This is a genomic window from Hymenobacter frigidus (genome assembly GCF_014640435.1).
In the GTDB taxonomy this organism is placed as follows: Bacteria; Bacteroidota; Bacteroidia; order Cytophagales; family Hymenobacteraceae; genus Hymenobacter; species Hymenobacter frigidus.
The window spans coordinates 34,735-116,832 of record NZ_BMGY01000010.1 but is presented as its reverse complement, the minus strand read 5'-3'; the positions used below and the strand labels follow the sequence as shown (position 1 = coordinate 116,832).

Annotated in this window: 72 protein-coding genes and 1 tRNA gene; 32 read left to right on the top strand and 41 right to left on the bottom strand. The window is 61.7% G+C overall.

From position 1 onward, the window contains the following. Nucleotides 1–40 precede the first annotated feature (40 nt). A complete protein-coding gene (locus IEW17_RS07680) occupies nt 41–952 on the bottom strand; it encodes a DUF5694 domain-containing protein (protein WP_229748870.1) in 912 nt (303 codons plus the stop codon). Nucleotides 953–1,350: 398 nt separating this feature from the next. Between IEW17_RS07680 and IEW17_RS07675 the strand changes: the two genes are divergently transcribed. Continuing rightward, nucleotides 1,351–1,653, top strand: coding sequence for a hypothetical protein (locus tag IEW17_RS07675; RefSeq protein WP_188561452.1), 303 nt, complete (start codon nt 1,351–1,353; stop codon nt 1,651–1,653). Between the two features lie 57 nt (nt 1,654–1,710). Next, a complete protein-coding gene (locus IEW17_RS07670; protein ID WP_188561451.1) occupies nt 1,711–1,974 on the top strand; it encodes a hypothetical protein in 264 nt (87 codons plus the stop codon). Between the two features lie 98 nt (nt 1,975–2,072). On the opposite strand, the gene IEW17_RS07665 is transcribed toward IEW17_RS07670, so the two are convergent. The 4 genes from IEW17_RS07665 to rluF form a co-directional block, all read right to left on the bottom strand. Continuing rightward, entirely contained in the window at nt 2,073–2,576 is a 504-nt protein-coding gene (locus IEW17_RS07665; protein ID WP_188561450.1) for a cold-shock protein, read from the bottom strand. 103 nt (nt 2,577–2,679) lie between these two features. Beyond that, complete coding sequence (gene rlmF / locus IEW17_RS07660) at nt 2,680–3,681, bottom strand: 23S rRNA (adenine(1618)-N(6))-methyltransferase RlmF (RefSeq protein WP_188561449.1); 1,002 nt, start codon at nt 3,679–3,681, stop codon at nt 2,680–2,682. 8 nt (nt 3,682–3,689) lie between these two features. Beyond that, nucleotides 3,690–4,535: a hypothetical protein gene (locus IEW17_RS07655; protein WP_188561448.1), complete on the bottom strand. Its 846-nt coding sequence runs from the start codon at nt 4,533–4,535 to the stop codon at nt 3,690–3,692. A 43-nt stretch (nt 4,536–4,578) separates the two neighbouring features. Beyond that, nucleotides 4,579–5,613, bottom strand: coding sequence for a 23S rRNA pseudouridine(2604) synthase RluF (rluF, locus tag IEW17_RS07650; protein ID WP_188561447.1), 1,035 nt, complete (start codon nt 5,611–5,613; stop codon nt 4,579–4,581). Nucleotides 5,614–5,940: 327 nt separating this feature from the next. Here rluF and IEW17_RS07645 point away from each other — a divergent pair, with 327 nt between their 5' ends. Beyond that, the gene (locus IEW17_RS07645) at nt 5,941–6,603 is read left to right on the top strand and encodes a hypothetical protein (protein ID WP_188561446.1); all 663 of its coding nucleotides are present in this window, start codon (nt 5,941–5,943) and stop codon (nt 6,601–6,603) included. A gap of 84 nt (nt 6,604–6,687) precedes the next feature. Here IEW17_RS07645 and IEW17_RS07640 read toward each other — a convergent pair whose 3' ends face one another. Next, on the bottom strand, nt 6,688–7,863 hold the full coding sequence (locus IEW17_RS07640) for a phosphatase PAP2 family protein (RefSeq protein ID WP_188561445.1): 1,176 nt from the start codon (nt 7,861–7,863) through the stop codon (nt 6,688–6,690). A 283-nt stretch (nt 7,864–8,146) separates the two neighbouring features. Between IEW17_RS07640 and IEW17_RS07635 the strand changes: the two genes are divergently transcribed. Continuing rightward, nucleotides 8,147–9,613: an aldehyde dehydrogenase family protein gene (locus tag IEW17_RS07635; RefSeq protein ID WP_188561444.1), complete on the top strand. Its 1,467-nt coding sequence runs from the start codon at nt 8,147–8,149 to the stop codon at nt 9,611–9,613. Nucleotides 9,614–9,701: 88 nt separating this feature from the next. Beyond that, complete coding sequence (locus tag IEW17_RS07630; protein ID WP_188561443.1) at nt 9,702–10,304, top strand: Uma2 family endonuclease; 603 nt, start codon at nt 9,702–9,704, stop codon at nt 10,302–10,304. A 4-nt stretch (nt 10,305–10,308) separates the two neighbouring features. Here the strand turns inward: IEW17_RS07630 and IEW17_RS07625 are convergent, their stop codons facing one another. From IEW17_RS07625 to IEW17_RS07615, 3 genes are read right to left on the bottom strand one after another with little or no spacing between them, the layout of a single operon-like run. Continuing rightward, nucleotides 10,309–10,734, bottom strand: coding sequence for a hypothetical protein (locus tag IEW17_RS07625; protein ID WP_188561442.1), 426 nt, complete (start codon nt 10,732–10,734; stop codon nt 10,309–10,311). Between the two features lie 27 nt (nt 10,735–10,761). Beyond that, nucleotides 10,762–12,396 (bottom strand): hypothetical protein, encoded by a 1,635-nt coding sequence (locus IEW17_RS07620; protein WP_188561441.1) that lies wholly within the window; start codon nt 12,394–12,396, stop codon nt 10,762–10,764. After that, a complete protein-coding gene (locus IEW17_RS07615) occupies nt 12,380–14,416 on the bottom strand; it encodes an FAD-dependent oxidoreductase (protein ID WP_188561440.1) in 2,037 nt (678 codons plus the stop codon). Before IEW17_RS07615 ends, IEW17_RS07620 begins: the two co-directional genes overlap by 17 nt. Nucleotides 14,417–14,714: 298 nt before the next feature. Here IEW17_RS07615 and IEW17_RS07610 point away from each other — a divergent pair, with 298 nt between their 5' ends. After that, on the top strand, nt 14,715–15,239 hold the full coding sequence (locus tag IEW17_RS07610; protein ID WP_188561439.1) for an acyl-CoA thioesterase: 525 nt from the start codon (nt 14,715–14,717) through the stop codon (nt 15,237–15,239). Between the two features lie 40 nt (nt 15,240–15,279). Here the strand turns inward: IEW17_RS07610 and IEW17_RS07605 are convergent, their stop codons facing one another. Continuing rightward, nucleotides 15,280–18,435 carry a TonB-dependent receptor gene (locus IEW17_RS07605; protein WP_188561438.1) on the bottom strand — a complete coding sequence of 1,052 codons (3,156 nt, stop codon included), beginning with the start codon at nt 18,433–18,435 and terminating at the stop codon, nt 15,280–15,282. A gap of 152 nt (nt 18,436–18,587) precedes the next feature. Further along, nucleotides 18,588–20,456, bottom strand: a complete 1,869-nt coding sequence (locus IEW17_RS07600) for a M1 family metallopeptidase (RefSeq protein ID WP_188561437.1) — start codon at nt 20,454–20,456, stop codon at nt 18,588–18,590. A 320-nt stretch (nt 20,457–20,776) separates the two neighbouring features. Here IEW17_RS07600 and IEW17_RS07595 point away from each other — a divergent pair, with 320 nt between their 5' ends. Further along, complete coding sequence (locus tag IEW17_RS07595) at nt 20,777–21,355, top strand: type 1 glutamine amidotransferase domain-containing protein (RefSeq protein WP_188561436.1); 579 nt, start codon at nt 20,777–20,779, stop codon at nt 21,353–21,355. Between the two features lie 112 nt (nt 21,356–21,467). Here IEW17_RS07595 and IEW17_RS07590 read toward each other — a convergent pair whose 3' ends face one another. Together IEW17_RS07590 and IEW17_RS07585 are read right to left on the bottom strand one after the other, a co-directional pair. Next, nucleotides 21,468–21,974 carry a DUF6992 family protein gene (locus IEW17_RS07590; RefSeq protein ID WP_188561435.1) on the bottom strand — a complete coding sequence of 169 codons (507 nt, stop codon included), beginning with the start codon at nt 21,972–21,974 and terminating at the stop codon, nt 21,468–21,470. A gap of 83 nt (nt 21,975–22,057) precedes the next feature. Then, on the bottom strand, nt 22,058–22,756 hold the full coding sequence (locus IEW17_RS07585) for a porin family protein (RefSeq protein WP_229748869.1): 699 nt from the start codon (nt 22,754–22,756) through the stop codon (nt 22,058–22,060). A gap of 191 nt (nt 22,757–22,947) precedes the next feature. On the opposite strand from IEW17_RS07585, the gene IEW17_RS07580 reads away from it, so the two are divergent. Then, nucleotides 22,948–23,022: transfer RNA gene (locus IEW17_RS07580), tRNA-Val, on the top strand. A 443-nt stretch (nt 23,023–23,465) separates the two neighbouring features. Here the strand turns inward: IEW17_RS07580 and IEW17_RS21450 are convergent. Then, nucleotides 23,466–23,813 carry a DUF3606 domain-containing protein gene (locus IEW17_RS21450; protein ID WP_373286159.1) on the bottom strand — a complete coding sequence of 116 codons (348 nt, stop codon included), beginning with the start codon at nt 23,811–23,813 and terminating at the stop codon, nt 23,466–23,468. Nucleotides 23,814–24,146: 333 nt separating this feature from the next. On the opposite strand from IEW17_RS21450, the gene IEW17_RS07570 reads away from it, so the two are divergent. After that, nucleotides 24,147–24,971 carry a universal stress protein gene (locus IEW17_RS07570; RefSeq protein ID WP_188561432.1) on the top strand — a complete coding sequence of 275 codons (825 nt, stop codon included), beginning with the start codon at nt 24,147–24,149 and terminating at the stop codon, nt 24,969–24,971. Nucleotides 24,972–25,032: 61 nt separating this feature from the next. Further along, on the top strand, nt 25,033–27,666 hold the full coding sequence (locus tag IEW17_RS07565) for a cation-translocating P-type ATPase (RefSeq protein ID WP_188561431.1): 2,634 nt from the start codon (nt 25,033–25,035) through the stop codon (nt 27,664–27,666). A gap of 27 nt (nt 27,667–27,693) precedes the next feature. Here IEW17_RS07565 and IEW17_RS07560 read toward each other — a convergent pair whose 3' ends face one another. Beyond that, nucleotides 27,694–28,140, bottom strand: a complete 447-nt coding sequence (locus IEW17_RS07560; RefSeq protein ID WP_188561430.1) for a hypothetical protein — start codon at nt 28,138–28,140, stop codon at nt 27,694–27,696. 231 nt (nt 28,141–28,371) lie between these two features. Next, nucleotides 28,372–29,448 carry a bestrophin family protein gene (locus IEW17_RS07555; RefSeq protein WP_229748868.1) on the bottom strand — a complete coding sequence of 359 codons (1,077 nt, stop codon included), beginning with the start codon at nt 29,446–29,448 and terminating at the stop codon, nt 28,372–28,374. A gap of 400 nt (nt 29,449–29,848) precedes the next feature. Between IEW17_RS07555 and hemA the strand changes: the two genes are divergently transcribed. Then, nucleotides 29,849–31,129, top strand: a complete 1,281-nt coding sequence (hemA, locus tag IEW17_RS07550; protein WP_188561429.1) for a glutamyl-tRNA reductase — start codon at nt 29,849–29,851, stop codon at nt 31,127–31,129. A gap of 38 nt (nt 31,130–31,167) precedes the next feature. On the opposite strand, the gene IEW17_RS07545 is transcribed toward hemA, so the two are convergent. Together IEW17_RS07545 and IEW17_RS07540 are read right to left on the bottom strand one after the other, a co-directional pair. Continuing rightward, nucleotides 31,168–32,217 carry a response regulator gene (locus IEW17_RS07545; protein WP_188561428.1) on the bottom strand — a complete coding sequence of 350 codons (1,050 nt, stop codon included), beginning with the start codon at nt 32,215–32,217 and terminating at the stop codon, nt 31,168–31,170. Further along, the gene (locus IEW17_RS07540) at nt 32,195–33,805 is read right to left on the bottom strand and encodes a sensor histidine kinase (protein WP_188561427.1); all 1,611 of its coding nucleotides are present in this window, start codon (nt 33,803–33,805) and stop codon (nt 32,195–32,197) included. The genes IEW17_RS07545 and IEW17_RS07540 overlap by 23 nt, the downstream gene beginning before the upstream one ends. A 174-nt stretch (nt 33,806–33,979) precedes the next feature. On the opposite strand from IEW17_RS07540, the gene IEW17_RS07535 reads away from it, so the two are divergent. Beyond that, a complete protein-coding gene (locus IEW17_RS07535; protein WP_188561426.1) occupies nt 33,980–34,321 on the top strand; it encodes a thioredoxin in 342 nt (113 codons plus the stop codon). Between the two features lie 255 nt (nt 34,322–34,576). Beyond that, nucleotides 34,577–35,011: a BLUF domain-containing protein gene (locus IEW17_RS07530; protein WP_188561425.1), complete on the top strand. Its 435-nt coding sequence runs from the start codon at nt 34,577–34,579 to the stop codon at nt 35,009–35,011. A gap of 131 nt (nt 35,012–35,142) precedes the next feature. On the opposite strand, the gene IEW17_RS07525 is transcribed toward IEW17_RS07530, so the two are convergent. Both IEW17_RS07525 and ppsA read right to left on the bottom strand, forming a co-directional pair. Continuing rightward, nucleotides 35,143–35,442, bottom strand: a complete 300-nt coding sequence (locus tag IEW17_RS07525) for a phosphoribosylpyrophosphate synthetase (protein WP_229748867.1) — start codon at nt 35,440–35,442, stop codon at nt 35,143–35,145. A gap of 207 nt (nt 35,443–35,649) precedes the next feature. Continuing rightward, nucleotides 35,650–38,091 carry a phosphoenolpyruvate synthase gene (gene ppsA, locus IEW17_RS07520; RefSeq protein WP_188561423.1) on the bottom strand — a complete coding sequence of 814 codons (2,442 nt, stop codon included), beginning with the start codon at nt 38,089–38,091 and terminating at the stop codon, nt 35,650–35,652. A 236-nt stretch (nt 38,092–38,327) separates the two neighbouring features. Between ppsA and IEW17_RS07515 the strand changes: the two genes are divergently transcribed. Continuing rightward, a complete protein-coding gene (locus tag IEW17_RS07515) occupies nt 38,328–39,728 on the top strand; it encodes an MBL fold metallo-hydrolase RNA specificity domain-containing protein (RefSeq protein WP_188561422.1) in 1,401 nt (466 codons plus the stop codon). A 238-nt stretch (nt 39,729–39,966) separates the two neighbouring features. On the opposite strand, the gene IEW17_RS07510 is transcribed toward IEW17_RS07515, so the two are convergent. The 6 genes from IEW17_RS07510 to IEW17_RS07490 form a co-directional block, all read right to left on the bottom strand. Next, nucleotides 39,967–40,932, bottom strand: a complete 966-nt coding sequence (locus IEW17_RS07510; protein ID WP_188561421.1) for a sodium-dependent bicarbonate transport family permease — start codon at nt 40,930–40,932, stop codon at nt 39,967–39,969. Between the two features lie 586 nt (nt 40,933–41,518). Next, nucleotides 41,519–42,406, bottom strand: coding sequence for an NmrA family NAD(P)-binding protein (locus IEW17_RS07505; RefSeq protein ID WP_188561420.1), 888 nt, complete (start codon nt 42,404–42,406; stop codon nt 41,519–41,521). A 247-nt stretch (nt 42,407–42,653) separates the two neighbouring features. Next, nucleotides 42,654–42,812, bottom strand: a complete 159-nt coding sequence (locus IEW17_RS20865) for a hypothetical protein (protein ID WP_229748866.1) — start codon at nt 42,810–42,812, stop codon at nt 42,654–42,656. A 254-nt stretch (nt 42,813–43,066) separates the two neighbouring features. Beyond that, nucleotides 43,067–43,945 (bottom strand): universal stress protein, encoded by an 879-nt coding sequence (locus IEW17_RS07500; protein ID WP_188561419.1) that lies wholly within the window; start codon nt 43,943–43,945, stop codon nt 43,067–43,069. Nucleotides 43,946–44,108: 163 nt separating this feature from the next. After that, on the bottom strand, nt 44,109–44,936 hold the full coding sequence (locus IEW17_RS07495; protein WP_188561418.1) for a universal stress protein: 828 nt from the start codon (nt 44,934–44,936) through the stop codon (nt 44,109–44,111). Nucleotides 44,937–44,988: 52 nt separating this feature from the next. Next, complete coding sequence (locus IEW17_RS07490; RefSeq protein WP_188561417.1) at nt 44,989–45,219, bottom strand: hypothetical protein; 231 nt, start codon at nt 45,217–45,219, stop codon at nt 44,989–44,991. Between the two features lie 529 nt (nt 45,220–45,748). On the opposite strand from IEW17_RS07490, the gene IEW17_RS07485 reads away from it, so the two are divergent. Next, a complete protein-coding gene (locus IEW17_RS07485) occupies nt 45,749–46,651 on the top strand; it encodes a histone deacetylase family protein (protein WP_188561416.1) in 903 nt (300 codons plus the stop codon). Between the two features lie 46 nt (nt 46,652–46,697). On the opposite strand, the gene IEW17_RS07480 is transcribed toward IEW17_RS07485, so the two are convergent. The 3 genes from IEW17_RS07480 to IEW17_RS07470 all read right to left on the bottom strand — a co-directional run bounded on the left by IEW17_RS07480 (nt 46,698) and on the right by IEW17_RS07470 (nt 49,911). Then, nucleotides 46,698–47,393, bottom strand: a complete 696-nt coding sequence (locus tag IEW17_RS07480) for a methyltransferase domain-containing protein (RefSeq protein WP_188561415.1) — start codon at nt 47,391–47,393, stop codon at nt 46,698–46,700. 10 nt (nt 47,394–47,403) lie between these two features. Further along, nucleotides 47,404–48,603 carry a type III polyketide synthase gene (locus tag IEW17_RS07475; protein ID WP_188561414.1) on the bottom strand — a complete coding sequence of 400 codons (1,200 nt, stop codon included), beginning with the start codon at nt 48,601–48,603 and terminating at the stop codon, nt 47,404–47,406. Nucleotides 48,604–48,792: 189 nt separating this feature from the next. After that, nucleotides 48,793–49,911, bottom strand: a complete 1,119-nt coding sequence (locus IEW17_RS07470; protein ID WP_308420604.1) for an NAD(P)/FAD-dependent oxidoreductase — start codon at nt 49,909–49,911, stop codon at nt 48,793–48,795. Nucleotides 49,912–50,086: 175 nt separating this feature from the next. Between IEW17_RS07470 and IEW17_RS07465 the strand changes: the two genes are divergently transcribed. After that, nucleotides 50,087–50,476 carry a T9SS type A sorting domain-containing protein gene (locus IEW17_RS07465; protein ID WP_188561412.1) on the top strand — a complete coding sequence of 130 codons (390 nt, stop codon included), beginning with the start codon at nt 50,087–50,089 and terminating at the stop codon, nt 50,474–50,476. Between the two features lie 294 nt (nt 50,477–50,770). Here the strand turns inward: IEW17_RS07465 and IEW17_RS07460 are convergent, their stop codons facing one another. The 9 genes from IEW17_RS07460 to IEW17_RS07420 form a co-directional block, all read right to left on the bottom strand. Continuing rightward, the gene (locus IEW17_RS07460; protein ID WP_188561411.1) at nt 50,771–51,865 is read right to left on the bottom strand and encodes a flavin-containing monooxygenase; all 1,095 of its coding nucleotides are present in this window, start codon (nt 51,863–51,865) and stop codon (nt 50,771–50,773) included. Between the two features lie 9 nt (nt 51,866–51,874). Next, entirely contained in the window at nt 51,875–54,748 is a 2,874-nt protein-coding gene (locus IEW17_RS07455) for a PAS domain S-box protein (protein WP_188561410.1), read from the bottom strand. Between the two features lie 92 nt (nt 54,749–54,840). Beyond that, the gene (locus IEW17_RS07450) at nt 54,841–56,199 is read right to left on the bottom strand and encodes a sigma-54-dependent transcriptional regulator (RefSeq protein ID WP_188561409.1); all 1,359 of its coding nucleotides are present in this window, start codon (nt 56,197–56,199) and stop codon (nt 54,841–54,843) included. 722 nt (nt 56,200–56,921) lie between these two features. Beyond that, nucleotides 56,922–57,620, bottom strand: a complete 699-nt coding sequence (locus IEW17_RS07445; RefSeq protein WP_188561408.1) for an IS630 family transposase — start codon at nt 57,618–57,620, stop codon at nt 56,922–56,924. Nucleotides 57,621–57,625: 5 nt separating this feature from the next. After that, nucleotides 57,626–58,069, bottom strand: a complete 444-nt coding sequence (locus IEW17_RS07440) for a helix-turn-helix domain-containing protein (RefSeq protein WP_188561407.1) — start codon at nt 58,067–58,069, stop codon at nt 57,626–57,628. A 165-nt stretch (nt 58,070–58,234) separates the two neighbouring features. Beyond that, nucleotides 58,235–59,440 (bottom strand): sensor histidine kinase, encoded by a 1,206-nt coding sequence (locus IEW17_RS07435; protein ID WP_188561406.1) that lies wholly within the window; start codon nt 59,438–59,440, stop codon nt 58,235–58,237. Nucleotides 59,441–59,450: 10 nt separating this feature from the next. Continuing rightward, nucleotides 59,451–59,897, bottom strand: coding sequence for a response regulator (locus IEW17_RS07430; protein WP_188561405.1), 447 nt, complete (start codon nt 59,895–59,897; stop codon nt 59,451–59,453). Beyond that, nucleotides 59,898–62,216 (bottom strand): ATP-binding protein, encoded by a 2,319-nt coding sequence (locus IEW17_RS07425; RefSeq protein ID WP_188561404.1) that lies wholly within the window; start codon nt 62,214–62,216, stop codon nt 59,898–59,900. Then, on the bottom strand, nt 62,198–62,779 hold the full coding sequence (locus IEW17_RS07420; protein ID WP_188561403.1) for a biliverdin-producing heme oxygenase: 582 nt from the start codon (nt 62,777–62,779) through the stop codon (nt 62,198–62,200). The genes IEW17_RS07425 and IEW17_RS07420 overlap by 19 nt, the downstream gene beginning before the upstream one ends. A gap of 419 nt (nt 62,780–63,198) precedes the next feature. On the opposite strand from IEW17_RS07420, the gene IEW17_RS07415 reads away from it, so the two are divergent. Beyond that, complete coding sequence (locus IEW17_RS07415) at nt 63,199–64,089, top strand: DNA/RNA non-specific endonuclease (protein ID WP_188561402.1); 891 nt, start codon at nt 63,199–63,201, stop codon at nt 64,087–64,089. A gap of 321 nt (nt 64,090–64,410) precedes the next feature. On the opposite strand, the gene IEW17_RS07410 is transcribed toward IEW17_RS07415, so the two are convergent. After that, nucleotides 64,411–64,590 carry a hypothetical protein gene (locus IEW17_RS07410; protein ID WP_188561401.1) on the bottom strand — a complete coding sequence of 60 codons (180 nt, stop codon included), beginning with the start codon at nt 64,588–64,590 and terminating at the stop codon, nt 64,411–64,413. A gap of 41 nt (nt 64,591–64,631) precedes the next feature. On the opposite strand from IEW17_RS07410, the gene IEW17_RS21240 reads away from it, so the two are divergent. The 13 genes from IEW17_RS21240 (at nt 64,632) to IEW17_RS07350 (ending at nt 78,664) form a co-directional block, all read left to right on the top strand. Beyond that, nucleotides 64,632–64,766, top strand: a complete 135-nt coding sequence (locus tag IEW17_RS21240) for a hypothetical protein (RefSeq protein ID WP_262891824.1) — start codon at nt 64,632–64,634, stop codon at nt 64,764–64,766. A gap of 97 nt (nt 64,767–64,863) precedes the next feature. Continuing rightward, nucleotides 64,864–65,712, top strand: coding sequence for a dihydroorotate dehydrogenase (locus tag IEW17_RS07405; protein WP_188561400.1), 849 nt, complete (start codon nt 64,864–64,866; stop codon nt 65,710–65,712). Between the two features lie 119 nt (nt 65,713–65,831). After that, on the top strand, nt 65,832–66,611 hold the full coding sequence (gene pyrF, locus IEW17_RS07400) for an orotidine-5'-phosphate decarboxylase (protein ID WP_188561399.1): 780 nt from the start codon (nt 65,832–65,834) through the stop codon (nt 66,609–66,611). 52 nt (nt 66,612–66,663) lie between these two features. Then, nucleotides 66,664–67,290: an orotate phosphoribosyltransferase gene (gene pyrE, locus IEW17_RS07395; protein WP_188561398.1), complete on the top strand. Its 627-nt coding sequence runs from the start codon at nt 66,664–66,666 to the stop codon at nt 67,288–67,290. Between the two features lie 170 nt (nt 67,291–67,460). Continuing rightward, complete coding sequence (locus tag IEW17_RS07390; RefSeq protein ID WP_188561397.1) at nt 67,461–70,514, top strand: AIR synthase-related protein; 3,054 nt, start codon at nt 67,461–67,463, stop codon at nt 70,512–70,514. 41 nt (nt 70,515–70,555) lie between these two features. Next, nucleotides 70,556–71,488: a phosphoribosylformylglycinamidine synthase subunit PurQ gene (locus tag IEW17_RS07385; RefSeq protein WP_188561396.1), complete on the top strand. Its 933-nt coding sequence runs from the start codon at nt 70,556–70,558 to the stop codon at nt 71,486–71,488. A gap of 15 nt (nt 71,489–71,503) precedes the next feature. Continuing rightward, complete coding sequence (locus IEW17_RS07380; protein WP_229748865.1) at nt 71,504–72,922, top strand: phosphoribosylaminoimidazolesuccinocarboxamide synthase; 1,419 nt, start codon at nt 71,504–71,506, stop codon at nt 72,920–72,922. A gap of 15 nt (nt 72,923–72,937) precedes the next feature. Continuing rightward, nucleotides 72,938–73,339, top strand: a complete 402-nt coding sequence (locus tag IEW17_RS07375) for a nuclear transport factor 2 family protein (protein WP_188561394.1) — start codon at nt 72,938–72,940, stop codon at nt 73,337–73,339. Between the two features lie 12 nt (nt 73,340–73,351). Further along, nucleotides 73,352–74,641, top strand: a complete 1,290-nt coding sequence (purD, locus tag IEW17_RS07370) for a phosphoribosylamine--glycine ligase (RefSeq protein ID WP_188561393.1) — start codon at nt 73,352–73,354, stop codon at nt 74,639–74,641. 104 nt (nt 74,642–74,745) lie between these two features. Next, nucleotides 74,746–75,342 carry a phosphoribosylglycinamide formyltransferase gene (purN, locus tag IEW17_RS07365; protein WP_229748864.1) on the top strand — a complete coding sequence of 199 codons (597 nt, stop codon included), beginning with the start codon at nt 74,746–74,748 and terminating at the stop codon, nt 75,340–75,342. A 118-nt stretch (nt 75,343–75,460) separates the two neighbouring features. Continuing rightward, nucleotides 75,461–76,963 carry an amidophosphoribosyltransferase gene (gene purF / locus IEW17_RS07360; protein WP_188561391.1) on the top strand — a complete coding sequence of 501 codons (1,503 nt, stop codon included), beginning with the start codon at nt 75,461–75,463 and terminating at the stop codon, nt 76,961–76,963. Nucleotides 76,964–77,107: 144 nt separating this feature from the next. Further along, the gene (locus tag IEW17_RS07355) at nt 77,108–78,205 is read left to right on the top strand and encodes an AIR synthase-related protein (RefSeq protein WP_188561390.1); all 1,098 of its coding nucleotides are present in this window, start codon (nt 77,108–77,110) and stop codon (nt 78,203–78,205) included. Between the two features lie 48 nt (nt 78,206–78,253). Next, nucleotides 78,254–78,664, top strand: a complete 411-nt coding sequence (locus IEW17_RS07350) for a hypothetical protein (protein WP_188561389.1) — start codon at nt 78,254–78,256, stop codon at nt 78,662–78,664. Nucleotides 78,665–78,688: 24 nt separating this feature from the next. Here the strand turns inward: IEW17_RS07350 and IEW17_RS07345 are convergent, their stop codons facing one another. Next, nucleotides 78,689–80,179, bottom strand: coding sequence for a nicotinate phosphoribosyltransferase (locus IEW17_RS07345; RefSeq protein ID WP_188561388.1), 1,491 nt, complete (start codon nt 80,177–80,179; stop codon nt 78,689–78,691). Between the two features lie 224 nt (nt 80,180–80,403). Between IEW17_RS07345 and IEW17_RS07340 the strand changes: the two genes are divergently transcribed. Further along, a complete protein-coding gene (locus IEW17_RS07340) occupies nt 80,404–80,994 on the top strand; it encodes a DUF1345 domain-containing protein (protein ID WP_188561387.1) in 591 nt (196 codons plus the stop codon). Nucleotides 80,995–81,053: 59 nt separating this feature from the next. Here the strand turns inward: IEW17_RS07340 and IEW17_RS07335 are convergent, their stop codons facing one another. Continuing rightward, nucleotides 81,054–81,707 (bottom strand): response regulator, encoded by a 654-nt coding sequence (locus IEW17_RS07335; RefSeq protein WP_188561386.1) that lies wholly within the window; start codon nt 81,705–81,707, stop codon nt 81,054–81,056. 188 nt (nt 81,708–81,895) lie between these two features. Here IEW17_RS07335 and IEW17_RS07330 point away from each other — a divergent pair. Further along, nucleotides 81,896–82,098 (top strand): hypothetical protein (locus IEW17_RS07330; RefSeq protein WP_373286158.1); only part of this gene is annotated, 203 nt, incomplete at its 3' end.

Below are 82,098 nucleotides of genomic sequence, written 5' to 3'. Positions count from 1 at the left end.
CCTATCAAGCTGATTTTAGCTCAAAACTCACCCTCACCCCTTAATTTTTAACACAGTTCATGTAAAGTGCCTTTTCCAGGACCAATTTTTCTTTCGTATTGGCATCTAGTAAAAGCTGCGTGAGGGTATACGTTTCCAGCTTCTTGTTTTGGCTGGTTTCGTAGCGTTTGCTGGCTTCCTGCGCCTGCTGCATCAGCGCCACTTGCTTGGCTGTCTGCATGGCCTTCATCACGCTATCGAAGGGGAAGGAGGTTTTTTTGTAATCGATTGCGTGAATCCGGGTCAGCTTGGCTTTTTTGCCCGCCCGAAAGGCGAGTTGAATGATTTCACTTTTCAAGTAGAAATCACGTTTGCTGGGCTTCGGATAAGTCGCGTTGATGTACTGCTCATAGTTGCCGCCGAGGTAGGCTTCGTAGAGCACATCCAATTCCTGCTGCTCGTTCCAGGGCCACTCCACGAAGATTTTGTTGGGGTGAAAGACGCTGATTTTTTTGACGATGTTTTCCAATTCGGCTTGCACCTTGGGTGTCATCACATCGAAGGTTTTGGTCTTGGCAACGTCACCTCCCGGATTGTTAAAGTGGAACGTACCCAGCAGCAGAATGTCGCTTTGCAGGGGCTGGGCAAAGCCGGTAGTGGCCAAGGCAAAGCAGAGGAGAAAAAGGAAAAACTGTTTCATTGACAACAGGAAAGCTAAATGGTTGAGTGAAGCCGAGTGGTAAGTTGCCAAAGCTACTGGAATTCGCACAGCTGATTTAGCAATAAGCCCGTTGGCCCTTCCGTCATCCGGAAGCGGCCAATGCAAACGGAATAGCCACCCGCGTCTGCTTTTCATGCCGCGTCGAGTGGCGGCAGTGGCTGGCTGATAACCACGCCCGTAGCTTCGGCCTGTGGCTGATGTACGCCTGGCTGCGCTGAATAAGCGCACCAACTTCGATGGGGAATAGCTCAAGGCGCGCTAAGCGTCGGGAACCACGCTGGTAGTAGGAGTTGGAAGGAGTTTCCAATTGGAATCATTCTGGCTAACCAGTCCAGAAACGCGCTTAATGAACAGGGTATGCACTTGCCAATTTAGCTCATCATTAGCAGAATCGATACCGCAAGTAGACAAGCCATTCCGCAATAGCCTCGGATAGTCGCTTTTAGCTGTCGCTCGCTTTAGCCAAGTCTTGCTGCTGATAATCAGCGTACACCCACTGCCAATCTCCCAACAAAACGGCAACTTTTGAGGCCCGGCTTGCGAATACAGTAATTCGCCGGTCGAGCAAAAGCAGGTGGGGCGCTTGTTCGCTCAAACCCATGGGTTTCCCGTTGCAACTCCTGCTGAAAACCTTTTCACCCCGGATTCTTATGGCTAAAGACAAAAAGAAGGACTCGAAGAAAGAACAGGTAGCGGAAGACCTGCTGGACGTCGCGCGCACCTCGCTAAAGAAATTCCGAAAGGTGACCCGCGAAATCTCCAGGCTCAGCACCGGGCAAAAGCTGGTGGGCGGGCTGGCCCTCGCCGCAGCAGGTCTGGCCTACCTCGCCACCCTCGATTCCGACGCGACTCCGGCCCCGCCGGCCCCCGCCGCTACGCCGCCCTCCGACGCCGACCAGGCCATCGCTCCGGCAGTAGTATCGCGCCCCCGCCGCAAAGTCCCGAAAGCCTGACCCCGGTATCGCCGGACCAGCACCCCACGCATTGCCAATCCTCTAATCCTCTCTAAGATGAAAAAGACCAAAGTCAAAAAGAATAAAGCGGGCAAAAACACCCTGCTGAGCGGGGCTGCCAAGTCGCTTAAAAAGCTACGTACCGCCAAACTCAGCACCACCCAGAAGGTAGTAGGCGGGGCTGCCCTCGTAGCCCTGGGCCTGGGCTACCTCTCGAAGCGCCTGAACGGGGCCGACATTCCGGCTCCGGCAGATGCCACTACTACCGCCGACGCCCTGGCCGCCGAAGGCAGCCTCGCCGCTATGGACGGCAACGCCTAGCTGCTCCCCGCAGCATCTGTGTGCACGATACACGCAAAAGCGGCGGCTGCTCCCGGGAGCGGCCGCCGCTTTTGCGGTGTTGGGTGGGAAGTCGAAACTTATACGGCTGGGGTCGGAGCCGGAGCGGCTGCGGGGGGCGGAGTGGCGCTGGCCAGCTTCACGCGCACGGCATTGGGGCCTTTGGGGCCCATTTCTACCTCAAACGTCACTTTGTCATTCTCGCCGATGGTAGCCCCGGACAAGCCGTTGGCGTGCACGAAAATGCTTTCCTGCGTCTGCGAGTCGCGGATAAAGCCGTAGCCCTTCGACGTGTTGAAGAAAGTGACTGAGCCCGTGCGCAAGGTGTCTTCGGGCTCCCGGTCTTCCTGCTTGGCAATGCTGATGCGGATATCCTCGTCCTTGATGATACGCTTCTTGGTGGGGTCGGGCGGGGTGGCCGTAATGTTGCCGTTTTCGTCCACGTAGGCGAACATTTCTTCCAGCGGCTGGCCGGCCTTGGCGTTTGCCTGGCGCTCAACTTTGCGCTCTTCCTTTTCGGTTTTCTTCTTAGCGCGCTTTTTCTCGTTGTCTTTCTTACCAAATGTCTCTTGAGACCTACCCATAGTGCTGTGTTGCTAAATCAATTGTATCCGTGTGGCGTAATCAGGATAGATAAGCCGCCGGAGGAGTGAATTGTTACGAAGATACGCAATATAAGAAGGGCAATCAATGTCCGGCCTCGGGGACGCTGTTCCAGCGGGTGCGCCGCCAGATTTCCTGTTGCCTGGGCGAGAGAAAAGTCCAGGCCACGAGCCGGCTTTTTTTCTGACCCTGGGCCATGTCGATGGTCCGCACCTCGGTGGCACCAGCCGTCTTTAGGGCCCGGTACACGCCGGGCAGGGTGTCTTTTTTCGACACCAGCGTGGTGAACCAGTAGCACGAGCCGGGCCGCCGGCCGCTTTCCTGCACCATGCGGCGAATAAAGGCCGCCTCGCCGCCTTCGCACCACAGTTCGTTGTTTTGGCCGCCAAAATTCAGGACTGGCCGGGGGCCACGGCCGGTAGTGCCCGGGCCGGTGCCCAGACCAGTACTCTTGCGCTGAGCGCCGGCTGCTGCCTCGGCCGCCGAGGCATGAAACGGGGGGTTGCACATGGTGAGGTCGAACCCCTCGCCGGCCTGAATAAGGCCGTCGAAGATGCGGGTGCGGGCGGGCTGCAACCGGCACTCAATGGCACCGGCCAGGGATGGGTTGGCCGCCTCAATCTGCTGGGCGGCACGCACCGCTACGCCGTCCACATCGGAGCCCACGAAGTGCCAGCCGTATGCGCGGCGGCCGATGATGGGGTAGATGCAGTTGGCCCCCACGCCCACGTCGAGCACCAGAATGTCCTCACCGGGCGGCAGGGTGCCGCCGTTGCTTCCGGCCAGCAAATCGGCCAGGTAATGCACATAGTCGGCTCGGCCGGGAATGGGTGGGCACAGGTAGCCCTTTGGGATGTCCCAGTGCTCGATGCCGTAAAACTGCCGCAGCAACGCTCGGTTCAGGGCTTTCACCGCGGCCGGGTTGGCGAAATCAATCGACTGGACGCCATATGGGTTGGGGCGCACGAAAGCCGCGAGTTCCGGGCTGGCCTTGCTGAGTTGTGGGAAATCGTAGGGGGCGCGGTGCGGGTTGCGCGGGTGCAACACGTCTTTTTCGGTAATACCAGGAGCGGCAGTAGGCTTCATTGAGTTAATTATGCGGTTTTGTAGAGGTACCAGCCGCCGGCCAATGGCCGCAGCACCATGAGGCCGTCGGGGTGCATGGCGGGCAGCTGCGCCGGTTGGGGCTGGTAGAGCAGGCCCACCGTGCTATCGGTTTTGCCCCCGATAACGAAGGCCAGGCAGCTGCCGCAATTGGTAGCGCGGCGCGTGACCCGGCCCAGGTAGAGTTGGCGGAGTAGGGCGTGTACGGCGGGGTCGGCGTTGGCGGCCTGCTCATCCGTTGCTTCACCCGGAGCCATGGCCGCAGCGAAATAGCCGCCCTTTTGCACCAGCCGCACCAGTTGCTGAAACTTGGTTTGGTTGCGATAAAAGTGCGCGGCAATGTCGGCGTCGGCGCTGGTCCACAGGCTCAGGTTGCCCAGCGTGAAGGCGTGGTCGGCGTCGGGGTGCTTCAGGTTGTAGGTGGCTACTTCGGCCGGCGGCATGGCCGCGAGCAGCGCCACCATGGGCGGCCCCAGGTGCGTCATGGCCAGGTTGCGGATGGCCCCCAGCTTCCAGCCAGTTTCCCCGTTGCGGAAGTGCAGGTAGAAGTCGCGCCGGCTCACCGAGTCGCGCAGCTCTACCGCCACCACCGCCGTGGTCGAATCCTGGCGCACCAGCTGGCAGGTGCGGGCCACGCGTGACGGAATCTGCTGGCCGAGGGATTGGTTTTTGGCCTGGCCGGCGGCTTCGCAGCACAGGTAGCTTTTTAGCGGCGGCCAGCCCTCGCGAGCCACAAACTGCTCGGCAATGCGGAGTGGAGCCAGCGGGGCGGGCGTTTCCGCGCCGCCGGGCCCGCCGGGCAGCCACAGGCAAAGGACAAAGAGCAGGTGCTTCATTCGGGGCTAACGGCAAACCAAGGAGCGATAATTCCGCAGGGAGCTAGCGGGGCCGGCTCGGGCCTTTGCTGCGTCCGGCCGGGCGGCTGCCCAGGCTGCCGCCCTTGGGCCGGGCCGGGCCACCGGGGCCGTTGCTCTTGGGACGCGCCGCGCCGCCGGGGCCGGCTTTGGCTGGGCGTCTGGTGCCGGGGCCGGTTTGAGGACCGCCGGGCTTGGGCTTTTCGGGGCGTGGGCCCCACCAGCCGGTGCCCGAGGGGTTGTGCATCGACGGTGGCCCCGGTTTGCGGGGGCGGCCTTCGCCGGGCGCAGCGGGCGCGGTCTTAGGGGTGCGCCGGCCGCCCGAGGCTTCCTCGGTACCGCTCGACTTGGCCACCATTTTCATGATGCCAGCCAGCTCGGGGGGAGTCAGCTCGCGCCAGTCGCCCACGGGCAGGCCCTTCAGGTTCACGTTCATGATGCGGACGCGCTCCAGCTTGGTGACCTCGTAGCCAAAATGCTCCACCATGCGGCGCACCTGGCGGTTCAGCCCTTGTACCAGCGTGATGCGGAAGATGTAAGGCGTTTCTTTTTGCACCACGCAGCGCTTGGTAACCACGCCCAGCATGGGGATGCCACTGGCCATTTCGTCCAGCATCTGGTCGGTCAGAATGCGGTTCACGGTCACCACGTATTCCTTTTCGTGCTGGTTGCCAGCGCGCAGAATCTTGTTCACGATGTCGCCGTCGCTGGTCAGGAAAATCAGGCCCGACGAGTCCTTGTCGAGCCGCCCGATGGGGAACACGCGGGCGGCGTGGTTCACGTAGTCCACGATGTTGCCGCGCACGCCCGGCTCCGAGGTGCTGGTGACGCCCACCGGCTTGTTAAACGCCAGATACACGGCATCTTCGGCCTGCTTGGGCTCCAGCTTGTGGCCGTTCACGGTTACGCGGTCGCGCGGGCCCACCTGGTCGCCTATCTGGGCGGGCTTGCCGTTGAGTAGCACCGCCCCCTGCGCGATGTAGCGGTCGGCCTCGCGGCGCGAGCACATGCCGCTTTCGCTGATGAATTTATTGAGGCGGGTGGAGGAAACGGGGGGCATCGGCGCAGGATTAAAGAAAGATACCAGAAACCGTGCAACGCAAATGCGCCGCGGGCATGGATGGCGCAAAGGTACGGCCTTTTGCACGGGGGTGAAAGATAAAAATGGGCAGATTGAAATAGATAACGTGCTTATTTGTAAATTTTTACGAATAGTTATTGCTTGTATTACGGCACTGGTGTATTTGAAAAGAAGGCCTGATACAACCGCTGCTGCCAACAGCCCAAACCAACCGCATAGCCGAGCTAAAACCTCCGGTCCGATGCCTTCGTATCAGCCGATAAATAGGGTCAGCTGACCGTCCTTTTTTCTTTAATTCTTTTGTACATGAATATCAAATTGCTTGGCCTGCTGGCCGCCGCTTCGTTGGCCACCGCCGCCTGTTCGCAGGAGAAAAAGGTTGAAACCACGACCACCGTGCCCGTTACCGATGCCAATACCGCCGTGGTAATCCCCGACACGATGGCCGCGCACGACGAAGCCCGCCGCCTGGCCGCGCGGGTGGCTGAAGACCTAAAACTGACCGATACCGTGGTGGTCACACGCATTGAGCGGACCTACTACACCCGCGGCCGCCGGATGGGCGAGTACCAGACCCGCTATGCCACCGACACCACTGGCCGGTACTTAGCCATGCGGGAAACCAACGACCAGGCCGATGCGGAAGTGCGCACGGCCCTGAACAACCCGACCTATTACAACACCTACTCGGCCAACCGCGCCTCCTACGGCGATGGCCCTTACTCGCTGGTGCCGGCCCGGGTAGAGCCCATCAGCACTGCCGCGCCGCGCGGTGGTAACGCGGGCCAGGGCTCGGGTGTAAAGAAAATGGAGCATGAAAACGATGGCGACCACAAGACCAAATACGTCAACGGGGCCAAAGTGAAGCGTGACGACGACGGCTCGGTCAAAATCAAGCGGGCCGACGGCACGAAGATTAAAATTGATGAAGACGGCAACCGCACCGTGAAAAAAGGCCTGTTCAACTAAGGCTTCATCACTGCAAAAAAAGAACCCCGCTCCTTGACTGAGGCGGGGTTCTTTTTTGCAGTGTTTTGTTTCTGAGAAGCCAGCTTACCAGCGTAGCGACCAGGATGCGCCGGTGAATGGGCCGTAGTTGTAGGGCGCAAACTTGCCCTTGCGGTACCAGGGCTGAGGGCGGGCGGGTGGCGCCAGGCCGGTGCCCTGCATGGCCGGGTCGGTGGCGGCCGCAACGCGGGTGCGGCCAGCGCGCACGGCAATTTTGCCGAAAGCATAGCCCAGGGCAACACCAATGGGATAATCGGAAGCCCAGTGTACGCCGTTGTTGAGCATAGAATAGCCCAGCAGACCGATGAGCGAATAGCCCAAGGGACGAATGAAATGATACTCGGGATAGTTATCGGCGACAACCGTGACGGTGGCCATGGCCGTGGCCATGTGGCCGGTCGGGAAGGCGTCGTAGTTGGGCACGAAGCTTTGGTAGCGGTTGTAAGACGGAAAAAGGTGCCACTCGCCGCGGTCTTTGGTGGCCACGTAGGGGCTCTGGCGGCCGGTGAGGCGCTTGAGCCCCTGCACTACAAGGCCGGTGCTGAAAATGGCCTCGCCGAGCTGGCTGGACGTTTGCAGGGCGCGGTTGTCCTTCTTGATGCCACCGTAAATCCAGAAGCTGGAAGCCACGGCGAGGTGCGTCCAGCCATCGCCGAGGTAGTAGAACGTGCTGTTGAGGTTGTCGGGTACGTTGAACTCGAACGGCAAATTGGCCGAGCCAAGGCGAAACGGAATGTAAACCAGCGACTTTTGCGTGCTCTTGGGCGTCAAGCCGATGAAGCGGCCAAAATCCTGCGACCAATCCAGAATAGCCTGGTCGGCCACCCACAGCACCACCGAGCTCACGGCCAGGCCCGTCAGCGTTTCGGCGTTTTCGCGGCGGAAAGCATAGGCCGGGAACTGGCCCAAATCGCGCGGGATGTGCAGTGCCCAGCGGAAGGGCCGGGGCTTGGCGTAGTGCCAGGTTACGCCCGGGGCCACGGTGTAGGTTGAAATCCGGCCGTTGGCATCGCGGGTATGATTCAGCAAGGTCGTGTCGACGGGAATCAGTTCGAATGGCGACGTGGCAGGGGCCTCGACGGGCGCCGTCACGCTGTCGGGCCGGGCGCTGGAAGCTTCAAGGATAGTGGAATCCGTAACGCTCGCCGTGGACGGGGCCGCGTAGGCAAAGCCGGTAGGAAGGAAAAACTGACCAAGCAGCAGCGCAAAAACTAGCCGCATAGTACGGCAGGGGTAATAAAAACTCACGGATAAACAGCAATAATAACAGCGGCCCGGCCCGTTGATAAGCGCGTGGGGCGGGGGTGTAGTGGAACGAGAATGGGCAGGCGCAGCCCGCATAGCAGGCGACAAAGGTAACACCGGAGTTATGCTGGGCTAACACGCGGCCGCTATTTCACCCGCTGACGGACAGCGACCCGGAATGTTGCAGCGGTGCTGTATCTTTCAGCAAGCCAGCAGGGTATTGCCCGGCGGTTTTTTGGTGTCGTCAATCCTTCTGCTCATGCAACCTAATGTTTTAGTGCCTGCTGCTGTTGCCGCTGCTTCAACTTCGGCCCCCATCGCCAACTTGTTTCAGGCGCAGTTTGATGCCTTGCGGCAGCACGCACCCGCCCTACGCCGCGAGGACGTGGTGGCCCGCCGCGCCCGCCTGCAAAAGCTTAGTAACTGGCTGCACGCGCACCGCACCGATATTCAGGCGGCGCTTTACACTGATTTTCGCAAGCCCGCCGCCGAAACCGACCTGACCGAAATCTGGACCTCGCTGGTGGAGTTGAAGCACACCAGCAGTCACCTCAAAAAGTGGATGGCCCCGCGGTCGGTGGGCGTGAGTATGGCGCTATTGGGCACCCGCTCGTGGGTGCAGGTGGAGCCCAAGGGCGTGGTGCTGATTATCGCGCCCTGGAACTACCCGTTTTACCTGGCCGTGGGCCCGCTGATTTCGGCTATCGCGGCCGGTAACGCGGTGGTGGTTAAGCCCGCCGAGCAAACGCCTGCCACCTCGGCCCTGCTGCGTAAGCTGTGCCAGGACCTGTTTCGGCCCGAAGAAGTGCTGCTGCTGGAAGGCGGCAAAGAAGTCGCCACCGAGCTGCTGAAGCTGCCCTGGGACCATATTTTCTTCACTGGAAGCCCCGAGGTGGGCAAGATTGTGATGCGCGCCGCCGCCGAGCACCTCTCGGGCCTGACGCTGGAGCTTGGCGGCAAGAACCCCGCCGTAGTAGACGAAACGGCCAACCTGCGCGACGCCGCCGAGAAAATAGTGTGGGGCAAATTCCTGAATAACGGCCAGACCTGCGTGGCCCCCGATTACCTGCTGGTGCAGGAAAGCGTGCAGCCGGCCTTGCTTACCGAGCTCACAGCCGCCATCCAACGGGCTTACAACCCCACCGGCGCGGGCATCGAACATTCCGACTCGTTGGCCCGGGTGGTAAACCAGCACCATTTCGCCCGCCTCGCTGGGTTACTTGAGGATGCCCAAACCAAAGGGGCCACGGTGGCCGCCGGCGGCACCGTGGACGAGTCGCAGAACTACATCGAGCCGACCATTCTGACCAACGTGCCGGCCGATGCCCGGGTGCTGGAAGAGGAGATATTTGGCCCGTTGCTGCCCGTACTTACCTTCAAAAACCTGAGCGAAACAACCGCTTACGTCAACGCTCGCCTCAAGCCGCTGGCGCAATACGTGTTCAGTACCAGCGCTGAAAACCGCCGCTATTTGCTCGACAGCATCTCGGCTGGCGGCGCGGGCGTGAACGAAACCGTACTGCACTTCGCGCACCCCGAGTTGCCCGCCGGCGGCGTGGGCAACAGCGGCCTCGGTAAGGCCCACGGGCACGCGGGCTTTCTGGCGTTCAGCAACGAAAAAGGCGTGATGCGCCAGCGCGTGGGCTTCACCGGTATCAAGGTCATGTACCCGCCCTATACCAGCAAGGTGCAGAAGCTGGTTGACTTGATGGTGAAGTACCTGTAGCCACCTGAATGCAGACCGCAAGGGGTAGCTGCACCCGGCCCGTGGAATTTGCGAAGTATTACCTTTGAAAGTAAATTCTTGCCAAACCATGGGACAACCCGAAATCCAAAACCGATATACTGTCGCTGAATATTTTGCTTTGGAAGCCCAGAGTGAAGTGCGGCATGAGTATTTCGATGGGAAAGTATTCGCGATGGCGGGTGGGACCATTCCGCACAACCTGATAAAAGGAAATATTGTGGCTGGCTTGCGGCCCGGGGTGCGACAACGAGGCTGTCGATTATATGATGAATCCGTGCGCTTAGCGGTACAGAACGATTTTCACTACACCTACCCTGATGTGATGGTGAGTTGCGACCCCAGTGACCGACGCGACCCGTTGTTGATTCGTCAGCCCGTGTTAATTGTGGAAGTCCTCTCGCCGTCGACCGCCGAGTACGACCGCAGCCGAAAGTTCAATCAATACAAGAAGATTCCCTCGCTGCGTCATTACATCTTGGTGTCGCAGACGGCTTGGGTACTGGAGTGGTTTCGACGCGACGACATGGGCCAGTGGATTTATACGGTGCTGAGCGACCCGGCCGATGTGCTGGAAATTCCGGATTTGAACCTGCGGCTGCCCCTGGCCGATGTCTATGATGACACCGATGTGGCCCCGCTGGCGCTGATTTCGGCTCCGGAGCATCCGTAGGCGGCTACTTCTGCCGTTGTTGCATCTCGGCGGCCATTTTGCGGCGGTTGGCTTGCAATTGCTTGAACTTGGCAGGGCCCAGCACCTGCTGAAGCTCTTTTTGGGAGGCTATGTTGATGCGCTTCTGCTCGGCCAGCAGCTGGGGTGATTGGGCCGGGAACTTGCTTTTGGCGGCGTTAGCCTGCTCCACGGTGCTGGTGAGGATGGTGCGAACCCTTGCCGTTTGGTCAGGGGTAAGCTGGAGGTCGGTGGCCATAACATCGGCCAGGTCGCGGGCGGCAGTGGGCGGGGTGGGCGAGTTGGCCGTGCGCACGGTTTCGACTACTGGAGCTGATTTGCTGCGGTGCCGGAAAATAGAGCAGCTGGTGGTAATCAGGCTGAAGGCTAGCAGCCCGGCCAGGAATACGGAACGGAGAGGAGAAGGCATCATGTGCGAAAGAAGTAGAGCCGAGTGCACTTACTTACGTAAATCCTGGCCTGGCCGGCGGAACACCGTGAGAATGGGCAGGCCTGCTACCCGAATCTCGTGCACAACCGAGCCATAGACGGTGGTATCGTAGGGAGTTGGGTGCCAGCGGTACAGGCCAATGTAGTACTGCGCTTGCGCATGGGGCACAAACCGGAGCCGGGCCTGGTCGGCCAGGGGCAGCAGCAGCGCATTGTTGCGTACTGGTCCAACCATCAGTAATGTGTCGCTGACGGCGATAATGGCGCTGCGGTCATGCGCCATTATCCAGGCCAACCCGTCGCGGCTCGATACGCCCCAATAATCTCGCTCGAAGAGCCGGCCCGTTGTGGGGGCAGGCAGGAAGCTGAAATACGCATGCTGGTACGGGTGGTCGGCTACCTGGCGCACGGCCGTGTGGGCCACGCCCAGCGCCAGCGCCGCGCCCGCTACCCAACCCAGCCGCCGCGTGGCCGAAGCCGGTGGGGCGGCCCGCCAGGCCCGTACGCCCGCCCACAGGCCCCGCACGGCCAGTAGCATGAAGGCCGGATAAATAAAATAGACGTGTCGCCAGCCGTCGTACACGACCGAGTTGATACCTACTAGCAGCACCAGCGTGCCCCCACACCAAGCCCCGAAAAGCAGGTCGCGGCGGGTAGCTACGCGGAGCAGCGTCTGCTGCGGCTGCCGGAAAAAATTGCGCAGTACACTAGCCACGCCTCCAATAAATAACAGGGAGTACGCCACGGGTGTGGTTATCAGTATCCACCCCGAGAGGTAGTGCCAGGGTAGATTCTGGCATGACTGTATTTTACCCAAGTACAGCACCGTCAGATCTTGGCGGTAGTGCCGGAAGCTCTTGAAACACGCCAACAGGCGCTGCACAGGCGCTTCCCAGAGGTAGGGCCAGAACAATACCACCAACGGCCCCACCGCTGCTGAGTATAGGCCCAGGGCACGTACGAAGGCCGGCCGTCGTACCGGCCGTGCCCACATCTCCAGCCCCCCGAAAGCTACTGTGAGCGCGGGCAGTAGCAGGCCCATGATGCGCACATCGGTGGCCAGGGCCGTGACCAGAGCGTGCGTGAGCGCCCGGCCCGCCGTGGGCCGGCGCAGCAGCCGCGTGAGCGTGTAGCCACCCACCGCAAACAAATTCATGAACACCAAGTCCTTGTAGTTATAAAAGGCCTCGGCAAAAATGCGGGGCGACAACACCAATAGGGCGGCCCCCGCCAGCCCCCAGCGCCAGCTGCCAAACCGCTCACGGCCCAGCCGGTACACGGCCCAGGTCCCGAGTACAAACGTGGCGAAGCACAGAAAATGCCGCATCCAGTAGGCTCCGCGCAGGTCGTGGCGGAAGAAGATGGCCTCCAGTACGGCCATGGGCAGCTGGAAGGCCACGCCGTGGTCGGCATCGGAATAAGTGGCTAGCTCGGGCAGGTTGGCCAGGTGGCCGGCCGCTAGCACCGAAGGGGCGAAGCGTTGGGCCACGTAGCGCAGACTGATGTAGCCGGCGTGGCGTTCGGCGGGTTCGTCCCAGCACATGCCGTAGTCGCTGGTAAGCAACAGGCCCAGCAGCAGCAAGCCGCCAAAAAACACGGTGGTACCTATCCGGCGGAGGGTTTTCTCGTTAAAGTTGCGGTGCATATTGGCCCTGGTTCGGGGCCAAAGGTACCGCGTGGGCTGCCTGCTTTACCTGATTTTTCAGGCCCTGGGCCGTAAAGTGCGCCAGCGCCATAATGGTGAGCATGGGGTTGACTCCGCTGCACGCCGGAAATGCCGAGCCATCGGCCACGAAGAGGTTTTGCACTTCCACGGTTTCGCCGTTGAGCTTGAGCGGGTGCGTGGCCGCATCGCCGCCCATGCGGCAGGTGCTCATCTGGTGGGCGCTGTAGAGGCCGAATTGGTTGGGCTTCCAACTTAGGTGCGGCAGCTGGTCGAGCACGGCGGGGTTCTGCAATACGCCGTTTTCGGCGTGCAGCGTGGGCAGGGTGCCGTGGGGCAGGTACACGGTGTGGGCCCCCGCGGCTACGTGGATTTGGGCGGCGGCCCGCACGCCTTCCAGCATATTGGTCCGGTCAAAATCTGACAGGGCGTAATCAATCAGCGGCATGCCGTTTTTGTCGATGGTCACGCGGCCGCCGTCGCGGTCGCGGGTGAGCACGATGAACGAGCCGAGGTGGTCGGCATCGCGCAGCATTTCGTGGTGCTGGCGGCCCGAGCGCCACGGCAGCACCATGCTCAGCAGGCCGGGGTGGGTGGGCGGCGTTTCGAGCTTCGCGCCGAAATTGGTGCCGTGCAGCATCGTGTAAGTGTCGTTCACTACACTCATGCTGGGGCCGTGCCAGGAGTTCATGGGGTGGGGGTAGCGGCCGGCCACCACCACCGTGGGGTGCAGGTGCAGGTGCAGGCCCAGGTGCGGGTGCTTCAGGCCGGAGCGCAGTAGCAGCGCCGGCGTTTGGATAGCCCCGCCGGCCACCACCACGCGCTTCGCCTTCACCGTGACGCGCACGGTACGGCCGTCAGGCATGGTGTGCACGGCTTCGGCTCCGGTGGCGCGGCCCTGGGCAATGGTTACGCGGTCAACTTTGGTGTCGGCCAGAATGCGGGCTCCGTGCTCAAAAGCCGTGAGCAGGTACGTATTCAGGGTGCCCTGCTTGATGCCGTGGGCATCGCCCAGCGAGGTGTAGCCGAGGGCCCGGAAGTCGCTATCAGAATCGGTCAGGCCCTTTTCGTTGCGCGGAATTAGCTTCACTTCCTGGCCCAGCTTGGTGGAGCCGTCCCACAAGGCCTGGTTCTGGCCGTTGTGGCGGGTGTAGTTGGTGTTCACGCCAATGGTGCGGGCCACGGCGTTGATGCTTTCTTTGAATGCCAGCGTGTTGAAATGGGGTGCATCATGCTCGCGGGCCCATTCCTGCAGCACGTAGTCGGGGGTGCGGAAGGCGCCGGCCCAGTTCACGGTGGTGCCGCCGCCCAGGCAGGAGCCAGCCAGGATACCGATGCTGCCATCCTGGGTGCTCAGGGTGCCTTTGGCGTCGTAGAGCGCGCCGAGCATGTCTACTTCACGCTGCGTAAAGTCGCAGCCGTGGCAATAAGGACCTTTTTCGATAACCAGCACGTCGTGCCCGGCCTGGGCCAGCTCGCCGGCCACTACGCCGCCGCCCGCGCCGCTGCCAATCACCAGCACGTTGCACTCGTATACCGCGCCCTGCGTGGGGTGCAGGGTGTGGATTGGTTTGGGCGTGTCGACGGGCCGCTCGTCGGGGCCGGGGTAGCCGAGGTGGCCCCACGCAGCCGGCACTTCGGCCATGCTGCCGCCGTAGTACAGCAGGGTGCAGAGCTTGCGCAGCGCGTTGAAGCCCTTGCGCAGCTGCGGCACGTTGGAAGCAGCCCAACTCTGCAGCAGCTGCTCACGCTGGATGGCGTCCAGCTTGCGGAAGGACTTCAACGGTCCGAACCACGTCAGGCCCAGCAGCGGCTTCTCCATCAGGTCGAGCAGCTTGCCGAACTCAGCCTGGGCACCCGCTGGCTGCTCCCGAAGCGCATCCTGCAATTTTTCCAGGTTCAGCCCTGCAGACCCGGCCGGGCTGCCATCGGCCAGGGCGGGTATGAAGGTGTCGGCCAGGGCTTGGAGGACGGCGGAACGGTCGGGCGTAAGCGTGAACATGATGCGGGAATTTTGGATGGTAAAAGGTAAGGATTTTTCCGCAAAGTGTTAGGCGTGCCGAGTAGTTTTTTGGGCTGGGGAAGTAGAACGTCATGCCGAGCGCAGCCAGAACCTCACCCCCGGCCCCTCTCCAAAAGAGAGGGGAGCTTAATGGTTGCAGACGGTCGCGCCGCCGTGGTTCCCCTCTCTTTTGGAGAGGGGCCGGGGGTGAGGTTCTGGCGAGATGCCTCGGCTGCGCTCAGCATGACGTTCTACTTCCATCATCGACCTTTGCCTTCCCAAGCCACGTTTGCCGCTTATGCCTCGCCTCATCCAAACGCCCGAAACCACCCACCGCGTCCACTTTCAGGACTGCGACATGCTGGGCCACCTCAACAACGCCCGCTTCCTCGATTATTTCCTGAATGCCCGCGAGGACCACACCACCGCGCATTACTCCTTGAATATGGGCGAGCTGGCCCGCGAGCAGCACGCGGTCTGGGTCATTACCAAGCACCACATCAGCTACCTGAAGCCGGCGCGGCAGGGCGGGCAGGTGCGCATCCTGAGCCAGCTTATTCACTTCGACAACTCCAGCCTGGTGCTGGAAATGCAGATGCGCAGCGAGGACGGTACGCGCCTGCTGGCTCTGCTGTGGTCCGAAATGGCTTACGTGACGATGCCCGCTGGCACCCGCGCCGACCACGCCAATGCCATGATGGACCTGCTCGACGAACTCGATGTGGAAGACGTAAACTACGACCCCGACGGGTTCGACGACCGGGTGAAGGAGGTGCGCCAGCAACTGAAAAAGCTGCGTCGGGCCGCAGGAATGGAAGAGTAGGGTTTCGTGCGGCCGGGGGTGAGGTGAGGTGCCATAACCGCTAATTAAACGCGTAGCGCAGCCCCAGCTGGCCCTGCCAGCGCGAGTTGATGGGGTCGGTTTGCCAGGGCGAGCCGGTGGGGTTTTTGAACTGGTACACTGGCCGCTGGTTTTCGATGCGCACGAAATCGAGCAGGGCGTAGCCCGAGTTGTTGATGTTGGGCACGAAGTACTGCAGGCCCCATTCCCGATTGAGCAGGTTGCCGAGGTTGATGAAGTCGAAGGAAACTTCCAGACGCTGGGTGCCGGCTTTGGTGAGGGGCAGCTTGGCGGTGAGGCGCAGGTCGAGCTGCTGGGTCCAGGGCGTGCGGGCGGCGTTGCGTTCGGCGTAGTTGCCGCGCCGGCCGGCCAGGTAGTCGTCTTTCGCGATGTAGCTGGCCAGCTGGTCGTACTGCTGCTGCGCCGACACCAGCACGGCGCCCTGAGCATTGGTAATGTCGGCCAGGGCTATTTCGGACCGGTCGCGCGGGATATAGAGCAAGTCGTTTTTGGCCGAGCCGTCGCGGTTCACGTCGCCTTCGTTCACGAAGGAAAAGGGGCTGCCCGACCGCGCCAGGTAAATCAGGTTGGCCGAGAGGGTCATGCGCTCCTTCACGCGCAGGTTGTAGAGCACGCTGCCGATGAACTTGTGCCGTAGGTCGAAATTGGAATAAGATAGAGCGGGGCTGTTGGCGACCAGCGACTGGTTCCATTCGTAGTTGGCGGCCGGCGACACCCGCACGCCGTTCACGAGGTCCTTGCTCTGGCCGTAACTGTAGCCAGCCGAGGCATCGAGCACGTTCGGGATGCGCTTGCTGAGCGTGAAGGTGGCGTTGTAGTTGAAGCCCTGGGAGGTGTTGCCCATCACAAATACGTTGGTGAACTGCGGGTCGATTTTGGCCGTGTTGCCGGTGGTGGCGAAGTAAGGGCGGGTATCGGCCCCCTGAAAATTGGCCTTGTTATCCTTGAAATTGATGGACTGAAACAACATCCCGGACACCACTTTCGAATACAGTCCCTCGGCCGTGAACGTCAGGTCGTAAGGCAGTTTCACGTCGAAGGCCAGCGTGGATTTCCAGTCGCGGGGCAGCTTGAAGTCGTTGTCAATCAGGTTGATTTCCGCGATGTTGGGCTGCACCGACTGCAGGGCCGACAGGTCTTCGGCGATGGGCAGCGCACCGGTGGGGCGGTAGTCGATGTTGTTGTAGCGGTTGCCCGACACGTAGTGCGCGTAGGCGTACCACACAAACGGGATGCGGCCCGTGAACAGCCCCGAGCCGCCGCGCACCTGCATGGTATTGGCCTCGTTGAGGGCGTAGTTGAAGCTCAGGCGGGGGTTGAGCTGGGGCGTGCCGCCAAACTTGTTCTGGTACCGGTTGAATTCCGGATTTTTGGCCACGGCGGGGTTCAACGGAATCTTGTCGGGGTGCACCTGCAGGTCGAGGCGCAGGCCCAGCTGCACGGTCAGGCGGTTGTTCACGCGGTAGTCGTCCTGAACGTAGGCGCTCATTAAGAGCACCCGAAAATCGGCCGAAGGTTGGTTCTTGTTGTACTCCACGCCATTGTTTTCGGTGTTGTACACGCCGCGCACGCGGTTGGGCCGGTCCTGCAAAAAGGCATCGACTGACGAGTACTGCCAGCGCCCGTTGAACGCCGTCAGAAACCGGTACTCGATGTTGTTCAGCTCGTTGTTGGTACCGAGCGTGAGCGTGTGGCGGTTTTTGAAGATGGTGAGGTTGTCGGTGAGCTGCGTGGTGCTCAAGTCGGAGCCGTAGATGGCGGCTTCGCGGTAGGTGCCGGCAAAAATGGACGTGGCGGTGTTGTAGTTGATTTCGAGGTGCGGAAAAATGCGGCCGTTGTACGTGCGGTTCTCCGACACCGTGTTCAGGCCCACGATGAGCTGGTTGGAAACCTGGTTGCTGAACGAGCTTTTCAGCTCGGCCACCAAGCTGTTGGTCCGGCTGTGGTGCCGGAAGCCCTGGTTGCCAAAGTTCAGGATGTTGGCCGAGCGTTCCAGGTTATCGGCCGAGCCGGTTACGAAATTGTCGCGCAAGCTCAGCCGGTGCTTGTCGGAGAGGTTGTAGTCGAGGCGCACCAGAAATTTGTCGCTGTTGCGCTGGATGGTGGCCGCCCCAATGGTGCCAGGGTCGTAGTTGTACTTGCTTTGCAGGCGGGCGCTTATCTGCTGGGCCACTGCCACGGGTACAATGGCCCCGGGGTCGCCGGGGGCAAAGAGCACGGGCTCCTCGCGGCGCTGGTTTTCGTAGTTGGCGAAGTAGAAAAGCCGGTTTTTGAGGATGGGGCCGCCGATGCTCACGCCCGATTGCACGTCGTAGTAGCGGGGAATGGGGGCGCGGTCGGCGTCCACGCTCCGGCCGGTGATAAGCTGGTTGCGGGCGAAGCTGTAGATGCTGCCCGCCAGCCGGTTGGTGCCGCTTTTGGTTACGGCGTTGATGTTGGCCCCCGTGAAATTGCCCAGCGTGACGTTAAAAGGCGAAATCACCACCGAAATTTCGTCGATGGCATCAATCGAAATGGGCTGCGTGCCGGCCAGCGCGCCGGGCGTGCCCGAGGCCACCGACCCCGCCGCGCCGCTGGCCGGCTCCTGAAACCCCAGCACGTCGTTGGTGGCCATGCCGTCGATGCTCAGGTTGTTGAAGCGGTAGTTGGAGCCCCCGAAGGAGTTCTTGTTGCCCTGCGGCATGAGCTTGGTCAGGTCGCTCAAGCTGCGGTTCAGCGTGGGCAGGTTCTGGATGGCCTGCTGGCTGATGAAGTAAGCCTGGCCGTTTTTGTCGGCCGTGAACGGGTCGCTTTTGTTGCCCGTCACCGCCACTTCGTCCAGCGTGGTCGTAGCTTCCATTAGCGTAAACGTCTGCCGGGCCACTTTGCCCAGGGTCAGGTACAGGTCTTGCTTGAGTTGGGGGGTAAACCCGACAAAGCTGACCTGCACCGCGTAGGGGCCGCCGGGCTTCAGGTTGTTCAGCAAGAACTTGCCGCCCGCATCCGACTGCGTACCGCTCCGCGTACCAGTGGGCACGTGCGTGATGACCACCGTAGCCCCCGGAACAGCCGCGCCGTCCGGGCCCGAAACCAGGCCCTCTAGTGCGCTGGTGGTCAACTGGGCAAAGCTTAAAAATGGCAGCAGGCAGGCTAAAAAGAGTAAAGATAATTTTCTCATACCGGGTAGTTAGAAGCGGACGGTAATGCCGGATGGAAGCAGGAAAGCCGTAAGTTGGGCAACCAAAACCCCGCGCTGACGTTTAGCGTGGGGTTTTGGTTGCCCAACTTACGGCTTTTTCGTCGCAGTCGGTTTCGTGGGTGTTGGCGCCTTTAGCGCTGCGTCCAGGTGTTGTCTTTTTCGTTGGCATCCATGAAAATGCCGCCGGTCACCGCTACCGATTTCACGGGTTTTTTCACCGTAATGCTGGCTTGCTTTTGGTTGGCTTGCCACACGGCCGGTGACTGGTGCAGGGTCTCCCGGCTGCCGTCGGTGTACTCCACGGCCATGTCGAAGGGTACGGCGAAGCCACCGATATTCTGCACGGTGATGGCGGGGCCGGTGACGGGCGCTACGGCCAGGTCGATGTAGCCGTTGGTGAAGAACCAGTTGTTGAAAAACCAGTTCAGGTCCTGGCCGGTGGCGCTGTTCATCGAGTTGAAGTAGTCCCACGGAATGGGGTGCTTGCCGTGCCAGCGGTCCATAAACTCGTGCAGCGCCTTCTTGAACAGCGCGTCGCCCAGCATGTCTTTGAGGGCCAGGTAGCTCAGCGAGGGCTTGCCGTAAGCATTGTTGCCGTAGCCGCCGCGCAGCTCGCTGCTGGGTGTGATGATGGGCAGGTCCTGAACGGAGGACCGGTCGTTAATCCAGCGGTTTACCCGAAACTGCTTATAGGCCTTATCGGCGGCTTCCGCGCCGTTTTCGCTGCGACCAATGAGCAGCTCAAACGTGGTGGCCCAGCCCTCGTCCATGAAAGCGTAGCGGCTTTCGTTGATGCCCATGTAGAACGGGAAGTAGGTGTGGGCGATTTCGTGGTCCTGCACGAACTGCGCGAACTTGGGGTCCTCCTGCGGGCTGTCGTTCACCATCATCGGGTATTCCATGTCGGCAAAGCCCTGGAAGGCCGTCATTTTGGGGAAAGGGTAGGCCACGCCGGGCCAGTTGCTGGGGTTCGAGAACCAGCCCAGCGCGTACTGCGCGTTCTTCACCGACTGCCGGAAATCCACCGTGGAGTCGGCGTAGGCGGCCTGCACGCTGGCGCGGCGCTTGGCTTTGGCATCGACGATGACACTGGCAGCATCCCAAACGTAGTGGTTGCTGAGGCCGAAGGTGACGTCGGAAATGTCGCGGGCAGTCCAGACCCAGGTATTGGTGGGTAGCTGGGCGGTGATGGTGTTTTTGGCGAGGTCGGCAGCGGTGGCGACGTGGATAACGGCGTCGCTGGTCATGGACCTAGCCAGGCGCTTGGCGGCGGCGGGCTGCAGCACTTGCCGCGGGTTTTGGAGGGTGCCGGTGGCCCACACGATGTAGTTGGCCGGTACCTGCACGCGCAGGGTGTAGTCGTTGAAATCGTTGTAGAACTCCTTGCTATCGACGAAGGGCAGGCGGTCCCAGCCGGCGTAGTCGTCGTACACCGCAATGCGGGGGTAGAAGTAGGCCAGGAAGTAAGTGGTAGGGTCAATCATGCCCTCGCGGCCGCTTTCAATGGAAACGGGGAAGTGCCAGGCGATGGTGAATTTGACCGAATCGCGCGGGGCGAGGGTGCGGGGCAGGCGCACGCTTTGCACGGTGCCCAGGCCCTGGTCGGTCGGGAAAGGGCGGGCCGGGCTGCCGCCCACCTGGAGGGTGTCGATGACGAGGCCGGTGGTGAGGTAGTTGGGCGACGCATCGGCATCGCGGGCCACTCCGGGCCGGTGAATATTTAGCAGGAGGCGCAGCACCACCTGCTTCAGCGTGTCGGGGCTGTTGTTGAAGTAGGTGATGGTTTCGCGGCCACGAATGTCACGGGCGGGCGGCGCGGCCTGCACCGTGATGTCGTAGCGGGCGCGGTTTTGCCAGTACTTGGGGCCGGGGCGGCCGTCGGGGGCGCGGGTGCCTTTATCGAAAGCGGCCTTTATATCGCGCGGCATGTAGAGGGCTTGCGCGGCTGCCGCGTGACCGAGGCCAGCGAGCAGGAGGAGGGTAAGCAGGGTTCGAATCATACGGGGCAATAGACAATGAGCGGGCGGCGGAAGATGCAGGCCGGTGGGCAAAAGTAGGTAGCTGACGGCGTGCGGGCCGGCCAAAACTGCTTTGGAGGGAGCGGGAAGGGCTGTGGAACGATGGGCAGTGGGGAGCGGGGAAGGAGGCCGGCCAGCCAGCCAGCCAGCCAGCCAGCCAGCCAGCCAGCCAGCCAGTGGAGAAGCGGCGGGGCGGAGAAAAGGGCGGTAGCCCGAATTTTCATAAACCAAAGGAGCGGACAGGCGTAAAGAAACGGTGCCGGACATATCTCCGGTGCTATTCTTTTTATCCGGTTTTACCTATGAGCATCTTCAGCAGCGACAAACTCAAGGGCAAGAAAATTGCCATTATTGCCACCGACGGCTTCGAGCAGTCCGAGCTCGACGAACCCAAGAAATACCTGGAGGACGAGGGGGCCGAAACCCACGTTATTTCTCTCAAAAGCGGCTCCATCAAAGGCTGGGACGGCCCTAATAATGATTGGGGCGATAAAGTCGATGTCGATAAGGTTATTACCGATGTTCGTCCCGCCGACTACGATGCCCTGGTGCTGCCCGGCGGCCAGATGAACCCCGATATTCTGCGGATGGACAAGGACGTGGTAGCCTTCGTGAAGGCGTTTGCCGGCGCTGGTAAGGTGCTGGCCGCCATCTGCCACGGCCCCTGGCTGCTGGTGGAGGCCGACGTGGTGCGCGGCAAGCGCGTGACCAGCTGGCCCAGCCTGCACACCGACCTCAAAAACGCCGGGGCGCAGTGGGAGGATTCCGAAGTGGTGTGCGACCACGGCCTCATCACCAGCCGCAAGCCGGAGGATATTCCCGCTTTCAACAAGAAAATAGTGGAAGAAATGCTGGAGCCCCAGCACGGCGGCAACAACTAGCCGCCTGGCAATCAACCACCAAAAAAGCCCCGATGCTGAGCAGCTTCGGGGCTTTTTGGTGGGGTGTGGGCCGCCTCGAAATGAGAAAAAGATTTATCAGCGGCCCCTTCAGCTACAGATAAGCCAGTATGTATTTCGCCTGGCTATGCAGCAGGCTCCACATCGCCACATCGAATACCAGCAAAAAACCGCCCTGTACCCACAGTGAGCGCCCAAACCCAAATAGCCGCGCTGGCAACGGATGCCCTGGTACCCGGGCCTGTGCCCGCAGGTAGTAGCCCGTCATTATATAGGCGGCATCCAGTCCGGCATTGAGCAGAAACAGGTTTTCGTTGAACAGCTGCGCTTGCACCAAATCGGCCAGCCGCAGGCCAGGAGGGGCCGTGAATTGCAGGTGCCAGATGCCCCAGAGGGCCAGCCCCGCGTTGATAAACGCCCAGGCCACGTTCATGCCATGAAAGTAGAAAGGCTCGTGGCGGCGGTCGGCGTGGGCCAGTTGGTAGCCGCTGGCCAGCAGGTTGAGCAGCACCCAGGCGGCCAGTACGGCCAGCCCCTGGCCCAGCAGCAGCTCGCGGGCGTGGTGCAGGGCCGCGAGTTCGATAGCAGAGGGAGCAGGCATGGATGGACCGGGGAAAAACTGACAACAAAAAAGGAAGCCCGTGGGGGCTTCCTTTTTGAAAGAAGGTACAGCGCGGGGAACGACTATTGCGTGAAGCCGATGCCTACGTACACCTGAAGTAGGTTGTTATAGATTCTGCTGTTGGAAAAAGCTGGGTTGATAATGCCCGTTTGGCTGTTGCCGCCTTCGAATATCTTCCCCAGGCTTAGGTTGTAGCGGGCGCCCACACGAGCTGGACCCACACGCGCCTCTAATCCGCCAACTGCGCCGTAATCGAACGAGTTGAAACCGTTAGCAGCGACGTCCAGGGTCTTTTCGTCACGTCGGATGTTGGTCAGCAATGATACCTGTGGTCCTACGTGGAAGCTCAGGTTCTCGGTAAAGTTTCCGACGTACATGATGGGTACCTGAAGATAGTCCATCCGAAAGCGCTGGCGGTCATTGGTAACCGCCCCACCGGCTGCAAAGCCCGTATTGGCCTCAAAGCCCTGGCGCGAATACAGAACTTCAGCCTGAACCGAAGAAAATTCGTTGAAGCCAAACTGACCAAATACCCCCGCGTGGAAGTCGCTCCGGGCCTGACGGTCAATGCCCTTGATGTCATCGCCACGCAAGCCATTGAGGTTGTAGCCACCTTTGATACCGAAACCCGTATTGCGCGAGCTGGTCACGCCGCCGCCGGTGAAATCCTTGGACGACATTTCGCCGCCCGGACGGTTTTGCGCAAAAGCTACTGGAGCAGAACCGATAGCCAACAGCAGAAATAGAAGAGTCTTTTTCATGGATGAAAGAGGGGGAAGTGATGTCTCCAAGTTGAGAAAAATTAGTATTCTCGTTCGCCCCTATACTTTTCCGGGGCTATAAGGTTGCCTGTGTGGGCCAGGCTAAGTAAAAAAAACTCGCCCACACAGCTAGCTATGGCTGCCCACCAGCTACCTTTGGGGCAGTTGCACCATTGGGGGCAATCAATTCCGGGGTGTTAGCTCAGTTGGTTTAGAGCGCCACCCTGACACGGTGGAGGTCGTTGGTTCGAGCCCAATACGCCTCACAAAAACCCTCACTGCAGTGCGCAGTGAGGGTTTTTTATTTTACGGTCTCCCGATTTTATTGTCCAAACTCCCGATTTGCCCTCGGTCCGTTGTGAAAATACCCGTTTTACATCGGATAAGGAAGCGGTGAAAAGCATACTGAAACCATGCCGGGAGAGCCCGCTGAACGGATGCATTCGGGGATGGTTCTCGGGTGCCATTCAGATTCACCAGGCGGGCAGGAAGAGTTGCCTGAGCACTGCTTCTGAATTGGTTAAGCGGCGCTCCAGCAGGCGCATAGGCAGAATATTGCCGCAACAGGGGTGGTAATCTGGGCCAGGCTGAAGGACAGCAGGGACGGGTACACGGGCCTCAGTAATGAACGACAGCCGGTGGGGTCGTGCCCGAGGCCGCGAAGGGCTGTTGGTTGCACGACTGCTACAGAAACCAAGTATCGAGGTGGTTAGCGTGCCAGGTAAAGGCGCACGTCCGCCGACAAGGGCCCAACGGCAAGCACGGCATTGCGCAACCGGGTTTCGGTGCAATTCAACGTTTGGCACCAGTAGTTTACCTCCAAATTGGAGGCAAGTAGAATGCGGGTTGGGTCAGCGGGAGGGGAGGGAGGCACGGCAACAATAGGGGAACGGTGGGCACAAAGGTAAGGCAAAGGGGGGTGCCTTAGGTTACGGAATTGGCCGGTATGTGGCCAACTCAACGGGTTTTGCTCAGGATAGGAGCGGAGAAACAGCCGGCCCAGCGAATTAGTGTTTTCTACGCCTGTTTGACAATGCCCGGCAATGTCTTGTTCCATCCCAGGCCTAAATGCCCGTAAAAAGGCGCGGGCTTGCAAGTCAGCGCTGGTATCGGCCATTTGCTGCTGGCTGCGGGCGGCTGTTTCTCAACCACGAGCTGGGTGGTGGCGGTGCCTGACGGGTAGAATTTGTCACTTCCTGTCCGTAGCTGGCTATAAGCAATTTGGATAGTCAGGTACTCATCAGGATACTTCCTGCTCCTATACTCACTGCTGAGCCGGTTGATGGGCACTGAACTGCGTAAGCTGATTAGGACCGACGTGGTGCATACCGATTGCCACCGTTTATTCGTCCTTTACCGGTAGACTTCACCATTTGCCTAATCCCTTCCCATGGCCCTTTCCCTGCTTGTTCTCACCGACTTTCTAAAGACTGCCAACCAAGCCCTCGACTATGCCACCGACCTGGCCACGCCGCTGGGGGCCAGGCTGGTGCTGCTGCACGTGCACCGCGACTCCCTAATTGACCCGGAACTGCTCACCGGGAAGTTGCCGGACCTCGACCAGCCCGCAGTTGAGTTGGCGCTAAACGGCATTGTCGCTAATCTGCCGGTGCCAGCAGTAGCCGAAATAGGCCACGGCCGCGTGACCGACGCCGTGGCCGATGCCGTGCGCCGCCACCACCCAACCCTAATCGTGCTGGGCCGGCCCAATACGGAAGACACCCCTGACGAACTGGTCAGCACTACGGCCCTCGACCTCTTGCGCACCGCCCTGTATCCCATGCTGGTGGTGCCGCCCAACGCCCACGCCGCAAATCCACCGCGGCGAATATTGCTGGCCGCGGACGGCGAGGACTTCTCGCTCGGCCAACCCGCAGAAGCCGTGCGGGACCTGTTCGCTGCCTTGCAGGCGGAGCTGACCGTGCTGCACGTGACAGAAAACACCGACCCGGATGAAAATGCGGCGGCAGCGCTGCAAATAGTCCAGCAGACGGGCCTGACCGCCGACTTGGCGCTGCCCATTCGGACCCTGAACATGAACGCCACCGACCCGGCCGATGGCATTTTGGACGCGGCCCGTCCCGAAGATTTTGATTTGGTGGTGCTCATTGCCCGGCCGCGCAGCTTCCTGGGTGAGTTGTTTCACCACAGCGTCAGCGCGCAGGTGCTGCTGCACAGCAACGTGCCCGTGCTGGTGCTGCCCGCGGCGGAATAAACAGCGAAATACCGTTTTAGCAAAAGGCAATGCCCCATCGGGTTTCATACACAGATTACGCATGGATTATCACCTTGTTCCGATTGCCGATGTCGCGCAGGAGCTGCACGCCACCCCCGCCGGGCTCGATGCGGCCACGGCTCAGCAGCGGCTAGCCGAATATGGCCCCAACCAGCTGGCCGACGCCAAAAAGAAAACTATTGGCCAGTTGCTACTGCACCAGCTGGCCGATGTGATGATTCTGGTGCTGCTGGCGGCGGCGGCGGTGTCGGGGGCGGTGGGCGAATGGAAATCCACTTATGTGATTCTGGCAATTGTCGTCCTGAACGCCCTCATCGGGTTCATCCAGGAATACCGGGCCGACAAGGCCATGGAAGCCCTCCAAAAGATGGCGGCTAACCAGGCCCAGGTGCTGCGTAATGGCCAAACCGTGGAAATCGCGGCCGCCGACCTGGTGCCTGGCGACGTGGCGGTGCTGGAAGCCGGCGACGTGATTCCGGCCGACGTGCGCTTCATTGAAACGCACGCGCTGAAAGTGGACGAGTCGTCGCTAACGGGCGAGTCGGCCAATGTGGAGAAAAATCCGGACCCGCTGCCCGCCGGCGAGCACCCGCTCGGCGACCGGGTGAACATGGGCCACAAGGGCACCTTTGTAACCAATGGCCGGGCCACGGCCTACGTGGTGGCTACTGGCATGAAAACCGAGCTGGGCAAGATTGCCAAGCTCATCCAAACCGAGGAAACGGTGACGCCCCTGCAAAAGCGGCTGGCTACGCTGGGCAAGTACCTGTCGGGGGTGGCGTTGGTTATCGGGGCGCTTTTTTTTGGGGTGGGCTGGCTGCGGGGCGAGCCGTTGGGCAACCTGCTGCTGGTGTCCATCTCGCTGGCCATAGCCGCGCTGCCCGAAGCCCTGCCCGCGCTGGTCACCGTTTCGCTGGCCCTGGGGGCCAAGCGGCTGATAAAGGACCAGGCCCTCATCCGCAAGCTGCCGGCCGTGGAAACGCTGGGCTCGGTCACCTACATCTGCACCGACAAAACGGGCACGCTCACGCTCAACAAAATGACGGTGGAGGACGTCTACGCCGCGCCGGCCTTTGCCCTGCCGGTTTTGGATAACAAAACCGGTCTGCTGGCCGCCATGGCCCTCAACAACGACGTGACCCAGGACCCCGCCGGCAACTGGCTGGGCGACTCCACCGAGGTGGCCCTGGTGCAGTACGCCGCCGGGAAGGACCACGCCCGCGCGGCCCTCGAAAGCCGGTTTCCGCGCGTCGGGGAATTGCCCTTCGATTCGGAGCGGAAGTGCATGACGACATTGCACCAAACCGACCAGGGCGTACTGTGCATCACCAAGGGGGCGCTGAGCGCGCTGTTCGACCAGCTTGAGCAGGGGCAGCAGGCCGAAATCCCCGACCTGCGGCGACGCGTGGACGAGCTGGCCGCCAAGGGCTTCCGGGTGCTGGGCTACGCCGCCAAGCTGCTGCCCGCCATGCCGGCCGAAATCACGCCCGCCACCGTCGAAACCGGGCTGAGCTTCATCGGCTTCGCGGGCCTGATTGACCCGCCCCGAGAGGAGGCCCGGCAGGCCGTGGCTGAATGCAAAACGGCCGGCATCATCGCCGTGATGATTACCGGCGACCACCCGCTCACCGCCAAGGCCATTGCCGAACAGCTGGGCATCTTGTCCAAGCCCGACGAGCTGGTCCTGACCGGGCCGGAGCTGACCAAGCTAGACGAGCCCGCCTTTGCGGCGGTGGTGGAAAAAGTGCGGGTGTACGCCCGCGTGGACCCGGCCCAGAAGCTGCGCATCATCAGCGCTCTGCAGGCCCGGCACCAGTTCGTGGCCATGACCGGCGACGGCGTGAACGACGCGCCGGCCCTGAAAAACGCCGACATCGGCGTGGCCATGGGCATCAATGGTACGGAGGTGGCCAAGGAAGCCGCCGCCATGATTCTGCTCGACGACAACTTTGCGACCATTGTGCATGCCGTGCGGCACGGACGGCGCATCTTCGACAACATCCTCAAATTCATCCGCTACATCCTGGCCGGCAGCGCGGGCGAAATCGTGGCCCTCTTCGTGGCACCGCTCTTTGGCTTGCCCGTTCCCCTGCTGGCCATCCACATCCTGTGGATTAACCTGATAACCGATGGCCTGCCCGGCCTGGCTCTGGCCTACGAGCCTTCGGAAGCCCGCAGTATGCAGCGCCCGCCCATCGACCCGCGCCAAACCATCTTTGCCAACGGGTTGGGTTGGTTCATTGTCCTGGTCGGGGTGCTCGTTGGAGGACTGACTATCGGCACGGAGGCCTGGGCGTTGCGTAGCGGCATTGCGCACTGGCAGACCATGGCCTTCACGGTGCTCTGCTTCAGTCAGTTGGGCCTGGCGCTGGCTATCCGGTCGCGGCAAGAGTCAATTTTCAGCATTGGCCTGCTGTCCAACAAGCCCCTGCTGGGGGCCGTGGCGCTGACCGCGGCGCTGCACCTGATGATACTGTACACGCCCTTCTTCAACGACCTGTTCAGTACGCAGCCGCTGACGTGGACGGAGCTGGGCCTTACGGTGGTCGTGTCGAGCGTGGTTTTCTGGGCGGTAGAGCTTCAGAAGCTTATCAGCCGCCGCCGGGAACAACCCGCCGAGCAGCCTCCGGCTGTCAAGGTTGAGGCTGCCATGCCAGCTCAGGTGGCGGCTTGAGGCCGTTGCTCACCAGCAGGGTTCCGTCTATCGGTGGCTGGTCTGACGCATTTTGCGGCCGTCGGCGGTAAAGACCAGCGTGCGGCTGAGGTTGCTTTCGCAGGTGGCGGCCTCGTAGGTGATGGCCTCCGTGCGGGCGTTTACGAATTTGGCGGCTTGGCAAACTTTGCGGCTGGGGTAGTGCGCCACCAGTGTGTGGCGCACGCTGGCGGGCAAGGCGCTGATAGCCAAGGGTACGCCGGTAGCTTCCACATCCCCATTGTCGCTGAACCGAATGAATTGCTGGTCCTGGTCTTGATTAAAGCTGGCTTGGTACAACCCCTGCGTCTTTTTCCACTGCACTTTGGTGGCGTGCGGGTACTGCTGCTGCAGGGCGACGAAGGCCAACGGCGGCACCAGGTCGGGGCTGATTAGTTGGGCGTGGCTGCTGCCGGCTAACAACAGGGCCGCGCAAAGCCAGAGGAGGGTTTTCATAGCGGAGAACTTCCGGTCAGTTCTATGGTGGTGGAATCGGGCCGAAGCCGCCTTCATTGCCTTTGTAATCATGAAACGGCACCTTTGGTCCGTTGTGCGGGTACTCACAAAAGTCCCGCATCGGCTGATGCCTTCACATGATGAGGGTCAGGTGGTGTGCCTGAGTTTTGTCACGTTTCCCGCCTTGGCTTGCTCTTCAACCAGCGAAATCCGGCCAGGCGGGCACCGGCTTCACATCAGGTAAAATGCCTCGGGGGCCAGTGGCTCCGGCACGTTGGGCTCCTGCAACAGCTGCTTGAGGTTGATTTCGACGGTGCGGGCAATGGCCGTGACCGGCGTGTCGGTTGGCTTGTTGTTGAACGGGTCTTGCAGGTAGCGGGCTGTGCGCTCCAGCAGGAAAAACGAGGAAGCGGTGGTCAGCAGTACCGGGATTTCCCACAGCCCAATGGTCTTGACCAGGCCCAGGGACAGCGTCATCAGAAACAGGTAGATGAAGAAGTACACGAGCAGCCGGTAGCTCACCGGAAACACCGTGGTTTTGATGCGTTCGGCCTGGCCCATCGAATCGCAGAGGCGCACCAGCGTGGCATCGACTTGCACCTGCTGGTAGGCGTTGATGGCACCGGCCTGCAACAACGCTTTCAGCTGGTCGGTGTGCAGGGCCAGCAGGGCGAGGGGTTTGTTGGCGTGAAGCTGCAGATAGGCCAGGTCTTGCGCCGATAGATGGGCCGCTAGTCCGGCCTGGGGGTCCAGCCCGCGCAACGACTGGCCGAGGCAGTAGCACCAGGCAATTTGGCGGTAGGCAACCGTTCGTAAGGGCGAATCCGGGGCCTGCGGACGCAGCAATTCGTCGGGCACAAACGTGCGGGCCTGCAGCACCAGCGTGCGCGAGTCGTTGACGATGGCGCCCCAAATCTTGCGGGCCTCCCACCACCGGTCGTATGACTGGCTGGTTTTAAAGGCCAGGAGCAAAGCAATGGAACTGCCCAGGATGGTGGGCAGTTGCAGGGGAATCAGCGGCAGGTACTCGCCGAGCGAGAGCTTCAGTAAATGGAAGCAGATGGAGATGAGCAGCACCCGAACGACATCGGGCTGGACGTGCTTGAAAATGTAGCGCAGGGGAAGCCGAGCGTTGAGCAGCATAGTAAAGAGGTGGTGATTACGCCGTTGGAAATTGGACCATAGCCGGCTCGACCAGCTGCTCAGCAGCGCCCGCCGGGCTGTAGCTACGTCGTCGAAGCCAGCGAAGGTACCGCCCGTGATGCCCCGCAGTACCTCTTCGGTAGAGCGCCGACTTACGGAGTCCATCGAATAAACCACGGCTTGATTTTTAAGTCCGGTGTTTGGTCCCGCGCCCCAATAGTATGTATGTAGTTCTGCAGAACGTTGTATTCTAGCAGTAAAGAAGCGGACTCGTGAAGAATACGGTGTTTCATTAAAGAGCGCCAGAGCGCTGAGAAGCAGAGATAAACGAATGACACAAACGGCAACTAACCGGCCGTTCGCATCAACTGGTATGCGGACGGGTGAATCACCGGTTATACATTTCAAAGATACCCTTGCCCGGGGCGGCCCGTCATGACACCTATCAGGTGGGAAAGTGACGGGTGTCATACTTTCCACCATCAGACAGCAGGGACCTTTGTTAGCGGCTGCCCCACCCGTGAGGGCATGGGTTGCCCAATTTTACGCTACTTTGTTTCCTCGCATGAATCAGCGCTTTAAGGTTGTCAGTCTTACCCAGCAGCAAGCGCCGCTCGCCATTCGGGAGCTGCTGGCATTGGACGAACCCGCTTGCCGCACCTTGCTAACCACGCTGCGGGGCCAGCCGGGCCTGGCCGATGTGCTGGTGCTCAGCACCTGCAACCGCACGGAAGTTTACTACAGCGCCGTGCAGGACCAGAGTGCCGTCATTATCGACGAGTTGGCTCGGCTGAAAAACGTGGCCGACAGCACCCGGATAGCCCCTTACTTCGTCAGCATCACCAGTGCCAAGGCCGCTGTGCAGCACCTTTTCGAGGTGGCCATGGGACTGGATGCGCAAGTAATCGGCGACCAGCAGATTAGTCATCAGGTGAAACAGGCCTACCAATGGTCGGCCGATGCGGCCGCGGCCGGGCCGTTTCTGCACCGGTTGCTTCACACCGTATTTTTCAGCCACAAGCGGGTGCGCCAGGAAACGGGTTTTTGCGACGGCGCGGCCTCGGTGGCCTACGCCGCGCTGCAGCTGGTAGAAGACCTGACGGCGCACCTGGCCAGCCCGCGGGTGCTGCTGGTGGGAGCCGGCGCATTTGGCGCCGACGTGGCCCGCTATTTCGGGGCCAGCAGCCGGTTCCGGCACGTCACCATCTGCAACCGGACGCGGGCCGGGGCCGACGCCCTGGCGGCCGAGTGCGGAGTACACGTGTTGGATTTTGCCGATTTGGCTCACGGTATTCAAGAGGCCGATGTCGTGATTTCGTCCGTGGCAGCACCCACGCCCATCATCACACCCCAGCTGCTGGCCCGGGCGCCGGTGCTTAGTCACAAATACTTCGTCGACCTATCCGTGCCCCGCAGCATCGCCAGCGCGGTGGAGGCGGTGCCCGGCGTGCTGCTTTACCCGCTCGATGCCATCCAGAGCAAAGCGTCGGCGGCTTTGGAGCGGCGGCTGGCCGCCGTGCCCCAGGTGCGGGCCATTATTGCCGAAAGCATGGCTGGGTTGCAGGACTGGAGCGGGGAGATGGAAGTGTCGCCCACCATTCAAAAACTGAAAAACGCCCTGGAGCAGCTGCGGCAGGAAGAAATGCTGCGCTTCGGCAAGAAAATGAGCCCCGCCGAAGCCATTCTGTTGGACGAAATCACGAAGTCGCTGATGCAAAAGGTGCTCAAACAGCCCGTGCTGCAGCTCAAAGCGGCCTGCAAGCGGGGCGAGCCCGGCCAGCTGATGGAGTTGCTCAACGGGCTGTTCGACTTGGAGCGCGAGCCCGCTGTTGCCCTGGCCCAGTAAGGGTTCAGGTGACCAGGGCCAAGAGCATAATTGTGCTTCTACCAGCGGGCCCGGCGCAGCTTCTCGGGTTCCAGTACCCGGATGTTCTTGGGCGTGAGCTCAATCAACCCGTCTTGCTTAAACTCGCTCAGCGTGCGAATCAGCGACTCCGGCGCGGTGCCGACCATGGCGGCCATGTCGTCGCGCGAGAGATGGATGTGGCCCTCGGGGCCTGCCTGGACGTGCAGGTGCAGCAGCGTATCGGCCACGCGCCGGCGGATAGAGCTGTAGGCCATGGCCAGCAGCTGCGTCTCCCGCTCCCTCACCCGGCCCGCCAGCAGGCGGATAAACTGCTGGCTCACCTCCGCATTGCGCAGCAGGAGCTGCGTGAAGTCATCCTGCGGGATGTACACCAGCTCCGAGTCGTCCACGGCCACCGCGGAGTCGGTGTGCAGCGTGTGGTCGAGCAGGGCCAGGTAGCCGAAGAATTCGCCGGGGCCATACAAGCCGGTAATCAGCTCCTTACCGCCGTCGGTGGTTTTCACGGTTTTCACGCGGCCCGACTGCACGAAGTACACCCGCGCGGGCTCGTCGCCCTCCAGGTACACGTCCTGCTTTTTGCGAATGATGTGCACCTTGCGGTCCGCCGACAAGCTGTTCAGGTCGCCTACGGCTTGGGCATCGTCCAGAAACGCGCACAGGCCCCCTTGCGCCTGCAGGTTGTACTCGGGCTTGAGGTGCTGAAAGCGGGCCAGGCGGCCGGTGATGGCGCTCAGCAGCTCGGCTTTGTCGAATGGTTTGGTGAGGTAGTCGTCGGCCCCCAGGGCCATGCCGCGGCGCAGGTCGAGGCGCTCGGTTTTGGCGGTGAGGAAGATAAAGGGCACGCCCGCCAGCTGCGCATTCTGGTTGAAAATCTGGAGCACGCCGTAGCCGTCGAGCACGGGCATCATAATATCGCACACCACCAAATCGGGCTTGGTGGCCAGGGCGTGCGCCACGCCCAGCTGGCCGTTCTCGGCCGTGAGCACCGCGAAGCCGGCCATTTCGAGCAGCTCGGCGGTGTTTTCGCGGATTATTTCGTCGTCTTCAATCAGCAGAATGGTCTTCATAGGGAATGGTGATGGTGACGGTCGTACCCACGTTCAATTCGCTGTGCAGGGCAATGCTGCCCCCCATCAGCTCCAGGTACTTGGCAATAATGTAGAGCCCCAACCCCGTGCCTGGCACGGTGGAAACGTTGCGGGCCCGGAAAAACCGCTCGAACAGGTGTTCCTGGTCTTCCTGGGAAATACCCACGCCCTGGTCCTCCACGCGCAGCATGAGCTGCCGGTCCTGGCACGCGGCCTGAACTTGTATCACGGAGTTTTCGCCCGAATACTTAATGGCGTTGGATAGCAGGTTGACCAGGATTTTGCGCAGCAGCGAGGTGTCGAGCCGGATGAGGCCGGCGCATTCGCTCTCGTACTCGATGTGCTGGCCCGCTTTGAGCAGGCCCTGCACGTCGGCCACCGTTTCGCCCAGCAGCGTTTCCATATCCAGGGTGGCCGGCGTGGCTTCCACGCGCCCTTCCTCGATGCGGCCCACCGACAGGAATTCTTCCAGGATATCGTTCAGGTGTTTCACGGAGGCGCGAATGCGGCCCACGTGCTTTAGCTGCTTGTCTTTCTGCGGACCCTGCGCGTAGTCGGCAATCAGCTCGGCGGAAGTAAGTACGCCGGTGAGGGGCGTGCGAAACTCGTGCGAAGCCATGGACACGAACCGCGATTTCATCTCGCCCAATTCCTGCTCCGCCGCCAGGGCCTGCGTGAGTTCCTGGCCGCGCTTTTCCAGTTGTTCCAGCGTGATGAGCAGGGCGTGGGTGCGGTCGGCTACTTTCTGCTCCAGGTCGGCGTTGAGGCGGGCCACGCGTTGGTGTTGGGCCACCAGCTCCAGCGCGGCGGCGTGTTTGGCGGTAATGTCGAGCACGTAAGCCACCACGTACAGCTCCTCGTCGAGGTGGAAGTAGCTCAGGCTCACTTCCACGGGAAATTCGGTGCCGTCCTGGCGCTGGCCGCGCAGCACGCGGTGGTGGCCCATGCCGCGCACCTGCGGGTGGGCGTTGAAGGACTCGCGCAGCTGCTGGTGGTGCCGGCCGGCGGCGTTGGGCACCAGCACTTCGATGCGCAGGCCCAGCAGCTCGGCCGGCCGGTAGCCGAACTGCTGTTCGGCCAGTTGGTTGGCCGACACGATATCGCCAGCCTGGTTGCACACGATAATGCCGATAGTGGCATTGGTAAACACCGCTTCGAAGCGCCGCACGCTGTGGGCCAGCTCCCGCTCGGCCTGCTGCAGGCGGTTTTGCTTGCAGATATGAATCAGAAAAAACGGCTGCCCGGCCTCTTGGAAGAACGTCAGCTCCAGGTAGGCGCTGAAGGCCTCGCCGGTGTGGCGCCGGATATCCGTTTCCACGGCCTGGTGGCCTTCGCGCCGGGCCTGCTCGCACAGTGCCTGCCACTGCTCGGGCGTCCAGGGCGGCGAGCGCAACGAATGGTCCGGGTCGTTCAAAAACACTTCTTCGGACGGGTAGCCCAGCAGGCGCACCCCCGCCGGATTCACCTGCGTGAACCAACCCAGCGCCAGGTCATAAACCCCAAAGAATTCTTTGGCCTGCGTGTAGAGCAGCGCGGTAAACGCGCCGGAGGAGGAGCTTGGAAGCATAGGAATGGTGTGGGCCGCCGCGGTTGGTTAATGAACCAGTACCGGCCGGGCACTCGGCAAGGTCGGCATTTTTACACCCGAATATGATAATTGTCAGCCCGCCGTCTGATGGGCATCATTCGAGGAGCTGGCCCGGCCCGGTAGTTTTGCAGCCACTTGTTTCTCCCGAGTCTGATGACCGACCTCTCCCGCACGCCTCCCCCGTCTGCCGATGCCGCGATGCTGCTGGTGCTGCTGCCGCCCGTGGGCACGGCTCCGCAGGTGCGGGTGGCCACCCTGGCGGCCCTGGCGGCCTTGCAGCAGGAATTGGGGGCGGCCATTCGGGTGCTCACCGTAGATGAGGTGAGCCACCCCAGCGTGGTGCGCAGCTTCCAGGCCACCGACTTGCCCTGCTTCGTGCTCATGCGGCAAGGGGTGGAGCTGTGGCGTCAGGGCGGGCTGCCGGAGGGCAAAACCATTGTGCCGCTGCTACTGGCCAGGCTAGGTCCCGTCCCCGTCGGCATACCCGCCAAATAGCAGCCCGCTATTGGTGGGGCCTGCTGAATTTTTATACTTCAAAAGAGCGCCTTTTCTCGTTGAAGGCAGTGCTGGTTTTGGGTCTTGCGCTTCGATAGGTTTTTCGCCCCGCGTCAGGCATCTATTCGCCGTCAATTCCGTTGAAAACAGAACAGCAGCTGGCCGATGGCCAAGTCGGTTCCGGCCAGTTGTCTTCAAGCCAGACGGTTGCCCGTAGCATTTGTACGGAGGTTGTTCAATTTCCCTGTCGTTGCCATGGGCCTCTACCACCTCATCTACCAAAGCCAGGCGCTGGTGCCGTTCGCAACCCCGGAACTGACGGCGCTGCTGGACCAGTCCCGCGCCCACAACCGGGATAGGCACGTTACGGGGCTGCTGCTACACTCGCCCGATGGGCGCTTTGTGCAGATTCTGGAAGGGGAGGAAGCCGAGGTGCGGCAGCTTTACTACCAGCGCATCCTGTCCGACCCGCGGCACCACCAGTGCCAGGTGCTGGGCGAGGGCAGCTGCGCGGAACGCAGTTTTGCCGACTGGAGCATGGGCTTGCTCGTCGCGCAGGCGGAGGACCTGTTTGCCCTGCTCCAAAGTGGCACGCTGAACGCCCCAACCAGCCACGGCCCTTGGCCCATTATCCGCCCCGAATTGATGGAGCTGCTGCTGGACTTTGTGGAAACAAAAGCCGTTCATTAACGGGTGGTCCACTGCCTGCCCGGTATCAGGGGCAGCCCACAAAGGTGCTTTTTGGCGGAACGAGCATGGGCCGACACGCACCGAGAAAACCGGGCAGTGGTTGAGCTTTATGAGCGGCCAAAAGTACTTGCCTATTCCGGCTTCTCTTTAAGAGCCTTCACCATGTCATCGGTCAAGGTGTCGGAGTACATGCCGTAGCCATTCACCAGAATGCCTTTCAAATGGTACTTAGGGGAAGAAATAGCGTACACTACTGCCGCGTCGGCCGGGTCCGATGCTCCTTCAAACCGGTAATGCTTGTCTACTACAAACTCATGGGGAAATATCTGCATGACGTTGGCCGGGCACTCAAGGCAGCTTTCTTTTAGGTTAAAGTCTTCGATGTACCCCTCGTTTTTGAGTTTGGTAGTGATTTCCGATAGTGTGGTCATTGTATCCATAGCGGACCTAACGTCAGGAAGGCGTCGAAGGTTGAAAACACCTGTAAATCAATAAAAAAGCAACTGAGTCTGGGCTGAATAACTCTTGGAATAGACCAAACCACTGCCGCCCAACAGCTTCAGTCTGCGTCTTCCGGTGCGCGTGATTTCGATGTGCCGCCGAAGCATCATGGTCTGTATTGGCTTCCTCGCCTGGCCTCAGGCCGGCAAGGGTTCTACGGCCTCAGCCGCTGGCACCGCATGCTCCAGGCCCAGTGCCTGCTCGGCCTGCACCATATTGGCCATGCCCTTGAGCAAGCCGTCGGCGGTGAAGGAAATGCTATCGATGCCCTGCTCGACCAGGCGTTTGGCGAAGTCCGGATAGTCGCTCGGGGCCTGGCCGCAGAGCCCGATGGGCCGGCCGCACGCTTTGGCGGTCTGGATAACCTGGGCCAGCAGCTGCGTCACGGCCTCGTTGCGCTCATCGAAGAGGTGGCTGACGATGGCCGAGTCGCGGTCGATGCCCAGGGTCAGCTGCGTGAGGTCATTGGAGCCGATGGAGAAGCCATCGAACACCGCGGCAAATTCCTTGGCCAGGATGACGTTGCTCGGAATTTCGGCCATGACGTAGATTTCCAGGCCTTCCTCGCCCTGCTTCAGGCCGAATTCTTCCATGAGCGCCACTACCTGCCGGCCCTCGGCCACGGTGCGGCAGAAGGGCACCATGGTTTTCACGTTGGTTAGGCCCATGTCGAGGCGCACGCGGCGCAGGGCGGCGCATTCCAGCCGGAAGCCCTCGCGGTATTCGGCGCTGTAGTAGCGCGAGGCCCCGCGGAAGCCCAGCATGGGGTTCTCCTCGGTGGGTTCAAATTGCCGGCCGCCCACCAGGTTGGCATACTCGTTGGTTTTGAAATCGCTCAGGCGCACGATGACTTCGCGGGGAAAGAAGGCCGCCGCCACGAAACCGATGGCCTGCGAAAGCTTGTCGATGAAGTATTCCGGCTTGCTCGGGTAGTGCGTGGTGAGCTGCTCAATCTCCGCGCGGGCGTGTTGGTCGGTCAGCTTGTCGAAATCGACCAAGGCCATGGGATGGATGCGGATGGCGTTGTTGATGACGAATTCCATGCGCATCAGGCCCACGCCCTGGCTGGGGTAGCGGGCCAGCTGCAGGGCCCGGTCGGGGTCGGCTAGGATGAGCAGGGCCTTAGTGCGGGGCCGCGCCACCTGCGCTAAATCGATGTCGGTTTCCTCCCAGGTCAGCGCCCCGTCGAACACCAGGCCCGCGTCGCCCTCGGCGCAGGACACGGTGATGAGCTGCCCATCCTTAATCTTGGCCGTGGCATCGAGCGTGCCCACCACGGCCGATAGGCCCAGCTCCCGCGCCACGATGGCCGCGTGGCTGGTGCGCCCGCCCTTGTTGGTCACGATGACGGCGGCGTTCTTGAGCACCGCGTTCCAGTCGGGGCTGGTGCTGTCCGTCACCAGGATTTCGCCCGGCAGCAGGCGGTGGCCGTCGGCCGGCGAGTCGATGATGCGGGCCACGCCCGACACCACCTGGCTGCCCACGGCCTTGCCGGTGGCCAGCACCGGCCCATCCTGCGTGCGGTGGTATTCGTGCAGGCGCAGGGCCTGCTGGCCGTGGTGAATGGTTTCGGGGCGGGCCTGCACGATGAACAGCTCGTTGGTGACGCCGTCCTTGGCCCATTCAATATCCATGGGCATGCCGTAGTGCTCCTCAATCTGCAGGCACCAGCGGCCCAGCTGCTCGGCTTCGGCATCGGTGAGCACGAATAGCGCGCGCTGCTCCAGTGGTGTGTCACTGTTGGCAATGCCGGCTGCGTGCCCATCCGGGCCGGTGGCGTAGCGCATAGTTTTGGCTTTATCGCCCAGCTTTTTGGTGACTAGGGCGCGGTGCCCGTTGCGCAACGACGGTTTGAACAGATAATATTCGTCGGGATTAACAGCTCCTTGCACCACGTTTTCGCCCAGGCCCCAGCTGCCGGTGAGGTAAATCAGCTGGTCGTGCCCCGTTTCGGGCTCGATGGTAAACGCCACGCCGGCCGAGGCCAAATCCGAGCGCACCATCGTCTGCACGCCCACCGACAAGGCCACGCCCATGTGGTCGAACTTGTTGAGGACGCGGTACTTGATGGCCCGGTCGTTGAACAGCGACACGAAGCACTTCTGGCAGGCTTCCACCACTGCTTGCGCGCCCCGCACGTTCAGAAACGAGTCGTGCTGGCCGGCAAAGCTGGCGGTGGGCAGGTCCTCGGCCGTGGCACTGCTGCGCACCGCCACCTGAATATCCCCGGGGTATTCGGCGCACAGCGTCCGGTAAGCGTCCGTGATGGCCGTGACTACGGTGGCCGGCATGGTGGCCCCGTGCACCAGCGAGCGGGCGCGGGTGCCCACTTCCGGTAGGTTGGTAAACTCTTTGGTGTCGAGGCTCGCCAGCAGCTCGGTCAACGGCCCGCGCAGGCGGTTTTCGTCCAGAAACAGCCAATAGGCTGCGGCCGTGGTGGCGTAGCCGTCGGGCACGTTGATGCCCTGGTCGCCCAGCCGGTTGAACATCTCCCCAAGGGAGGCGTTTTTGCCGCCCACCACGGCCACTTTGTCGTTGGTCAGTTCCCGGAAGAACAGTGCGAATGCTGCTTGTGCCATGATGCGTAGCGAAGTGAGAGTGAGGATGAAACCGGGGGTAGGGCAAAATCAGCCAGGCTAACCCGCGCGGCGGCTGCAATCCGTGCCGACACCAGCCCAACACAAAGAACCGTCCCGTCGTAAGCCAGCGGCATGATTAAAATAGACCGAGGCAGTGATGTTTGTCATGTGGCCGCATAGGCCAGGGGCGTAGTCTTGTAGTGGGATAATTTCCTGCTCAATTACTCGCTAACTGTATGGATGTCAGTCTTCAGTTTCTCGGTGCGGCCCATTGCGTCACGGGTTCCAAGTACCTGCTCACGCTCGACGACCAGGCCACCCGCCACCAGGTGCTGGTCGACTGTGGCCTGTTCCAAGGGCTGAAGGAGCTGCGCCTGCGCAACCGCGAGCCGCTGCCGCTCACCGCGGCTGCCGTGGAATTGGTCATTCTCACCCACGCCCACATCGACCACAGCGGCTACTTGCCCAAGCTGGTGCGCGACGGCTTCCGCGGCCGCATCCTGTGCACCGAAGCCACCGCCGATTTGCTCAGCATCATGCTGCTCGACTCGGCCAAGCTGCAGGAGGAAGAAGCCGCTTTCGCCAATAAGAAAGGCTATTCCAAGCACCACCCCGCCGAACCGCTCTACACCCAGATTGACGTGGAACACATGCTGCCCCTGGTGGAAAGCGTGGCCTACGACGCCCCCGTAACCCTGCTCAACGGCCTGCTCACGCTCACCTTCCGCGATGCCGGCCACATCCTTGGTTCGGCCATCGTGGAGCTGGCCGTGCAGGGCGCGCAGCAGCGCAAGCAGCTGGTGTTTTCCGGCGATTTGGGCCGCTACGATAACCCGGTGCTGTTCGACCCCACGCCCATCGCCCAGGCCGATGTGCTGCTGGTCGAGTCCACCTACGGCGACCGGGACGCCCGCGTGGAGGACCCCGAAGCTGAGCTGGCCGGCGTGGTCAACGAGGCCCTGGACCGGGGCGGCGTGCTGGTCATCGCCGCCTTTGCCGTGGGCCGCACCCAGACCCTGCTGTACTACCTCAAAAAGCTCCTTGCCGAAGGCCGCGTGCCCCAGGTGCCGGTGTATGTGGACAGCCCAATGGGCATCCGCGTGTCGGACCTGTACCCGCGCCACCCCACGGCGCATCGGCTTGGGCACGGCAACATGTTCGATTTTCCCGGTATGCGCTTTGTCACCGAAGCCCAGGAATCCAAGGGCTTGAACGCGAAAACCGGCCCGGCCATCATCATCTCCTCTAGCGGCATGTGCACCGGCGGGCGCATTGTGCACCACTTGTTCAACCGCCTGCCCCGCCCCCAGGACACGCTGCTGCTGGTGGGCTACCAGGCCGAAGGCACCCGCGGCCGCCGCCTGCAAAACGGCGAAACCACCGTGAAGATGTTCGGCGAACTGGTGCCCGTGCGCTGCCAGGTGCGGCACCTCGACGGCTTTTCGGCCCACGCCGACCGCTCGGAGCTGCTGCGCTGGCTCGGCCAGTTTCAGGCCCCGCCCAAGCACACGTTCATCGTGCACGGCGAGCCCGCGCCGGCCGAAGCCCTGGCCCAAACCCTGCGCCAGGAGCAGGGCTGGCTCAACGTGGTAGTACCTGATTACCTGGAGGTAAAGATGCTGTTTGAAAGTATCTGAGGGGTAGAACGCCATGGGCCTCTGCTGCCCCAGGGCGTTTGGGGCCGCCGCCGCTGCTGAGCCCAATGAGGACGCATGAATGCCAGGCGCAAGCTGCTGCTAATTGATGAAATCGGCTTCGAGCCGTTCACGTTCAGGGAGTTGGCGCAACGCATGGCGTGGGGATACCTCGCACAGCGGATGGACCCACCGGCAGTTTCGGGGCCGTTGCTTGTGCTCCTCCGCTTCGGACGGGCCCTTACGTGTACTGAACGAGCGCAAAATACAGCGGCATGCCCAGCGTGATATTGAAAGGGAACGTGACGCCCAGGGCCATGGGCAGGTAAAGGCCTGGGTCGGCTTTGGGCGCGGCTAGGCGCATGGCCGCCGGCACGGCAATGTAGGAAGCGCTGGCCGCCAGGATGGCAAAGATGAACCGGTTGCCCACGTTCTCGGTGACTAAGTGGCTGGCGACGGCTACCACGCAGCCGTTGAGCAGCGGTATGAGCACCGCGAAGGCCGTCACGAAGCGTCCGTAGCGCAGGAAGGCGGTGAAGCGCCGAGCGGTAACCATGCCCATTTCAAGCAGGAAAATGGCCAGAAAGCCCTTGAAGATGTCCGTGGTGAAAGGCTTGATGCCGTCGGCCTGTTTCGTGTCGGCAACCAGGCCAATGACGAGGCTGCCGAGTACCATCAGCACGCTGCCATTGGTGAAGGAATGCTGCACGAGGGGGCCGAGCCGGGGGGCAGCCGCGGTGTCGGCGGCCTCGTAGCGCCGCATGAGCATCACCCCCACGATGATGGCGGGGGCTTCCATCAGAGCCATCACGGCCACCATGTGCCCGCCAAAGTGCAGTTGCTGGGCTTCCAGAAACGATACGGCCGACACAAACGTGACGGCGCTCACCGAGCCGTAGGCCGCCGCCACGGCCCCGGCATCGGCAATGCTCAGGCGCCGCTTGAGCACGAAGAACGTGTAAGCCGGAATCAGTGCCGATACCAGCAGCCCGAACCCCAGCGAGTAGGCTATTTCCGCGCTGAATGGGCTGTGGGCCAACTCCTGTCCGCCCTTGAAGCCGATGGAGAACAGCAAATACAAGGAAATAAACTTGATAGTGGTGGGCGGGATTTCCAAGTCGCTTTTCACGGCCGTCGCCACTATGCCGAGCACGAAGAATAGCAGCGTCGGGTTGGTCAGGTTTAACAGCAGCAGGTGTGCATCCATGCGACAACAGCAAAACAGAAGGAGTGAATAGGAAACCCGATGCGACTTAACGCTTGTCCGTAGCACGCGGCTACAGGCAAGTGGAAGTCCAAAAGCGGCACAAAACTACCCACTAGTATTAGTTATACCATTATTGTAAATAGCTTTATTATTTGTTTTAGTAGTAAAGCTATTAAAATGAGTGCTTTTCTTCTTGCCGGGGCAGGGCTGTTTTTTGAAACCGGAGCATTTGGCTTCCCGCTTGAAATGTGTGACGCACCGTTGTTGAAAGCAAATTGAGGCGACTGCTTACGGCACCCCACCCAGTTTGCAGCAGGCCTTGCCCCGCGGGCACAATAGGAATGTGAATAAAAACCACGTAAAACACCGCCTTCATGGTGGCCAGCAGCCCCGAGCCGGCGCTGCTGGTGAGAACGTTGCGCTCGCGGGCGGCGCGCGACGCGGTAACGGCGGGGTCCGTGAGCCCCGGAGCGGGAAAGGTAGTGGCTTACATAAGGAAGGGAGAAATGAAGCGGAACGGGGAATTTCCGAAGCTCACTGCCCAAGCTTCCAAGGTATTAGCAGCAAATCGAAACAGCTACTTCATTTAGGGCAGCCAACAAGTCCGCTCCCGCTCCAGAAAGCTCCGTAAAGTGCCCGGCTCGCGGCCCAGCAGCTCGGCCAGCACCGGCGACACATGCGCGGCCAGCCCCAAACGGGCGGCCAGGTAAATACCGGTCATCACGTTCAGGAGCGGCGCGGGCGTGCCCTTGGCGCGCTCGTAGGTCCGAAACTCCCGAATGCCCGCCGCGCGGTAGCGAATGGGCCGGCCCAGCACGGCGCTTAGCTGCGCGGCCACCTCGGCGTAGGTGTAGGCGTGGCGGCCAGTGAGCTCGTAGCCGGCCGAGGCGGCGGGCGGGTTCAGCAGGAGTTTGGCGGCTACCTCGCCCACGTCGTGCGCGTCCACAAAGCTGGTGCGGGCGTGGCCGGCCGGCAGCAGCAGCTGGTCGTGCAGCCGAATGTCGTCGCGGTGGGTGGTACTCAGGTTTTGCATAAAGAAGCTCGGCCGCAGCAAGGAATAGCGGATGCCCGACTCCTTCAAATAGCTTTCTACTTTGTGGTGCGGCACGAAAGGGTTGTACTGCGCCCCCTGCAGCGATAGAAATACGATGTGGCCCACGCCGGCCGCTACGGCCGCGTGCACCACCGGCTGCAGGTAGCGGGCCACGTCGCTGATGGCCGGTGGGCGCACCAGCAGCAGGCCGGTCACGCCGTGCAGGGCCGGGGCCACGGTTTCCGGCTTCGTAAAATCAAAAAGAACGGATTCCACGTAGTCGGCCGCTTCCGGGGCCAGTTGCTGCCGGCCGTGGTTCGGAGTGCGGCCCGCTGCTACCACCACCGTGCCGGGCGACCGCAGGCGCAACAGCGCCCGCAGGGCCGCGGCGCCCACATTGCCCGTGGCACCGGTAAGCAGTAGGCGAGCGGGTGATGGCATGGTGCCAGGAGATGAAAAGCAGAGGCCGACGATAGATTTACCGTCGGGCAGGACCTGAACGGGCCGCTGGTTTATCGGACGGGTTCGGGCGGAAGCTGCGGCCGCGTGGCGCGGGCGTAAACGCTAAACACGGCCAGCGCGGCCACTAGCATCACCGAAAACAGAATCGTGGGCGTTATCATGGCGAAAGGAAAAAAGGGCTTTGGGCAGCCCGTGGTGAGGAATAAGTAGCAGGTAAAATTCCGTCCTAACCCCAGCCCATGCCTTGACGATACTCAGCCAATGGGATGACATTCTTTAGCCAGTGCCCTAAAGCCATGAGGTTTTTATTGGCCGCTGGTCCGTTGAGCAGGCTATCGAGCTTAGCCGGGTTGAGCTGTTGGCCCTGGCCGGCGAAGCTCAGCACCAGCAAAAAGCAGGAAGGTGGAGTACAAGCAGGGAGGGGGAATCTGGAAAAATTAAGGATGAAGAGGACGCTTGTAGACCTGACAAAATGCTGTTGCGATGCTGGGCATCAGCCAGTATGCAGTGGTTTCACAGATGGTGTACACAGGGTGTAAAGACGCGACCCTTCACGTCTCCTCGTTCGTGAAACGGCTATACCTACCCGCGATGCGTCGGCAACGGCCATCACCGCCAGGAGCAGAAGTGAGCGCAGGTTTAACGGGCGGCCGCCGTGGAGCGGCTGGCAGAAGGCGCCGGCGCGACTCCGGCGGTCACGGGCAACACCAGCACCGGCACGGGGCACTCGGCCAGCAGCTGGGCCGTCACGCTCTGGTGAAATAGCTCGCTCAGGTAGCTGCGCTCCCGGGCCAGCACAATCACGAGGTCGGCCTGGGTGTCCTGCACCGCCGCCAGCAAGCCCTTGGCGTAGTTGTCGTGCTCGTAGCCCCGCAGCTCGGGCATGGCCAGCCCTTTTATCAGGCCGCTTAGCTGCACCGCCCGCAGTGCGGAGCTGCAGTCTTCGTCGTCTTCTACCCCGCTCGATATATGGGCCACAATGAGCTCGGCACCGGGCAGCGCGAGCAGCTGGTGCAGGGCGTGGGCGTTGGAGGCCAGGGCAAATGGCTCGCGGTCGGCGGCAATCACGATGCGGCGTGGCGGCTGGTCGGCCGGGGCGGTGGGCGGCACCACCAGTAGCGGGAAGTGTCCGGCCCGCAGTAGTTCGGCGCAGTCGTGTGCCACGCTGTTTCCGGCCCGCGTCCGGTCGGGCTGGCTGAGCACGAACAACGCCGGACGGTGCCGGGTGGCCAGGTCCTGGGCCATCACGGGCAGCAGGTCGGTGGCCACTTCCACGGTAGGTTGGGTGGGCAGTTCCCCGGCCATGCGGTACAGCGCCGACGCGGTTTCGGTCTCGCGGCCCAGTTCTTCCTGCCGGAAGCTTTCGGCCATCAGCTCATAGGGGTCGAACAGGGATGCCCGCTTGACGTGCAGGAGTACCAGCTTGCCGTGCAGGGCGTGGGTCAGGCTGCTGGCGTAGTGCACGGTGTGGCGGGCGGTGGGATAAAACCCGGCGAAAACAATGAGGGTGAGTGACATAGTTGGGTGTTTTTGTAAAATGGCAAGTAGCTGGTCAATTAAATCCATCAACCCACAGAAGGCATCCAGCCGGGCAGTTCCGGGGCCTCAACTGGCACCAGGGGCACGGGTGCCCGGCACTGAGGAAAGTACACCGGCCGGCGAATTGGGCCGGGCGCCGCTCTTAATCCTCGGCGGGCAGCAGCAAGACCGGGATGGCGCTCTCCTGAATGAGCTGCGCCGTGACACTACGGTGAAACAGGCTGCCCAGCAGGCTATGGCGACGGACCACGACCACCAGCACATCGGCTCCCTGGCGGGCGGCTTCTTCCAGCACTCCAGCTACTACGGCCGAGTGATAGACTTCGTGCAAGCGGCTCTTGGCAAAGGTGTTAACCAGGTCGTTCGCCCGCACCGTTTCCAGTACGCTGTCCGCTCCGGGCAGGGCGTACTCGTCGTCGGTCACGTACACCACGTCGAGCGTGGCCTGAGTGGCTTGCAGCAGCCGGCTCAACACCTCCTGGTGGTCCTGGTCGTTGAACGTGAAGGGTTGCCCGTCCACGGCCAGCAGGAAGCGGCGGGGCGGAAACGCGTCCCAGCCCACTGCGGGCACCAGCAGCAGCGGATGCGGCGCATGGCGCAGCAGGTCCATCACCACGCTGGTCAGCAACTCCGTCGCTTCGGTGGTGGCACTGGGCCGGCCCAGCACCATAAACAAGGGGTGGTGGCGGCGCACGGCCTCCGCCACGGCTTCGGGCAGGAAGCCTTCGGCCACGTCTACTTCGGTGGGCACGGTTTGCTCGGCGGCCAGGCGCAGCAGGGCCTGGTCGGTTTGTTGCTCGCCGTGCAAGGTGTGGTGGGCACCAAACCCTGCCGGTACGGGCAGTCCGTCGTAGCGTGTGTGCAGCAGCACGAGCTGCGCGTGCAGCGGCACGGCCAGCCCGGCCGCATACGACAGGGCGCGGTTGGTCACGGCGAAAAAATCAGTCAGGACAACGAGGGAGGGAGTCATAGCCAAGCGTGAAAGGTGAAAAAATGAAACTGCCGACAGGGCAGGAGCGCCGCTAAAGCAGAAAATAATTGCTTTCCGCGACGGGCGAAACGGTGGTGGTGATACCTGGGGAAGTGTACTTCCAGTCGTCCTGGGCCATGCTGGCATCGGCTTCCTGGGCGCACTGCCGGGTGTCGGCACTGATGGCCCAAGTAGACTCGCTCTCCGGGCGGCTGGCGAGCGACTCGCGGCTCATGGGTGAGGCAAGGGTCAGCACGCGCAGGTGGTTGTTTGCCCCGGCCATTCGTTACCAGCACGTGTACCTCCTGGTCGTGCAGGTTGGCCGACCAGCCGTAGCGGGCGCGGATTATCGTGCGTGCTCAACCCTCTGTTCGTGGTCAGCAGTGTTTCAACGGCCGTGGTGATGTCGGCATCGGCTATGCACCCGGCGGGAGCGGCGGGCGTTATAAGTTGAGCAGTTTGCATGATGGGAAGCAGTTGAGGGTGGCGAAGCAGCCGCGTGGAGCGGTGCGCCGCGTGGTTTCAAGCTGAGTGGAAGGAAGCTTAAGTCAAAAGTCCGCCCCGGCCCCCGCCCCCGCCATGATGATACTGACCCCGGCACATGACTTTCATCAGGTTAGCCTCCGTGCAGGAGTTTTGTCGGCCTGTTCGGAATCTGCCGTTGCGCGAGGTGTAAATCGGCCGGGCCGTACGAAACCGGCGAGTATGATTGCGCTGTAGACGCCGGACATTGCCCCTGTAAGGAGCAAGCATCCGCGCCTTTCTTTGTCAATGCTTGTTTCCAGCTACCAAGCCGTATTCACTGCCGCCTTATGCTTCCCATCGCCTTTGCACCCTGCTACGCCCATGCTTTGCCAGAGGGGCACCGCTTCCCCATGCTGAAATACGAGCTGCTGCCCGAACAGCTCCTGCGCGAAGGCACCGCCACGGCAACCGACTTTTTTGTGGCCCATCCGCCGTCGGATGAGGATATTCTGCGGGTGCACGCCGCCGACTATTACCAGCGGCTGCGGCTGGGGCAGCTCACGCGGCAGGAAGAGCGGGCCACGGGCTTCCCGTGGTCGGCGGCGTTGTTTGAGCGCGAAATCACCATCCTGGGCGGGACTATTGAGGCGGCGCGACTGGCCCTGGTGCACGGCGTGGCGTTCAACATCGCCGGGGGTACGCACCACGCGTTTCGGGCGTGGGGCGAAGGGTTTTGCCTGCTCAACGACCAGGCCGCCGCCGCTGCCTGGCTGCTGGCCAACGTGCCCGCCGTGCGCAAAGTCCTCATCGTGGACCTCGACGTGCACCAGGGCAACGGCACGGCCGCTATTTTTCAGGAGGAGCCGCGGGTGTTCACCTTTTCCATGCACGGAGCGCGCAACTACCCCGCCCGCAAAGAGCAGTCCGACCTCGACCTGCCCCTGCCCGATGGCACCGACGACTCCACTTACCTGAAATTACTGGGCGAAACGCTACCCCGGTTGCTCGATGAGCAGCAGCCCGATTTCGTATTCTACCTGGCCGGGGTCGATGTACTGGCCACCGACAAGCTGGGTCATCTGGCCCTCACCCGCGACGGCTGCCGCCAGCGCGACGAGTTGGTGCTCAGCCTCTGTCACCGCCAGGCCCTACCGGTGGTGGTGTGCATGGGCGGCGGCTATTCCGAACGCATCGCCGACATCGTGGAAGCCCACGCCAACACGTACCGGGTAGCGGCGGGGTTGTTTTAAGGGTTAACGGTGAGCGGTTAACGTTCCAATGCTAACATATTAACCACTAAAAAATCAGCTGCCAGCGAAAGGCCCAGCGCCAGCGCAGTTCGTACTTCGTGATGCCCGCCCGCGCCAGCAGCTGCACCCAATCGGCGCGCCGGAAGGCCCGGGCTACCGACAGCGGCGCATCGTGCCGCACCAGGTAGGAGCCGCCCAGTAGCCGCGTGAGCCACTTTATGCTGTGGTAGGCTAGCCAGTGCCGGTGCAGGTCATTGATAATTACGGCCACCTGGGCCTGGGCCTGCCACTGCCGCAGCAGCGTCACCAGCTCGTCATCGGTGAAGTGGTGGCAAAACAGGCTGCACGTCAGCACATCGTAAGGCTGATTCTGGAATTCGGGCGAGAAAATATCAAATTGCCGGTAGCTGATTTCCGGGTATTCCTGGCTTTTGGCCCCGGCATATTCCAGCATAAACTGATTGGCATCAATGCCGGTCAGCTGCACGGTAATGGCCTTTTTGCGGGCCCAGCGGGCAATGTGGCGCAGGGTATCGCCGCCGCCGCTGCCCAGGTCGGCCAGGCGTAGCGGCTGGCCCGCCGCAAAGCGGGGCCGCAGCCGCCGCAGGGCATCGAGCACGGGCTGGTAGCCGCCCAGCCAGGTATTGATGGTTTCCAGCTCGTCGAGGTTCTGACGCAGGGCATCGGTGGCCAGCGTCAGGTCATCCATCAGCTCGGGGCCGGAGGCGCGCTCATCTAACATTTAACAGTTATCAATGAGCAGTTACCAACACGGTTTCGGTCGATTCAAGCATTACTTCGTCACCCGTTCGCTCGCTACTCACTGCTAACGGCTCATTGTTAACTGTCAACTGCAGCAGCATGGCCTCCATGGTAAGGCCCGGCCCGAAAGCAAAGCTGAGCACCGGCGCGCCGTGGTCGGCGGGGGTGGCGTGGGCCAGTACCTCGCGCAGCACAAACAGCACCGTGGCCGACGACATATTGCCGTAGTTGCGCAGCACGTGGTAGGCGTGGCGGTTGTCGTCGCGGGTCAGCCCCAATTCGGTTTCAATGGTTTCCAGAATTTTGCGCCCGCCGGGGTGAATGGCGAAGTGCCGGATATCGCCCAGCTGCACCGGCAGGCTGGCCAGCAACCCATCGGTGAGGCTGCGGATGCCGCGCTGGATGAGCTTGGGCACGTAGCTGCTCAGCGTCATCTCAAACCCAAAGTCGTTGATGTGCCAGGCCATGTCGTCGTGGCCATCGGGCTCCAGCCCGCAGTGAAAGCCTTGCAGGGCCAGGCTGGGCGCACCGTTGGGTAGCGGCTCGGCCAGCACCAGGGCGGCGGCGGCACCATCGCCAAACAGCGCGTTGCTGATGAGATGGTCTTCCTCCGGGCTTTTCTGAAAATGAATGGTGCACAGCTCCACGCTCACAATGAGCACCCGGGCATCGGCATCGGCCCGGCAGAAGGCGTCGGCCAGCTTCACGGCGTTCACGGCGGCGTAGCAGCCCATGAAGTTTACGCAGGTGCGGCGCACGTCGGGGCGCAGGCCCAGGGCCTGTACCAGCTCTATATCGAGCCCCGGCGCGTACATGCCCGTGCAGCTCACCGTCACAAGGTGCGTGATGCTGGCCGGAGCAACGTCGGGTACCTGGCGCAGGCAGCTGCGCACGGCCTCAATGGCTAGCGGCAATGCCTCACGCCGATAAACGGCCATGCGCTGGCCCACACTCGGGAAAGGCTCCAGCGTGGGCGTGTTGGGGAAAAACGTGTAGTCGCCGTTGGCCCGGCCGTAGTCGGGCAGCACCGAGTAGCGGTGCTCAATGCCCGACACCCGGTACAAGGCCCGGAGCTTGCGCGTGTCGCCCTCGCCAAACTGCAGGGCCTGGGCCATGAAATCGGCAATTTGGGGCTGCGCAATGCGGTGGACAGGGTTGGCAGTGCCAATAGCACCTAAATAACTCGGCATGCCGAAAGATAATTACGAATGATAAAACGAGGTAGACCAGTTGTTAAAAACCCCACCGGGCCGGGCGCAAGGGCAATGTGCAGACTACTTACGGTAAAGCAAACAGCTTTACGCTTTGCTTCCATAAAATAGTGCCAATAACATTGTGGTGTTTTGGGCACTGACGCCAGGTTTTTTCCAAGAATTGAGCTAAAACGGCGTGCCGTGGGTGCGGCGCATCAGGGCCTGCACAGCCCCGGGCCAGTGGCGCAGGCCGCCCACCACGGCCTCGCTCAGCACCGGCCCGCCAAACAGCCGCTGCACCGCCCGGCCCACCCGCAGCCGTGCCCCAAACTGCGCATTCCAAGTCTGGGCATACTGGGTTTCCATGGTGGCGCGGGTTGTTTTGCCCGCCAGAAAATGGTGTGCCGCATCAGCGGCCAGCGCCGCGCCGTGCAGGGCCATGGCCATGCCGTTGCCGCACAGCGGCGTGATGAGGCCCGCCGCGTCGCCGCACATCAGCACATGCTGCTCCACGGGCCGTTTAGGCGCGAAGGATATTTCATTGATGACCTCGGGCTGCGGATACAGCACTTCGGCCGAGGTCAGAATCTCGCGCAAGTGCGGGTTTTTGGCCAGTACGGCCGCTTCCATCGCCGGAATGGTGCCGTGGCGCTTCAGGTTTTGGCGGGTAGTGAGGTAGCAGAAGCACAGCTTGTCGTCCTCAATGGCCGAAATACCGGCGTAGCCATCGGCGAAATTGTGCAGCGCAATCACATCGCGCGGGAAGCCCGGCAGGCGCAGGTGGTACTTCACCCCGAGGTAGGGCGAGCGCTGGGCAAAAAAGGACCGTTGCAGCTGCCGGTCCAGGTTGGCGCGCTTGCCATAGGTGCCCAGCACCACGCGGGCCGGGAGCTGGCGGCCGTCGGCCAGGGTCACGCGGTGCTGGTCGGTGGCCGAGTCAAAGGCTACATCCGTCACGGTGCTTTTCAGGTGAAAAGTCACGCCCCGGGCTAAGCCCCGCTGGTACAGAAAATCGTCGAGCAGGTAGCGGCTCACGCCAAAGCCGCCCAGGTCGAGCCGACTATTGAGGGTGCGCCCACCCGGCGACGAGAGCAGGAACTGGCCAATGGCCGCCGGAGCCAGCTCCGCCGGGTCGGCCCCGAGGCGGCGCAGGTAGGGCAGCACTTCGTTGCTCACGTACTCGCCGCATACTTTGTGAAACGGGTACTGCTTCCGCTCCACCACGGCTACGCGGTGCCCGCGCCCGGCCAAGTCCAGGGCCGCCGCCAGGCCCGCCAATCCGCCGCCAATCAAAAGAATATCCACCAAATTGGTCGTGAAAATGAGAACCGTGGCCGCCAAAACGCCGTAGTTTATCGCGTTTTCCGTATGTTTCAGTAGGCCTGACGGTCAAACCGCCGTACCTTTGTCAACTAAAATCAACACTGTTCGTTAAGTTATTTAGCCCCGTGTCGGTTTTGGTTAACCACTAATTATTACTATGATGCAACGCCTACTCTTCCCTATTCTACTGGTAGCTTGTCTGAGCTTCGGCTTGGGCCCGCTAATGACTACCGTACCCGCTGCTTCGGCCGCTGCCACTGCTCGTCCCGGGCAGCAAGGTAAACCCGTTGAAGACAATAAAACCTTGCTGGTGTACCCAAATCCCAGCACCGGCATCGTGCACCTCACCATCAGCAACCTGCAAGGCAAGAAAGTGGAGTTGAGCGTACTCAACGTTATCGGTTCGGTAATGTACCGCGAAACGCTTACCGAAATGAACGACCGGTACACGAAGATGCTCGACCTCAGTAAGTTTGCCAACGGTTTGTACTATGTACGCCTCGAAGCCGACAACACCAGTCAGATGTGCAAACTGGTTATTCGATAACCTGACTTCGCTTTTACAATTAGCATAAAAAAGGCAGCCGTTGGGCTGCCTTTTTTATGTAAAAAACCGCAGGAGTGCTACTTAACCCGAACGGGCACGGGAACTAGCATTTCTTTGGCGTTCGATACCGTTTTGAGTGCGAGGATGGCAGTGGCCACTAAAAGGCCCAGCATGAAAATAAACATGATAAAGGATATAAAAGCGGGTGAAAAAGCAGCTGCTTGCTTCCGGAAGCGGCTTATGATGGTTCAACCATAAAACGCCCGGCTGGGTTTCAACAACATTAGGGCATTGCTACGGCGTGCGCAAAAGGGCCGCTACCACACGCCGGGCATCGGCCCCAGCCCCATTCAGCAGCGCCGAGTTGCGGCTATCGAGCCAATTGAGGCCCAGGAAGGCCACGCCCGGCGCGGCCGTGAGGCCCCGGCGGTGCTGCGGCTGCCCATCGGCGCTGACAATGGGTAAGTCAATCCAACCATAGTCGGGCCGGTAGCCGGTGGCCCAGACCACGGCGGCCAGTGGGGCCGAAGTGGCCCGCTGGCCTTGCAGCTCACCCGTGGGCAGTGCCGCCGTGGCCCGCCCGATAAACGTGACGTTGGCGAAGCCGCGCAGGCGGGCGAGGTCGCCGCTCACCACGGGTTCTGGCTGGTGCATCATGAAGCGGCCCAGCGCCGTGTGCTGAGGCACGCGCAACAGGCGCGTCGCCGTCAGAAAAGCCCAGGTGAATTGATTGTTGGCTATAGCGGGCGTCTTCTCATCAAACGCCACTACCACCGCGCGGCCGGTGCCGGCAATGTCGGCCGCAATTTGCAGGGCCGAGTTGCCGCTGCCCACCACGGCCACGGGACCCGTGCCGGGTAATTGGGCCGGCCGCTGGTAGGCGCTGCTGTGCAACTGCGCTACGTTGGGCGGTAGTTGCGCGGCCCACTCGGGTACGTGGGGGGCGGTGTAGGGGCCGGTGGCCACAATAACCCGGCGGGCGTGGTAGGTGCCGCCCGCCGCTGTCTGCACCACGTAGCCGGCCCGATTTGGGGCCGCCGCCAGGTAGGTAGCGCGTTGCTGCAGCTCGAGCGGGAAGCCAAAATGGGCGGCGTAGTCGCGCAGGTAGGCGGTGGTTTCGTCGCGGCTGGGGTAGTGCAGTGGTGGCGTAGGCCACGCATAGCCGGGCAGGCCGCTAGCCCACGCCGGGGAAAAAAGTCGAAGGGAATCGTAGCGGCTGGCCCAGGCGGCCCCGGCCGTGGGGCCGGCATCCAGCACCCGGAAATCGAGGTGGGCTTGCTGCAGGTAGTACGCCGCGGCCAGCCCGGCCTGTCCCGCCCCGATAACGACGGTATCGGTGGTGATGGGGGCGGCCGGGGGCGCAAGCGCGGAGGAAGTAGGTTCAATCATGGGGAACTGTCAGGCCTGGTGCTCCGGAAACTCACTGCGCAGGGCGGTCATCACCTTTTCGGTGGTGGCCCGCACCAGGGCTACCTGTTGGGCGGCTTGGGCAGGTTCGGGGGGGCTGTCGCCGTAGGCTTCCACTTCCCGGATAACGAGGCGCAGGCTTTCTACTCCCAAGCCATCGAGGGAGCTTTTGAGGTGATGGGCGGCATCGCCCACGGCTTCCCAGTCGGCCTTGGTGAGGGCTTCGTCGAGGGCGGTGAGAATGGCGGGCGTGGTTTCGATAAAAGCCCAAGCCAGGCGCCGCGTAATGGCTTCGTCGTGGCGCACCAGTTGGCGTACATTGCTCAGGTCGTAGAGTGGAGAGGGAGCAGGCATTGCAGAAAGAGGGTTAGAAGCGGGTTCGGGGCCGGTGGGCCGGTGCTGACGGGCCAATACGGCTTGCATGGTTTGGAGTAGCTGCTCTTCGCGGTAGGGCTTGGCCAGGTAGCCGGCAAAGCCAGCGGCTTGCAGGCGCTCGGCCTCGCCGGCCTGCGCGCGGGCCGTGAGGGCAATAATGGGCGTGGCCGCCTGAACGGGGTTGGAGTGCTCGCGCAGGGCGCGGGCGGCGGTTTCACCATCCATGCCCGGCATCTGAATGTCCATTAGCACCAGGTCGAAAGGCCGGAACTCAAATAGCTTGATAGCCGCCGGGCCGCTGGCTGCCGTGGTCACTTCCCAGCCCCAGTTGCGCAGCACGGTTTCGGCCAGCAGGCTATTTACCAGGTTGTCTTCGACCAGCAAAATGCGACCCGTGGCCGGGCTGGCGGGGGCCAGCGCCGGGAGGCTGTCTGGCCCCGGCGCAGCCACCGGCACCGGCCGAAAGGCCAGGGTGAAGGCAAAGGTGCTGCCCTGGTCTACTTCGCTGCACACCCGCAGCATGCCCCCCATGAGGGTTACGAGGCCGTCGGAAATACTCAGGCCCAGGCCGGTGCCGCCGTATTCGCGGTCGGTGCTGGCGGCGGCCTGCGCAAACGGCTCGAATACCTTATCCAGGGTTTCGGAGGGAATACCAACCCCCGTGTCGCTCACCGTAAACTGCAGCCAGACGGTATCACTGAGTACGGGGTGGCCAACGGGCGCGGTGCCGGCCTGGCAGCGCAGCCGCACCTGGCCCGTGGCGGTGAACTTGATGGCATTACTGACCAGGTTGAGTAGCACCTGCCGCAGGCGGTGGGAATCGCCAAAAACTTCCGGCAGGGTGTCGGGCATGTCCACGCGCAGGCGCAGGCCCTTTTCGCGGGCGCGGGGCCGGAGCAGGGCCGCACAGCCGGTGAGCACGTTGGCGGGCCGGAAGGCAATGGACTCGGGCTGCAGCTTGCCGGCCCCGAGCCGGGCCGTGGTCAGCACGTCGTTCAGTACCATCAGCAGGTGTTCGGCCGATTCGCCCAGCAGGCCCAGGTAGTCGTGCTGGCTTCGGCTGAGCGTGGTTTTGGCCAGTACCCCGGTCAGGCCCAGAATGCCGTGCAGTGGCGTACGAATTTCGTGGCTCATGTTGGCCAGGAAATCTTCCTTAGCTTGGGCATTCACCTTGGCCGTGGCAATGGCTGCTTCCAGCGCCTGTTGGGTGTGCTTGAGCTCGGTGATGTTGGTGCTGATGCCCAGCACGTGCCGCACCTCGTTGCCATCCACAAACAGCCGCTTCACGCTGATAAACCACGCGAGCAACCCCTGGGTATCGAGGTAAGACTCTTCCCGAGTGGAGTCCTGGCCGGTGGCCAGCACCTGCTGGTCCTGGCGGTGGCAGGACGTGAGGTCCGGAATGTTGGTGAACGGCGTATTGGCGGTGCCGTATTGCATCAAGTCCTCTATGGACAGCCCGAACAGGTCGGCCGTGGCCTGGTTGGCCAGCTGGTAGTTGCCGTGGTCGTCCTTGAGGGAGATGGGGTGGGGCAGGGTGTCGATAACCTGGCGGAACAAGCGGTACTGCTCAGCCAGGCGCAGGGTAGCCGCCTGGCTCTGCTCATCGGCCGCACGCTGCTCGGTAATGTCTTCGGCTACGCCAATAAGGCTGCGCACGGTGCCATCGGTGGCGCGGGCGAAGGGCGTGGTGGTGGTGCGCAGCCAGCGCAGGGTGCCGTTGCGGTGCCGCACGGGGTATGCCAGTACGCGGGTCTTGCCATCTGGCAGCTTCGCCACTTCTGCCATGTAGGCCTCGAATTTTCCCTTCACTTCTGCTGACATCACTGTACTCAGTAGCGAGCCGCTCTCAAACGCCAGCATTTCCGCGCTGCTGTACCCCAGCAGCGATTCCACCCGTTCGTTGACGTAGGTAGTGCGGTTCTGGTGCAGGTCGTAGATGTAAATTACGTTCGGGGCCAGGTCGGTTACCTGCCGCAGCAGGTGTCGGTTGTGGCGGAGCTCGTCCAGGGTGGCGCGGTGGCGCGTCACATCCTCCGCACTGCCCATAATCTCCCGCACGTGTCCATCCGGGCCAATGGCGGAAGCGCGCACTCGCATGCGCAGCCACCGCCAGCTGCCGTCGCGGTGCCGCACCTGGCAGTCCCAGCTCAGCGGCCGCCCCAGGGCCAGCCTTTTATTCAGGTTTTGCCCCCGCAGCTTGGTCAGCGAGTCCGGATGTATCAGTTCGGAGCGAAGGGTAGTCCCCAAATCCAGCAGCTCCTGGCTGCTGAACCCCAGTACGGTGTGGCAGTGCTGGTTGCAGTGCAGCAGCCGCCGGTACACAATATCGTAGCTGAACAGGATGAGGGGTACCTTATCGGCCAGGTAAGGCCCAAACGGGGGCGCACTGGCCGCCGTTGGGGGCAAGCCGTTGGCCGAGGCCACTATTCGTCGCACTGCTGGCACGGCGGCCCTGCGTGACGAGCGGGATAAGCGGGAGCGGCGCATTAGTCAGGAGCTACGAGGCGGGATAGTGAAGGGGGAGCAGGAGTAACGATAACAAGGTAAAGCGTAATACGGTGGCCACCTGGTTTCGCTCTCTAGCTTATGTGCAGCTCCTGCTGCTGTATCATACGGTAAATAGTAGACTTGCCGATTTGCAGGCGCGCAGCCACGGCCAGCACATCGCCGCCCATCTCATCGAGGCAGCCCTGCACAATCGCCGTCGTCTGGTCGCGCAGCGACAATTGGCTGCAGACCCCAATCGAGGCCTTTCCCGAGCGCAGGGACAGGTCGGCGGCCTGAATCTGTTCCCCATCGGCCAGCACCGTGGCCAGCTCCACCACGGCCTTCAGCTCGCGCACATTGCCCGGAAAAGTGTGGGCCATAAGCTGCTTGCGGGCTGATTCGGTGAGTTGGCGCGGGGGCAGGTTATTGAAATTACAAAACTCACGCACGAACACATCGGCCAGCAGCAGAATGTCGGTGCCGCGCTGGCGGAGCGGGGGCAGCGCAATGGGCAGGCCCAGCAGGCGGTAGTACAAATCCTCGCGGAAGCGGCCGGCCTGCACTTCAACCAGCAGGTCGCGGTGGGTGGCCACTATCAGGCGCACATCGAAGGCAACGTGCTGACTACCGCCCACGCGGGGTACTTTCCGCTCCTGTAGCACGCGCAGCAGCTTGGCTTGCAGGCTCAGGTCGAGGTCCGCAATTTCATCCAGAAACAGGGTGCCGCCGTTGGCTTCTTCCAGCCGGCCCACGCGCCGCGCCACGGCACCGGCAAACGCCCCTTTCTCGTGCCCAAATAGTTCGCTATCAATTAATTCATGCGGAATAGCCGCCATGTTGACGGCCACGAACGGCCGCGCGGCGCGGTCTGACTGAAAGTGGATGGTCTTAGCGGCCAAATTCTTGCCGGTGCCGGTTTCGCCGCTCACGCTCACCGTGATGGACGTGCGCGCTGCCTTGGCAATAAGCGTGAGCACCTGCTGCACCAGCAGGTGCTCGCCGAGGATAGCCTGGCCCGGACCGTAGCGGGCCCCGATTTGCTGTCGCAGCTGAGTGTTTTCGCGCCGCAGAAGCACCTGTTGCTCCACTTTGCCCACTATGTTCCATAGCCGGTCCAGGGTGTTGCCGTCTTTCACCAGGTAGTCGTAGGCCCCTTGCTGCAGCATCCGCACGGCGGTGCCCACGTCTTCCTGCCCGGAGATAACCAGGATTTCGGTGCCCGGTAGGCGGTCAGAAATCTGACGCAGCAGCTGCTCGCCCTTGGCATCGGGAAGCGAGTAGTCGAGGGTGATAAAATCGGGCATCTCCCCCAGCTGTTCGAGGCAGGCCTGGGCCGTCGAGAACCGGTGCACGCTGTGGTTCGGATTCTGACTTAGGCGGTGCACGAGAAGCTCGCCGTACCACTCGTTGTCCTCAACCACAAAAATCTTAAAAGGTGAATATAGCGTCATAAAATTAGTGTGGCGGCGGAAGGCGAACCCGTGAGGGGAGCTTGCCTACTCGTCAATACGTATTTGAATAAGTTTTGCTTAGTATTAGAAAAATTATATTGCAAAAATACGACACAACGGGGGCAGATGATAAAAAATATGCCCAAACAAACTGCCTGCGAATTTAATACGAGGTCAGATTGCGAGTGTATATGGGTCGCATTCTCGATTTAGGAATATAATCTCTGAATGGGACAGTGTTTTTGAATACTGTTAAAAGTAGATATATTTGACTGCCAGGTTGAGAACTGCTAACGGTAGGCGTGGTTGCGGAATAGTGTGGTTCTGTACAACGCAATACTAATTAAAGCATTTTTTAGGATAATTAACGGTTTTGCAGGTACCTTTTAGCGTGAAGGCTTATTCATCGGGTTTGCGGGAGCGGGTGGCCGCTGCCTGTGGGCAGCCCGGGCGCACCGTGCGTCAAGTAGCGGTCCAATTCCCGCGTGTCGCTGTCCTTTGTTGGGAAGCTTCTGCACTGCCAACTTACCAGCGGTTAGCGGGCGGGCACTGCCGGCGGGCAGTGAACCCGGCTCCTTGCCTGGATGTGCCCACCCGCGCCGAGTTGGCCGCCTGCGCTAGCGGCCCGATGCCACCCCGGGCGAGCTACGCGTGTGGCTGGCCGCGCTGGGCAGACTGGCCGTAAGCCGGGCCACGCAGGGACGGGCCGTGGCGGCGCTGAACTAGTGGTCTGACAGTTTAATTTCGTCAGTTACTTTGGTTAGTTCGGCGTACCTGTTTTTCAATTTATCACGGGCCTTTTCGGTGGTGAATGACCAGTTGACCTTGACGGCCGCTGCGTTTCGTTTGGCTTCCCAGGCCACGGCCTCCGCTTCGAGTCGTTCCTGCGTGCCGATGCGTTGGTCCAGGCACTGGCGGGAAAGCGCGGCGAACTCAATTTCGGCCATATTGAGCCAGGAGCCGTGTTTGGGGGTGTAGTGGAATTCGAGTGTGTGCCGCAGCTTGCGGGCCGTTTCGACGGGCAGGTTTTCATAGAAGGCGCCGTAGCTGTGGGTGCTGTAGTTGTCTTGCACGAGCTTAATTTTCGGCGTTTCCGGGTAGTGGGTTTGCACGAGCCAGTCCATAAAATGGGCGTAGTCGGCTTTGGTTTTGGTCGTCGTCACTTGCAGATGGCGCTGGCCCGTGTCCAGGTTGTAGGCCAGCAGCACGTTACACACGCCTTTGCGCACGTATTCCTGGTGTTCTTTGCGCGTGGCGTTGGGCTTGGGTGGAATCGGGGTCAGCACGTGGTCCAGGAGTTGGCAGGGCCGTTCATCAAAGCAGAGGCGCACCACGCCCGCCTCGGCGGGCTGGCTGTACACGTCCAACACATCTTCCATGTTGGCCAGGTAGTCGCCCGTGATGGTGCCGATGCACCACATTTCGCTTAACCAAGGTTTGAGTTTGCTTTTTTTAACACTTGTCGAATCGCCTCGTTCGAAATCGTGTCGATGTAGCCCAGCGAAACCATGTTTTCGTTGAGCAAAGACAACGTCCAGCGGGAGGCACCAGCGGGCCACTCACTGCACGCCAGGCTCGTTATACGGGCCTCCACGGCCGCCGTCACCTTTGGCGGTTGCCCGCTGCGCGGGCGCTCTTCCAACGCATTGGCCAGGCCACCGTCCAGGTAACGGCGCTTGAGGCGGTGGTACTGGGTGGAGGAAATGCCTGCCTGGACTTGGACAGCCGACGCGCTGCCGCCGGCACCCATCCGCAACAGGGCGTTGGCCCGCGTGATGGTGCGGCTCTTGTGGGTACCCTTTTTGACAATGGCCCGCAGGGCAGATTGGTCCGCAAGCGGCAGATGAACGGGTTGTGTGGGGCGGGCCATGAGCGAGAAATGAAACGTGTCTTAGCAGAACTATCGCCCCCTAAATTAAGTTGTCAAACCACTAGCAGCGGAAAAAAGCGTCCACGCGGCCGAGCGCGGCACCCAGCGCGGGCGGGCGTTGCGGGCGGCCTTTGTCGAAGCGGTGCAAGTCGAAGATTTATCCTCCTACAGATGCAGCCGGAACGTGGTGCCGTGGCCCGCCTCGCTGGTTACCTCGATACGGCCGCCGTGGGCGAGCACCAGCCGGTTGACGAGAAAAAGGCCCACGCCGGTGCCGGCTGCCGCTTCGGGATGGAAGCGCCGGAACAGCTGGAACAGCTCCAAGCCGTGACGCTCCAAGTCGATGCCCAGGCCGTTGTCCTGTACTTCGAGCACGGGGTGGCCGGCTTCGCGGAAAGCGCGCAGGTGTACCCGCGGGGGGCGGGCGGGGTGGCGGTACTTCAGGGCGTTGGCCAGCAGGTTCAGCAGGATGGAGCGCAGGTTGACGCGCACGTACTCCAACTCGGGTAAGGTTTCAAAAGCCGTGCTGATGGAGGCTTGCGTTTCCTGCACTTCGCGGCTGAGCGTCTGATTCACTTCCGCCACCAGGTCGGCCAGCCGCACGATTTCGGTGGACTGATGGCCGCAGGGGCGCTCTTCCTGCACGATGGCCGCCAGGTCGGAAATGGTGGTGCTCAGGTCGTGCAGCGAGGTCTGCACCAGTTGCATTACCACGGCCTCCTCGGGGTCGTGAAAGGTGGCCGTGCGCCGCAGCTCGTCAAACAGTCCGGTCAGGTTATTAACCGGCTGCTTGAGGTCGTGGCTGGCGGCGTACACGAAATTGTCGAGGTCGAGGTTGGCGGCCGTGAGCTGGGCGTTGGCGGCCGTGAGCTGCGCGTTTTTCTGGGTGACCTCCTCTCGCGTATTCCGCAGCTCCTCCAGCGAGTCGCGCAGCTGCTGGTTCACGGCGCGCAGCTCGTTGTGGTAGGAGGCCACGTACTGCCGCCACTCATTTTTTTCGATGGCGTGGAACACCGTTTTCACGAGCATGCTCTGGTCGAACTGCTGCTTCACCAGGTAATCGAGGGCGCCGGTCCGGAGGGCGCGCATGGCCAGGCCTTCGCTGCCGCCGCCGGTTATCATCACCACGCACAGGGTTTCGGGGGGGGCCAGGGCCATCAGCTCGGCCAGCAGGTCCAGGCCGTCGGTGTCGGGCAGGTTGTAATCCAGCAGCACGCAGTCGGGCCGGTGGGCCGCGAATGCGGCCCGGGCCTCGGCGCCCGTGGCGGCCTCGCTAATTTCCAGCCGTTCGTGCCCTTCGGATTTGCTCAGGTAGCGCCGGTACAGGGTCCGGTCCTGCTCGTTGTCGTCGACCAGCAATATTCTTTTCACTGGTGCGGGCTTAAGTAATTTGGGGTAGTTCCGAGGCTTCCAGCCAGTACTGCAGGGCCAGCCGCAGCTTGTCTTCCAGCGCGGCGTACTGAATGGGCTTGGTGAGGTAGCCGTTGGCGCCCAGCTGGTAGCAGCGCTCCACGTCGCGGGTGCTGGAGGAGGTACTGAGCACGACGACCGGCAGGGCCTGCAGCCGGGGGTCCTTCTTGAGGGTTTCGAGCACCGTGCGTCCGTCGATGCCCGGCAGGTTCAGGTCGAGCAGCACCAGGGCCGGCAGCGTCGCGGGCCAGCCCGCCGCCTGGCCGTGCCCTTGCAGGTACGCCAGGGCTTGGTCGCCGTCTTCGCAGCGCACCACGGGGTTTTGCAGCGCGAGCTTGCGAAATACGCGGCTCAGGGCCGTGAAGTCTTCGGCGCTGTCTTCCACCACGAGGAGGGGCCGGAGGGGGTAGTTAATCAATTACAACGACTTGGGAAGCGTGAAATAAAACGTGGCGCCCTGCCCAGGCACCGACTCGACCCACAAGCTGCCGCCGTGCTTCTCCACCATTTTTTTGGCGATGGCCAGGCCCGCGCCGGTGCCGCCGTCGTACTTGTCCTGGGCGTGGAGGCGCTTGAAGAGCTTAAAGATGTTGACCTGGTGCCGGGCTTCGATGCCGATGCCGTTGTCGCGTACGTAAAAGGTATAGAACTCGCCGCCGGGCACGGCCTCCGCGGTGCCGGCCGTTGCCTCGGGCGGGGCCAGCCCCACCATTACGGTCTTGGCGGGCTTGTCGTTGTACTTCATGCCGTTGACAATCAGGTTGTGGAACACCTCCTGCAGCCGCACCCCGTCGGCGCGCACCGTGGGCAGCGGCCCCACCACCGTGAGCACGGTGTTGGTCTGCTCGAAGCGCGGCTGCAATAGCTCGGCCACCTCGGCCAGCACTTGGTTCAGGTTCACGTCGGCCACCACCAGGTCGGTGCGGCCCACGCGCGAGAGCTGCAGCAGCGACTCAATCAGGCCTTCCATGCGCTGGCTCAGGCGCACCAGCGTTTCGAGCTTGTGCACGCCCTCGGCGTCGAGGCGGTCGGCGTAGTCCTCCAGCAAAAACAGCGAGTAGTTGTGGATGCCGCGCAGGGGCTCTTTCAAGTCGTGCGAGGCCACGTAAGCGAACGAGTCCAGCTCGTCGTTGCTGCGCTCCAGCTCGCTATTGAGGCGGGCCAGGCTTTGGGCGCGGGCCTGCAGCTCGTTGAACACCTTGAAGCGCAGGTCGGAAATGTGCAGGCGGATTTCGCGGGCCGCGGCTATTTCCACGGGCTTCCACGGCGCGGCGGTGTTTTCCACCAGCTCCTTCCAGGCCTCAAACGACTGCCGGGGCGAGAGAAACATCTGCCCGTCGGTCAGCACTTTGGCCTTTTCCTGCTGGCCGGCCCAGGTCACGGTGCGCACCAACTCGGGCCGGAACCAGAGCAGGTAGTTGCGGGGCGCGTCGGTGAGGGCGGCGGCGATGAAGCCGCTGGCCGTGGCCCGCAGCGCCACCCCCGCCGGGTTGAGGGCGGGGTAGGAATTGGTGCAGAAGACGTCCGTTTTGGCGTTGGTCTGCAGCCACGCTATCAACTCCCGAATCTGGGCCGGCGTGGGCGTTGCGCCCACCGTCACCAGGTCGTCGTCGAAGTAAATGGCCGCCCCGCCGCACTCGAACACGTCCATTACCGTGGTTGCCTCCTGGTGCAGGCCGTCCACAAAATTGTTGTGGGCCGAGGCGTGCTCGAACAGCCGGGCCTGCTGCGCCCGAATGCGCAGCAGGTACTCGTCCTCGTCGTGCTGCTCCTTGCTGGGCAGCAGCGCCGAAAACGTCTTGCCGATGAACTGGCACAGCTCCCGCAGCTCGTAGCTCACCAGCCGGGGCGTGAGGTGGTGGCAGGTAATCATGCCCCACAGCCGGCCCTGGTTAATCAGGGAAATGGTCATGGTGGCCGCCGAGCCCATGTTACGCAGGTACTCCAGGTGCAGCGGCGACACGCTGCGCAGCGCCGCGTGGGTCATGTCGGGCGGGCGGTTGGTCACCGGGTTATTCACCGGCACCAGCGGCACGGGCGTGTAGGTCGCGCTGGGAATGAAGCGCAGCCAGTTTTTGAGGTACATGGCCCGCGCCTGCTGCGGCAGGTCCGAGGCCGGGTAATGCAGCCCCAGCCAGGGCGACAGGTCTTCGCGGATGGCCTCGGCAATGATTTCGCCGCTCTCGTCGGCCGCAAACCGGTAAATGGCCACCCGGTCGAAGCCCGTGATGGCGCGCACCTGCTCCACGGCGTGTTGGCAAAACTCCTGCACCTTGCTGGCGGCCAGCATTTGGCCTAGGGCCCCGTTCAGGAAGGACAGGTCGAGGGGTGCGGCGTTGGTTTCGGTCACCGGCTCAAACTCCAGCCATAGCAGCTCGTCGTAGCGGTGCAGAATAACCTTGTAGAACGGCTGCCCCGCCACGGCGTCCAGCCGCGCCCCCAGTAGCTTGGGAGCGTGGGTGAGCCCTTCCAGCAAGCCCTCGATTTCGGCCAGCCGCTCAGGCCCCAGCAGCTGGTCGAGCCCGCCGTACAGCAGGCTCTCGGCCGCCAGGCCAATCAGGGTGCCGGTGTTGGCGCTGGCTTGCACAATGCGCCGGGTGGTCGGGTCCAGGCACAGCAAAAAGCCGTAGGGCTGAATGGCCCCTGGGATGTGAATCGGCTCCCGGTCGCAGTTGGTGAGGGTGATGGGCACGCGGAGCATCGCCACGTCGGTCGGGCTCACGGTTGAGTTATCCACTGGTCAAGTCGTTGAAAAGTAAGGCGGGCCGAGGCCACAATTTCGTCCTGGTCGGGGCCCGCGGGGGCCGCTTCCGTCAGCAATTGGCAGAAGGCCTTCCACCGCGGCCCGGTCAGCGCGCCGTAGCCCGTAAAATAGGCGCGCAGCAAAATACCCGCCTGCGCCAGCTGCCGGGTGATGACCTGCCCGCCCAGCGTCGAGCCCTCCACCACGTACATCGCGCCCAGTAGCTGGGGCCGCGTGCGCAGCGGCGGCATGGCCGGGCACCAGGGCAGGTCGGGGGCGGATTCCGGCCGCTCCAAATCCGTCAGAATCAGGTGAGCGCGCAGGCGTTCGGGTACTTCCCAAGCCGCCGAAAAATCCGCCGCGTGCTCCTGCAGTGCCGTTTCGTAGGGCCGCAGGAAGCCGTACATCTTGGCCAGAAAACGCGCCGTGCCCAGCGCGGTCAGGGTGCCCGCCGTCAGGGCTTGGTTGAAATCGTTCTGCTCCAAGGCCTCGTGTTGGGGGCGGGTTTCGCTGCGCAGCCGCAACAACAGGGTCGGCGTTTGAGAAGTCGTAAGCAAGGCCGATGGGAAGGGGAAAGCTGCAAAAGGACCTAAGATAGCGGGCTAACGGCCCAAGTACGGCCCCGCAATCAATCTGTCAGCGGCTTAAAAAATGGCGGCGCAAGGAAAGTAGCTGCTGACAGTGGCAACAGACGGCTATATATTATTCAGGTGGTATTTCGTTGCGCCCGGCAATTTAAAATTCCAGGCCGGAGCTGCTGCCGTGCGCGGTCCAATCGGGTAACCCAACCAAGTGCCAGCCGCCGCCTCTTTATTTGCGTGAATCGCCCGGTGTTTCGGATGCCTCCATGCCTGCGGCCGGTACACCGTTCCATAAACCGTTCTTAACAATTGCGTAATGTTGCACTAGCGCTGAGGTAATCTCATCAGCGGAATTTTGCGGGACCATTCACTACGTTCACATTCTTGCTTTTTTCATGAAACTCGTTTTTACTCGTATTAGCAGCTTGGTGCTGCTGGTTGCCCTGGCGGTATCCTGTTCGCGTGAGGAGCAAGGAATTGCTCCCGCTACCCCAACTGCCGCCACCGTGAGCAGCGACGTCGCCACCCGCGACGGCAACCTGGCCATGGGCAACCCCAGCGGGGCCGTGACCGACGCCACGAACTCGCCCAACAACTACCTGATGACCAAAACCCAGTACACTCTGTCGTATAGCCGCGACAAGGGCAAAGCCAACTGGGCGAGCTGGCACCTGAGCCGCGCCTGGCTGGGCAGCACGCCCCGCCAGGACAATTTCGCTTCCGACGCGACGCTGCCTACTGGTTGGTTCCGCGCGGGCAGCACCAGCTACAGCGGCTCGGGCTTCGACCGGGGCCACGTCTGCCCCAGTGCCGACCGTACCGGTTCGATAGCCGATAATTCGGCTACTTTTCTCATGACCAACATGATGCCCCAAGCCCCGGTGAACAACCAGCAAACCTGGGCTGGCCTCGAGAACTACGCCCGCACGCTGGTGGGCCAGGGCTACGAGTGCTACATCGTGGCCGGCAGTTACGGCAGCGGCGGCACCGGCACCAACGGCTACGCCACCACCATTAGCAGCGGGCGCATTGTGGTGCCCAGCAACTGCTGGAAAGTACTGGTAGTGCTGCCCGAAGGCACCGGCGATGCCGGCCGCGTCACCACCGCCACCCGCATCATCGCCGTGAACATGCCTAACACCAACTCCATCGGCACGGCCTGGGGCAGCTACCGCACCAGCGTGGATGCCATCGAGTCGGCCACGGGCTACAACATCCTCTCGGCTGTGTCATCCAGCGTGCAGAGCGTGATTGAGGCTCGTGTAGATGCCGGCCCGACCAGCTGAGTAACCCTGCCTGACAAGCAAAAAGCCCGTGGTACTCATTGAGTGCCACGGGCTTTTTGTTAGCGCAGAAGAGTGATTAGAAACAAATAAGTTTTTGCCGCGGAATAAACAGCAAAGCTACGGCCAAGAGTAGATGCCTGGCAAACGGTACAGTGAGCTTGAAAAAAGATTATCAGCTATTTGCCTGTTAAAATACCGGCTATCTAATTCCAATCGCAGAAAACGAAAGCGTGAAAAAATATTGAAAAAAAATATCCAACAAAAACTTAACATTACGAATGAGCTGCCCGAGGTAATCATACCGTAATTTTGCATCGTGCTTCAACCCAAACACCCGTTGATGAAGCGCGGAACACTGCTCAACAGTGCGCCGCGAGAGGACCGGAAGGTTTTTGACGTCGTCGGTTTTGCCGGTTTTTCTAGTACTTTTTCTAGTTGTTGCCCCGCCACCGTTCCGGATTCCGAAACGGTTTTTTTATGCGCGGTCAGTTCGGTATTCAATTCCTCAACTTTTAAAGCTTTCCCTTTTAAAGCTAAACAGTATGGACACCAACATACTCTCTCCTAAAATGGCCGCTGCTACCATCGCCTCGGCCCGCGTGGCCCAGTTCATCCTCGGCCAGACGGACATCCGCGACTGCGTGCCCTTCCTGATTAACCGCGAAAACGTAATTTAAGAAGTTGCTTAGCCGGTACGCCGGCCGAACGTCACCCTCGCTTGGCTCTCGGGCAAGTGGGGGTGACCATTCGTTTTTATTTACTTACCTTATAGCTATGAAACTCGGAGCCATCACGTTACAGAATTCAGTATGCCTGGCCACTGCTCCATGGGACCTCAATGGAGCGGGCTACGAGCAGCTGGGCGCAATTTTTACCAAAACCGTGACCATGGAGCCCCGCGCCGGTCTGCCCGGCCACGATGGCATCCTGCAAGTGGCCGACCAGACGCTGCTGAATCGCACCGACATGCGCACGGAGGGCGCCGAGCTGCTGGTGCAGGAGCACCTGCCGCAGCTGCGGCGCTTTGGCGTGCCGGTGTTTGTGAGCATCACGGCTCCCGGCGTGCCGGGATTTCGCAAGATTGCGCGGTATTTGCAGCGCGAGGCCGGTACGCAATTGGCCGGCCTGGAAGTGTACATCACGGTGCCGCCCGGTGGTTCGGGGGCCGATGTGACGGCCCGATTCGTGCGCGAAGCCACCGAAGCCGTGCGCAATGAGCTGGGCGACGACGCGGCCGTGATTGTGAAGCTGCCGCCGTGGCCCGACCACATCCGGGGCTTGGCCTTGGGGGCGCAGGAAGGCGGGGCCACCGCCCTAGCTGCTACCAACACCCTGAAAGTGCTGCACCTGCCCACCGACCGCAACGCCGCCCCGCTGGTGGGCGGCCTCTCGGGCGAGGCCCTGCGGCCGCTGGCCCTGCGTTGCGTGTGGGAACTGGCCAACGACGACAAACTGACGTTACCCATCTTCGGCACCGGCGGCATTTTCACGCTGCGCGACGTGGAGGATTACCTGCGCGTGGGGGCCCAGGCCGTGCAGGTGGCCAGCGGCGAATGGCTCTCGCCGGGTCTGTCGGCGCGGCTGGCTTCCGAAGTAGCCCGGGCCACGCCCGTGGCCCGCTAAAGTGTTTCGAACCTTTCTCTTAAATCAAGTGAAAAGTTGAAAAAGTAAGGAATTAAAAGCACCGAATAATTTCTCACTTTTTCAACTTTTCTCTTTCAACTTTTAACTGAAATCCCGCCATGCAAAAGCTTCTCACCCGCGTTCAAACCGCCAATTCTCTGCTCTGTGTGGGCCTGGACCCTACGGGCGACGATGCCACCGTGGCCCGGCGGCTGCGCGAAGTAATTGCTGAATCGGCACCCTTCGCCGCTGCTTTCAAACCCAACCTCGCCTTCTTTCTGAGTCGTGAAAACGGAGTAGCGCTGCTCCAGGAAACCGTGCGCAGCATTCCGGCCGACATCCCCGTGATTCTGGATGGCAAATTCGGCGACATCGCCAATACCGCCGAGCAGTACGCCCGCTTCGCCTACGACATTGTAGGGGCCGATGGCGTGACCGTGAACCCCTACATGGGCGACGATACCATCCGACCCTTCGCCCGGCCCGGCAAGCTGGTTTTTTCGTTGGCGAAAACCTCTAACAAGCCCCAACACGGCCTGCAGGACGCGGCTATGACCCGCGGCGGCTCCATCAGCGACTGGGCGGCCCGGCTGGCCCGGCTCGTGGATGAGGAAATGCCGGAGTCTACCGTGGGCCTGGTGGTAGGAGCCACGGAGCCCGCTACGGTGGCCAAGCTCCGGGCCGCCTGCCCGGACCAGTGGTTCCTGGTGCCGGGCATTGGGGTGCAGGGCGGCGACTTGTCGGCCACGCTCCAGGCCGGGCTGCGGGCCGATGGCAGCGGGCTGCTCATCAACTCCTCGCGGGGAATCTGGCAGGCCCAGGATGCCGGCGCGGAAGCCCGGAAATTGATGGAACAGATAAACGAGCACCGCACCGTGAAGCACCCCGCCCACGCCTGACCAAAAAAGCCGCTTCACCGCGGCTTTTTGCATTCTGAATTTTCTGCAAGCAATGACCAATTCCACCGAAACCGTTACTTCTACCATCTTCGATGCCAGCGTGCTAGAGCAGCAGCTGCAGCGGGAAGACGCGCTGCTGCGCGGGCACTTCCGCCTGTCGTCGGGCCTGCATTCCGATACCTATGTGCAGTGCGCCCGCTACCTGCGCCGGCCGGAGCTGGCCGCCGCCGCCACCGCCGCATTGGCCGCCCAAATTCAGGCGGCCGGCTTGCGGCCTGATGTGGTAGTTGGCCCCGCCATGGGCGGCGTTGTCATTGGCTACGAGTTGGCCCGGCAGCTGGGTGTACCCGGTATTTTCACGGAGCGCGACGCCGATGGGCAGATGACTTTGCGGCGTGGGTTCACCATCGAGCCCGGCGAAAAAGTCATTATTGCCGAAGACGTAGTGACGACTGGCAAGAGCACTTTGGAAGTAGCTAAAGTGCTGCGCAGTATGGGGGCGGAGGTCCTGGCCGTGGCCTCGCTCATTGACCGCACGGGCGGGAAAGGCGGGCTTGATTTCCCGCATTTCGCGCTGCTTCCGGTCGTGGCAGCGACCTTTGCCCCCGAGAGCTGCCCCCTGTGCGCCGCCGGCGTGCCGGTAGTGAAGCCCGGTAGCCGGCCTGAGAAGGCATTTTGATAGATTCAACTAAAATTGAACGTCATGCTGAGCGCAGCGAAGTCGAAGCATCTCTACCGCTTCGTTGCGATTGATTAAGTTGATTAAGATTTACTAATGAGGTAGAGATGCTTCGACTCGCTGCGCTACGCTCAGCATGACGTTCTTCTCCTGACGTTCTGATATCATCAATGCCCAACACCACCCACACCATCCAGCTTACTCTGAAGCCCGGCCAGCACGACGGCGACGGCCAGCGCGTGGCCGAAGCCGCCGCCCGCCACCTGGGCCTGACCACCGGGCGCGTACGCAGCGCCGCCCTCTACACGGTGCGCTACCCGCTCACCGAAACCCAGCTGAGTGACTTTGCCACCCGCTGCCTCGCCGACCCGGTGCTGCACGACGTGCGCCTCAATGAGCTGACCGCCGCGCCCGGCTTCGCCACGTACATCCTCGTAGCTCGCCGCCCCGGCGTGACCGACGACGAAGGCACCTCGGCCCAAAACGCCCTCGCCGATATTCTGAATGAGCCGCTGGACGTGCACACACAGCACATCTTCAGCAAGAAGCTCTACCTGCTCGAAAACGACCTGCCCGAAGCCGACCTGCGCCGCATCGCGGAAGAGTTGCTGGGCAACAAGCTCATCAACTGGCTGGAAGTGGGCCGCGTGGCCGACGGCATCCGCGACTACACGCCGCGCCCCGGCGGTGGGGCCGAAGCCATCACCGAAGTCATTTCGCTGACCGGCCGCACCGACGCGGAGCTGCTGCAACTCTCGAAGGAGAACATCTACGCGCTGAACCTGGAGGAAATGCGGGCCGTGCGCGACTACTTCGCCGCCCCCGCCACGCAGGCCGAGCGCCAGGCCGCCGGCCTACCTGCTGACCCCACGGATTGCGAGCTGGAAATCATCGCTCAGACGTGGTCGGAGCACTGCAAGCACAAGGAGTTTGCGGCCCTGATTAACTACAAAGACTTGGAAACGGGCGAGGAAAAGCAGGTCGACTCGCTGTTCAAAACCTACATCAAAGACGCCACTTCCGAAGTAGACCGCCAGCTCCGCGCCAACGGCAACGACTGGCTGGTGAAAGTGTTCAGCGACAACGCCGGGGCCGTGCGCATCAACGCCGACTCGCTGTTTGTGTGGAAGGTGGAAACGCACAATTCGCCCTCAGCCATCGACCCCTACGGTGGAGCCATCACCGGCATTCTGGGCAACAACCGCGACCCGCTGGCCACTGGCATCGGCGGCGCGCGGCTGCTGTTCAACACCAACGTGCTGTGCTTTGGTAACCCTGAGTATGACGGGCCGTTGCTGACCGGGCAGCTGCACCCGCGCCGCATTCTGGAAGGTGTGCGCAAGGGTATCGAGGACGGCGGCAATAAATCCGGTGTTCCCACCGTGAACGGCGCCATCGTGTTCGACGACCGGTACGCCGGCAAGCCGCTGGTGTACTGCGGCACCGGCGCGGTGATGCCCATGCAGTTCGCGGGGCTCGATTCTTGGGAAAAGAAGATTGACGCCGGCGACCGGATTGTGATGGCTGGCGGCCGGGTGGGCAAGGACGGCATCCACGGGGCCACGTTTTCGAGCATCGAGCTGGACGAAACCGCGCCCGCCACGGCCGTGCAAATCGGCTCGCCCATCACCCAAAAGCTGGCGATGGATTTTCTGCTGCTGGCCGCCCGTCGCGGCCTGCTGAAATGCAGCACCGACAACGGCGCGGGCGGCCTCTCGTCCTCCGTGGGCGAGCTGGCCGGCATTTCGGGCGGCGCGGTGGTGGAGCTGGAAAAAGTGCCGCTGAAATACCCCGGCCTGCGGCCCTGGGAGATTTTCGTGAGCGAATCGCAGGAGCGGTTTACGCTGGTGGTGGAGCCCGGAAAAATGGCCGAAATCGCGGCGTTGGGCCAGGAAATGGAAGTGGAGCTGACCGACATCGGCCACTTTACTTCAGATGGTTTCCTGGACGTGCGCTTCGACGGCGCGCCGGTAGCTCGGTTGAACATGGAATTCCTGCACGAAGGCGTGCCGCGCAAAATCCTGGAAGCGGAGTGGACCAAACCCGCCGCCGCTGAGCCGCAAGTGCCCGCCCAAACCGACTACACCGCGACGCTGACGCAGCTGCTGGGCTCGCTCAATATCTGCTCGCGTGAGTCCGTCATTCGGCAGTACGACCACGAAGTGAAGGGCCGCACGATTGTGAAGCCCTTGATGGGCGCGACGGGCCAGGCCCCACAGGACGCGGCCGTGGTACGCTTCAATTTTGAGAGCTGGGAGGGCGTGGCCGTGAGCAACGGTATTATCCCGCGCTACGGCGACCTGGACGCCTACCACATGTCGGCCGGCGCCTTCGACGAAGGCGTGCGGCAGATTATCGCGGTGGGAGGGAAGCTGCCCAACCTGACTCCGGGCGACGGGATTTTCTGGTCGGTGAACGACAACTTCTGCGTGCCCGATTCGGTGTACGACCCCATTAGCAACCCCGACGGCAAGCAGAAGCTGGCCAAGCTGGTGCGCATGTGCGAGGCCCTGCGCGACGCCACGGCCGCCTACTGCATCCCGCTCACCAGCGGGAAGGACAGCATGAAAAACGACTTCAAGGCCGACGGCGTGAAGATTTCGGTGCCGCCCACCGTGCTCTACTCGATGACGGCCAAAATGGAGGACGTGCGCCGCGCCGTGACCAGCGACTTCAAACAGGACGACGACGTGGTGTACCTACTCGGCGAAACCCACGACGAACTGGGCGGCTCCGAGTTCTACGCGCTGCACGGCCAGCTGGGGGCCAACGTGCCGAAGGTTGATTTTGCCAACGCCAAGGCGCTGTACACGCTCATCGGCCAGGCCAACGACCAGGGCCTCATTCAATCCTGCCACGACCTGAGCGACGGCGGCCTCGCCGTGGCGCTGGCTGAAACCACCTTTGGCTACGGCTACGGAGCCGAGGTGGAACTGCCTGCCGCCGGCTTGCCGCTGGCCACGCAGCTTTTCTCGGAGTCGCACTCCCGTTTCCTGGCCACCGTAGCGCCGGAAGATGTAGTAGCTTTTGAGGCGCTGTTGGGCAGCCGTGGCACCCGGCTGGGCCGCGTGACACCAGACGGCCAGCTGACCGTGCGCCACGCTGGCCAAACCGTTGTTTCGGCCAGTACCGCTACGTTGCGCGCCGCCTGGACTAATGGGCCGGTGAATAAACTACTGGGAGTCGTTTCAAAGGACAATCTCAGCCACTCAAACTCGCTCTAAAAGCACAAGACCCTTTTCCATTGGCCCAAAAGACTTTTGAAATGGTACAAGAAGCTGCTCAAGGAGCACATAAAGTTCAATCGGAGGCACAAGCCGATAGTCCGGAATCGGCGGGCGCGGTACGGGCGCTGATTCTAACCGGGTTCGGCATCAACTGCGAGGAAGAATTCGCCGCGGCTTACCGCCTGGCGGGGGCCGAAGCCACCATCGTGCACCTCAACCAGGTGATGCACGGCCAGGTGAGCATCCACGATTTCGACGTGCTGAATTTCCCCGGCGGCTTTTCGTTTGGCGATGATTTGGGCTCGGGCGTGGTGCTGGCCAACAAGCTGCGCTACCGCCAGAACGGCCCCGACGGTCGCACGCTGCTTGATGACATCCGGCAGTTCATTGCCGCCGGTAAGTTCGTCTTTGGCATCTGCAACGGTTTTCAAGTGCTGGTGAAGTTGGGCCTGCTGCCCAACCTGGGCGGCAGCGTAACGCCCGAAGTCACGCTGACCCACAATGCCAGCGGCCGCTACGAGGACCGGTGGGTGACGCTGCGCGTGAATCCTAAAGCCAATACGCCCTTCCTCAAAGGAATTGACACGCTGGAAGTGCCCGTGCGCCACGGCGAAGGCCGACTGGTGATTCCCGACCAAGCCACCCAAGCCGCCATTGAAGCGGCCGGGCTGAACTGCCTGACTTACGCCGATTTTGACGGCGGCGCTACCGATGTTTATCCGTTCAACCCGAACGGCGCGGCCCTGAACTGCGCCGGCCTCAGCGACACAACCGGCCAGGTTTTCGGCCTGATGCCGCACCCGGAAGCGTTTTTGTCGGCTTACAACCACCCGGACTGGGCGCGCCGCCGCCGCGCTGGCCAGACCGACGAGGAGGGACAAGGGCTCCGGATTTTTAAGAATATTGTCGAACACATCACTCAACTGCACGCGGCGGCGGCTCCCGCTCCGCAATTTGCCACTCGCAACTAGCCTTTATACTTTGTGATGAACACGCTCACCCAATTCGCCTCCCCCCAACTCCCGTTGTTGCACCGCGGCAAAGTCCGCGACAGCCTGCGGGCGCCCTCCGGTGACCGCCTCATCATCGTCACCGACCGGCTTTCGGCCTTCGACAGCGTGCTGGAAACGGCCGTCCCGTACAAGGGCGCGGTGCTGAATGGCCTGGCTAATTTTTGGTTTGAAAAGACAGCCCACATCATCCCAAACCACGTCATCAAGCTCGTGGATGCCAATGCCATGCTGGTGAAAGAGGCCGAGCCTATTAAGGTGGAGATGATTGTGCGCCAGTACCTCACCGGTTCGATGTGGCGCGGCTACCAGGCCGGGCAGCGCACGTTTTCGGGGGTGACCGTGCCCGACGGGCTGACCAAAAACCAGCCCTTCCCGCAGGCCATTGTCACGCCGACTACTAAGGAGGAGTCGGACCGCGAAATCACGCCCGACAACTTGGTGAGCGAGGGCTGGGTAACCAAGGAATTGTACGACCAGATGGCCGTGAAGTCCCAGATGCTGTTTGCCGTGGGCTCGCAGCTGCTGGCTGAAAAAGGCATTATTCTGGTGGATACCAAGTATGAGTTTGGTCTGCTCAACGGCAAGCTGATTCTCATCGACGAGATGCACACGCCCGATTCTTCCCGCTTCTGGGCCGCCGAGGACTACGCCCGGAACCCCGAAACGGCCGAGCAGATGGACAAGGAATACGTGCGCCAGTGGCTCATTGCCAATAAAAAGGACGGCAAATATCCCCGCGCTCTCACGCCAGAAGTAGCTCAGGAAGCCAGCCGCCGCTACCTCGATATCTACCAGCGCATCGTCGGCGAGGCCCTGCCCACCGCTGAGCCCGAAACCACCGATGCCCCCGGCTCCGGCCGCCACGATGCCCGCGCCCGCCTGCTGGCCAACCTCGTAGCCGCCGGCTTGCTGAAGGATGCCTGGGTCAACATCGTGATGGCTTCGCCCGCTGACAAGGAGCACTGCGAGAAAATCCGCCAGCAGTTTGAAGGCTACAACATCTTCACTCAGCTGCGGGTGACGTCGGCCCACAAAAACGGCGAAACCATCGCGGGCATGGCCGAAATCTGGAACAACAGCATCGAGCCCGGCGTCATCATTGCCGTGGCCGGCTTTAGCAACGGCCTCGGCGGCGCGCTGGCGGCCAACGTGAACGTGCCCGTCATCAGCTGCCCACCGTGGAAGGATTACGCCGAACTGGCCATGAACCTCAACTCATCGGTTATCATGCCCAACGGCGCGCCTAACCTGACGGCGGTGCGCCCCGATAACGCCGCCCAGGCCGCCCTGCGCGCTCTGAACGTGCCCCGCCTGCGCGAGCGGCTGAGCCAGGACATCAAAGCCACTAAAGCCAAGCTGCAAGCAGCCGACGCGGAACTGCGGGTGCTGTAAAGAACCAAGAAACCAATGGAATACGCCGCGCTTAAGGAAGTAGTTACCGTTTACATCGAAGCCTACAACCGCTTCGATGTGGACGGCATGCTGGCACCCTTGCACGAGAAAGTAGTGTTCCGAAATATTGCCAATGGCGAAGTCAACCTGACCACAACCGGCAAGGGAGATTTTCGCGGCCAAGCAGAGCAAGCCACTCGGTATTTCTCCGAACGGGAGCAGCGCGTTACCCATTGGCAGCTGGCTGACAACCGGGTGGAAGTGGCCATTGACTACCGCGCTACGGTCGCTGTAGAGTTACTCAACGGGTTGAAGCCCGGCGATACCCTACGCTTGCAGGGCAAGTCCGTTTTCCGGTTCGATGACGGCAAAATCATTTCCATCGAAGACATTAGCGAAGACCTACCGCCCGCCTAAGTTCCCATTCCCTTGACTGATTCGAAAACTCTTCTCCTCCTCGGTTCCGGTGCCCGCGAGCACGCCCTGGCCGAAAAGCTGACCCGCGACGGGGCCACGGTGCACGTGCTGCCCGGCAATCCGGGCATCCCCAACAGTCACCCCGACGTAAACCCGCTGGATTTTAAGTTGGTGAAGGCCTTCGCCCAAGCCCACGACGCGGAGCTGATTGTAGTTGGACCGGAAGCCCCGCTAGCAGCGGGTATCACCGACTTTTTCGCCGGTTCCGATATCAAGGTTTTCGGCCCAACCCGCTCGGCGGCGCGGTTGGAAAGCTCTAAGGTGTGGAGCAAGGAGTTCATGCGCCGCCACGGTGTGGCTACAGCGCAGGCCTGGCCGTTTCGGAGCGACAACATTGCCGCGGCCCGCACCAAGGCCATCGAGCTGGGCGGGCACGTGGTGGTGAAGTACGACGGACTGGCCGCCGGCAAGGGCGTGTACGTGTGCTCGTCGCCGGAAGAAGCCGAAGCGGCGTTCGACGACCTGCAAACGAGCTATTCGGGCTGGTTTTCCTTCCTGCTCGAAGAAAAGCTGACCGGCCCCGAAATCAGCATCATCGGCCTAACCGATGGCCAGACCATCCGCCTGCTGGCTACTTCGCAGGACCACAAGCAGCTGCTGGCCGGCGACCTCGGCCCCAACACCGGCGGCATGGGCGCCTACTGCCCCGTGCCCTTCGCCGACGGCAATGTGCTGGCCGCCATCGCCCGCGATATCATCGACCCTACTCTGCGCGGGCTGCAAAACGAGCAGTTCGAGTTCTGCGGCTTCCTCTATTTTGGCATCATGCTCACGCCCAGCGGCCCCAAGCTGCTGGAATACAACGTGCGCCTCGGCGACCCCGAGGCCGAAGTCCTGCTGCCAGCCCTGGATAGCAGCCTGCTGGAACTGATTGAAGCGACTCTGGATGGCACGCTGGCTCGGCAAGGCGTGCGGCAGCGGTCCGGCGCATTCGTGGGCGTGGTGCTGGCCTCGGGTGGCTATCCGGCTCCGAAATTCCCCACCGGCTTCCCCATTTCGGGCCTGGATAATCTGCCGCCCGGCGTGCGGGCCTACCACGGGGCCACCCGCCGCAACGAAACCGGCCAGCTGGTGACCAATGGCGGCCGCGTCCTAGTCCTTACCGCCCACGGCCAGGACCTGGAAGAAGCCACCGCTCTGGCCTACGAAGCCTGCGCCCACGTCACCTTCCAGGATGCCTACTTCCGAACCGACATCGCCCAGCGTCCGGCCCCGGTCCTGACGGCCAGCGTTGTAAATTGAAGCCAGCAGCTCAGCCATACTAAATGAACCTCCTCACTTCATTCGAGCACTTTCGTCAGGCTCCTCTCCCTTTTGGTGAGGGGCTGGGAGGCAGAGTAGTCCGCTTGGCCATTCTGCTTTCGGGCCGGGGTTCCAACATGCTGGCTTTGGTCGAAGCGACAAAATCGGGCGTGTTAAAAGGCCTCGCCGAAGTGGTCGTCGTATTCAGCAACAAGCCCGATGCTTTTGGCCTCGAAGCGGCGGCAGCCCTGGGGTGCCCCGTAGCGGCGCTGCCCAGCCAGGGCCGCAAGCGCGAAGCTTTTGATACCGAAGCGGCCCAGCTGCTACAGCAGTATCAGCCCGATTTGGTGGTGCTGGCAGGCTACATGCGTATTCTGTCATCGGCGTTTATTCAGCCCTTTGCGGGCCGCATTCTCAATATTCATCCGGCTGATACTCATCAACACCAGGGCTTGCACGCTTACGAGTGGGCGTTTGAAAATCAGCTGCCCGAAACCAAAATCACCGTGCATCTGGTGGATGAGGGCTTGGATACCGGCCCCATTCTTGCCCAGCAGGCGGTTGATTTGCGCGGGGCCGATACGCTGGCGGAAGTGGAGCGCCGCGGGCTGGCCGTGGAGCATGCGCTGTACGCGCAGGCTTTGGCTGATTTGATTCAAAACAAACAGGCCGTCATGTCGAGTAAAAAAACATCATGCTGAGCTTGTCGAAGCATCTCTAGCTCAGGAGTAATTAATGCTACTGCAACGAAGCGAGCGAGATGTCTCGGCTGCGCTCGACATGACGTTCTTAAAAACACTTTATTAAATACCCCATCCCATGTGCGGAATAGTAGGTTTTCACGGTCCCGATAACGTTGTGGCCGATATGATTGTCGGCCTCACCGCCCTCCAGCACCGGGGGCAGGATGCGGCCGGCATCGCCACTTTTGATGATTCTTTCCATCTGCACAAAGGCCAGGGGCTCGTCAACGACGTGTTCAAGCCCAAGCACGTGAAGAAGCTGAAGGGCCACACCGGCATCGGCCATGTGCGCTACACCACGCAGGGAGCCAACGATTCGGACCTCGCGCAGCCCTTCACCACCAGCTACCCCTTCGGCTTGGCCATGGTGCACAATGGCAACGTCATCAACTTCCGCGAGGTGGCCAAGCGCTTGCACGAGCAGTACCACGTGCTGCCCAAAACCACCAACGACCTGGAGCTTATTATGTACACCTTCGCTTCGGAGCTACGCGTGAAAAACCTGGATAACATATCGGTGGTCGATATTTTCGATGCCGTCGAAACCACCCAGGAGCTGGTGAAGGGCGCCTACGCGACCATCACCATGATTGCCGGGCACGGCCTGCTGGCCTTCACCGACCCGCTGGCCATTCGGCCGCTGGTGCTGGGCCGCCGCGATACGCCCAAGGGCCCGGTGTACGCCTTCGTGTCGGAAAGCACCTGCTTTGATTACCTGGACTTTGAATTCATCGAAAACGTGGGCCCCGGCCAGGCCATTTTCATCGACAACAACTTCGAGGTGCACCGCAAGAACCCGTATGAGCTGCCCAAGCACTTCTGCGCGTTCGAGCAAATCTATTTCGCCCGCGAAGACTCCGTGATTCACGGCCGGCTGGTGGCCCGCGAGCGGGTACGCCTGGGCAAGCGCCTGGCCCGCAAGGTGGCCGACGCCGGTCTCAAGCCCGACATGGTGATTGACGTACCCAGCTCCGGTTACTTCGCCGCTTCCGGCTTGGCCGAAGCCATCGGCGTGCCTTATCGCCGGGCGCTGGTGAAAAACAACCACATGGGCCGCTCATTCATCGTGCCCACCCAGGCCGGCCGCGAGGACGTGGTGAAGAAAAAGCTCAACCCCATCCGCGAGTTTGTGGAAGGGAAAAAGGTGGCTGTAGTCGACGACAGCATCGTGCGCGGCACCACGTCGCGCCGTATCGTGCGCCTGTTGCGCGAGGCCGGAGCCACCGAGGTGTACTTCATTTCCAGCGCCCCGCCCATCGTGTCGCCCTGCATCTACGGCATCGACATGGCCATGAGCACCGAGCTGATTGCGGCCAACTTATCGGAGGACGAAATCTGCCGCTACATCGAAGCCGACCGCGTCATCTACCAGGATTTGGAGGATTTGGAAGAGCTGTTCTCTGAAGAAAAAGGCCACGGCGGCAGCTGTTTCGCCTGCTTCTCGGGCAAGTACCCCACGGGCGATGTGACCCACTACCTGCGCCACGTGCAGGAAGAGCGCGCCAGCCATCGCGGCGATAAAAAAGAGAAGAAAAACCTATCGGTAAGCGCCAAAGCGCCCGAGCCGACGGAGCACTAAGCATTACGCCATAACCTCACCCCCGGCCCCTCTCCCGCGGAGAGGGGAGCCTGACGGAAAATTTTATAAAGCTTACTAAAAAATCGCCCGCGCCACCGTAGCTCCCCTCTCCTGGGGAGAGGGGCCGGGGGTGAGGTCTCCCCGATGAACGACAACAAAAATAACCCCGCCGGCTACTCCATTGAAGAAGGCAACGCCGCCTCGCGCAACGCCTACAACTGGTCGAAAAAAACCTTCGCCAACCGGGCCGGCCTCCCCGGCGAGCCCGCCCAGGACCTCGACGGCGGCTTTTCCAACGAAATCCGTTTCGGGGCCGAGCGCCTCGGCATCAGCTCCGATGGCATCGGGACCAAAATTGAAGTGGCTGAGCGCTTGAATACCTACGACACCCTCGGCTACGACCTCATCGCCATGACGGCCGACGACCTCATCTCCGCCGGCTTCGTGCCCACCAACCTCTCCAACATCATCGACGTGAACCACCTCGACTACGATGTGGTGGACCAGCTGATGCATGGCCTGCACGATGCCGCCAACTTCACTAAAATCGCCATCACCGGCGGCGAAATCGCGGAGCTGGGCAACCGCATCGGCGGCTGGCCGGGCGCGAAGATGAACTTCAACTGGTGCTCCACGGCCATCGGCGTGCTTCACCCCAGCCTGGCTCAGCCCCTAAGCGGCAAAACCGCCCAGGCCGGCCACGTGGTGGTGGCCCTGCGCTCGCCCTCGTTCCGTTCCAACGGCTACTCGCTGGCCCGCAAAACCCTGCAAAAGGTCTTCGGCGACAATTGGCACGAAGCGCCCTACGACGGCACCGACGCTGACCGGTACGCTACCTGGGGCGCGGCCATGCTCGCGCCCTCGCTCATCTACTCGCCCGGCGTCACGGCCCTGCTCGATGCCGGCCTGCCCCTGCACGGCATCGCCCACATCACCGGCGGCGGCGTGGCCGACAACTTCCAGCGCGTGCTCAAAAACGGCCTCGGCGCGGTGCTCGATAACCTGTTCGAGCCCCTGCCCGCCATGCAGCGCCTCTGCGAAATCGGCGACATCACCGCCGAAACCGCCTACCTCTACTGGAACATGGGCACCGGCATGCTGATTGTGACGGAAGAAGCCAGCGCCGCTGCCGTAGTGGCCTCGCTGCAAGCCAGCGGCTACGATGCGCAAGTGGCGGGCCACCTCACCGCTGAAGCTGGCGTGACGCTGCGCGTGGGCGCGGGCGAGTTGCGATATGCGTAAACCCTAACGAGTCGGCCGCCAGTTGGCTAAGCACCCGCTGTAACCGGTATGAACTATTACTGCCACGACAATTTTGAAAAACTCCCAGCTACTGCTTGGCAGCTCGTGCTTGAGCAAACCTTGGTAATTGCCACGCACATGGAGATAAGTAGAGTCTTTGCCGAAGGGCAATTGCCTCAGGCACTTGCCGCTGCGATGGTTCCGGTGCCACCCCACATTAAAAGGCCATATGTTGCCACCCATCGATTCATTTTAACTCCGGCCGTGGTTGCTGAAGCACGGGCCAAATCATACAATGAGTGGAATAACTATGAGGCGGAAGACCCAGCTTTCTATCAGGAAGATGTGCTTCTTCTCGGTACAATAACCCATGAGGATTACGTCGTCATGCGATTAAGTGAGGGTGAAAGAATGATTTTGAAAAACCAAGGCATTGATTTTTGGTGTAATTGGGACTAGGAGTGGCCCCGGCACACAAAGTTCTCACGCCCCACGCACCGGGCGCTTTTCCAGAATGAGCTGGGTGCGGTAATCATAAAGGCTCATTTCGAGGCCAACGGGATAAATGTGGGGGTTGAGGAAGCGGCGGATGCCGGGGTCGAGGCTTTGCACTTCGCGCTGGGCGTGGGCGCGGCTTTCGGCCAGGGTGGGCAGGTCCAGCACGCGTTGGCCCTGGCGGAATACCGGCTCCAGCAGCTCGCGGAAGGTGGTTTCGGGCTTGATGACCAGGCGGCGGGTGTTGTCGGCCGGGTCCACAATAGTGAGCTGGTCGGGGAGGGGCTCGGCGGTGTTGTAGAGCATATCGGCGCGGGGCTTGCCGTATTCATTCAGATAACGGCGCACTTGCAGAATGCCGGGAATGCTGGTTTTGGCCACCTGCTCGGAGAGCTTGATGGTGAAGTCCCAGCCCGAGTCATCGGCTTTGCGCAGGGCGGCCAGCTTGTAGACGCCTCCTAGCGCGGCCTGATTGTAGGCCGTCACGAGCTGCGTGCCCACGCCCCAGGTATCGATGCGGGCCCCCTGCTGCTTGAGGCTGGTAATGAGGTTTTCTTCCAAATCGTTGCTGGCCACGATGCGCGTTTCGGTGAAGCCGGCCTCGTCGAGTACCGCCCGCGCCTCGCGGCTGAGGTAGGCCAGGTCGCCCGAATCGAGGCGGATACCAGCCAATTCGTAGCCATTGGCGCGCATCTCCCGGGCCACCTTGATGGCCTGGCGCACGCCCTCGATGGTATCGTAGGTATCGACGAGAAACACCGAGTCGTCGGGGAACGCCTGGGCGTAGGCCGAAAACGCCTCTGTTTCATTGGCAAAGGCCTGCACCCAACTGTGGGCGTGGGTGCCGCGCACCGGAATGCCATAGCGCATCCCGGCCAGCACGTTGGAGGTAGCATCGGCCCCGCCGAGGTAGGCGGCGCGGCTCGCCCCCAGGCCCCCATCAAAACCCTGGGCGCGGCGCAGGCCGAACTCCAGCACCTGGTCGGTGGGCCCGGTGGCCTCGCGGATACGGGCGGCTTTGGTGGCCACCAGGGTTTGAAAGTTAATGAGCGTGAGCAGCGCCGTTTCCAGCAGCTGGGCTTGCAGCAGCGGCCCGCGCACCCGCAACAGCGGCTCGTTGCCGAATACCACGGTGCCTTCGGCCACAGCGTCAATATCGCAGGTGAATTTCAGTTGGCGCAGGTATTCCAGGAATTCGGCCGGAAACATGACCGTGCCTTTACTGCCGCGCAGGCTGCCGAGGTAGGCGAGGTCATCGTCGGAAAATTTCAGGTTTTCGACCCAGTCCACGGCCAGTGCCAGCCCGGCCGCCACCGCGTAGCCGCCTTGAAACGGCGCTTTGCGGAAATACAGGTGAAATACGGCCTCGCGGTCCTGCATGCCCTGTTGCCAGTAGCCGTAAGCCATCGTGAGTTGATACAAATCGGTAACGAGGGCGAGCGAAGGCGTGTAGAGGCCGGATAGCGGGGCAGGGTTCATGTGGGCAAAGTACGGGAATCTCCGCTTCAGTCCGCGCAAACTGCCCCCGCAACCGGGGCCGCCAAATCGGTCCGGTACTACCTTGCCATCCTATGTCAAAACCTGCGAAACCAACTGCCTCAAAACCGAAAGCAAGCCTTTTTGGTCGTTTTCTGCGCCTTCCGTGGCGCTTGGGCTTGGGTATCCTCGCGGGCGGGCTCGCGTTTTTTCTTACTTCCGATTCGTTGACCCCACTGGCCCGCGCCGTGGCGGGCTGGGACGGGTTTGCGGTCACCAGCCTGGCACTCATTATCCTGAGCATGCGGCTGGCTGATGTTGATGACATCCGGCGGGTGGCGGCCAGCGAGGACTTTCCCCGCAGTGCCGCTTCCGCCGTGGTAATTGGCGGGGCGCTGGCCAGCCTGATAGCCGTGGTGAGCCTGTTGAGCACGCTCAAAAGCCTGCCCGAAAAAGGCAAAGTGCTGCATTTGGCGCTGGGGGTGGGGGCCGTGGCCTTGGCGTGGGCGCTGGTGCATTGCGTGTTTACGCTCCGCTACGCCCACGCTTACTACGACACCGATGAGCAGGGCAACGACTGCGGCGGCCTGGTGTTTCCCGACGACACCGGCAAGGACGACCAGGACAAGCTCGAACCTAATTACCTCGATTTTGCCTATTTCTCCTTCGTAGTGGGCATGACGGCCCAAACCGCTGACATTGGCATCAGCAGCCGCGATATTCGCCGCACGGCCCTGCTGCACAGCCTTATTTCCTTCCTCTTCAACACGGTCATCGTGGCCCTCACCATCGGCACCATCGGCGGAATGCTGAACTGAGCCGGGCGTTGAGCAGATTGGCGTTGGAACCAGAAATAATGTCCGACGCCCCGCCGCGCTCAGGAAATAAGGCCCCGGCTCACGGCCAGCTTGATGAGGGCGGCCGTGTTCTTGGCCTGGGTTTTGGCAATGATGTTCTGGCGGTGGGTTTCGGTGGTGCGCTTGCTGATGAAAAGCTTGTCGGAAATCTCCCCGTTGGTCAGGCCTTCGGCAATGAGTTTAAGCACCTCCAGTTCGCGGGCGGTGAGGTCGGCCCCGGTGTTGCCGCTGGTTTCGTCGGTTTGGCTTACCGATTGACCAACCAACTTATACAGCATGTTGAGCCCAATTTCAGTGCACAAAAACGGGTTGCCGGCCGCCACCGTCCGGATGGCGTGCGTGATTTCGCCGATGGCCGCGTTCTTCAAAACGTAGCCCAATGCCCCGGCCTCCATCATGCGGGCCACGTAGTTTTCGTGGTCGAGCATGGTGAGCACCAGCACCCGCACCTCGGGAAAGCGGCGGCGCAGCTCGGGCATGGTCGCAAAACCATCGAGTACGGGCATTTGCACGTCCATCAGCACCACGTCGACGGGGGTAGTTTCGAGAATCGTCAGCACTTCGGCTCCGTTGCTGGCCTCGCCCACTACCTCGAGGTCGGGCTCGGCCGAAAGCAGTGCCCGGATGCCGTCGCGCAGAATAGTGTGGTCATCAGCAAGTAATAAGCGAGTCATAGCTAGGAAAAATATATAAATCACGAAACGAGTGGTAGCCGACAAGGTTGGGCCCCCTCCTGCATACGTGCTGCCTTCCTCCGTATTTGTATCAAATACGGAGGAAGGCAGCACGTATGCAGGAGGGATTTATACGGCTTTTAGAGCGGTTTCCTGTTCCGTGTACAGATTTTCACCTATTTTTCGGTATGAAAGCGTATTCGATTGATTTGCGGGAGCGTGTGGTGGCCGCCTGTGCCCTGCCAGGGGTCCGCATTTATCAGGTGGCGGCCCAGTTTAGGGTATCCATCGCCTTTGTGGACAAACTCTTGTGCCGGCAGCGCACCACGGGTTCGGTGGCGGCCTTGCCGCCCAGCGGCGGTCCTGCGCCGCGGCTGGACCCGGCGGGCCG

Bases quoted from the DNA above. Each gene is read 5' to 3' on its own strand.
- IEW17_RS07675 (WP_188561452.1), top strand. From the start codon at position 1,351: ATGGCTAAAGACAAAAAGAAGGACTCGAAGAAAGAACAGGTAGCGGAA.
- IEW17_RS07670 (WP_188561451.1), top strand. From the start codon at position 1,711: ATGAAAAAGACCAAAGTCAAAAAGAATAAAGCGGGCAAAAACACCCTG.
- IEW17_RS07665 (WP_188561450.1), bottom strand. From the start codon at position 2,576: ATGGGTAGGTCTCAAGAGACATTTGGTAAGAAAGACAACGAGAAAAAG.
- rlmF (WP_188561449.1), bottom strand. From the start codon at position 3,681: ATGAAGCCTACTGCCGCTCCTGGTATTACCGAAAAAGACGTGTTGCAC.
- IEW17_RS07655 (WP_188561448.1), bottom strand. From the start codon at position 4,535: ATGAAGCACCTGCTCTTTGTCCTTTGCCTGTGGCTGCCCGGCGGGCCC.
- rluF (WP_188561447.1), bottom strand. From the start codon at position 5,613: ATGCCCCCCGTTTCCTCCACCCGCCTCAATAAATTCATCAGCGAAAGC.
- IEW17_RS07645 (WP_188561446.1), top strand. From the start codon at position 5,941: ATGAATATCAAATTGCTTGGCCTGCTGGCCGCCGCTTCGTTGGCCACC.
- IEW17_RS07640 (WP_188561445.1), bottom strand. From the start codon at position 7,863: ATGCGGCTAGTTTTTGCGCTGCTGCTTGGTCAGTTTTTCCTTCCTACC.
- IEW17_RS07635 (WP_188561444.1), top strand. From the start codon at position 8,147: ATGCAACCTAATGTTTTAGTGCCTGCTGCTGTTGCCGCTGCTTCAACT.
- IEW17_RS07630 (WP_188561443.1), top strand. From the start codon at position 9,702: ATGGGACAACCCGAAATCCAAAACCGATATACTGTCGCTGAATATTTT.
- IEW17_RS07625 (WP_188561442.1), bottom strand. From the start codon at position 10,734: ATGATGCCTTCTCCTCTCCGTTCCGTATTCCTGGCCGGGCTGCTAGCC.
- IEW17_RS07620 (WP_188561441.1), bottom strand. From the start codon at position 12,396: ATGCACCGCAACTTTAACGAGAAAACCCTCCGCCGGATAGGTACCACC.
- IEW17_RS07615 (WP_188561440.1), bottom strand. From the start codon at position 14,416: ATGTTCACGCTTACGCCCGACCGTTCCGCCGTCCTCCAAGCCCTGGCC.
- IEW17_RS07610 (WP_188561439.1), top strand. From the start codon at position 14,715: ATGCCTCGCCTCATCCAAACGCCCGAAACCACCCACCGCGTCCACTTT.
- IEW17_RS07605 (WP_188561438.1), bottom strand. From the start codon at position 18,435: ATGAGAAAATTATCTTTACTCTTTTTAGCCTGCCTGCTGCCATTTTTA.
- IEW17_RS07600 (WP_188561437.1), bottom strand. From the start codon at position 20,456: ATGATTCGAACCCTGCTTACCCTCCTCCTGCTCGCTGGCCTCGGTCAC.
- IEW17_RS07595 (WP_188561436.1), top strand. From the start codon at position 20,777: ATGAGCATCTTCAGCAGCGACAAACTCAAGGGCAAGAAAATTGCCATT.
- IEW17_RS07590 (WP_188561435.1), bottom strand. From the start codon at position 21,974: ATGCCTGCTCCCTCTGCTATCGAACTCGCGGCCCTGCACCACGCCCGC.
- IEW17_RS07585 (WP_229748869.1), bottom strand. From the start codon at position 22,756: ATGAAAAAGACTCTTCTATTTCTGCTGTTGGCTATCGGTTCTGCTCCA.
- IEW17_RS21450 (WP_373286159.1), bottom strand. From the start codon at position 23,813: ATGGAACAAGACATTGCCGGGCATTGTCAAACAGGCGTAGAAAACACT.
- IEW17_RS07570 (WP_188561432.1), top strand. From the start codon at position 24,147: ATGGCCCTTTCCCTGCTTGTTCTCACCGACTTTCTAAAGACTGCCAAC.
- IEW17_RS07565 (WP_188561431.1), top strand. From the start codon at position 25,033: ATGGATTATCACCTTGTTCCGATTGCCGATGTCGCGCAGGAGCTGCAC.
- IEW17_RS07560 (WP_188561430.1), bottom strand. From the start codon at position 28,140: ATGAAAACCCTCCTCTGGCTTTGCGCGGCCCTGTTGTTAGCCGGCAGC.
- IEW17_RS07555 (WP_229748868.1), bottom strand. From the start codon at position 29,448: ATGGACTCCGTAAGTCGGCGCTCTACCGAAGAGGTACTGCGGGGCATC.
- hemA (WP_188561429.1), top strand. From the start codon at position 29,849: ATGAATCAGCGCTTTAAGGTTGTCAGTCTTACCCAGCAGCAAGCGCCG.
- IEW17_RS07545 (WP_188561428.1), bottom strand. From the start codon at position 32,217: ATGAAGACCATTCTGCTGATTGAAGACGACGAAATAATCCGCGAAAAC.
- IEW17_RS07540 (WP_188561427.1), bottom strand. From the start codon at position 33,805: ATGCTTCCAAGCTCCTCCTCCGGCGCGTTTACCGCGCTGCTCTACACG.
- IEW17_RS07535 (WP_188561426.1), top strand. From the start codon at position 33,980: ATGACCGACCTCTCCCGCACGCCTCCCCCGTCTGCCGATGCCGCGATG.
- IEW17_RS07530 (WP_188561425.1), top strand. From the start codon at position 34,577: ATGGGCCTCTACCACCTCATCTACCAAAGCCAGGCGCTGGTGCCGTTC.
- IEW17_RS07525 (WP_229748867.1), bottom strand. From the start codon at position 35,442: ATGACCACACTATCGGAAATCACTACCAAACTCAAAAACGAGGGGTAC.
- ppsA (WP_188561423.1), bottom strand. From the start codon at position 38,091: ATGGCACAAGCAGCATTCGCACTGTTCTTCCGGGAACTGACCAACGAC.
- IEW17_RS07515 (WP_188561422.1), top strand. From the start codon at position 38,328: ATGGATGTCAGTCTTCAGTTTCTCGGTGCGGCCCATTGCGTCACGGGT.
- IEW17_RS07510 (WP_188561421.1), bottom strand. From the start codon at position 40,932: ATGGATGCACACCTGCTGCTGTTAAACCTGACCAACCCGACGCTGCTA.
- IEW17_RS07505 (WP_188561420.1), bottom strand. From the start codon at position 42,406: ATGCCATCACCCGCTCGCCTACTGCTTACCGGTGCCACGGGCAATGTG.
- IEW17_RS07500 (WP_188561419.1), bottom strand. From the start codon at position 43,945: ATGTCACTCACCCTCATTGTTTTCGCCGGGTTTTATCCCACCGCCCGC.
- IEW17_RS07495 (WP_188561418.1), bottom strand. From the start codon at position 44,936: ATGACTCCCTCCCTCGTTGTCCTGACTGATTTTTTCGCCGTGACCAAC.
- IEW17_RS07490 (WP_188561417.1), bottom strand. From the start codon at position 45,219: ATGGCCGGGGCAAACAACCACCTGCGCGTGCTGACCCTTGCCTCACCC.
- IEW17_RS07485 (WP_188561416.1), top strand. From the start codon at position 45,749: ATGCTTCCCATCGCCTTTGCACCCTGCTACGCCCATGCTTTGCCAGAG.
- IEW17_RS07480 (WP_188561415.1), bottom strand. From the start codon at position 47,393: ATGTTAGATGAGCGCGCCTCCGGCCCCGAGCTGATGGATGACCTGACG.
- IEW17_RS07475 (WP_188561414.1), bottom strand. From the start codon at position 48,603: ATGCCGAGTTATTTAGGTGCTATTGGCACTGCCAACCCTGTCCACCGC.
- IEW17_RS07465 (WP_188561412.1), top strand. From the start codon at position 50,087: ATGATGCAACGCCTACTCTTCCCTATTCTACTGGTAGCTTGTCTGAGC.
- IEW17_RS07460 (WP_188561411.1), bottom strand. From the start codon at position 51,865: ATGATTGAACCTACTTCCTCCGCGCTTGCGCCCCCGGCCGCCCCCATC.
- IEW17_RS07455 (WP_188561410.1), bottom strand. From the start codon at position 54,748: ATGCGCCGCTCCCGCTTATCCCGCTCGTCACGCAGGGCCGCCGTGCCA.
- IEW17_RS07450 (WP_188561409.1), bottom strand. From the start codon at position 56,199: ATGACGCTATATTCACCTTTTAAGATTTTTGTGGTTGAGGACAACGAG.
- IEW17_RS07445 (WP_188561408.1), bottom strand. From the start codon at position 57,620: ATGTGGTGCATCGGCACCATCACGGGCGACTACCTGGCCAACATGGAA.
- IEW17_RS07440 (WP_188561407.1), bottom strand. From the start codon at position 58,069: ATGGCCCGCCCCACACAACCCGTTCATCTGCCGCTTGCGGACCAATCT.
- IEW17_RS07415 (WP_188561402.1), top strand. From the start codon at position 63,199: ATGAAACTCGTTTTTACTCGTATTAGCAGCTTGGTGCTGCTGGTTGCC.
- IEW17_RS21240 (WP_262891824.1), top strand. From the start codon at position 64,632: ATGGACACCAACATACTCTCTCCTAAAATGGCCGCTGCTACCATCGCC.
- IEW17_RS07405 (WP_188561400.1), top strand. From the start codon at position 64,864: ATGAAACTCGGAGCCATCACGTTACAGAATTCAGTATGCCTGGCCACT.
- pyrF (WP_188561399.1), top strand. From the start codon at position 65,832: ATGCAAAAGCTTCTCACCCGCGTTCAAACCGCCAATTCTCTGCTCTGT.
- pyrE (WP_188561398.1), top strand. From the start codon at position 66,664: ATGACCAATTCCACCGAAACCGTTACTTCTACCATCTTCGATGCCAGC.
- IEW17_RS07390 (WP_188561397.1), top strand. From the start codon at position 67,461: ATGCCCAACACCACCCACACCATCCAGCTTACTCTGAAGCCCGGCCAG.
- IEW17_RS07385 (WP_188561396.1), top strand. From the start codon at position 70,556: ATGGTACAAGAAGCTGCTCAAGGAGCACATAAAGTTCAATCGGAGGCA.
- IEW17_RS07380 (WP_229748865.1), top strand. From the start codon at position 71,504: ATGAACACGCTCACCCAATTCGCCTCCCCCCAACTCCCGTTGTTGCAC.
- IEW17_RS07375 (WP_188561394.1), top strand. From the start codon at position 72,938: ATGGAATACGCCGCGCTTAAGGAAGTAGTTACCGTTTACATCGAAGCC.
- purF (WP_188561391.1), top strand. From the start codon at position 75,461: ATGTGCGGAATAGTAGGTTTTCACGGTCCCGATAACGTTGTGGCCGAT.
- IEW17_RS07355 (WP_188561390.1), top strand. From the start codon at position 77,108: ATGAACGACAACAAAAATAACCCCGCCGGCTACTCCATTGAAGAAGGC.
- IEW17_RS07350 (WP_188561389.1), top strand. From the start codon at position 78,254: ATGAACTATTACTGCCACGACAATTTTGAAAAACTCCCAGCTACTGCT.
- IEW17_RS07345 (WP_188561388.1), bottom strand. From the start codon at position 80,179: ATGAACCCTGCCCCGCTATCCGGCCTCTACACGCCTTCGCTCGCCCTC.
- IEW17_RS07335 (WP_188561386.1), bottom strand. From the start codon at position 81,707: ATGACTCGCTTATTACTTGCTGATGACCACACTATTCTGCGCGACGGC.